106 protein-coding genes, 3 tRNA genes and 2 pseudogenes (1 of these 111 running past the window's edge) are annotated in these 114,470 nt (G+C 58.2%); 53 read left to right on the forward strand and 58 right to left on the reverse strand.

Annotation, left to right across the window (positions count from 1 at the left end; all coding sequences use genetic code 11):
• Nucleotides 1-12 precede the first annotated feature (12 nt).
• Nucleotides 13-396: a VOC family protein gene (locus tag FB593_RS00335; protein ID WP_111799586.1), complete on the forward strand. Its 384-nt coding sequence runs from the start codon at nt 13-15 to the stop codon at nt 394-396.
• Nucleotides 397-473: 77 nt separating this feature from the next.
• On the opposite strand, the gene FB593_RS00340 is transcribed toward FB593_RS00335, so the two are convergent.
• On the reverse strand, nt 474-1,100 hold the full coding sequence (locus tag FB593_RS00340) for a glutathione S-transferase family protein (RefSeq protein ID WP_003516054.1): 627 nt from the start codon (nt 1,098-1,100) through the stop codon (nt 474-476).
• A 335-nt stretch (nt 1,101-1,435) separates the two neighbouring features.
• Entirely contained in the window at nt 1,436-2,650 is a 1,215-nt protein-coding gene (locus FB593_RS00345) for an NADP-dependent isocitrate dehydrogenase (RefSeq protein WP_003516051.1), read from the reverse strand.
• A gap of 216 nt (nt 2,651-2,866) precedes the next feature.
• Between FB593_RS00345 and FB593_RS00350 the strand changes: the two genes are divergently transcribed.
• The 7 genes from FB593_RS00350 (at nt 2,867) to FB593_RS00385 (ending at nt 9,492) form a co-directional block, all read left to right on the forward strand.
• Nucleotides 2,867-3,397 (forward strand): hypothetical protein, encoded by a 531-nt coding sequence (locus tag FB593_RS00350; RefSeq protein WP_003516050.1) that lies wholly within the window; start codon nt 2,867-2,869, stop codon nt 3,395-3,397.
• A gap of 174 nt (nt 3,398-3,571) precedes the next feature.
• On the forward strand, nt 3,572-4,414 hold the full coding sequence (locus FB593_RS00355; protein WP_003516049.1) for an RNA methyltransferase: 843 nt from the start codon (nt 3,572-3,574) through the stop codon (nt 4,412-4,414).
• On the forward strand, nt 4,398-5,219 hold the full coding sequence (gene murI, locus FB593_RS00360) for a glutamate racemase (RefSeq protein WP_065702410.1): 822 nt from the start codon (nt 4,398-4,400) through the stop codon (nt 5,217-5,219). The genes FB593_RS00355 and murI overlap by 17 nt, the downstream gene beginning before the upstream one ends.
• A 380-nt stretch (nt 5,220-5,599) precedes the next feature.
• Entirely contained in the window at nt 5,600-5,839 is a 240-nt protein-coding gene (locus FB593_RS00365; protein ID WP_013636401.1) for a DUF1127 domain-containing protein, read from the forward strand.
• 445 nt (nt 5,840-6,284) lie between these two features.
• Nucleotides 6,285-6,923: a LysE family translocator gene (locus FB593_RS00375; protein ID WP_112292252.1), complete on the forward strand. Its 639-nt coding sequence runs from the start codon at nt 6,285-6,287 to the stop codon at nt 6,921-6,923.
• A gap of 37 nt (nt 6,924-6,960) precedes the next feature.
• Nucleotides 6,961-7,848, forward strand: a complete 888-nt coding sequence (locus tag FB593_RS00380) for an O-acetylserine/cysteine exporter (RefSeq protein WP_019567085.1) — start codon at nt 6,961-6,963, stop codon at nt 7,846-7,848.
• Between the two features lie 126 nt (nt 7,849-7,974).
• On the forward strand, nt 7,975-9,492 hold the full coding sequence (locus FB593_RS00385; protein ID WP_025593912.1) for an ATP-binding protein: 1,518 nt from the start codon (nt 7,975-7,977) through the stop codon (nt 9,490-9,492).
• Nucleotides 9,493-9,495: 3 nt separating this feature from the next.
• Here FB593_RS00385 and FB593_RS00390 read toward each other — a convergent pair whose 3' ends face one another.
• Both FB593_RS00390 and FB593_RS00395 read right to left on the reverse strand, forming a co-directional pair.
• Nucleotides 9,496-10,014 carry a hypothetical protein gene (locus FB593_RS00390; RefSeq protein ID WP_145166239.1) on the reverse strand — a complete coding sequence of 173 codons (519 nt, stop codon included), beginning with the start codon at nt 10,012-10,014 and terminating at the stop codon, nt 9,496-9,498.
• Between the two features lie 131 nt (nt 10,015-10,145).
• Nucleotides 10,146-11,129: pseudogene (locus FB593_RS00395) on the reverse strand (TerC family protein).
• A gap of 451 nt (nt 11,130-11,580) precedes the next feature.
• Here FB593_RS00395 and rpsD point away from each other — a divergent pair.
• The 5 genes from rpsD (at nt 11,581) to FB593_RS00420 (ending at nt 15,874) form a co-directional block, all read left to right on the forward strand.
• Complete coding sequence (rpsD, locus tag FB593_RS00400) at nt 11,581-12,198, forward strand: 30S ribosomal protein S4 (RefSeq protein ID WP_145166240.1); 618 nt, start codon at nt 11,581-11,583, stop codon at nt 12,196-12,198.
• Between the two features lie 69 nt (nt 12,199-12,267).
• A complete protein-coding gene (locus FB593_RS00405; protein ID WP_003495341.1) occupies nt 12,268-13,197 on the forward strand; it encodes a glutaminase in 930 nt (309 codons plus the stop codon).
• A 63-nt stretch (nt 13,198-13,260) separates the two neighbouring features.
• Entirely contained in the window at nt 13,261-14,175 is a 915-nt protein-coding gene (gene ttcA, locus FB593_RS00410) for a tRNA 2-thiocytidine(32) synthetase TtcA (RefSeq protein ID WP_145166241.1), read from the forward strand.
• 16 nt (nt 14,176-14,191) lie between these two features.
• On the forward strand, nt 14,192-15,019 hold the full coding sequence (locus tag FB593_RS00415; RefSeq protein ID WP_065659260.1) for an inositol monophosphatase family protein: 828 nt from the start codon (nt 14,192-14,194) through the stop codon (nt 15,017-15,019).
• Between the two features lie 30 nt (nt 15,020-15,049).
• Nucleotides 15,050-15,874: an inositol monophosphatase family protein gene (locus FB593_RS00420; protein ID WP_065659261.1), complete on the forward strand. Its 825-nt coding sequence runs from the start codon at nt 15,050-15,052 to the stop codon at nt 15,872-15,874.
• Between the two features lie 72 nt (nt 15,875-15,946).
• Here the strand turns inward: FB593_RS00420 and FB593_RS00425 are convergent, their stop codons facing one another.
• The 4 genes from FB593_RS00425 to FB593_RS00440 all read right to left on the reverse strand — a co-directional run bounded on the left by FB593_RS00425 (nt 15,947) and on the right by FB593_RS00440 (nt 18,446).
• Nucleotides 15,947-17,155, reverse strand: coding sequence for a multidrug effflux MFS transporter (locus FB593_RS00425; protein ID WP_065702540.1), 1,209 nt, complete (start codon nt 17,153-17,155; stop codon nt 15,947-15,949).
• 138 nt (nt 17,156-17,293) lie between these two features.
• Nucleotides 17,294-17,629 (reverse strand): Grx4 family monothiol glutaredoxin, encoded by a 336-nt coding sequence (gene grxD / locus FB593_RS00430; RefSeq protein ID WP_003516034.1) that lies wholly within the window; start codon nt 17,627-17,629, stop codon nt 17,294-17,296.
• Nucleotides 17,630-17,766: 137 nt separating this feature from the next.
• Nucleotides 17,767-18,198 (reverse strand): hypothetical protein, encoded by a 432-nt coding sequence (locus tag FB593_RS00435; protein ID WP_003516022.1) that lies wholly within the window; start codon nt 18,196-18,198, stop codon nt 17,767-17,769.
• Nucleotides 18,195-18,446: a hypothetical protein gene (locus FB593_RS00440; protein ID WP_013636391.1), complete on the reverse strand. Its 252-nt coding sequence runs from the start codon at nt 18,444-18,446 to the stop codon at nt 18,195-18,197. Before FB593_RS00440 ends, FB593_RS00435 begins: the two co-directional genes overlap by 4 nt.
• A 109-nt stretch (nt 18,447-18,555) precedes the next feature.
• Between FB593_RS00440 and FB593_RS00445 the strand changes: the two genes are divergently transcribed.
• Nucleotides 18,556-19,704, forward strand: coding sequence for a hypothetical protein (locus tag FB593_RS00445; RefSeq protein WP_113473068.1), 1,149 nt, complete (start codon nt 18,556-18,558; stop codon nt 19,702-19,704).
• 136 nt (nt 19,705-19,840) lie between these two features.
• Here the strand turns inward: FB593_RS00445 and FB593_RS00450 are convergent, their stop codons facing one another.
• From FB593_RS00450 to FB593_RS00465, 4 genes are all read right to left on the reverse strand, one after another.
• Nucleotides 19,841-20,074, reverse strand: a complete 234-nt coding sequence (locus tag FB593_RS00450; RefSeq protein WP_003516012.1) for a BolA family protein — start codon at nt 20,072-20,074, stop codon at nt 19,841-19,843.
• 16 nt (nt 20,075-20,090) lie between these two features.
• Nucleotides 20,091-22,325 (reverse strand): phosphoribosylformylglycinamidine synthase subunit PurL, encoded by a 2,235-nt coding sequence (gene purL / locus FB593_RS00455; protein ID WP_113473069.1) that lies wholly within the window; start codon nt 22,323-22,325, stop codon nt 20,091-20,093.
• Between the two features lie 114 nt (nt 22,326-22,439).
• Entirely contained in the window at nt 22,440-23,030 is a 591-nt protein-coding gene (locus FB593_RS00460; RefSeq protein WP_003516010.1) for an acyloxyacyl hydrolase, read from the reverse strand.
• Between the two features lie 107 nt (nt 23,031-23,137).
• Nucleotides 23,138-24,556 carry a PLP-dependent aminotransferase family protein gene (locus FB593_RS00465; RefSeq protein ID WP_065660806.1) on the reverse strand — a complete coding sequence of 473 codons (1,419 nt, stop codon included), beginning with the start codon at nt 24,554-24,556 and terminating at the stop codon, nt 23,138-23,140.
• 93 nt (nt 24,557-24,649) lie between these two features.
• On the opposite strand from FB593_RS00465, the gene FB593_RS00470 reads away from it, so the two are divergent.
• On the forward strand, nt 24,650-24,955 hold the full coding sequence (locus tag FB593_RS00470) for a DUF1127 domain-containing protein (RefSeq protein ID WP_145166242.1): 306 nt from the start codon (nt 24,650-24,652) through the stop codon (nt 24,953-24,955).
• A gap of 132 nt (nt 24,956-25,087) precedes the next feature.
• Here FB593_RS00470 and FB593_RS00475 read toward each other — a convergent pair whose 3' ends face one another.
• The 14 genes from FB593_RS00475 to FB593_RS00540 all read right to left on the reverse strand — a co-directional run bounded on the left by FB593_RS00475 (nt 25,088) and on the right by FB593_RS00540 (nt 37,840).
• Entirely contained in the window at nt 25,088-25,495 is a 408-nt protein-coding gene (locus FB593_RS00475; protein ID WP_003516006.1) for a hypothetical protein, read from the reverse strand.
• A gap of 83 nt (nt 25,496-25,578) precedes the next feature.
• Entirely contained in the window at nt 25,579-26,250 is a 672-nt protein-coding gene (purQ, locus tag FB593_RS00480; protein ID WP_113473071.1) for a phosphoribosylformylglycinamidine synthase subunit PurQ, read from the reverse strand.
• A 19-nt stretch (nt 26,251-26,269) separates the two neighbouring features.
• Nucleotides 26,270-26,512, reverse strand: coding sequence for a phosphoribosylformylglycinamidine synthase subunit PurS (gene purS / locus FB593_RS00485; RefSeq protein ID WP_003495372.1), 243 nt, complete (start codon nt 26,510-26,512; stop codon nt 26,270-26,272).
• Nucleotides 26,513-26,567: 55 nt separating this feature from the next.
• On the reverse strand, nt 26,568-27,332 hold the full coding sequence (purC, locus tag FB593_RS00490) for a phosphoribosylaminoimidazolesuccinocarboxamide synthase (protein WP_003516002.1): 765 nt from the start codon (nt 27,330-27,332) through the stop codon (nt 26,568-26,570).
• A 183-nt stretch (nt 27,333-27,515) separates the two neighbouring features.
• Nucleotides 27,516-28,079 carry an alpha/beta hydrolase gene (locus tag FB593_RS00495; protein WP_003516000.1) on the reverse strand — a complete coding sequence of 188 codons (564 nt, stop codon included), beginning with the start codon at nt 28,077-28,079 and terminating at the stop codon, nt 27,516-27,518.
• 69 nt (nt 28,080-28,148) lie between these two features.
• The gene (purB, locus tag FB593_RS00500; RefSeq protein ID WP_025593893.1) at nt 28,149-29,456 is read right to left on the reverse strand and encodes an adenylosuccinate lyase; all 1,308 of its coding nucleotides are present in this window, start codon (nt 29,454-29,456) and stop codon (nt 28,149-28,151) included.
• A 107-nt stretch (nt 29,457-29,563) separates the two neighbouring features.
• The gene (locus FB593_RS00505) at nt 29,564-30,100 is read right to left on the reverse strand and encodes a hypothetical protein (RefSeq protein WP_013636387.1); all 537 of its coding nucleotides are present in this window, start codon (nt 30,098-30,100) and stop codon (nt 29,564-29,566) included.
• A 61-nt stretch (nt 30,101-30,161) separates the two neighbouring features.
• A complete protein-coding gene (rpe, locus tag FB593_RS00510; protein ID WP_003515995.1) occupies nt 30,162-30,839 on the reverse strand; it encodes a ribulose-phosphate 3-epimerase in 678 nt (225 codons plus the stop codon).
• Nucleotides 30,840-30,971: 132 nt separating this feature from the next.
• On the reverse strand, nt 30,972-32,051 hold the full coding sequence (locus FB593_RS00515) for a branched-chain amino acid ABC transporter substrate-binding protein (protein WP_113473222.1): 1,080 nt from the start codon (nt 32,049-32,051) through the stop codon (nt 30,972-30,974).
• An 884-nt stretch (nt 32,052-32,935) separates the two neighbouring features.
• Nucleotides 32,936-33,355, reverse strand: a complete 420-nt coding sequence (locus FB593_RS00520; protein ID WP_003515990.1) for an NUDIX domain-containing protein — start codon at nt 33,353-33,355, stop codon at nt 32,936-32,938.
• 32 nt (nt 33,356-33,387) lie between these two features.
• Nucleotides 33,388-34,902, reverse strand: a complete 1,515-nt coding sequence (locus tag FB593_RS00525; protein ID WP_019567097.1) for a DEAD/DEAH box helicase — start codon at nt 34,900-34,902, stop codon at nt 33,388-33,390.
• A 219-nt stretch (nt 34,903-35,121) separates the two neighbouring features.
• Nucleotides 35,122-36,438 carry a peptidoglycan DD-metalloendopeptidase family protein gene (locus FB593_RS00530; RefSeq protein ID WP_145166243.1) on the reverse strand — a complete coding sequence of 439 codons (1,317 nt, stop codon included), beginning with the start codon at nt 36,436-36,438 and terminating at the stop codon, nt 35,122-35,124.
• An 89-nt stretch (nt 36,439-36,527) separates the two neighbouring features.
• Nucleotides 36,528-37,358 (reverse strand): ferritin-like domain-containing protein, encoded by an 831-nt coding sequence (locus FB593_RS00535; protein WP_080798308.1) that lies wholly within the window; start codon nt 37,356-37,358, stop codon nt 36,528-36,530.
• A gap of 14 nt (nt 37,359-37,372) precedes the next feature.
• Nucleotides 37,373-37,840: a peroxiredoxin gene (locus FB593_RS00540; RefSeq protein WP_013636380.1), complete on the reverse strand. Its 468-nt coding sequence runs from the start codon at nt 37,838-37,840 to the stop codon at nt 37,373-37,375.
• 118 nt (nt 37,841-37,958) lie between these two features.
• Between FB593_RS00540 and FB593_RS00545 the strand changes: the two genes are divergently transcribed.
• Complete coding sequence (locus FB593_RS00545) at nt 37,959-41,342, forward strand: DUF3971 domain-containing protein (protein WP_145166244.1); 3,384 nt, start codon at nt 37,959-37,961, stop codon at nt 41,340-41,342.
• 45 nt (nt 41,343-41,387) lie between these two features.
• Here the strand turns inward: FB593_RS00545 and tyrS are convergent, their stop codons facing one another.
• On the reverse strand, nt 41,388-42,641 hold the full coding sequence (gene tyrS, locus FB593_RS00550; RefSeq protein WP_003515978.1) for a tyrosine--tRNA ligase: 1,254 nt from the start codon (nt 42,639-42,641) through the stop codon (nt 41,388-41,390).
• A gap of 150 nt (nt 42,642-42,791) precedes the next feature.
• On the opposite strand from tyrS, the gene FB593_RS00555 reads away from it, so the two are divergent.
• The gene (locus tag FB593_RS00555; RefSeq protein WP_019567102.1) at nt 42,792-43,913 is read left to right on the forward strand and encodes an anhydro-N-acetylmuramic acid kinase; all 1,122 of its coding nucleotides are present in this window, start codon (nt 42,792-42,794) and stop codon (nt 43,911-43,913) included.
• Between the two features lie 236 nt (nt 43,914-44,149).
• Here the strand turns inward: FB593_RS00555 and FB593_RS00560 are convergent, their stop codons facing one another.
• A complete protein-coding gene (locus FB593_RS00560) occupies nt 44,150-44,827 on the reverse strand; it encodes an alpha/beta hydrolase (protein WP_003507952.1) in 678 nt (225 codons plus the stop codon).
• 211 nt (nt 44,828-45,038) lie between these two features.
• Here FB593_RS00560 and FB593_RS00565 point away from each other — a divergent pair, with 211 nt between their 5' ends.
• The 7 genes from FB593_RS00565 (at nt 45,039) to sufA (ending at nt 52,154) form a co-directional block, all read left to right on the forward strand.
• Nucleotides 45,039-46,208, forward strand: coding sequence for a cysteine desulfurase family protein (locus tag FB593_RS00565; RefSeq protein ID WP_145166245.1), 1,170 nt, complete (start codon nt 45,039-45,041; stop codon nt 46,206-46,208).
• Between the two features lie 200 nt (nt 46,209-46,408).
• Nucleotides 46,409-47,878: a Fe-S cluster assembly protein SufB gene (gene sufB, locus FB593_RS00570; RefSeq protein ID WP_003507956.1), complete on the forward strand. Its 1,470-nt coding sequence runs from the start codon at nt 46,409-46,411 to the stop codon at nt 47,876-47,878.
• Between the two features lie 72 nt (nt 47,879-47,950).
• A complete protein-coding gene (gene sufC / locus FB593_RS00575; RefSeq protein ID WP_003507958.1) occupies nt 47,951-48,706 on the forward strand; it encodes a Fe-S cluster assembly ATPase SufC in 756 nt (251 codons plus the stop codon).
• A gap of 24 nt (nt 48,707-48,730) precedes the next feature.
• On the forward strand, nt 48,731-50,002 hold the full coding sequence (gene sufD, locus FB593_RS00580; protein ID WP_111796303.1) for a Fe-S cluster assembly protein SufD: 1,272 nt from the start codon (nt 48,731-48,733) through the stop codon (nt 50,000-50,002).
• Nucleotides 49,995-51,245, forward strand: coding sequence for a cysteine desulfurase (locus tag FB593_RS00585; RefSeq protein WP_003515973.1), 1,251 nt, complete (start codon nt 49,995-49,997; stop codon nt 51,243-51,245). The genes sufD and FB593_RS00585 overlap by 8 nt, the downstream gene beginning before the upstream one ends.
• 23 nt (nt 51,246-51,268) lie before the next feature.
• On the forward strand, nt 51,269-51,652 hold the full coding sequence (locus FB593_RS00590; protein ID WP_003515972.1) for an SUF system Fe-S cluster assembly protein: 384 nt from the start codon (nt 51,269-51,271) through the stop codon (nt 51,650-51,652).
• Between the two features lie 112 nt (nt 51,653-51,764).
• A complete protein-coding gene (sufA, locus tag FB593_RS00595; RefSeq protein ID WP_003515971.1) occupies nt 51,765-52,154 on the forward strand; it encodes a Fe-S cluster assembly scaffold SufA in 390 nt (129 codons plus the stop codon).
• A 21-nt stretch (nt 52,155-52,175) separates the two neighbouring features.
• Here sufA and FB593_RS00600 read toward each other — a convergent pair whose 3' ends face one another.
• The 4 genes from FB593_RS00600 to FB593_RS00615 all read right to left on the reverse strand — a co-directional run bounded on the left by FB593_RS00600 (nt 52,176) and on the right by FB593_RS00615 (nt 55,750).
• Nucleotides 52,176-52,457 carry a hypothetical protein gene (locus FB593_RS00600; protein WP_019567106.1) on the reverse strand — a complete coding sequence of 94 codons (282 nt, stop codon included), beginning with the start codon at nt 52,455-52,457 and terminating at the stop codon, nt 52,176-52,178.
• A gap of 62 nt (nt 52,458-52,519) precedes the next feature.
• Complete coding sequence (locus FB593_RS00605; RefSeq protein ID WP_003515968.1) at nt 52,520-53,728, reverse strand: ABC transporter permease; 1,209 nt, start codon at nt 53,726-53,728, stop codon at nt 52,520-52,522.
• On the reverse strand, nt 53,718-54,437 hold the full coding sequence (locus FB593_RS00610; protein WP_112292239.1) for an ABC transporter ATP-binding protein: 720 nt from the start codon (nt 54,435-54,437) through the stop codon (nt 53,718-53,720). The genes FB593_RS00605 and FB593_RS00610 overlap by 11 nt, the downstream gene beginning before the upstream one ends.
• Before the next feature lie 14 nt (nt 54,438-54,451).
• A complete protein-coding gene (locus FB593_RS00615) occupies nt 54,452-55,750 on the reverse strand; it encodes an efflux RND transporter periplasmic adaptor subunit (RefSeq protein ID WP_145166246.1) in 1,299 nt (432 codons plus the stop codon).
• Between the two features lie 237 nt (nt 55,751-55,987).
• Between FB593_RS00615 and FB593_RS00620 the strand changes: the two genes are divergently transcribed.
• Together FB593_RS00620 and FB593_RS00625 are read left to right on the forward strand one after the other, a co-directional pair.
• Nucleotides 55,988-56,143 (forward strand): hypothetical protein, encoded by a 156-nt coding sequence (locus FB593_RS00620; RefSeq protein ID WP_003515963.1) that lies wholly within the window; start codon nt 55,988-55,990, stop codon nt 56,141-56,143.
• A gap of 64 nt (nt 56,144-56,207) precedes the next feature.
• Nucleotides 56,208-56,963, forward strand: a complete 756-nt coding sequence (locus FB593_RS00625) for a DUF429 domain-containing protein (protein ID WP_145166247.1) — start codon at nt 56,208-56,210, stop codon at nt 56,961-56,963.
• A gap of 140 nt (nt 56,964-57,103) precedes the next feature.
• On the opposite strand, the gene FB593_RS00630 is transcribed toward FB593_RS00625, so the two are convergent.
• From FB593_RS00630 to FB593_RS00650, 5 genes are all read right to left on the reverse strand, one after another.
• Entirely contained in the window at nt 57,104-58,915 is a 1,812-nt protein-coding gene (locus tag FB593_RS00630; protein WP_145166248.1) for a TniQ family protein, read from the reverse strand.
• The gene (locus FB593_RS00635) at nt 58,915-59,904 is read right to left on the reverse strand and encodes an ATP-binding protein (RefSeq protein WP_145166249.1); all 990 of its coding nucleotides are present in this window, start codon (nt 59,902-59,904) and stop codon (nt 58,915-58,917) included. The genes FB593_RS00630 and FB593_RS00635 overlap by 1 nt, the downstream gene beginning before the upstream one ends.
• Nucleotide 59,905: 1 nt before the next feature.
• Nucleotides 59,906-62,131 carry a Mu transposase C-terminal domain-containing protein gene (locus FB593_RS00640; RefSeq protein WP_145166250.1) on the reverse strand — a complete coding sequence of 742 codons (2,226 nt, stop codon included), beginning with the start codon at nt 62,129-62,131 and terminating at the stop codon, nt 59,906-59,908.
• Between the two features lie 46 nt (nt 62,132-62,177).
• A complete protein-coding gene (locus FB593_RS00645; RefSeq protein ID WP_145166251.1) occupies nt 62,178-62,816 on the reverse strand; it encodes a hypothetical protein in 639 nt (212 codons plus the stop codon).
• 926 nt (nt 62,817-63,742) lie between these two features.
• Nucleotides 63,743-64,144, reverse strand: coding sequence for a hypothetical protein (locus FB593_RS00650; RefSeq protein ID WP_145166252.1), 402 nt, complete (start codon nt 64,142-64,144; stop codon nt 63,743-63,745).
• A 455-nt stretch (nt 64,145-64,599) separates the two neighbouring features.
• On the opposite strand from FB593_RS00650, the gene FB593_RS00655 reads away from it, so the two are divergent.
• Nucleotides 64,600-66,330 (forward strand): ATP-dependent nuclease, encoded by a 1,731-nt coding sequence (locus FB593_RS00655; RefSeq protein ID WP_115063016.1) that lies wholly within the window; start codon nt 64,600-64,602, stop codon nt 66,328-66,330.
• On the forward strand, nt 66,327-67,739 hold the full coding sequence (locus tag FB593_RS00660) for a UvrD-helicase domain-containing protein (protein WP_115063017.1): 1,413 nt from the start codon (nt 66,327-66,329) through the stop codon (nt 67,737-67,739). The genes FB593_RS00655 and FB593_RS00660 overlap by 4 nt, the downstream gene beginning before the upstream one ends.
• 171 nt (nt 67,740-67,910) lie before the next feature.
• On the opposite strand, the pseudogene FB593_RS00665 reads toward FB593_RS00660, so the two are convergent.
• A pseudogene (locus tag FB593_RS00665) lies at nt 67,911-68,300 on the reverse strand (arsenical resistance protein ArsH); the annotation flags it as partial.
• Nucleotides 68,301-68,449: 149 nt separating this feature from the next.
• Between FB593_RS00665 and FB593_RS00670 the strand changes: the two are divergent.
• The 4 genes from FB593_RS00670 (at nt 68,450) to FB593_RS00685 (ending at nt 73,638) form a co-directional block, all read left to right on the forward strand.
• Complete coding sequence (locus FB593_RS00670; protein ID WP_145166253.1) at nt 68,450-69,262, forward strand: chromate resistance protein ChrB domain-containing protein; 813 nt, start codon at nt 68,450-68,452, stop codon at nt 69,260-69,262.
• A gap of 5 nt (nt 69,263-69,267) precedes the next feature.
• Entirely contained in the window at nt 69,268-70,668 is a 1,401-nt protein-coding gene (chrA, locus tag FB593_RS00675; protein ID WP_115063266.1) for a chromate efflux transporter, read from the forward strand.
• 334 nt (nt 70,669-71,002) lie between these two features.
• The gene (locus tag FB593_RS00680) at nt 71,003-71,620 is read left to right on the forward strand and encodes a hypothetical protein (protein WP_115063021.1); all 618 of its coding nucleotides are present in this window, start codon (nt 71,003-71,005) and stop codon (nt 71,618-71,620) included.
• A gap of 44 nt (nt 71,621-71,664) precedes the next feature.
• Nucleotides 71,665-73,638, forward strand: a complete 1,974-nt coding sequence (locus tag FB593_RS00685) for an AAA family ATPase (protein ID WP_145166254.1) — start codon at nt 71,665-71,667, stop codon at nt 73,636-73,638.
• Here FB593_RS00685 and FB593_RS00690 read toward each other — a convergent pair.
• Nucleotides 73,594-74,169: a type II toxin-antitoxin system VapC family toxin gene (locus tag FB593_RS00690; protein WP_145166255.1), complete on the reverse strand. Its 576-nt coding sequence runs from the start codon at nt 74,167-74,169 to the stop codon at nt 73,594-73,596. The genes FB593_RS00685 and FB593_RS00690 overlap by 45 nt on opposite strands.
• Nucleotides 74,170-74,277: 108 nt before the next feature.
• Between FB593_RS00690 and FB593_RS00695 the strand changes: the two genes are divergently transcribed.
• Both FB593_RS00695 and FB593_RS00700 read left to right on the forward strand, forming a co-directional pair.
• Nucleotides 74,278-74,484: a hypothetical protein gene (locus tag FB593_RS00695; protein ID WP_003495463.1), complete on the forward strand. Its 207-nt coding sequence runs from the start codon at nt 74,278-74,280 to the stop codon at nt 74,482-74,484.
• A 187-nt stretch (nt 74,485-74,671) separates the two neighbouring features.
• Nucleotides 74,672-80,218, forward strand: coding sequence for a DUF3320 domain-containing protein (locus tag FB593_RS00700; protein ID WP_115063027.1), 5,547 nt, complete (start codon nt 74,672-74,674; stop codon nt 80,216-80,218).
• Between the two features lie 414 nt (nt 80,219-80,632).
• Here the strand turns inward: FB593_RS00700 and FB593_RS00705 are convergent, their stop codons facing one another.
• The 6 genes from FB593_RS00705 to FB593_RS00730 all read right to left on the reverse strand — a co-directional run bounded on the left by FB593_RS00705 (nt 80,633) and on the right by FB593_RS00730 (nt 85,052).
• A complete protein-coding gene (locus FB593_RS00705; RefSeq protein ID WP_145166256.1) occupies nt 80,633-81,283 on the reverse strand; it encodes a non-canonical purine NTP pyrophosphatase in 651 nt (216 codons plus the stop codon).
• Nucleotides 81,280-82,038, reverse strand: coding sequence for an SIR2 family NAD-dependent protein deacylase (locus FB593_RS00710; RefSeq protein ID WP_111828829.1), 759 nt, complete (start codon nt 82,036-82,038; stop codon nt 81,280-81,282). The genes FB593_RS00705 and FB593_RS00710 overlap by 4 nt, the downstream gene beginning before the upstream one ends.
• Before the next feature lie 77 nt (nt 82,039-82,115).
• The gene (locus FB593_RS00715; RefSeq protein WP_115063030.1) at nt 82,116-82,733 is read right to left on the reverse strand and encodes a class I SAM-dependent methyltransferase; all 618 of its coding nucleotides are present in this window, start codon (nt 82,731-82,733) and stop codon (nt 82,116-82,118) included.
• Nucleotides 82,723-84,273 carry an HTH domain-containing protein gene (locus tag FB593_RS00720; RefSeq protein ID WP_162803601.1) on the reverse strand — a complete coding sequence of 517 codons (1,551 nt, stop codon included), beginning with the start codon at nt 84,271-84,273 and terminating at the stop codon, nt 82,723-82,725. The genes FB593_RS00715 and FB593_RS00720 overlap by 11 nt, the downstream gene beginning before the upstream one ends.
• Before the next feature lie 345 nt (nt 84,274-84,618).
• A tRNA-Arg gene (locus FB593_RS00725) sits at nt 84,619-84,695 on the reverse strand.
• Between the two features lie 51 nt (nt 84,696-84,746).
• Nucleotides 84,747-85,052, reverse strand: a complete 306-nt coding sequence (locus FB593_RS00730) for an ETC complex I subunit (RefSeq protein WP_003495468.1) — start codon at nt 85,050-85,052, stop codon at nt 84,747-84,749.
• 265 nt (nt 85,053-85,317) lie between these two features.
• Here FB593_RS00730 and FB593_RS00735 point away from each other — a divergent pair.
• Nucleotides 85,318-85,394 (forward strand) — tRNA-Pro (locus tag FB593_RS00735).
• 54 nt (nt 85,395-85,448) lie between these two features.
• On the opposite strand, the gene FB593_RS00740 is transcribed toward FB593_RS00735, so the two are convergent.
• Nucleotides 85,449-86,591, reverse strand: coding sequence for a ceramide glucosyltransferase (locus FB593_RS00740; protein WP_145166257.1), 1,143 nt, complete (start codon nt 86,589-86,591; stop codon nt 85,449-85,451).
• A gap of 583 nt (nt 86,592-87,174) precedes the next feature.
• A complete protein-coding gene (locus FB593_RS00750) occupies nt 87,175-87,444 on the reverse strand; it encodes a DUF982 domain-containing protein (protein WP_003515956.1) in 270 nt (89 codons plus the stop codon).
• A 211-nt stretch (nt 87,445-87,655) separates the two neighbouring features.
• Here FB593_RS00750 and FB593_RS00755 point away from each other — a divergent pair, with 211 nt between their 5' ends.
• Nucleotides 87,656-87,904: a BON domain-containing protein gene (locus FB593_RS00755; RefSeq protein WP_145166258.1), complete on the forward strand. Its 249-nt coding sequence runs from the start codon at nt 87,656-87,658 to the stop codon at nt 87,902-87,904.
• 59 nt (nt 87,905-87,963) lie between these two features.
• Here FB593_RS00755 and FB593_RS00760 read toward each other — a convergent pair whose 3' ends face one another.
• Both FB593_RS00760 and FB593_RS00765 read right to left on the reverse strand, forming a co-directional pair.
• A complete protein-coding gene (locus tag FB593_RS00760) occupies nt 87,964-88,449 on the reverse strand; it encodes a DUF192 domain-containing protein (RefSeq protein ID WP_038491344.1) in 486 nt (161 codons plus the stop codon).
• A complete protein-coding gene (locus FB593_RS00765) occupies nt 88,449-89,027 on the reverse strand; it encodes a cold-shock protein (protein WP_013636345.1) in 579 nt (192 codons plus the stop codon). Before FB593_RS00765 ends, FB593_RS00760 begins: the two co-directional genes overlap by 1 nt.
• Before the next feature lie 190 nt (nt 89,028-89,217).
• On the opposite strand from FB593_RS00765, the gene FB593_RS00770 reads away from it, so the two are divergent.
• The 3 genes from FB593_RS00770 to FB593_RS00780 all read left to right on the forward strand — a co-directional run bounded on the left by FB593_RS00770 (nt 89,218) and on the right by FB593_RS00780 (nt 91,959).
• On the forward strand, nt 89,218-89,658 hold the full coding sequence (locus tag FB593_RS00770; protein ID WP_003515949.1) for a VOC family protein: 441 nt from the start codon (nt 89,218-89,220) through the stop codon (nt 89,656-89,658).
• Nucleotides 89,659-89,815: 157 nt separating this feature from the next.
• The gene (locus FB593_RS00775; RefSeq protein WP_162760804.1) at nt 89,816-91,072 is read left to right on the forward strand and encodes a YcbK family protein; all 1,257 of its coding nucleotides are present in this window, start codon (nt 89,816-89,818) and stop codon (nt 91,070-91,072) included.
• 143 nt (nt 91,073-91,215) lie between these two features.
• The gene (locus FB593_RS00780) at nt 91,216-91,959 is read left to right on the forward strand and encodes a glycosyltransferase family 25 protein (RefSeq protein ID WP_113473076.1); all 744 of its coding nucleotides are present in this window, start codon (nt 91,216-91,218) and stop codon (nt 91,957-91,959) included.
• A gap of 11 nt (nt 91,960-91,970) precedes the next feature.
• Here FB593_RS00780 and FB593_RS00785 read toward each other — a convergent pair whose 3' ends face one another.
• From FB593_RS00785 to FB593_RS00795, 4 genes are all read right to left on the reverse strand, one after another.
• Complete coding sequence (locus FB593_RS00785) at nt 91,971-92,450, reverse strand: pyridoxamine 5'-phosphate oxidase family protein (RefSeq protein ID WP_236735593.1); 480 nt, start codon at nt 92,448-92,450, stop codon at nt 91,971-91,973.
• Between the two features lie 33 nt (nt 92,451-92,483).
• Entirely contained in the window at nt 92,484-92,771 is a 288-nt protein-coding gene (locus FB593_RS27405) for a hypothetical protein (protein ID WP_162760805.1), read from the reverse strand.
• 236 nt (nt 92,772-93,007) lie between these two features.
• Nucleotides 93,008-93,589 (reverse strand): DUF1003 domain-containing protein, encoded by a 582-nt coding sequence (locus FB593_RS00790; RefSeq protein ID WP_003515941.1) that lies wholly within the window; start codon nt 93,587-93,589, stop codon nt 93,008-93,010.
• A gap of 310 nt (nt 93,590-93,899) precedes the next feature.
• Nucleotides 93,900-93,975: transfer RNA gene (locus FB593_RS00795), tRNA-Lys, on the reverse strand.
• Between the two features lie 341 nt (nt 93,976-94,316).
• Between FB593_RS00795 and FB593_RS00800 the strand changes: the two genes are divergently transcribed.
• On the forward strand, nt 94,317-95,063 hold the full coding sequence (locus tag FB593_RS00800) for a cytochrome c biogenesis CcdA family protein (RefSeq protein ID WP_025593718.1): 747 nt from the start codon (nt 94,317-94,319) through the stop codon (nt 95,061-95,063).
• 35 nt (nt 95,064-95,098) lie between these two features.
• On the forward strand, nt 95,099-96,037 hold the full coding sequence (locus tag FB593_RS00805; protein ID WP_013636340.1) for an AEC family transporter: 939 nt from the start codon (nt 95,099-95,101) through the stop codon (nt 96,035-96,037).
• On the opposite strand, the gene FB593_RS00810 is transcribed toward FB593_RS00805, so the two are convergent.
• The gene (locus FB593_RS00810) at nt 96,021-97,229 is read right to left on the reverse strand and encodes a UbiH/UbiF family hydroxylase (RefSeq protein ID WP_145166259.1); all 1,209 of its coding nucleotides are present in this window, start codon (nt 97,227-97,229) and stop codon (nt 96,021-96,023) included. The two genes, FB593_RS00805 and FB593_RS00810, sit on opposite strands and share 17 nt — an antisense overlap.
• A gap of 209 nt (nt 97,230-97,438) precedes the next feature.
• On the opposite strand from FB593_RS00810, the gene pcsA reads away from it, so the two are divergent.
• The 10 genes from pcsA (at nt 97,439) to FB593_RS00860 (ending at nt 108,796) form a co-directional block, all read left to right on the forward strand.
• Nucleotides 97,439-98,164, forward strand: coding sequence for a phosphatidylcholine synthase (pcsA, locus tag FB593_RS00815; protein WP_025593712.1), 726 nt, complete (start codon nt 97,439-97,441; stop codon nt 98,162-98,164).
• A gap of 212 nt (nt 98,165-98,376) precedes the next feature.
• The gene (locus FB593_RS00820; protein ID WP_162711083.1) at nt 98,377-99,933 is read left to right on the forward strand and encodes an ABC transporter ATP-binding protein; all 1,557 of its coding nucleotides are present in this window, start codon (nt 98,377-98,379) and stop codon (nt 99,931-99,933) included.
• A complete protein-coding gene (locus tag FB593_RS00825) occupies nt 99,923-101,014 on the forward strand; it encodes an ABC transporter permease (RefSeq protein ID WP_065687273.1) in 1,092 nt (363 codons plus the stop codon). The genes FB593_RS00820 and FB593_RS00825 overlap by 11 nt, the downstream gene beginning before the upstream one ends.
• Nucleotides 101,014-101,934, forward strand: a complete 921-nt coding sequence (locus FB593_RS00830) for an ABC transporter permease (protein ID WP_019566110.1) — start codon at nt 101,014-101,016, stop codon at nt 101,932-101,934. The genes FB593_RS00825 and FB593_RS00830 overlap by 1 nt, the downstream gene beginning before the upstream one ends.
• A 37-nt stretch (nt 101,935-101,971) precedes the next feature.
• Complete coding sequence (locus FB593_RS00835) at nt 101,972-103,045, forward strand: BMP family ABC transporter substrate-binding protein (RefSeq protein ID WP_003515759.1); 1,074 nt, start codon at nt 101,972-101,974, stop codon at nt 103,043-103,045.
• Between the two features lie 232 nt (nt 103,046-103,277).
• Complete coding sequence (locus FB593_RS00840) at nt 103,278-104,015, forward strand: FadR/GntR family transcriptional regulator (RefSeq protein WP_145166478.1); 738 nt, start codon at nt 103,278-103,280, stop codon at nt 104,013-104,015.
• Between the two features lie 206 nt (nt 104,016-104,221).
• Nucleotides 104,222-105,583, forward strand: a complete 1,362-nt coding sequence (gene glmU / locus FB593_RS00845) for a bifunctional UDP-N-acetylglucosamine diphosphorylase/glucosamine-1-phosphate N-acetyltransferase GlmU (RefSeq protein ID WP_003515755.1) — start codon at nt 104,222-104,224, stop codon at nt 105,581-105,583.
• 204 nt (nt 105,584-105,787) lie between these two features.
• Nucleotides 105,788-107,614 carry a glutamine--fructose-6-phosphate transaminase (isomerizing) gene (glmS, locus tag FB593_RS00850; protein ID WP_080798336.1) on the forward strand — a complete coding sequence of 609 codons (1,827 nt, stop codon included), beginning with the start codon at nt 105,788-105,790 and terminating at the stop codon, nt 107,612-107,614.
• Entirely contained in the window at nt 107,611-108,114 is a 504-nt protein-coding gene (locus tag FB593_RS00855; RefSeq protein ID WP_112959200.1) for a GNAT family N-acetyltransferase, read from the forward strand. Before glmS ends, FB593_RS00855 begins: the two co-directional genes overlap by 4 nt.
• Before the next feature lie 13 nt (nt 108,115-108,127).
• The gene (locus FB593_RS00860; RefSeq protein ID WP_003515749.1) at nt 108,128-108,796 is read left to right on the forward strand and encodes a DUF502 domain-containing protein; all 669 of its coding nucleotides are present in this window, start codon (nt 108,128-108,130) and stop codon (nt 108,794-108,796) included.
• Nucleotides 108,797-108,799: 3 nt separating this feature from the next.
• Here FB593_RS00860 and FB593_RS00865 read toward each other — a convergent pair whose 3' ends face one another.
• The 4 genes from FB593_RS00865 to recG are packed head-to-tail and all read right to left on the reverse strand — an operon-like array spanning nt 108,800 to nt 111,882.
• Nucleotides 108,800-109,183: a type II toxin-antitoxin system VapC family toxin gene (locus FB593_RS00865; RefSeq protein WP_112292232.1), complete on the reverse strand. Its 384-nt coding sequence runs from the start codon at nt 109,181-109,183 to the stop codon at nt 108,800-108,802.
• Nucleotides 109,180-109,437, reverse strand: a complete 258-nt coding sequence (locus FB593_RS00870; RefSeq protein ID WP_003515745.1) for a type II toxin-antitoxin system Phd/YefM family antitoxin — start codon at nt 109,435-109,437, stop codon at nt 109,180-109,182. Before FB593_RS00870 ends, FB593_RS00865 begins: the two co-directional genes overlap by 4 nt.
• A 54-nt stretch (nt 109,438-109,491) precedes the next feature.
• Nucleotides 109,492-109,764, reverse strand: a complete 273-nt coding sequence (locus tag FB593_RS00875; protein ID WP_003515743.1) for a hypothetical protein — start codon at nt 109,762-109,764, stop codon at nt 109,492-109,494.
• Nucleotides 109,765-109,776: 12 nt separating this feature from the next.
• A complete protein-coding gene (recG, locus tag FB593_RS00880; RefSeq protein WP_112497451.1) occupies nt 109,777-111,882 on the reverse strand; it encodes an ATP-dependent DNA helicase RecG in 2,106 nt (701 codons plus the stop codon).
• Nucleotides 111,883-112,069: 187 nt separating this feature from the next.
• Here recG and FB593_RS00885 point away from each other — a divergent pair, with 187 nt between their 5' ends.
• Both FB593_RS00885 and mfd read left to right on the forward strand, forming a co-directional pair.
• Nucleotides 112,070-112,381 (forward strand): succinate dehydrogenase assembly factor 2, encoded by a 312-nt coding sequence (locus tag FB593_RS00885; RefSeq protein WP_113473079.1) that lies wholly within the window; start codon nt 112,070-112,072, stop codon nt 112,379-112,381.
• A 3-nt stretch (nt 112,382-112,384) separates the two neighbouring features.
• Nucleotides 112,385-114,470, forward strand: partial view of a transcription-repair coupling factor gene (gene mfd, locus FB593_RS00890; RefSeq protein ID WP_019566117.1) — the 5' portion only. Its footprint extends 1,412 nt past the window's final position; the window shows 2,086 of its 3,498 coding nt (coding positions 1-2,086); the start codon lies at nt 112,385-112,387; its stop codon lies beyond the right edge, outside the window.

The raw sequence follows: 114,470 nt of genomic DNA on the forward strand, positions 1-114,470 counted from the left end.
GAAAGGAACGTGATGCGCTTTGTAAATCCCATCCCTTTCGTGTGCGATATCAACCGCTCCAGGGAGTTTTATCGTGACAGGCTCGGCCTGAAGGTTTTGGACGATTTCGGAAATTTCGTCCTCTTTGAAAGCGGCTTTGCAATCCATGAGGGGCGTTCGCTCGAACAGACGGTCTGGCGGACATCGCCGGACACGGACAAACCTTACGGCAGACGGAATCTGCTGCTCTATTTCGAACATGAGGATGTCGATGCGGCATTTCGGAATATTGCGCCGCATGTGGAGTTGATCCATCCCGTTGAGCGGCAGGCATGGGGACAGAGAGTGTTCCGTTTTTATGATCCGGACGGGCATGCAATCGAGATCGGCGAACCACTCGCCCAGTCCAACGAATAAGCCCGCTTCCAAAATCCGTTTTGTGACCCTTGCGAGCGCTCGTGCTCCGCTTTCAGGCGAAATGCCTGTCAGTTTCCTCAACCCGCCGCCTGCATATCCTTCGCTGCCGCTTCGTCAAGCTGTGTGGCCCGCTTGAAGGCGGGGCGGTCGGTCAGATGCGCCATATAGTCCGTGAAGGCCGGACGTTTTTCGATTGTGCCGAACTGCAGGCCCCAGCCGACGTGGGCACCTACATAGACATCCGCCGCAGTGAAGTGATCGCCGGCGATGAAGCGGTTTTCGCTGACGGCACGTTCGAGCGTGTTGATCGCATCCGCATAGCTGCCGCAGCCAGCCATACGCAGCTTTTCCTGCGGCACCTCGAAACCCATCGCCTTCATGCTGGTTGTCATTTCCAACGGACCGGCAGCAAAAAACATCCAGCGGTAATAAAGTCCGCGCGCTTTCGGCGTCGGCGCAAGGTTGGCGCCCGGAAAGGCATCCGCCAGATAGGCGCAGATCGCTGCCGCTTCGGTGACAATGGTGTCGCCGTGTTTGATGGCGGGCACCTTGGCCATCGGGTTGATCAGCCGATAGGCCGGCGATTTCATCGACGTCGAGAAGCCCAGTATCTCTGTCTTGTAGGGAACGCCCACTTCCTCGAGCATCCATCGCGCAATGCGTCCGCGCGACATGGGATTGGTGTAGAAGATCAATTCACTCATTGCTTTGCCTCCCCAAGCAAAATTGCAAAAGCATCATTGAAAACCTGCGCGCAGTTCGCGCTGACACGGTGCGTTTTTATAGTCCACAGCATTATCTGTTTTCCCGAAGGATCGCGCTGGTAACCACATGAATTTTTGACTGTGCCGGACAAGTTATGTGTCGTTTTATGCTGTTTCAGCTATATATTTTTATTTTTCTGACTGCGGCACGCTGTGGAATCGAAGTCTGCGCCTAGTGCAACATCTAAGCAAGATACTGTGAACAAAAAAAGAAACCCGGCGTTGCGGCCGGGTTTCCTTTTGTCGATATTTCAAACGGGCAGTGCCCCGTTCTTTTAAGCCGCCATCGCCGTCTTGAGGTTTTCATCGATCTTGTCGAGGAAGGCGGTGGTGGAGAGCCAGGGCTGGTCCGGACCGATGAGGAGCGCGAGGTCCTTGGTCATGAAGCCGCTTTCGACGGTGTCGACGCAGACGGTTTCGAGCGTTGCTGCGAACTTTGCGAGTTCTGCATTGTCGTCCAGCTTGGCGCGGTGGGCGAGGCCACGGGTCCAGGCGAAGATCGAAGCGATCGAGTTGGTCGAAGTTTCCTGACCTTTCTGGTGCTGGCGGTAGTGGCGCGTGACCGTGCCGTGTGCGGCTTCAGCTTCAACCGTGCGGCCGTCCGGCGACAGGAGAACGGAGGTCATCAGGCCGAGCGAACCGAAGCCCTGGGCAACCGTATCAGACTGCACGTCGCCATCGTAGTTCTTGCAGGCCCAGACGTAACCGCCGGACCACTTCAGAGCGGAGGCGACCATGTCGTCGATCAGGCGGTGTTCATAGATGATGCCGATTTCATCGAACTTCGCCTTGAACTCGGTCTGGTAGACTTCTTCGAAGATGTCCTTGAAGCGGCCGTCATAGGCCTTCAGGATGGTGTTCTTGGTGGACAGGTAAACCGGCCACTTGCGCATCAGGCCGTACATCATGGATGCGCGGGCGAATTCGCGGATGGATTCGTCAAGGTTGTACATTGCGAGTGCAACGCCAGCGCTCGGAGCGTCGAAGACGTCCTTTTCAATGACCTGACCGTCTTCGCCGACGAACTTGATCGTCAGCTTGCCCTTGCCGGGGAACTTGAAATCGGTTGCCTTGTACTGGTCGCCGAAGGCGTGGCGGCCGACGACGATCGGCTTCGTCCAGCCGGGAACGAGGCGGGGAACGTTCTTGCAGATGATCGGCTCGCGGAAGATGACGCCGCCCAGAATGTTGCGGATCGTGCCGTTCGGGCTCTTCCACATCTGCTTCAGGCCGAATTCCTCGACGCGCTGCTCGTCCGGCGTGATCGTCGCGCACTTGATGCCGACGCCGTGCTTCTTGATGGCATGTGCCGCATCGACGGTTACCTGGTCGTTGGTAGCATCGCGGTTTTCGACCGAGAGGTCATAATATTCGATGTCGAGATCGAGGTATGGCAGGATCAGCTTGTCCTTGATGAGCTGCCAGATGATACGGGTCATTTCGTCGCCGTCGAGATCGACGACTGGATTGGCTACCTTGATCTTTGCCATGAATTCCTCACCTTCGAAGCTGTGGCGCCTAGTGACGCCGGTATTCGGAAAAATATCCGGTGCGGCTATAGCATCGCGCGCGCCTGAGGCAAAGCCATGGGGGGCGCTTTTTTGGCGCGGTGCAATAACGCTTTGCGCATTGCCAAACCATATTGCCGGAATACAGTCAGGCGAATCGCTTCGCCCGCGCGTCGGGCCTACCTCCGGGATCACATCATGCGGAATATTCTGCTTCTGACTGCCGCCGTCCTCTTTTCCCACAGCGCCCTTGCGGCCGGCCCCGCCGATCCCGTCCAGAAGGTGATGGACATTACCGTCAAGAACTGGTCCGGCGATGCGGAAAACTGGAAATACATCTTCGACGAGGACATGCTGACCAGCCTGTTCAGCAAGGACTTCGTTGCCCAATACCGCGAAGCTTCCAAGAAGCCGGCTTACGAGGCGGAAAGTGGCGAGACCGGCGATCCCTTCGGCTACGATGTGGTGACCAACTCGCAGGATGGCTGTCCGCTGGTGGATGTTTCGGTAACGCCCGGTGAGGTGAAGGACGGAGTGACTGACGTGACGGCGAAGTTCAAGCTCTGGGCCTGTATGGACGAGGCAGAGATGAAGGCAACGGTCGACGAGGTGCATTTCGATGTCATCGAGGAAAACGGCCAGCCTGTCATCAGCGACATTCACCGGGTTGGAGACGAGGGCAGGGATTCGCTGCGCGCAGAGATGGCGGCGATCATCAAGGGCGAATAACAGGGCGTTCTGCCTGCCCCGGCTTTGATTTTGGCGCCGATCTGTGCCAGTGAAGCGCGCTTTAGAGCATTTTCAGGAAAAGCGGCGACCGGTTTTCAGTCTGGAAATGCGCGAAAACCATAAAACGCATCGGCCTGAAAATCGATGCGGCGCTTCAGAAACTGGAAAACGACGATGGCAGGCACAAACAGCGAGCTTGAACTTGTGGCGGAAGGCCCGGCGATCATTCTGGTCGAACCGCAGCTCGGCGAAAATATCGGCATGGTGGCACGGGCAATGGCCAATTTCGGTCTTGCCGAACTTCGCCTCGTCAAGCCGCGTGACGGCTGGCCGAACGAGAAGGCACGCGCTGCCGCTTCCAAGGCCGATCATGTCATCGACGGGACGAAGGTGTTCGAGACGCTGGAAGAGGCGATCAAGGATCTCAATTTCGTCTATGCCACGACCGCGCGGGAGCGTTACGGTTTCAAACCGGTTCGTGCCCCCGTTACCGCAGCCGGCACGCTGCGCGCGAAGTTCAAGGCGGGTGAAAGAACCGGCATCCTGTTCGGGCGTGAGCGCTGGGGCCTTACCAATGAAGAAGTGGCGCTGGCCGATGAGATCGTGACATTTCCGGTCAACCCCGCCTTCGCGTCGCTCAATATCGCGCAGGCCGTGCTTTTGATGTCCTATGAGTGGATGAAATCCGGCATGGACGATCTGGACGAGACGCTTTTCCAGCCTATCGAGCAGCGGCCCTCGACCAAGGAACAGGTCTTCGGCCTGTTCGAACACATCGAGGAGGCGCTCGATGCGCGCGGATATTTTCATCCGCCCGAAAAAAAGCCGAAAATGGTGGACAATCTGCGTGCGGTGCTGTCGAGACGCGGCTTTTCCGAGCAGGAAATCAGTGTTTTCCGTGGCGTGATCAGGTCACTTGATCGTTTTCCCCGGCAGTGGCCTAAGCAGGCAGGCCGGGCCGGAACGGCGGAGGGACCATTGTCGGAGAGGGCTGGGGAGAATGCTGAAGACGACTGAGGCTCTGGCCGATGTTCTCAAGCCGGTGCTGGTGTTCGATTCCGGCATTGGTGGGCTCACGGTACTGCGCGAGGCGCGCGTGCTGATGCCCGAGCGCGGTTTCATCTATGTGGCCGACGACGCCGGTTTCCCCTATGGCGGCTGGGAAGAGGAGGCGCTGAAAGCGCGCATTCTTTCGCTCTTCGAAAAGCTGCTTGAAGACTATAGCCCTGAAGTCTGCATCATTGCCTGCAACACCGCCTTCACACTGGCAGGCGCCGATCTTCGGGCGCGCTTCCCTGATATGACTTTCGTCGGCACCGTTCCAGCTATCAAACCTGCGGCCGAACGCACCCGTTCCGGTCTCGTTTCCGTGCTGGCAACACCCGGCACCGTCAAGCGCGCCTATACGCGCGATCTCATCCAGTCATTCGCCACGCAATGCCATGTTCGCCTCGTGGGGTCGGAAAATCTGGCGCGTATGGCCGAAAGCTGGATCAGGGGCGAACCGATCTCCGATGAAGCGGTGCTGGCGGAAATCGAGCCCTGCTTCATCGATAACGACGGCAAGCGCACCGATATCGTTGTTCTCGCCTGCACTCATTATCCCTTCATGGCCAATGTGTTTCGCCGGCTGGCGCCATGGCCGGTGGACTGGCTCGATCCGGCGGAAGCGATTGCCCGTCGCGCGCGCCACCTGGTGCCGCTGCCGCAGGATGCGGAGCATCCAGATGGTTTCGATTTCGCCGTCTTCACTTCCGGCAAGCCGGATTTCGCCACACGGCGGCTGATGCAGGGTTTTGGCCTCAGCGTCTCGCTGAGCTGAACGGCCTGTTGCATTTTTGCATCTATTCTGCCGGACTTTTGCAATTCGAGATTGCGACCTCTTGTCGCGTCCGGCATCTCGTGTAAGATGCATCTTGTCTGTAACCGCTATAAAAAGGAGGCGTGGAATGACTGACTATATGAATATGCGCCTTACCGGCATGTCTGGCTTTTCCGGCATGGTCGTCGGCGGTTACATGTCCCGAGGCATCGACCTCCGATAAGGCTTCCTGCCTGATTTCCCTGCCGTTTGGCATCTTCACTTCGTCTGACAGCTGAATTGTGCGTCCGCGCTACCGCGTGTTGCGCCCGCCGTTCCTGCATGTCGTTTTATCATCGATAAAGGACCTGGCTGCTTCGCCGCGCCGGGACGGATTTCCCATGCAAAAAAATCAACCATTGGTAGCATATGCGCTGCCGGATGCGGTCGACCGCCTGTTCGTCACATTCGGCGTCTGGAAAACCCTGAAAGCGGTTCTCGTCGCGGCAATGGTGCCGCGCCCGCCGCCGACCGATCTTTCCGATCTGCCGGAGCGTCTTCTGGATGATATCGGTCTGGAGCCGTCCGACCGCAAAATGCGGCGGGAGTGGGCGCCTCCTTACTGGGCGCCGCGGTTTTGATGGCGACAGTCTCTCCGGCGAGAAAATGCCGGGGAGGCTCCGTCGTCCGTTTCACACTTCTAATGATGTTCGAAATGCGCGCCTCCGTCATGCGGGACTCGACCCGTCGTCCACCCACGGCGCGTCTGTGAGGAGTTCATTGCCGCACTTCAGTTTTCCGTAACGGAAGCTGCGGAAAGGCCTGGCATATAGCGCGTTGCACTATTCTCGGGAACGTCCGGGCGGGCGTTACCCCTGATCTTGCCCTGCGGCTGGAGCGGGCAGGGGGCAGCGCGGCGCGGCATGGCTTGCCATGCCGTCAAATTACGATCTTGCACAGGCGATGAAGCGGCGGCAGTAGCCTGTTCGTCCGCGGATGACAAAGCGTCATAGTCTCCGAAAATTTGGCTTGATACCGGGCGCTTTTGGTGGCTTGCTCCAAAGACCGAACGGGGGAGATTGCATCATGCCACTGGAGAACTGGCTGGCCTTCGTGGCCGCATCCGCCATCATGCTTGCCATTCCGGGGCCGACGATCCTGCTGGTGATTTCTTATGCTCTGGGGCATGGCCGTAAGGCGAGCACCGCGACGGTGACGGGTGTGGCGCTTGGTGATTTCACTGCGATGACGGCCTCCATGCTGGGGCTTGGCGCGCTGCTTGCCACATCGGCGGCCCTTTTTACCGGTCTGAAATGGATCGGTGCGGCTTACCTCATCTATCTCGGCATCAAGCTGTGGCGTTCTTCGGTTGGTGGTGAAGGTGGTGAAGCCGCAGGCGTGACCGGCCGTGAGCGGCCGCTCAAAATCTTCCTGCATGCCTATGTCGTCACGGCGCTGAACCCCAAGAGCATTGTCTTCTTCGTCGCCTTCCTGCCGCAGTTTCTGGTGCCCACTCTGCCTTTCTGGCCGCAGGTGCTGATTTTCGAAGCGACATTCCTTGTGCTTGCCAGCTGCACTGCGGCGCTTTATGGACTTCTGGCAAGTGCCGCCCGCAATACCATCCGCAAACCCAGGGTTCAGCGCATCGTCAACCGCACGGGCGGCGGTCTCCTGATCGGCGCCGGTCTCATTACATTTGGCTGGAAGAGGGCGGTTTCGGCGTAAAACGCCCGTCGATCGCCTGAAATTCGGACATAACAAAATGGCGTTGCCGCATATTCTTCTTGCCCTGATCACCGTGTTTTTGTGGGGCTTCAACTTCGTTGCCATCAAGATCGGCGTCGCCGACATGCCGCCTCTGTTTCTGACGGGGGTGCGCTATCTGTTTGCAGCCGTGCCGTTGGTGTTCTTCCTGCCCAAACCCAATGTGCCGTGGCGGCATATGATCGTTTACGGCATGGCGATGGGTTTCGTGCAATTCGGCCTGCTTTACCCGGCCATCAAGCTCGGCCTGCCGGCTGGGCTTGCTTCGCTCGTCATGCAGTCGCAGGCCTTCTTCACGCTGGCGCTGGCCGTGGTGTTTCTCGGCGAGCGGCCGTTGCCGTCACAGATCGTCGGCGCAATCGTTGCCTTTGGCGGGCTGGCGGTCATCGGCGTGGAGCGCATGACGGCTGCAGCGTTGATACCGCTGCTGATGGGCGTCGGCTCGGCCATTGCCTGGGCCTGCGGCAACATCGTCAATCGCCGCATCGGCCAGGTGAATGCGGTCTCCTTTGTCGCATGGACGAGCCTTGTTCCCGTTCTGCCGTTGGTCCTGCTTTCGCTGGTGGTGGAGGGACCTGATGCGATTGCGCAAGGGCTGCGCAATGCGACGCCTACGATGGCTCTCGTGGTGATCTACATGGCCTATGGTGCGACCATCGTCGGCGCGGGTATCTGGAGTTACCTGCTTCTGCGTTATCCTGCCGGAACGGTGGCGCCGTTTTCGCTGCTGGTGCCGATTGTCGGTTTCGTCAGCGCCTATCTCGCTTTTGCGGAGCATATTACTGTCTTCGAAGTGGTCGGTGCCGCATTGGTCATCATCGGGCTGATGCTGAATGTGTTCGGCAGGCGGCTATCATTTTCGCGCGTCTCGTCCGGGGCCGCATAGATGTGGCGCAATTGCCTGTGCATTATCGGCACGGGGCAGACGCAATCGGTGATTTTTTGGTAAAGAGCATGTTCGGCCGCCGTCACGGGAATCGGCCGGATGACATGCAGCACGAGGAACGGAACATTGCAGGTCGGCATCGACATGGGAACCCTATCGGGCGGGCAGCAGGCCAAGCTCGATATTGAGGAATTGCTTGCAACGCGTTTGCTGGTGCAGGGCAATTCCGGGTCCGGCAAGTCACACCTTCTGCGCCGGCTCCTGGAGCAATCGGCGCAATGGGTGCAGCAGGTCATTATCGATCCCGAGGGTGATTTCGTCACGCTGTCCGACAAGTTCGGCCATGTGGTGGTGGATGGAGAGCGCACGGAAGCCGAGCTTGCGGGCATTGCCAACCGCATCCGCCAGCACCGCGTTTCCTGCGTGCTGACGCTTGAAGGTCTTGATATCGAGCAGCAGATGCGGGCCGCTGCCGCTTTCCTCAATGGCCTTTTCGATGCGGATCGCGAATTCTGGTATCCCGTGCTTGTCGTTGTGGACGAGGCGCAGATGTTTGCGCCCTCCGTCGGCGGCGAGGTGACCGAGGATGCGCGCAAGGCGTCGCTGGGCGCCATGACCAATCTGATGTGCCGTGGGCGTAAACGCGGGCTTGCGGGCGTCATCGCCACGCAGCGCCTTGCCAAGCTTGCCAAGAACGTAGCGGCGGAAGCCTCGAACTTTCTGATGGGCCGCACCTTTCTCGATATCGATATGGCGCGCGCTGCCGATCTGCTCGGCATGGACCGGCGGCAGGCGGAAATGTTCCGCGATCTGCAGCGCGGCAATTTCGTGGCGCTTGGACCGGCGCTGTCGCGCCGCCCGTTGCCCATTGTCATCGGTGCGGTGGAAACCTCGGCGCGGTCTTCCTCGCCGAAACTCATGCCGCTGCCGGATGCACCGCAGGATGTGGAGGATCTGATCTTCACGCCGGACCCGGAAGAGTTCACGCGACCCGCCACGCGCCGCACGCCGCCAGCGCCGCGCCCGACAACCGATATTCTCGCTGAACTCTCCCGCTCCACCCCCGCCGCCGCCGGTCCTTCACCGGAGCAGTCGGCGCGTGCAGGTCAGCCGGAGCTGACGCCGGAGGAGCGCGAAGAGAAGATCGCGGCGGTGCTGGTCGAAATTCTCGACGATCCGCAATCGGCCTATCGTACCGACGCCGTGCTGTACCAGGATTTTCTGGTGCGCGCGCGCATGCGCCGTATTCCCGGCACGCCGATGACGCTGGCGGATTTCCGCCGGCAGGTGGCGATTGCCCGCTCCGGCGTGGATGCGGCAATGGCGGCCAGCGAAGGCTGGGAGAAAGCGCTGGAATTGTCGATGTCGGTCTCCGACGATCTGCAGGGGGTTTTCCTGCTGTTGGTCAAGGCGGCGCTCAATGAGGAGCCTTGCCCATCCGACGCCCGTATTGCCCGCGCTTACGGTACCCATTCCGCCCGCCGTGCGCGCCGTCTTCTCGGTTATTTCGAGGAGAAGGAGCTTGTGGTGGTACACGCCGATTTCTCTGGTAAGCGCATCGTGGCGTTCCCCGATCTCGACGCGAAAACCGCACCCGGCGATGCGGATGCGGCTGAGGATGATGCGAGGCTGGCGGCGGAGTAATCGCTATTCAGTCAAAGTCCGCACCGCGAAACTGATCGTCGTGTAGAGACCACTGAGGCTCAGAGCCAGTACGCAAAAAATAACGGCTATAAACAGTGCCGAGGTCAATCGATGCGGCCGTTGATAGGGGCGGGTGCTGGCATGTGTTTGCAAGGGAGCGAGCCGAGAGAGCTGGGTCGCTGTCCATCCGTCACGTTCGAATTCCGGCGAAGCGATAAATTCAGCAAGATGCCGTTGTCGTCTAATGGAAGAAGGCAATTGCGCCAGAAAGCGTTGCGGTTCACGCCTGTTGATTCTTGACAGGAATATAGTGATCGCTTCCCTGAAACGCTCGTCGCGTGCGCCTGAGCAGAACAACATCCGTCCCGCTTCAATGAGATCGTTCATCTCAAGCAGCACTTCACCGTATTTTTGAAAGAGTGCCAGATCGACTTCAGGATGGCTGAGCCTGCCCTGAAGGATTTCCTTCGCTCGCCAAAGTTTCTTTTCTGAGATTGCCTGATCAACGGTTTCAAAAGTCATTTTTGCGATGAATTGGACGTTTGTTTTAATATTGAGAAAATATATTTCGGTCTAGCTAACAATAATACAGATTATATATTTCATCATCAAAAAAGAAAGAGGAGGCGTAATCGCCTCCTCCTTGCTCATCATTACTCGATAGCCTTTGTTTCCTTGCTCGTCGCAATCAGCGAACCGATGATGCCGGTTGCGAGGATGGCGACGGTGACGCCGAGCGAGACGGCGGGCGGGATCTTGGCGATGCCGAGCATATCCGCGACGAAAATCTTCGAGCCGACGAAGACCAGAACCGCAGCCAGCGCGTATTTCAGATAGGCAAAGCGGTGGATCAGGGCGGCAAGTGCGAAATAGAGGGCGCGCAAGCCGAGGATCGCGAAGATGTTAGAGGTGTAGACGATAAACGGATCGGTGGTGATCGCGAAGATCGCCGGGATCGAATCGACCGCGAAGATGAGGTCGGCGATTTCGACCATGATAAGCGCCAGAAACAGCGGCGTCACGAAGGTCTTCAGCTTGCCTGTGGCAGCATCGGTCTCCTTGACGAAGAACTTCTCGCCATGCAGCTTCTCCGTTACCGGAAGGCGGCTGCGCATGAATTTCAGGATGCGGTTATTGCCGATGTCGTTCTCGTCATGGTCGGATGAAAACAGCATCTTGAGGCCCGTGAAGACGAGGAAGGCCGCAAAGAGATAAAGCACTCAGTGGAAGTTTTCGACAATGGCGGCGCCGCCGGCAATCATGATGCCGCGCAGAACGATCACGCCGAGGATACCCCATAGCAGCACGCGGTGCTGATATTGGCGGGGAATGGCGAAATAGGAGAAGATCATCGCGATGATGAAGATATTGTCCATGGCGAGGCTTTTTTCGACCACGAAGCCGGTGACATATTCCATCGCTGACTGTTCACCGGACTGGTACCAGATCCATCCGCCGAAGGCCAAGCCGATGGCGATATAAAAGCCGGACATCAGCAAGCTTTCACGGATGCCGATTTCCTTGGAATTCTTGTGCAGCACGCCGAGATCGAGCGCCAAGAGGCCAAGGACGAGAGAAATGAAGACCGCCCACATCCATGTGGGGGTACCGAGAAAATCGTTGAGGAGGAACTCCATCAGTCAACCTTTAGCCGGACGAGGTTGGCTTTGCGGATGGGGACGCGTATCAGGAATAAACGTGGGCCCCAACCTTCAAGAGACTCGACATCGCGTGTTGTCCGGTAACACGCCAGAGGGGCCCGAGTCCTGATTGCGGCTTAGAAGTGGGTGGGCCTTCCAGCTTTTCAAGGGGTGGTTCGAGAAAAAAGCGGCGGGCTTTGTTTGACAAATTTGTAAAACGTGTTTAGAAGCCGCCCCAACGCCGGGCAGTCATGTCCGGTGTGTTTCGTTGACTGCCTTGCAGTTTATAAGCTGACGTTCGGCGGTCAACATCACCGACATGTCCCGTGGTCTCTCCATTCGCATGTGAGAAACCTGTCAGAGGTCCTGAAACGGGCTTCAGAGGAGGGCGTGTTTCCTCAAACCGGTTTGGCAACAAACCGGCATAACCTATTGAGAAGGAAATACGATGAGCAAGCGCGAATCGGCTAAGTATAAAATTGACCGCCGCATGGGCGAAAACATCTGGGGCCGTCCGAAGTCCCCGGTAAACCGCCGCGAATACGGCCCGGGCCAGCACGGCCAGCGCCGCAAGGGCAAGATGAGCGACTTCGGCACGCAGCTGCGCGCCAAGCAGAAGCTCAAGGGCTACTACGGCGAACTGCGCGAAAAGCAGTTCCGCGCCACCTACGACGAAGCAAACCGTCGCAAGGGCGATACCTCCGAGAACCTGATCGGCCTGCTCGAGTCGCGTCTGGACGCCATCGTCTACCGCGCCAAGTTCGTTCCGACCGTTTTCGCATCGCGTCAGTTCATCAACCATGGCCACGTCACGGTTAACGGCGTTCGCGTCAACATCGGTTCTTACCGTTGCAAGCCGGGCGACGTTATCGAAGTTCGCCAGAAGTCCAAGCAGCTGGTGACCGTTCTCGAAGCTGTTCAGCTCGCAGAACGCGACGTTCCTGATTACATCGAAGTCGATCACAACAAGATGCTTGCGACCTATGCTCGCATCCCGGCTCTGTCTGACGTTCCGTACCCGGTCGTCATGGAACCGCATCTGGTCGTCGAATTCTACTCGCGTTAATCGGCGCGTTTCAGTATTGAGAAAGCCGCCCCTCGGGGCGGCTTTTTTGTTTGCTGGGGAAGGCTTTGCATGCAGGACATTCAGGCGATCGTCGATTCCATTTACGACAGCATGGTGCCGCGCTTGGGCGAGGGCAAGGTTGCGGATTACATTCCGGAACTCGCCAAGGTCGATCCGAACCAGTTCGGTATCGCCATCACCACTGTCGACGGAACCACTTATACGGCCGGCAATGCGCTCACGCCGTTTTCGATCCAGAGCATCTCCAAGGTCTTCATGCTGACGCTGGCGCTCGGCAAAGCGGGCGAGACGGTGTGGAACCGGGTGGGGCGTGAGCCGTCGGGGTCGTCCTTCAACTCCATCGTCCAGCTGGAGCATGAGCACGGCATTCCGCGCAATCCCTTCGTCAATGCCGGCGCCATCGTGGTGACGGATATCGTTCTTTCCGGCCACCAGCCGCGCGAGGCGATTGGCGAGCTTCTGCGTTTCGTCCGTTATCTCGCTGACGATGACACGATCAGCATTGATGACACCGTGGCGAAATCCGAGCAGGCGACGGGTTTCCGCAATTTCGCGCTTGCCAATTTCATGCGGTCCTTCGGCAATCTGCATCACCCCGTTGAATATACGCTGGGCGTCTATTTTCATCAGTGCGCGCTGTCCATGACCTGTGCGCAGCTTTCACGGGCCGGTCTTTTCCTTGCCAATCGCGGCCGCAATCCGCTGAGTGGTCATACGGTTGTGTCAGACCGACGCGCGCGGCGCATCAATGCGCTGATGCTGACCTGCGGCCATTATGACGGATCGGGCGATTTCGCCTATCATGTCGGCCTGCCGGGCAAGAGCGGCGTGGGCGGCGGCATCATGGCAGTCGCGCCGGGCAAGGCGTCGATTGCGGTCTGGTCGCCGGGTCTGAACAAGGTCGGCAATTCGGCGCTTGGGTCGCATGCGCTGGAAATGCTGGCGACGAAAACCGGCTGGTCGGTATTCGGGGCTTGATATTGCGGGCGGATGCGGGCATTTCCTGCATTGAAAATGGCTGAACGCCAGAGCGGGCTAATCATGAACATTGTCACCAGCATCGCAGATGAGGTCGAGGCCGATCAGGACCTGGCCGGAGAAAATGGCGCTTCGCATCCGCTGTTCGACGCGGCACCCCGTTCCGTCTCCTTCAACAAGCTGCGCAAGCGGCTGTTGCGCAATGTACGTCAGGCCTTCGGGGATTTTGGCATGCTGAACGGCCAGAAGCGCTGGCTGGTAGGCCTTTCCGGCGGCAAGGACAGCTACGGTCTTCTGGCGCTGCTGCTTGATTTGAAGTGGCGCGGCCTTTTGCCCGTGGAACTCATTGCCTGCAATCTCGATCAGGGCCAGCCGAATTTCCCCAAGCACGTCCTGCCGGAATATCTGGCGAAGATCGGCGTCGCACATCGCATCGAATATCGCGACACTTATTCCGTTGTGAAGGAAAAGGTGCCGGCGGGTGGCACCTATTGTTCGCTCTGTTCGCGGCTGCGGCGCGGCAATCTCTACCGTATTGCGCGGGAAGAGGGCTGCGACGCGCTCGTGCTCGGCCATCACCGCGAGGATATTCTCGAGACCTTCTTCATGAACTTCTTCCATGGCGGCCGTCTGGCTGGCATGCCGGCAAAGCTGATGAATGACGAGGGCGACGTGATGGTGCTGCGCCCGCTTGCCTATTGCGCCGAAGAGGATATGGCGAAATTCGCGGCGATGATGGAATTCCCGATCATTCCCTGTGACCTCTGCGGCTCGCAGGACGGGCTTCAGCGCAATGCCATGAAGGAGATGCTGGCTGACATCGAAAGGCGTATGCCGGGCCGCAAGGACGTGATGCTGCGGGCGCTTGCCCATGTCAATCCATCGCATCTGCTCGACCCGAAGCTTTTTGATTTCTCGGCGCTCTCTGTCACCGGCGCGTCACCTGAAGAGCGTACGGAGGCCAACCCTCCCTTATGAAGAAGTGCCCTTAGCGATGACCCTTTCCGATAAAGATATCGACTTTCTGATTTCCACCGTTGCCGCTGCCGGCCGCCAGGAAATCATGCCCCGCTTCCGCAATCTCGACGCAGGCGCGATTTCCGAAAAGACCTCTGCGGTCGATCTCGTCACCGAGGCGGATATTCTGACGGAAAAGGCGATAACCGCCGCTCTTCTGCAACGGTTTCCGAAGGCCCATATTGTCGGCGAAGAGGCCTATGACGCGGATCAATCCGTTATTCCTGCCCTTGCCGATGCACCATTTGCCTTCGTGATCGATCCAATCGACGGCACTTTCAACTATGCTTCCGGTTTTCCAGCTTTCGGCACGCTGCTCGCCGTCACCGTCAAGGGTGAGACGGTCGCAGGCATCATCCACGATCCTGTCATGGGTGATACCATCCTTGGTCTCAAAGGCGAGGGCGCTTATCTCCACCGCAAGGACGGCTCGCAGGCAAGGCTCAAGGTTGCCGATCCCCTGCCATTGTCCGAAATGGTCGGCATATTTTCCTGGGGTCACAGCCATGAAGATCGCCGCCCGGTGATCGCCGCCAATATGGCCAAGATCAAGATGGCGCTTTCAATCAATTGCTCGGCTCATGAATATTGGCTTGCCTCGACTGGCAAGCTGCACTTCATCGGCCACGAAAAGCTGATGCCCTGGGATCATCTCGCCGGCGTTCTCATTCATCAGGAAGCGGGCGGCTACACGGCCCGTTTCGACAATACGCCCTACCGGCCGGGACAGACGACAGGCGGCATCCTGTCGGCACCCGACAAGGAAAGCTGGAAGATGCTGCGCCGGGAAATCGTGGCCTTATAATATTGATGCTTAAATAGAAGGATATCGCCCATGGCTATCGAACTCGACATCGCCTCTCTCGCCAATGCGCTTCAGGAGGCGGCGGCAGTGGAAATCCTGCCGAGGTTCCGTAATCTGGGTGAGGGCGACGTCAGGATAAAGAGCGAGGCGATAGACCTCGTAACCGAGGCTGACGAGGCTGCTGAGCGGCTGATCCGCGCCCGCGTGCAGGAAATCATGCCGCAGGCGCTGTTCATCGGTGAAGAGGCCGTTGCGGCGGATGCCTCGCTGCTTGGCAAGCTTGCGGATGCGGATCTTGCCGTGGTGGTCGATCCGATCGACGGCACCTACAACTTCGCGTCGGGCCTGCCGCTGTTTGGCGTGATGATGAGCGTCATCTCCAACGGCGAGACCGTTGCCGGTCTCATCTTCGATCCGATGGGCAATGACTGGGCGATTGCCGAAAAGGGTTCCGGTGCATGGCTTTGTGCCGCCGATGGCTCGCAGACGCAGATGTCCGTCGTGCCCGCACCGGCACTGTCGCAGATGGTCGGCATCGCCAACACCGGTTATTTTGACGTGGAGACCCGCCGCAAGATTCTCATGAACCTCGCGGATGTGCGGCTCTTCACCAGCTACCGTTGTGCTGCGCATGAATACCGCGTGTTCTGCGGCGGCCACATGCATTTCCTGATGTACAACAAGCTTATGCCCTGGGATCATCTCGCTGGCACCCTGCTTTCGCAGGAAGCGGGCGCCTACGCCGCCCGTTTCGACGGCTCGCCTTACCTGCCGCGCCACCTTGAGGGTGGCCTGCTGCTTGCTCCTGATCAGGAGACATGGGAATTGCTGCGCGAGAAGATTTTCACGGTTTAGTGAAGTTCAGCTTTTATCAACAAAAAGGGCGCGGAACCGAGTTCCGCGCCCTTTTTATTTGTCTGTCCGCCCTTAGTGCGTCGGCTTGTTGTGGGCCTGAAACAGCACGCCCTTTTCTCCGATCAGCACGAAGACGAGGCCGATAATGGAGACGGCGAAGAAGCCGGCTACCATTGGCAGCGCCGTGCCATCAAAAGCCTGACCGATAACGGCACCGATCAGCGAACCGCCGACGGTTCCCATGAAGCCAATAACGGACGAGGCCGTGCCGGCGACATGGCCGAGCGGCTCCATGGCGAGCGAGTTGAAGTTCGAGCCGATCCAGCCGAACTGGAACATGGCAAGCGCGAAGAACACGATGAAGATCGCAAAGGGCATCGGTTCCGGCCCGACCATCTGTACCACCAGCCACACGAAGGTGATGGCGATGAAGCCGAGCAGCGACCCGTGCGACAGCTTGCGCATGCCAAACCTGCCGACAAGCCTTGCATTGATGAAGGACGAGAAGGCCATGAACAGGGCGACGCCCGCAAAAGCGGCCGCAAACCATGCGCCCAGGCCGTAGATGCCCTTATAGACCTGTTCGGCGGAATTGATGAAGCCGAACAGCGCACCGAAGATGAATGTGCTGGAGAGCGTGTAACAGAGCGCGATACGGTTGGTGAGCACGATCTTGAAGCCACCGAGGATCGAACGAATCGTGAAAGGCCTGACGTCATCGGCATGCAGGGTTTCCGGCAGGCGGAAATACATCCAGGCGGTCACGACGGCGGCAATTCCGGCCATGAAGGCGAAGATAAGGTGCCAGTCACCGAAAAACAGCACGATCTGGCCAGTGCCGGGTGCGATGACCGGAACGACCATGAATACCATCATGATCAGCGACATGACTTCCGCCATCTGACGTCCGCCATAGATGTCGCGCACGATCGAAATGGTGATGACGCGCGTCGCCGCAGAGCCGATGCCCTGAATGAAGCGCAGAACCAGCAGGCCAGTGAATGACGGTACAAAGACGACGGCAATGGCCGAGACGATGTAGATTGCCAGCCCGACGAGCATCGGCTTGCGGCGCCCGAAACGGTCCGAGATCGGTCCGTACAGGAGCTGGGCAATGCCGAAGCCTAGAAGATAGCTGGAAATGACGTATTGACGGTGGTTTTCATTCACGACGCCAAGTGACGCGCCGATTTCCTGAAGGCCGGGAAGCATGATGTCGATGGCAAGCGCATTCAGCGCCATCAGCATCGCGGCAAGCGCGATGAATTCCGTGCGCCCCATCGAAACGGCGCGCGAAGTGGTGGATTGTGAAAGTTCTGTCACAGGATTGCCCCAAAAAGAACGGCAAAGGCGTTGCATGAAGCAACGCCTGGCATAAGTTTTCTGACAATCAGGGTGGGCCGGATGAACCGGCCGAAATCAGGCCGCGCCGCGGACGCTGATACCCTGTTCTTGGAAGTGATTTTGAAGTTCACCGGACTGGAACATCTCTCTTACGATGTCACAGCCGCCGACGAATTCGCCCTTGACGTAGAGCTGCGGGATGGTCGGCCAGTTGGAATAATCCTTGATGCCCTGACGGATGTCGGCATCGGCGAGCACGTTGACGCCCTTGTAGTCGACGCCGAGATAATCGAGGATCTGTACGACCTGACCGGAAAAACCGCACTGCGGGAATTGCGGGGTGCCCTTCATGAAAAGAACGATGTCGTTGCTCTTCACTTCGCTGTCGATCATATCGTGAATGCCGCTCATTGGCCTATTCCTTTCACATGCGGTTCAAGGCCGCTGCTTTGACTTTGTCCCTAAATAACATGTCGCGGCGCGATTTCCACCCGGGAAGCGTAAAAAATGCGCTGGTGTGGTATCGCTAAGTGAAGGTCGCAACCCCGCTACCAGCGCGTCGTCCCGGGCGGGTAAGAAAAGTTGAGCATTATCTTCCCGATAGGCTCCCGCCGCCTGAAGACTGATTTTATTATCGGACCTGATCTGCCGTTATAAATATTGAGTTCCTGTTTGTTGTCGAACGTCATGGTTTCGTGCCCGCTATTTAGTGAGCAGTCATCCTTGCACTTGATTTCGATCTCGCTAGAGAAGCGACCCGCTTTGATATCGATAATTAGTTTTGGACTTTTCTGGTCCACCAGGCGGCAGGTGTTGCCGGTTTTGCAGAAGGCTGTGCCGGATATCCGATCAGCACCATCAAGCTCCACGACGAAGCCGATCTTGATCTCTTTGCTGCTCTTAACCTCTGCGGCACCTTGTAGCGGCCCCGAAATCGCCAACACCAAAAAGGTGGGAAGCACGCTGAGGTGATGCATCATCGAAGCCGCTGTCTGCTGCGGGCGGCGGCGGTGCGTCTTTTGCTCACCTGTTTTTTGGCCGGCTTGGGTTTGACGGCTGCTTTGATTGCCGCTTCCAGCACGGAGCCGACAATGCCGCCTGCGAGGGACGTGTTACTTTTGGTCCGGCGGCGGATGCGGCGGGTTTTGCGAAGGCCTGTCTTGGCGAGGACTTCGGACAGAGCGCCTTTGACGACGCCGTTTAGCAATTGATCGACGATCCCAGACAAAATTCCCTCGCAACAAATAAATCATATTTCCGTCGCGTTTTTTACTATACGTGCATCGCCCACTGTATCAAGCGATCCTTTCGGGTGTCTCCAGCCCGAGGGTTTATGCATGCCGACCGTCAAGTCACGACTTGTTCTTTATTTCCCTGGCTTCGATCCGCTCGATGCGGCTGCGCATCATCTGCGCTATCAGCGGGCGGCAGCGCTTGCCGGCAAGACGTGGGGTGTCAATTATACCGTGGGTGCGCTGGAGAACTCGCCGGCTGGCGAAACATTCTCGGTTGAGGCCTCGGCGGGCGATTGGCGGACGCGTTCCACCATCTTCGTCTACGACCACAATGCGGTGATATCGCGCCTGCGGGATGCGCCACTCTGGCGGCAGATCGCACTAGGCTTTGCGGCTGCGGCCGGTATCGTCGCGGAAGGTGGGGCAGGGCGTTACCTCCGTCATGCCTGGCGTTTCGGCCTGTTCTTCATTTTCCCGTTTCTGCTGATGCTGGTGGGGGGTGCGCTTGCGGCGGGGATCGCGCTCTCGCCGTGGCTGTTCGGTTTGCCGCTCTGGCTGCTTGCGATCAGTCTTCCCGCTGCGGCCTTGTTCTTCGTGAAGGCGTTTCTGCCTTTCGCCGAGCGGTTTCATACGTTGCATCTTTATGCCGACTGGCGCTTTGCGCTGGCCGTAGGGCGCGATGAGCCGATTGCCCGCAACTGGATCGAAGAGAAGGCAGCCCTCGTTCTCAAGGCGCTGGAGCAGCCGTCTGAGGAGGTTCTGGTCGTGTCGCATAGTATGGGCGCCAGCCTGGCGCTCGCCGTGATAGGCCGTGTGCTGGAACTGCGGCCAGATGCGCTGGATGGCCGGAAGCTGTCCTTTGCGACGCTCGGTGGCGCTGCGCTGCAATGCGCGCTGCTGTCGAGTGCGGACAGGCTTCGCCAGAGCGTCGGCGTGATTGCGCGTCACCCTGAAGTGACATGGTTTGATATCCAGTGCCTGACGGATCCGATCCACCTCTACCGCTGCAACACCGTTGCGCTGACCGGGCACAAGGATGCGCCGCAGCCGAAGATCGTGCCGATCCGTTTCAAGCACTCGCTTTCACCCGACCGCTACAAAAAGAACAAGCGCAACTTCCTGCGCATGCACCGGCAATATGTTCTGGGGCCGGACCGCAAGTCCGGTTACGATTTTACCCTGCTGACGGCTGGGCCGTTGCCGGCTGCCTCCTTTGCCGATCTGGAATCGCAGCAGCCACCTGTTTTGTAAGCGGCACGCACCATTTGCCGGAAAAGAAAAGGCCCGCGTGACAGTCTCACGCGGGCCTTTTTCAATCCATGGCTTCAAGCGTTGCCGCGGCAAGGACAGTGAGACCGTCCTGCCGGAGACGCTTTTCCGGGCGCAGTCATTCGGGAGCCGAGGTCTGCAGGGCAAGGGCGTGCAGAACACCGCCCATATTGCCCTTCAGCGCGTCATAGACCATCTGGTGCTGCTGCACGCGGGTCTTGCCCTTGAAAGCATCCGCGACGACTTCCGCCGCGTAATGATCGCCATCACCGGCCAGATCGCGGATCGTGACCTTTGCCCCGGGAATTCCCGCCTTAATCATGTCTTCAATGTCGCCGGGTTTCATGGGCATGGTGTATCTCCTTAATTCATTCTGCGGCGATTAGAGTTTCGCCATCCATGAATTGAGGGAACCACGATTCATAGGCCAAGTGCAATTCTTTAATCTCGATAGCGCGTGCCGTGCCCAGCTTTACGCTTGAGCCGCCGGTGACGCCGATCGCCGGGCAGGAAACGCCCGCTGCCTTCGCTGCCGCGCGCACTTCATCCAGATCGCTCTTTTTGACGGTCAGCACATAACGGCCCTGATCTTCGCCATAGAAGGTGAGGACGGGATTATGGCCCTCGACCGCGTCGATCGTCGCGCCGATGCCGGAGGAAATTGCCATTTCGGCAACCGCGAGAGCTAGGCCGCCCGAGGAGCAATCGTGAACCGCTGTGGCAAGACCGTCTGCGATAAGGGCGCGGACGAAATCGCCATTTCTCTTTTCAGCTTCCAGATCGACATGCGGTGCCGGGCCATCGATGCGGCCATGCACGTCGCGCATGTAAACGGACTGGGCAATATGGGTGCCAAGACCGGCAGGCGCGCCCGCCAGCAGCACGACTTCGTCCGCGGCGGCAAAGCGGATGCGCGCCATACGGCCCCAGTCCTTCAGCAGGCCAACGCCGCCAATGGTGGGGGTGGGCAGGATCGCCTGACCGTTGGTCTCGTTGTAGAGCGAGACGTTGCCGGAAACGATCGGGAATTCCAGTACGCGGCAGGCTTCGCCGATGCCCTTGATGGCATGGACGAGCTGGCTCATGATCTCGGGCTTTTCCGGATTGCCGAAATTGAGGTTGTCGGTGGCCGCGAGCGGCAAAGCGCCGGTTGCGGTGATGTTGCGCCAGCATTCGGCCACGGCCTGCTTGCCGCCTTCAAAGGCGTCTGCCTCGACATAACGCGGTGTCACGTCGGAGGAGAAGGCGAGCGCCTTCTTGTCATGGCCTTCAACGCGGACAACGCCGGCATCGCCACCCGGCAGCTGCAGGGAATTGCCCTGGATCAGCGTGTCATACTGCTCGTAGACCCAGCGGCGCGAGGAGTTGTTGGCCGAACCGACCAGTGACACCAATGCGTCGGCAATGTCTGCATCAGGAACGTCGTTCTCCGCAAGCGGAGCCTGAACCCTGGCGGGCGTCCACGGGCGGTCGTATTCTGGAGCCTGATCACCGAGATCCTTGATCGGAAGGTTGGCGACTTCCTCGCCATTGTGCAGCACGCGGAAACGCAGGTCGTCGGTGGTCTTGCCGACGATGGCGAAGTCCAGGCCCCATTTGACGAAGATCGCCTTGGCGACTTCTTCCTTGGAGGGCTCGAGAACCATGAGCATGCGCTCCTGGCTTTCCGATAGCATCATTTCGTAGGCCGTCATGCGCTCTTCGCGCACCGGTACGGCGTTGAGATCAAGTTCGATGCCGAGATCGCCCTTGGCGCCCATTTCGACGGCCGAGCAGGTAAGGCCGGCGGCACCCATGTCCTGAATGGCGATGACTGCGCCGGTCTTCATCAGCTCGAGGCAGGCTTCCAGCAGGCACTTTTCGGTGAAGGGGTCGCCGACCTGAACGGTTGGGCGCTTTTCTTCGATCGACTCATCAAATTCGGCAGAGGCCATGGTCGCGCCGCCGACGCCGTCGCGGCCGGTCTTCGCACCGAGATACACCACCGGCAGGCCGACGCCCTTGGCTTCCGAAAGGAAGATCGCATCGGACTTGGCAAGTCCGGCGGCAAAGGCGTTGACGAGGATGTTGCCGTTATAGCGAGGATCGAATTCCACTTCGCCGCCGACGGTCGGCACGCCGAAGGAGTTGCCGTAACCGCCGACACCGGCGACGACGCCAGCCACGAGGTGGCGGGTCTTCGGATGGTCGGGTGCGCCGAAACGTAGCGCATTCATGGCTGCGATCGGGCGTGCGCCCATGGTGAAGACATCGCGCAGGATGCCGCCCACGCCGGTTGCCGCACCCTGATAGGGCTCGATGTAGGACGGATGGTTGTGGCTTTCCATCTTGAAGACGACGCAGTCGCCATCATCGATATCCACCACGCCGGCATTTTCGCCGGGGCCTTGAATGACACGCGGGCCCGTGGTGGGCAGGGTCTTCAGCCATTTCTTGGAGGACTTGTAGGAGCAGTGCTCGTTCCACATGGCCGAGAAAATGCCAAGCTCGGTAAAGCTCGGCTCCCGTCCGATCAGGTCGAGGATACGCTGGTATTCGTCGGGCTTCAGCCCGTGGGATGCAACGAGTTCCGGGGTGATCTTGATGGAGTTTGGAATCGACATAGGTCTCACGCGGTTCGAGCCGAGGAAAGTTTCCGGTTCTTTAGCGCAAGAGGCCTCTCCGTGCGACAGGAAAATGCGCAGTTTTGCCAGCAAAACGCTGCTTTGTTGGGTTATTCAGAACTTGTAGCCGACCATAAGTCCGACACGCGTCAGCCCGTCATTGGGGCCGTCGCACAGATTGGCATGGGAGGCATGTTCGATCTGGGTCGAAATATTCCAGTTGCTGTTGAAGCGATATCCGATGGCGGCATATTCATGAAAAAGCACGCGGCAACCGAATTCCGCGCCAGTTTCGCCCGGACCATTTCGCAGCCTGCCGTCATGCCACAGGCCGCCAAAGCCGAGGTCGACGAAAATCTTCGGATTGAGATCGAAGGTCCAGTTGATACCGCCGTAAATGGTATTTGCTTCGCCCTCGGTGCCGATTTCCGCACCCAGATGCAGACGCGGTCGGGCAAGTTTTTCGCCAAAGGTGACCGCCGAGGCGCTCGCGAAAGGATCGAAATAGGCAGTGAAGGCCGGGAATACACCATCTTCGCCGCCACCATTGCGATCGGCGAGCGAGGTTGTGACCCCGAAACGCAATTCATCGAACACCGTGCCGTCTGCGGCGGCGGCCGGCGTCATGTCACTCAACACACATGCTGCGAAAACCATCGCGAGAGCAACAAATGCCCTGGCGGATATGGAACTGAATGCTGCCATCGAATCATTCCCCGCTCCGAAGTAGGGAAAGGATGGCAGATTCGTCGACGTGGTAAATAATGAGTTACTGAATTAGGGGGCGTGTTGCAGGAAAGACTCGTTCCCGCTCACGCCTCGCTTTCGTAGCCGGCTGAACCATTGTCGAGCAAATGCCGCAGGATACCCAGGGCATGCTTCAGTTCTTCCTGGTTTGACGGCCCGGAAAGGCTGATGCGGACACGGTGGTAAACCTTCTCCGTGCGCCCGGCCTTGAACTCGTCCTCGTCGTCTATCAGCACACCTTCCTTCATGGCAGCGCTGCGGAAGGTTCCAGACAGCCACGGTTCAGGCAGCCTCAGCCACAGAAAGGCGATGTCCGGCAGGGAGTTGAATTCCAGCCCCGCAAAGATGCGTCTGGCGAGGGCCTCGCGCTGGTTGATCTCGGCGATACAGTCCTTGCGGATGTCGTCTGCGTCGCCGCTGTTGACGAGGCGTGCATTCAGTTCGGCGAGCATGAACGGCAGTCCGCCGGTTATCATCGAATGCGAAATGCGAATTCTCGAGGCGAATTGCGCCGGGCAGGCGACCCAGCCACCCCTGACGCCGGCGGAAACGGATTTCGACAGGCCGCCGACAACGAAGGTAAGATCGGGCGCGAATTCCGCAATGAGTGGGATCGCATCCCGCGTCATGGCGCCATAGAGATTGTCCTCCACGATCCATACGCCGTATCTGCGGGCGATATCGGCGATCGCCCGCCGCCGCTCCTCGGGCAGGGTGGCGCAGGTCGGGTTCTGGCCCGCCGACATCAGGAAGATCATCTTTGGATGCTGTTGGGCGCAAACGCGCTCGAAATCATCGGGGAGAATGCCTTTCTCATCCACTTCCACCAGTGTCACCCGCCGTCCGGCAAGGGCGGCGCTGCGGCTGATATGGGAATAGGTGAGGGGTTCGAAAACGATACGGTCGCCCGGCGCGGTCATTGCCGTTACCACACTCATCACCGCAGCATGGGCGCCAAGCGTCGAAACGATGTTTTCCGGTTTCGGCGACCAGCCGTTCTGGGAAAGCCAGCGAACGCCCGCCATGCACCAGTTGTCGGGAAAGGAGCGGGTGTAGTTGGAAATTTCGAACGGATGCTCTCTCGTCACGGCCTCGACGTGTTTGCTGACCAGCGCGCTCTGCCCGACATCGGGAGCAGCCGTGGTGTTCAGGCGGAATTCGGCGCTGGTGTCCACCGCGTAGCGCGTGCCGCCGAATGCCGATGCCGTCGGTTCCACGCGTGATAACGGGGCGGCAGCCTTACGCTCGTTGACATAGGTGCCACGGCCGACTTCGCCGCTGACGAGGCCGCGTTCGTGGATGAGGGCATATGCCCGGCTGATTGTACCGATTGTAACGCCCAGATCGAAAGCGAGATTGCGTTGCGGCGGCAATTTCGACCCGGCCTGCAAGATGCCATCCGAAATTGCGCCTTCGATCTTGTCCGCGAGGCGAAGGTAGATGGGGCCGTTGCCCTCGGTGATATCGGGAAGCCAATTTGTCATGGTGACAATTTATGCATTGTATCTATCCGCAAGTCAATTGTATTTATCGGATGCAGTCAATGAGATCAAACGCACGGAGACAATAGGTGCAATATGCGCAAGATGGATCAATACCTTTCGACAGCGGATACGCTTTATCCTGACGGCTACGAACGGGAACGCGTGTTCCGCGATACCGGCGACATGGTCGCACCGTCGCCCTTTCCGGCCCGGATCGCTCACACGCTTATTGGCCGCCTGATTGCGGGATTGTCCAACTGGCATGGCAAACGTCAGGGACGGCTTGCCTTGCGGGAATTGTCCGACGATCTTCTGGACGATATCGGCGTTACGCGGGACGAGGCCTTGAAGGAGGCCGCGAGATCGCAGCTGTTTTCATGGTCGTCGCGGCCGCTTTGATTTTCTGCCGGAGAGCGGCGCCATCTTTCCCCGGTGCCTGAACAGCCATTCGGCAGGCCCGCCACGCCAGTCCCAACCGGCGTCGGCGGGTCTTTTTTGTATTTGGCCGGCTTTTAGCGCAGTTTTGCCCGATCAGCAGCCCTTGCCGCCATTCGCCCAGCGTTTGACGTCGGTTGCGATGCGGCCGGAGATGGCTTCGTTCATAACGGGGCCGAAGGCGTCGAGCTTTGCCGGGTTGCCTTCTGCCTGAATAACCAGCATCGGGCGCGATTCCGGGCTGTTGCGCGGTACGAGCAGAATGCGCGGACGGCCCGAGAAGGAGTTGAGTTCGGGCGCCAGGCGATAGGCCTTGAACGCCGGATCGCCCGATTTGAACCAGCAAGCATTGGCGCCAAGCGCGATTCGCTCCATCGTCGGCAATGCCGCACGGGATGCGGAGGACGATGCCGGTTGCGGCTTGGGCTGGCACGCAGCAAGCGCTGCTGCGGCGAGAAGCAATCCAGCGGCCTTCGGGGCGTGGGAACGGAGCAGGCGGTTCATCGCGTCATCCAAGGTAAGGGCCAAAAACTGGAGCCATAAAGAGCATCATCGGGAAGAGGGCAGGCGCATGGCCCGCCCGCTTGTCAAGCTGCGATAACGCCAAGCGCCGAGGCGAAGAGGCCACGGCCGTCATTGCCGCCATGGGCAGCTTCGATCAGATTTTCCGGGTGCGGCATCATGCCGAGAACGTTGCCCTTGGCGTTGATGACGCCGGCAATGTCGTTCAGCGAACCGTTCGGATTGGTGCCATCTGCATAACGGAAAACGACCTGACCGTTGTCTTCGACGGACTTAAGCTCATCCGTATCGAGGAAATAGTTGCCATCGTGGTGGGCGACGGGGCAGCGCAGAACCTGGCCCTTGTCATAGGCGCGGGTGAATTCGGTGTCGTTGTTGACGACTTCGAGTTTCACTTCGCGGCAGACGAATTTCAGTGAGGCGTTGCGCATCAGCGCGCCCGGCAGCATGCCCGCTTCGACCAAAATCTGGAAGCCGTTGCAGACGCCGAGAACCTTGACGCCCTGCTCAGCCTTTTCGCGAATGGCCTGCATGACCGGCATGCGTGCAGCAATCGCACCGCAACGAAGATAGTCGCCATAGGAAAAGCCGCCCGGAATGACGATCAGGTCGATATCCGGGATAGTCGTCTCCGTCTGCCAGATGGTGACGGGCGCCTTGCCGGAGATTTTCGTGAGTGCCGCGATCATGTCGCGATCGCGGTTGAGGCCGGGAAGTTGGACGACAGCGGATTTCATGGTCGGCGGCTCCTGCGGCTTAGAGAATGGCGATAGAATAGTTTTCGATAACCGTATTGGCCAGGAGCTTTTCGCACATCGCCTTCAGGTCGGTCTCGGCCTTGGCCTTGTCTGCACCTTCCAGTTCCAGATCGAAGACCTTGCCCTGACGGACATGGCCCACGCCACCGAAACCGAGGCTGCCGAGTGCGCCTTCGATTGCCTTGCCCTGCGGATCGAGAACGCCGTTCTTCAGCGTAACAGTCACCCGTGCCTTGATCACCTGATCTTCTCCTGATTTTACCTTGCTAGGCCGATATTAGTTCACGAGGCCGAAATTACTTTACCAGGACAGGGCCGGTGCCGCGGATCGGTTCGTTTTCATTGATGATGCCGAGACGGCGTGCCACTTCGGAATAGGCTTCCACGAGGCCGCCCATGTCGCGGCGGAACAGGTCCTTGTCCATTTTTTTCTGGGTCTCGATGTCCCACAGGCGGCAGCTATCGGGCGAAATCTCGTCGGCGAGGATGATGCGCATCATGTCGCCTTCAAACAGGCGGCCGCATTCGATCTTGAAGTCGACCAGCTGGATGCCAACGCCCAAGAACAGGCCGGACAGGAAGTCGTTGACACGGATCGCCAGCGCCATGATGTCGTCAAGCTCGGCAGGGTTGGCCCAGCCGAAGGCCGTGATGTGCTCTTCGGAGACCATCGGGTCTTCAAGCTCGTCGGACTTGTAGTAGAACTCGATGATGGAGCGCGGCAGAACCACGCCTTCATCGATGCCGAGTCGCTTCGACAGCGAGCCAGCGGCGACATTGCGCACGACGATCTCGAGCGGGATCATCTCGACTTCCTTGATCAACTGCTCGCGCATGTTGAGGCGGCGGATGAAGTGTGTGGGAATGCCGATCTTGTTCAGATGCGTGAAGACATATTCACAAATCCGGTTGTTCAACACACCTTTGCCGTCGATGACTTCGTGTTTTTTCTTGTTGAAGGCAGTCGCATCGTCCTTGAAGAACTGGATAAGCGTGCCTGGCTCCGGACCTTCGTAGAGGATCTTGGCCTTGCCTTCGTAAATACGGCGGCGACGGTTCATAATGGCAGGTCTCTTGGTTCACGCCGATTCTGGTGGCGTTGCGTTTCTGTCTTTGAGCGGTCCCATAAAGGAAAAGAGTGCATTCTACAATGCGGCTCGCATATCTTCCCTTCAATTCTTGTGTCGGGCGGAAGAATGTTGCCCGGCCGAAAATCGACCGGCTTCAGCGGCTGGCCGCGATGGTCAGGGCTCGTTCACCTTGAGGCGGCTCAGGAACTGGGCAAATACCATGCCACCCTCGGGCCAGGGGCCATGGCCAGACTCGGCGTTGATATGGCCGGACATGCCTGCATCCACCAACATCGCACCCCAGGCGGCGGCAATATCGTCGGCATGTTCGTAGGATCCGAAGGGATCGTTGCGGCTGGCAATTGTGATTGCCGGAAACGGCAAGGGATCGCGAGGATAGGGACCGAAGGTCATCAGATGTTTCGGCCTGATATCGGGATTGGCGACATCCGGCGGCGCCACCAGAAGCGCGCCTGCAACCTTCTTGCCGATTTCCGGAAGGGCGTGGATGACGGTCGGCACACCCAGCGAATGAGCGACGATGACAACGGGCTTGGTCGAGGCGTTAACCTCTTCCACCAGCCGCGCGATCCAGTCTTCCTTCACCGGTTTTGACCATTCAGCCTGCTCGACGCGGCGCGCTGTCGAAAGCTTGCGCTCCCAGCGTGTCTGCCAGTGGTCAGGACCGGAATTGGTGTAACCCGGTACGATGAGAATATCTGCTTCTGAAACTTTCATGGGCCCATATCTGTGGTTTCATGCCGTCACGATCAAGGTCGCGACGGCATTAACTTCGGGAGCCTCGCCTCAGGCGTTGCCGAAGACGCGGGCGAAGATCGTGTCGACATGCTTGGTGTGGTAACCGAGGTCGAATTTTTCGCGGATGACGCTTTCGGGAAGGGCGGCGCGCACTTCCTCGTCGCCCAGCAGTTCCTCAAGGAAATCCGCACCCTGTTCCCAGACCCTCATGGCATTGCGCTGCACCAGACGGTAGGCGTCCTCGCGGGAAACGCCGGCCTGCGTCAGCGCCAGAAGAACGCGCTGCGAGTGCACGAGGCCGCGGAACTTGTTCATGTTCTTCAGCATGTTGTCGGGATAGATCACCAGCTTTTCGATGACGCCGGCAAGGCGGTTCAGCGCAAAATCGAGGGTGACTGTGGTGTCGGGGCCGATGGCGCGCTCCACGGAGGAGTGGCTGATGTCACGCTCATGCCAGAGCGCCACGTTTTCAAGCGCGGGAACGACCGACATGCGCACCAGACGGGCAAGGCCCGTGAGGTTTTCGGTGAGAACCGGATTACGCTTGTGCGGCATCGCCGACGAACCCTTCTGGCCGGGAGAGAAGAACTCTTCCGCTTCCAGAACCTCGGTGCGCTGCATGTGGCGGATTTCGATGGCGACGTTTTCGATCGACGAGGCGATGACGCCGAGGATGGCGAAGAACATGGCGTGGCGGTCACGCGGGATGACCTGCGTGGAGACCGGCTCGGGCACGAGGCCGAGCTTTGCGCAGACATGTTCCTCGACGCGCGGATCGATATTGGCGAAGGTGCCGACAGCACCGGAGATCGCGCCCGTGGCGATTTCCGCGCGCGCATTGACGAGACGCTCGCGGTTACGATGCATCTCGGCGTAGAAGCGGGCGAAGGTCAGGCCCATCGTGGTCGGCTCGGCGTGGATGCCGTGGCTGCGGCCGATGCGTACCGTGTTCTTGTGTTCGAAAGCGCGGGTCTTGAGCGCCGCCAGCACGCGGTCCATATCGGCCAGCAGCAGATCGGCGGCGCGGACGAGCTGGATGTTGAGGGTTGTGTCAAGCACGTCGGACGAGGTCATGCCCTGGTGGATGAAGCGGCTGTCCGGACCGACGAATTCCGCAAGGTGCGTCAGGAAGGCGATGACGTCGTGTTTGGTGACGGCCTCGATCTCGTCTATGCGGGCGACGTCGAAAGTCGCGCTGCCGCCTTTTTCCCAGATGGTCTGTGCGGCCGATTTCGGAATGACGCCGAGCTCGGCCAGCGCGTCACAGGCATGCGCCTCGATCTCGAACCAGATGCGGAATTTTGTTTCCGGCGACCAGATGGCGACCATTTCCGGCCGGGAGTAACGAGGGATCATGGCAATGACTTTCTTTGTGGAGGAATTTTGCTGCCCGTTTAGCAAAGTGTTCCGCGAATCTCAATCTATCAAGCCTGCGCATCGGCTCGATGCGTACATTCAAAATGCTAGAGCGTCCGGTGTACGTCCGAACGGACGCGTGGCGCTCTGTGCGCACGGCGGCAAAGGATGGCGCCTGCCAGCGCAAGCGGAATGGCGGCAAACGGAAAATAGAGGCCGAGGCCGAGAATGCAGAACTGGTAGATCGCGCCAAGCGAGGTGAAAAATTGCTGGAAAAACCAGATGCGGGAAAATGCCGGCGCGTGCCATTGCGCATAAAAGATGCGGTACTGGAGCGCGAAAAATGCCGCCGCCACCGCGATCGTGAAAAAAGCGATGGCAAGGCAGCTTGCCGCAAAACGCAGCGGCAGGCTGGTGGATGCGGGCAGGAAGCGCAAGGCAACCATGGCCAGCGGCCAGCCCAGGAGACCGCCGAAGAAGAACAGCACGGCGATATCGGCGGCATGGTCGGTTTCCAGCCGGTTGCGGAGATAGAGGCCGAGGGTAGCGGTGGCTGCCGAGATGGCGGCCCAGACAAGCGGAGCGAGGAGCGAAAACAGCGCTGCCGGGATGACGTCGTGGAAATTCCGCCTGTCGCTGTTCATCAAAGCCCCCACCCAAACGCCCTGCCGTCCCGTCTCCGGTGTATCCGGCTGCTGTGGCGGGTCAGGACCGGGCGGCTTCCGACACCGAGCGCAACAACGAAACCGTCTTGCGATAGTCTGCGACACCATCGCCCTTGAAGACGGCCGAACCGGCCACGAGTGCGTTGGCACCGGCTGCGACGATGGCGCCGGCTGTCTCCGCCGTCACGCCGCCGTCCACTTCAAGTTCGATCGGCCGGTCGCCGATCATGGCCTTTGCCGCACGGATCTTGTCGAGCATGGCCGGAATGAATTTCTGTCCACCGAAACCGGGATTGACGCTCATGATCAGCACGAGATCGACATCGTCAAGCACGTTTTCGATGACCGAAAGCGGCGTGGCGGGGTTGAGCGTCACGCCGGCCTTCCTGCCGAGCGTGCGGATGGTCTGGAGTGAGCGATGGAGATGCGGGCCTGCCTCCGCATGGACGGTAATGCCGTCGCAGCCGGCCTTGGCGAAGGCTTCGAGGTAGGGATCGACGGGGGCAATCATCAGGTGGCAGTCGAAAAAGGCATTGCTGTGCGGGCGGAGCGCCTTGATGACGTCAGGACCGAACGAGATGTTTGGCACGAAATGGCCGTCCATGACATCGAGGTGGATCCAGTCTGCGCCCGCTTCCGTCACATCGGCGACTTCCTGTCCCAGCTTGGCGAAATTGGACGCCAGAATGGACGGTGCAATCCGGATGGGCAGGGACATGGGGCAAACTCCTCTCGACGCGTTGCGTAAGCTGCCTTTAGCATCAAGTATCAGGGTTTGAAACGGCTTGTCGCGCGGTTGCCGCCGGTTTTCAGCCGCGGCTTACTGAATTTCCAGCGATACCGGCTTCACCTATTGTCTTTCGGCCTTGTCCGCCTGTTCGAAACGCTGGCCGTTCCAGCGCTGCAGGCGATAGGGATTGTCTGCAAGCTCATGCGAAGGGTTGAAAGCGATATCGCCAAGCACGGTTTTGAAGACGGTACCGTTCGCCAGTATCTCCGGTGCGGGTTTCCCTTGGGATTGGGCTGCTTCGGCAAGCGCCGCAGTCAGTTCCGCAGCCGCATAGGAGGGCAGGACGTAACCTTCCGGCTCGATATTGGCGGCACGCAATTCGCCGGCGACGGCCTGTGCCGAAGGCAATGTGTCATAGGCCGGGCGCGTGACCGCTAGCACATTTGCCGCAAGTGGCACGGGGTTGTTTGCCGCATTCATGGCGTCGCCGCTCATGATGGTGAGCGGAATGTTCTCGGAGCCGGCGTCTCTGGCGACAATCGCGACGTCGTTGCGTTCCGCGCCGATGAAGACATGGGTGATGCCGGTGCGCCCCAGCCGGCGTACAAGCGCCACCTGTTGCTCCTGTGCCGGGCGCAGCGTATCGGTGAGTGTCGGTTTCAGCCCGTTCTCCTCCAGCGTCGAACGGATGCGATCTACCAGATCGCGACTGAAGATCGTGCCATCATCCACGAGTCCAATGGAATGTCCCTTCCAGTCGCGCAGGATGATTTCTGCGGCCCGGTCCGATTCGGCCTTGTCCGATGGCGCTAGGCGGAAAAGCGGCCAGCTGTATTTCAGAGCGTCTTCCATTAGGATCGGGGCACGGCTGGAAAGCGTGATTGCTGGAATGGCGGCTGACTTTAGAGGCGGCAGAACGCCCTGAAGCGTTTCCGTGCACAAAAAACCGATTGCCGCGCTGACCTTGGCGGCCACGAGACCATCGGCAATCGCGCCGCCGCTGCCGTCTTCGCAGCTTTCATGGATTTCGACGACATCTAGCCCGAGCTTGGCGGCTGCGGCCTTCGCGCCTTGCCTGACCTGTTGCCCCAGCAGTTCGTATGGGCCGTTCTGTGGGGCAACGATGCCGATCGACGCCGCGCATGCTGAGCCCGCAAAGGCAAAACCGGCGATGATCGTTAGCAGGCGAAGTGAAAGCATGACGTGCGCGAAATCCTGTTGTCCCGGTTTGATGTTTATCGGCAACAACTGGTTTTCCAAAGGAAAAATCGCTGATACCCATCATAATCGCACATCATCGTTCACTGCACGGCCGTTTTGATCGCAACTCATCCAATTTGAAACAACAGTCTGCAATGACGCGTTATGGTTGTATATATTCAATGTGATCGCGCGCGATTGTTTTTTGCCGAGATTCATCTTTTTTAAGGTCGGCAATTCACTCTGTAATTTCATAAGAGCGGAAGTACTGCTCGTCATGGTTTAGAGCATTTTTACTTTATAAAACTGTAACATGCAGTGCGTATAAGCACAGTTTTATAAGGGCGGGTTTGCGATTTTGCCTTTTATAGTGCACCCCAATAAAATGCACATTTTATTTCCACTTATCTAATTTATTGATTTAAAAAGAGAATATACATATTTCTCTGCGCGTTATTTGTGCTTTGCCATGTTTTTTTCGCATTTGCGAGAAGATCTGCTTGACGAAAAGTAAATGGTTAGATTAGATATAGGTGTTTCAGGGGACGACTGAAATTGGCTGTAAAAAGCCTCGGAAGTGTTCCGAACTTAAGCACTGCCAAACTATATTACATTCTATATTCTATTATTTTCATTACGTATAAACCGCTTCGGGCAACCGGGGCGGTTTTTTATGTGATGCTAATTTAAGCAATTTTAAATTGCATTCGAAAAGCTTCGCGAAAAGATATTCTTCCAGCATTGGGTTTTCCGAAAGCAAATCGCGCAGGAGCGTCGCGTCTGTCGCAGGCGAGGCCTGTTTTTAGTAAAGCTCAAGACGCCGTTGAGTGCCGCGAAAAGCCCACGCCGGTCAGCGCTGATGCCGCTTCCGTCCGCTAGCGACTCTATTTCGTCAGAGCAGCCAGCGCGTCTTTTGCAAAGGCAGAGATGGGTTCGGGAAGGTTATCGGGGTCGAACCAGCCGATATCGGAAAGCTTGTCCGGTTCTGTCAGTACCGGCTCACCCTGCGTGTCGCGGGTGACGAAGATCAGCGAGACCCAATGGTGCCGGTCTGCGACATTGATATATTCGCTATGACAGAGAAATTCGACCTTGCCGATTGTCAGCCCGGTCTCTTCTTCAGCTTCTCGCCGTGCTGCGGCGAGGGATGATTCAAGGTGATCGACTTTGCCGCCCGGAATATTCCAGTATCCGGCTTCCGGCGCTTTCAAGCGCCGGCATAAAAGCAGGCGGCCATCACGCAATATGGCAAGCCCAACGCCGACGCCTGGAAAATCTTGTCCTGGCTTGATCGTCGGCGTCATGCGTATTGTTTCCTGCGTCAGGCCGTCGGGGCTCAGCCCTTGGCGTTTGCCACGATCAGCATGAAAGCGGGAATGTCATCGCCGAAACCAACAGGCGTCGGGCCATCGTCATGGTCACGGTAATGGCGGCGACGGTCGCGGTTGTCGTCATTGGCGTGCAGCGGGTTCAGGTTGCGGCTGTTGCGCTCGGAATTGCGCGGGGTCTTTTCCGGTCTGCGTTCTGCCTTCACCTTGTCTTCTCCGTGAGCCGCGATGTCCGTATCCACAGTGGTGGATTGTGCACCCTGATTGATGTTTTCGACCGGCGATGCAGGTGCATCGCGACGGTTTCTGTCGCGGCCTCTGCCGCCACGTTCCTTGGTGCCCCGGCGGCCGGTATTGCTTTCAAAGCTTTCCATGGGCGCGGGGAGGGAGGACAGGTCACCGTTCAGCCATTCGACCTTCTCGGTGATCAGCTTTTCGATCGCGTCGAGATATTTCGCATCGCTCTTGGTGACGAGGGTGAAGGCCTTGCCCGAACGGCCAGCACGACCGGTACGGCCAATGCGGTGGACATAGTCTTCGGCATGAATGGGAACGTCGAAGTTGAAGACGTGGCTGACATCGGGAATATCAAGACCGCGGGCTGCAACGTCGGAAGCGACCAGCAGCGTCAGCTGACCGTCCCGGAAGTTCTGCAGCATGGTCGTGCGCGAACGCTGGTCCATGTCGCCATGCAGCGCGCCGACGGAAAAGCCGTGACGATCCAGCGAACGGAAGAGGTCGGCAACGTCCTTTTTGCGATTGCAGAAAATGATCGCGTTCTTGAGTTCGGCTTCTTCGGCACGGACGAGATCGCGCAGGACAGCGCGCTTCTCATAGTCCTTGTTGTGCGAAGCGACGATGCGCTGGGTAACGGTTTTTGCCGTGGAGGAGGGCTTGGCAACCTCGATACGGGTCGGGTTCTGGAGGAACCTGTCGGCAAGCTTCTGGATTTCCGGCGGCATGGTGGCCGAGAAGAACAGGGTTTGCCGGGTAAAGGGGATCATCTTGGCGATGCGTTCGATATCGGGAATGAAGCCCATATCCAGCATGCGATCGGCTTCATCGATTACGAGGATTTCAACGCCGGTCATCAGGAGCTTGCCACGCTCGCAATGGTCGAGAAGGCGGCCGGGCGTGCAGATGAGAACATCGGCGCCACGCTCAAGCTTGCGGTCCTGATCTTCAAAAGAAACGCCACCAATCAGAAGGGCGACGTTCAGCTTGTGATTCTTGCCGTATTTCTCGAAGTTTTCGGCTACCTGTGCCGCCAGTTCGCGGGTCGGCTCGAGGATCAGCGTGCGCGGCATTCTTGCGCGTGCGCGGCCTTTTTCCAGCAGTGTGAGCATCGGCAGAACGAAGGATGCGGTTTTCCCCGTGCCGGTCTGTGCGATACCGCAGATATCACGCTTTTCAAGAGCGGGCGGAATTGCGCCAGCCTGAATGGGTGTCGGCGTCGTGTAGCCGGCATCTGCAATAGCGGAAAGAACTTTTTGGCTCAGGCCAAGATCAGAGAATGTTGTCAAAGGAAGAACTTTTTCCGTTCTGGTTCGGTAAGAATACCTGCGTGCCGCTGCGACACTTGCAAAGACTTGGCGCGGGGATATGCCCAAATTGCCAGAAAGTCAAGGAAACAACCGGAAATGCGCGCGAAACGGCGAGACGCTGGCGAGGCTTTTGAGCCTTGGACGCGGTTTCGGGCGATTTATCGCAAAAAGGGCGAAAAAAGCGTTAAAATCGGACTGCTATTTGAGATAGGTTTTAAGCTCGGCCCCGGCGACCAGAAACCGCATCGGATCAACAGGCGTGTCGTTGCGGCGGACCTCGTAATGTACGTGCGGACCGGTGGAGCGGCCGGTGCTGCCAGCACGGCCAACGATGTCGCCGGCCTCCACCTTGTCGCCGGCTTTGACCAGAATGGTGGAGAGATGGCCGAATCGCGTCGATACGCCCTGGCCGTGATCGATCTCGACCATATTGCCGTAGCCGCCGGAGTTTTCCGCAACCGTTACCTTTCCAGCGCCCGTCGCCTTGACGTCGGCGCCTGTTTCGGCGCGAAAATCGATGCCGGTATGTAAAGCAGGCCGTCCGAGGAACGGGTCGAGCCGGTTTCCGAATCGGCTGGTGATCGCCCTGCCGGGGGCCGGATTGCCAAAGGGCAAGGCGGTTGCGGTTTCCTTGACGATATCCAGCCGGTTGAGCGCATTGTCTAGATTGGTCAGAGACATATTGAAGGGATCGGTTTCATTACCCTGCGGATCCGCATAGGGGCCGCCGACACCGTCCGTGCCACTTTCGTCGATTTTCAGACCCGCCTGCCGGATGATATCCTGCATCGCGCTTGCCTTGTCCTCGGCGTCGCTGGTCAGTCTGGCGATCCGTGATATCTGCTGGCGTTCGATATCCTTCAACGACAGCGTGACCTTGGAAAACACGCGGTCGGCGCGGTCGGAAGGCGTTTCGCCGTTTTCGGGCACATAGGACGCCCGCTTGTCGGTTCCGGCTGGCTTTTCCGGCTGCGACGGGCGGGGCGCCATCAGATTTTCTATGGCGGAGAGGCCACCTGTCAGATCGGCGCGCTTTTCCGGCACCATCGCGTTCGAGAGCGAGGAGGGCGCGGTTGGAATGGGCGCCGTGGCCGTGGAGGCGGCGATGCCGGAATTTTCCGCGCGCTCCAGCAATTCGCTCATGCGCCCGTGTCTGGACGTGAGTGCCGCCTGCTGTTGCAGCAGTTTTTCCACTTTCTTTTCAACCACCTGCTGGTCGAGCAATTGTCTTGAGGTAACGCGGTCCACCTGCGCCCTCAGCGCGGCGATACGGTCTTCGTAATCGTGCTGCATGCGGGTCTGGCGCGCCATGGTCGCGCCGATCAGGTCGTCACGCAGGATGAGATAGCCGGTGGCGCCCAGGTAACCGAGCGAGAAAAGGCCGATCGTGCAGCCGGCAAGCGCCGTCATCCAAGGCCGGATCGTCATGTGCCGGACCTTGTCACCGCTTGCCAGCACCAGAACGTGCTGCTGCCGCTTTTTGCCGAATACCCGGTTTTCCGCTGTATCAGTCAAAATCTCTCTCCGGACTGGCCGATTTCTCACAGGAAATCATACTTCGTTAAGGTTAACGAAGTTTTGCACCATGCGCCGGGCTGCGGGCGTCAGCCGCTGTTGCTGACAGCGGTGAGGGAGCGATAAAAGGATGGCGTCAACCCGGCTTCGGCGCGGGCGAGGTCGTTGAAGGGCGGTTTCAGCGGTCCGCGGAAATTGGCACGTACCAGTTGCCGGAAGGTTGCTGCCGGGTCCTTCTTTTCACGGGCGCACAGGAAGCGAAACCATTTGGCGCCGATGGCGACATGGCCCTTTTCGTCATTGTAGATGACATCGAGAACGGCGGCGCTTTCAAGGTCTCCGGTTTCGCGCATCTTCGCCTGCAGGGAGGGCGTCACGTCCAGTCCGCGCGCCTCGAGGATGAGCGGCACGACTGCGAGCCGCGCGGTGAGGTCGTTGCGGGTTGAATGCGCCGCCTGCCAGAGCCCGTCATGGGCGGGCAGATCGCCGTAATCCGCGCCGAGGTTTCGCAGCCTTTCCCGCACCATCCGGAAATGTTTCGCCTCCTCGAAGGCAACCTGCATCCAGCCGTTGAAAAAGGAATGCGGCACCGGCTCGCTCGCATAACGGGCGACGATGTCGAGCGCAAGGTCAACGGCGTTCAGCTCGATATGGGCGATGGCGTGCAGCAGCGCTATGCGACCCTTGACGCTGTGGAGGGAGCGGCGCTCCACGGCGGTCGGCGGAACGAGTTCCGGTTTATCCGGCCTGCCCGGACGTTCGGGCAGGGGTGGATCTAGGGGGGAGCGCAGCGACAGGCGGCGCTCGAACCATCGTGTCGCCGTTTCCTGCGCCAGTGCGGTTTTTCTGTCGAGATCGGCGCAGGCAATCGCCTCGGTGGCGCCGCCGCGCAGCGAGATGATCCTGAAGGTGGGCGTCACGACAGGGGCGTCTCTCAGAGCTTCCGTGCGGCGTCGAGAACGGCCTGTGCGTGGCCCGGAACCTTCACCTTGTTCCAGATTTCCGCGATCGTACCGTCAGGTGCTACGAGGACGGTGGTGCGTTCGACACCCATGTATTTTTTGCCATACATGCTTTTTTCCTTCCAGACGCCGTAGGCCTCGAGCGCCTTCCGTTCCTCGTCGGCGGCCAGCATCACCGAAAGCTTGTGCTTTGCAGCAAACTTGTCGTGGCTTTTGACGCTATCAGGGGAAATGCCGATGACGACAGTATTGGCGGCCTCGAATTCCGCGCCGAGGGCACTGAAATCTATCGCTTCGGCGGTGCAGCCGGATGTGTCGTCCTTCGGGTAGAAATAGAGAACGACCGCCTTGCCTCGCAGGCCGGACAATGTCACCGTTCCTTCACCGTTGCGGGGCAAAGTAAAATCGGGGGCAGGGCTGCCAATCGTCAGTTCTGTCATAATCATCTTTCTTTCGCCGGGATGTTGAGTGAAAGTCGCCACATTCGATATATAGCGAAACCGGGCGTCGTCCAGTGTTGAGGCGAAACAAAAGCTATTCAGGGGCAAACACGGGCGTATGGCTGAAGTAAGGGGTGAAAAGGTCAAGTTCAGCAAGCGCGATATCGTTGCGCTGCATGATCTTCCTTCGGCGCAGGCCGAAGATCCTCTCATCGTGCATTGCCCGGCGCCGCGCTCCATGGCGCGTGCTCTCATCAAGATTTTCGCTGCTCTTTTCGTACTGGCCTTCCTGTCCATCGGCGGCATCATTGTCTCCGTCGAAACCGGATCGATCGACAATGCCCTTTCCAGCCAGGCGCAGCAGGCGCTCGAACGGGCGCTCGGACCCCACTACAGCGCGCGAATCGGTTCTTCGGCCATCAGGTTCTCGACCGGGCTGCGGCTTGCGCTGGTGGCGGAGGATGTGGATATCGTCGAGAAGGAATCCGGCCAGCATTTGAGCCGGGCAAGGGCTATCGGCATGGCGCTCGATCCGCTAGCGCTTTTGACCGGACGCGTCTCCGTGCAAAGTCTCGAGGCCGACGGGATGGAACTCGATACGGCCCTTTTGCCGAAGGGTAACGGTTTCGATCTCGCCAGCATCCGGCTGGACGCGGTTCCGCAGCAGTTGCAGGCGGCGTTTTCCCAGCTGGACAAATTGGCGCAGGCGTTTTTAAGCAGCGGAACCGAGGAAATCGATATTTCCAGCGTTTCGATCCACTTGCCGCCGAGCGAAGCCGGCAAGCCACGCGTCGTTGAAGTGCGTGAACTTTCGTTGACCCCTGACCAGCAGGGCGGATATTCGCTTGAGGGTGAAACGCTGTTTAACGGCGAAATCGCCAGCCTGTCGCTAAAGACATCGGGATCAGGCGGTGTGATCGACGGTTTCGACGCGCGCATCGACGGTTTCGACATCGGTCCTTTTCTGGAAAAATTCGATCCTGAAGGCAATCTTCATGAGGGTCTGAACGTCAAGACCGGTGTCAGCATTCTCGCCCGGCGTTCCATGCCCGGACATGAGCCGCGGCTGGAAATCTCGCTTGGCATGGGCAATGGAATGCTTCTTATCGGCGGCGAGGCTCAACCCTTCACTGCCGGCACAGTCAACGCGCGCTACGATTTTCAGAAAAGCAGTCTTGTCATTGGGAATTCGCGGATCGACCTTGGGCGAACGGCTATTCCGGTCACTGGGGAAATCACGGATACCCAAGAGGGCTTCGGTCTTTCGCTGCGGATCGACAATGCGGTTGCCTCGGCTGAAGCCTCTGGCGAAGACCCCGTTCCTTTCAGCTTGAAGGCGGACGGGCAATTCAATGTCGCGACCAGGCAGCTCGAGGTTCCCTCGCTATACGTTACCGGCCCTCTTGGAGACATGGCAGGCTCGCTGAAAATCCGCTTTGGCCAGGGCTCGCCTGAAATCAGTTTCGCCGGACAGATTCCCAAGATGGAGGCCACGGCGGTCAAGCAGCTCTGGCCGTTCTGGATGGCGCACAAGCCGCGCGAGTGGGTGGTGTCCAATCTTTATGGCGGCACGGTCACGAACGGCTCGATTGCGATCTTCATTCCGCAGGGACGGATGTGCGGTCCCGGTTGCCCGCTGGTGCTGGGCGAGAGCGAAATGCAGATCCGCTTCGATATCGACGGCACGCGTCTCAATACCACCGGCGACATTCCGCCGCTGCGCGACGTGGATGCGCATTTCAATCTCGTCGGCAGCCGGATGAATGTCGATCTCAAGAACGCGACATCCTATTTCGCCTCCAATCGGTCGCTTGCGCTGGAGGACAGCCGGTTCTCCATGTCCGACGTCTATGCAAAGCCCCTGCTTGGAAATCTCGAGTTGAACGTTTCGGGCTCGGCCGATGCCGTGGCGGAGCTTGCGACGCTGAAGCCTATCAATGCGCTCAAGGATACGCAGTTCAAGCCGGATGACTTCACCGGCGACGTGACGGCGAATGCAAAGCTGACCGTCGGCATGCTTTCCAGCCAAAATCCACCGCCGCCGGTGTGGACGGCCGATCTCGATCTGAAGAACCTGTCGCTGACAAAACCGTTTGCCGGCCGCAAGGTGACCGCGCTTGACGGTTTCATGTCCATCAACGACCGGCAGCTCAAGCTTGAAGGCAAGGGCCGGGTGGACGATGTGCCGATGTCTATCGAGATGACGGAGCCGGTGCGCAAGAATAGCGACGTTGCTCCAACGCTGTCGCTGAAAGCAACCCTGAACGAGACGCAGGTCGCCAAGCTTGCACCGGAGCTTTCCACGGTTCTTGGCGGCACGACCGTTGTGGAAATCGATGGCGCGGATACGAAAAGTCAGGAGATACAGCTCGATCTGGCGAAGGCGTCTATCATTCTGCCGGGGCTTGGATGGAGCAAGGGCGTCGGTATTCCGGCAAAAGCGACCTTTACCCTGGAAACCAGCGATGGCCGCACGACGATCAGTGATTTCTCCCTAACCGGGGACGGCTTCGGCGCTGCCGGAGATGTCACCTTCACCAAGAACGGGCTGATTTCGGCCGATCTCAGCCGCGTGCAATTGTCACCTTCCGACAATTACGCCGTCGCCGTCACTGCCTCCAAAAACGGATACAGCATCAACGCTTCGGGAAAATCGGCCGATCTCCGGCCTTTCCTCTCAAAGCTTCGCAGTTCCTCAGGGGCAGGTGACGGCACATCGCGTTCGCAGCCGTCCCTTGCCATCAAGGCGCAACTCGACAAGGTCTACGGCTTCAACGACGAGATCCTTTCCAATGTCAGTGCCGATGTCAGTGTGCGTGACGGCAAGGTCCGTTCGGTTGATTTTCGCGGCGTCACCGGCAGGGGCCAGGCGGTTGTGGCGCAGACGACCAATCGCGGCGCGACGGGAACCGTGACGCTTACCAGCAGCGACGCCGGTTCTCTTGCCCGTTTCTCCAATATCTACACCCGCATTCGCGGTGGTCTTCTCAATCTCGCACTCTCGACCGTCAACGGCAGCGACTGGAGCGGCTCGCTCGATCTGCGCAATTTCGCCGTCGTCAACGAAGCGAAGCTTCAGGATATCGTCGCCACGCCGACGGGCGATGACGGCCGGAGCCTTAACACGGCGGTCCGCCGCAATATCGATGTCAGCTCGGAGAAATTCCAGCGCGGTTTTGCCCGGCTCGTTTACGTCAACGGCTCGGTTGCGGTGGAAAACGGCGTGGTGCGCGGCGAACAGATCGGGGCGACCTTCCAGGGCCTGCTGAAAGACCAGAACGGCCGTATGGACATGACCGGCACCTTCATGCCCGCCTATGGCCTGAACCGGCTGTTCGGCGAGCTGCCCTTTATCGGCATTTTCCTCGGCAACGGCCGCGACCGCGGGTTGCTCGGCATCACCTTCAAGCTTTCCGGCCAGACGGACCAGCCGAAGCTGACAATCAACCCGCTGTCGCTGATAGCGCCGGGCGTCTTCAGGCAGATTTTCGAGTTTCAATAAAAAGGGCCGCTTCCGCGGCCCTTCATCTGATGATTTGCGCGGGTGTTACGCCGGGCGAACGAGAACGTGCTTCTTCTTGCCAACCGAAAGCTTGATGATGCCATCGCCGGTGATCTCGGCGGAACCGATCATCTGGCGATCGTCGGATACGCCCTTGTCGTTGATCTTTACCGCGCCGCCCTGAACGTGACGGCGGGCTTCGCCATTCGAGCCGGCAAGGCCAGCGCGGACGATGAGCGACAGGACGCCGACGCCGGCATCGAGTTCGGATGCCGGAACCTCGATGGAGGGCAGGTTTTCAGCAAGCGCGCCTTCCTCGAAAGTCTTGCGCGCCGTTTCGGCAGCTTCTTCGGCAGCGGCACGGCCATGCAGAATGGCCGTCACTTCCGTTGCAAGGATTTTCTTCGCCTCGTTGATCTCAGATCCGCCAAGGGCGGCGATGCGTGCGATCTCATCCATCGGCAGCGTGGTGAAGAGCTTTGCGAAGCGAACCACGTCCGCGTCTTCCGTATTGCGCCAGTATTGCCAGAAATCATAGACCGGCAGCAGGTCCTTGTTGAGCCAGACGGCACCGGACGCGGACTTGCCCATCTTCGCACCCGAAGAGGTGGTCAAAAGCGGGGAGGTCAGCGCATAGAGCTGCGGTGTCCCCATGCGGTGACCGAGATCGATGCCGTTGATGATGTTGCCCCACTGGTCAGAGCCGCCCATCTGCAGGCGGCAGCCGGTACGCTGGTTCAGCTCCACGAAATCGTAGGCCTGGAGGATCATGTAATTGAATTCGAGGAAGGACAGCGACTGCTCGCGGTCGAGGCGCGTCTTCACGCTGTCGAAGGAAAGCATGCGGTTGACCGAAAAGTGGCGGCCGACGTCGCGCAGGAATTCGAGGTAGTTGAGCCCACGCAGCCAGTCGGCATTGTTGATCATCAGCGCCGGATTTTCCGCGCGATCGTAATCGAGGTAGTTGGCGAAGACGTGCTTGAGCGAGGTGATGTTGTCCTCGATCATGTCGATCGTCATCAGCTTGCGGGCCTCCTCCTTGAAGGAGGGATCGCCAACCATGCCGGTGCCGCCGCCCATCAGCGAAATCGGCTGGTGACCGGTCTTCTGCATCCAGTGCAGCATCATGATCTGGGTGAGGTGGCCGACATGCAGGCTGGAGGCCGTCGGGTCATAGCCGATATAGGCGGTCACGGTTTCCTTGGCGAACAGTTCGTCGAGACCCGACTCGTCGGAGATCTGGTGAATGAAGCCGCGCTCATCGAGCGTGCGGAGGAAATCGGACTTGAACCTGGACATAACCTTTTTCTTTCTGGTTGGACCTTTGCCGTCATTGTCTGTCAATGAACGCGGGGGGCTTTACCATTGTTTTTTGAAAAGTGCACCCGTTTCGGCCATGAATAACGGCGATTCATCTCCGCATGATTCGATATTGAAAGGGAGCAGCGCGTGGGCGAGGTCAAAACTGCAATCGGGCTGATGAGCGGGACATCGATGGACGGCATCGATATCGCCCTGTTGCGCACGGATGGCGAAAACGTGGTCCGGCATGGGCCGAGCGGTTATTTCCCCTATGATCCGGGCCTGCGCGCCACGTGGCAGAAGGCGCTGGTTACGGCCAAAGCCATTCGCGAACGGCGCGAGCGTCCGGGTGACCTCGCGGATGCGGAACGCAAGCTGACGCTTGCCCATGCGGCGGCGGTCAAATCCTTCCTCCACCGCCACCGGCTTGAAGCCAGCGATATAGACGTGATCGGTTTTCATGGCCAGACGGTGCTGCATCGACCGGATGAGGCGTTGACCGTGCAGATCGGCGACGGCGCACTTCTGGCCGAGGAAACCGGTATCGATGTGGTTTACGACATGCGTGCCAACGACATGGTGCATGGCGGGCAGGGCGCACCGCTCATTCCTGCGTACCACATGGCGCTCTCCGCCAATCTGCCTGATGGCTTCGAAACGCCCGCCGTCTTCGTCAATATCGGCGGCATATCCAATCTCACCTATATCGGCGAGGGAGGGCGGCTTGCGGCTTTCGACAGCGGTCCCGGCAATATGCTGATCGACCAGTGGATCGAGGCGCATACGGGCAAAGCCTTCGACAAGGGCGGCAGGACGGCGGCGGGCGGCAGCGTCGTTGCCTCGCTAGTGACGCGCTACATGGAAAGCCCGTTCTTCTCGGCCAATATCCGCCGCTCGCTTGACCGCAGCGATTTCGTGCCGCCGCAAAAGGGCGAGGTTTCGCTGGCGGACGGCGCACGCACGCTGTCGCATCTGACGGGTGCCGCGATCCTCAAATCGGCGAGCTATTTGCCGGAAGCGGCTAAGACCTATGTGATCTGCGGCGGCGGGCGGCTCAATCCTGTTATCATGGAAGAGTTTGCGAGCCTTGCTGCCAAGCAGGGTGCGCGGGTAATCGCGGCGGAAGAGGCGGGGTTCGACGGCGGGGCGATGGAGGCTGAGGCCTGGGCCTATCTGGCGGTGCGATCGCTGAAGGGGCTGCCGCTAACCTATCCGGGGACGACCGGTGTGAATGAGCCGGTTACGGGTGGGGTTTTGGTCAGGGCGTAATAGACGACGGCGGGCTTGCCCCCCCCTCTGGCCTGGCGGTCATCTCCCCCACAAGGAGGAGATTGGCCAGACGCCTGATCTCCGCCTGAGTCGCTACGTTAAAGAGCGTCGGGAGGTCACCACGATTCGATCTCCCCACCTGTGGGGGAGATGCCCGGCAGGGCAGAGGGGTGCAGCCAAGCCCGTTGTCGATCATTGCAGCCAGATCAAAACCTGTCGCGACACCGGGCGGCTTGTCACCGAATGCGCTTCGCTGCCGGTTCCGGAACCAGTTCGCCATTCAGGCGGCGGTCGAGGTAGTCCTCGCATTCGCTCATCAGCTCATCAACCTTGCCGTTGAAGAAGTGGTTGGCGCCGGGAAGGGTGCGGTGGGTGATGAGGATGCCCTTCTGGGTCTTCAGCTTTTCGACCAGACCGTTGACGTCCTTCTCAGGCGCGACCTTGTCGGCGTCGCCATTGATGATGAGGCCGGAAGACGGGCAGGGGGCGAGGAAAGAGAAGTCGTAGGTGTTGGGCTGCGGCGCAATCGACATGAAACCTTCGATTTCAGGGCGACGCATCAGAAGCTGCATGCCGATCCAGGCGCCGAAGGAATAACCGGCGACCCAGCAGCTTTTCGAATCGGGATGCAGGCTCTGCACCCAGTCGAGAGCGGATGCGGCATCGGAAAGCTCGCCGGCGCCATGGTCAAACTCGCCCTGGCTGCGGCCGATGGAGCGGAAGTTGAACCGGAGCGTCGTGAAACCGCGCTTCTGGAAAAGATAGAAGAGCTGATAAACGATCTGGTTGTTCATCGTGCCGCCGAACTGCGGGTGCGGATGAAGGATGATCGCTATCGGCGCGCTCTTTTCCTTGGAGGGTTGATAACGGCCTTCGAGGCGACCCGCAGGGCCGTTAAAAATGACTTCGGGCATTGGTACTCCGGTCGTGTTTTTTCATTCTCCAACCGCATTCTTCCGACGAGAAGACTTGACGAACTGTGTCATCTTTTCTAGAACGCAGTTTAGAATAATTCGAAACTTTGCGTGTGCTTAAGCACTCGGACCGTGTCATAAGGCAAGCGCAACTGTAATTTCAAGAAAAATGCGTTTTGGCGCATGGAAGATTGAGCGAAGCTTTTCCGCGATGACGGTTTTGACGCGCACATATATGGACTGGAACGCCACGGCGCCGCTTTTGCCTGCCGTGCGGGATGCTCTTGTCCGCGCTCTCGATATCACGGGTAATCCGTCCTCCGTACACCGGGAAGGGCGCGCAGCCCGTGCGGCCGTCGAGGCCGCGCGTCGTGACGTTGCTGTGGTCTGCGGCGCCCAGGCGTCGCATGTGACCTTTACGAGCGGTGCGACCGAAGCGGCCAATCTGGTGCTTTCGCCTGAATTCAAGATGGGGCGCGCTCCCGTGCGCTATGGTCGTCTTTACGTTTCGGCGATCGAACACCCGGCTTTTCGTGAAGGAGGCCGGTTCGGCAAGGCTGACGTTACGGAAATTCCCGTTACGTCAACGGGTGTCATCGATCTTGCGGCCCTTGAGGCGCTGCTGTCAGCGCACGACAAGTCCATTGGTCTGCCGATGGTCGCCTGCATGCTGGTCAATAATGAGACCGGCATTCTTCAGCCGGTGGCTGAAGCGGCGCGGCTTGCACATGCAGCTGGGGGATTGATGGTCGTCGATGCCGTGCAGGCTGCTGGCCGCGTTCCGCTCGATATCAATGCATTGGAGGCCGATTTCCTTGTGATCTCGTCCCACAAGCTTGGTGGCCCGAAGGGTGCTGGGGCGCTGGTGTCCCGCGGCGAGGTGATGATGCCGAAGCCGCTGATCCATGGTGGCGGTCAGGAAAAGGGACATCGTTCCGGTACTGAAAATACCCTGTCGGTCATCGGTTTCGGTGCAGCCGCCGCTATTGCTGCGCAAAACCTCGAGACCGAAGCGACGCGTCTTGCAGCGCTGCGCGCAAGGCTGGAAGACGGCATGCGGGCAGTCGCGCCTGACGTGATCATCTACGGTGAGGATGTCGGCCGTGTCGGCAATACCACGTTTTTCACCTTGCCCGGTTTGAAGGCGGAAACGGGCCAGATTGCATTCGATATCGAAGGCATTGCGCTCTCGGCCGGTTCGGCCTGCTCGTCCGGCAAGGTGGGTGAAAGCCATGTGCTGACGGCGATGGGACGCGATCCCAAGCTTGGCGCACTCAGGATTTCCCTTGGTCATGCGACTGATGAGGCGGATATCGAGCACGCGCTCGCAGCCTTTACGAAAATTGCCGGGCGGCGCAGGCTGACCGGTCAGGCCGCTTAAAATGCGGCAAAGAATTGCGGAATAGCAATTTTCCGCTTGCCGGGATGTGTGAAAAGCGCCATCCCGCACTTACATGGGTATAAGCTCCGCCCCGTTTATACGGGCCCGGATTATTTGCCCGAAGATGGATGAAGGCGGCTATCCGCCTTGATACGTTGACAAGCCACCGGACCTTGGCTCCGGCGAGATTGGAGAACGACATGGCAGCGGTTCAGGAAACGATCGATCAGGTTCGCCAGATCGATGTGGACCAGTATAAATACGGCTTCGAAACCGAAATCGAAGTCGATAAGGCCCCGAAGGGCCTTTCGGAAGAAGTGATCCGCTTCATCTCGGCCAAGAAGCAGGAGCCGGAATGGATGCTGGAATGGCGTCTTGAGGCTTACAAGCGCTGGCTGACGATGGAAGAGCCGACATGGGCGCGCGTCAGCTACCCCAAGATCGACTTCAACGATCTCTATTATTATGCCGCACCGAAAAGCACGCCCGGCCCGAAGTCGCTGGACGAAGTCGATCCAGAGCTGCTGAAGGTTTACGAGAAGCTGGGTATCCCGCTGAAGGAACAGGAAATCCTGGCCGGCGTGGAAAACCGTCGTGTGGCCGTGGATGCCGTGTTCGACAGCGTCTCCGTTGTCACCACCTTCAAGGCGGAACTGGCAAAGGCCGGCGTGATCTTCATGTCGATCTCCGAAGCCGTGCGCGAATATCCTGATCTGGTGAAGAAATATCTCGGTTCGGTCGTGCCGCAGACGGACAATTTCTACGCAACGCTGAACTCGGCCGTCTTTACCGATGGTTCCTTCGTGTTCGTGCCGAAAGGCGTTCGGTGCCCGATGGAGCTTTCCACCTATTTCCGCATCAACGAAAAGAACACCGGCCAGTTCGAGCGCACGCTGATCATCGCCGAAGAAGGCGCCTACGTCTCCTATCTGGAAGGCTGCACGGCACCTCAGCGCGACGAGAACCAGCTTCACGCCGCCGTGGTGGAACTCGTGGCACTCGACGATGCCGAAATCAAATATTCCACAGTCCAGAACTGGTATCCGGGCGACAAGGACGGCAAGGGCGGCATCTACAACTTCGTGACCAAGCGCGGCGATTGCCGTGGCAACCGTTCGAAGATTTCGTGGACGCAGGTTGAAACCGGTTCTGCCATCACCTGGAAATACCCTTCCTGCATTTTGCGCGGCGACGACAGCCGTGGCGAATTCTATTCGATTGCGGTTTCCAACGGCCATCAGCAGATCGACAGTGGCACCAAGATGATCCATCTCGGCAAGAACACGTCGAGCCGCATCATCGCCAAGGGCATTGCCGCCGGTTTCTCGGAAAACGTCTATCGCGGACAGGTCTCGGCTCACCGCAAGGCGACCAACACGCGCAACTTCACGCAGTGCGACTCGCTTCTGATCGGCGACAAGTGCGGCGCGCATACCGTGCCCTATATCGAGGCGAAGAACTCGTCTGCTCATTTCGAGCATGAGGCGACCACGTCGAAGATTTCCGAAGACCAGCTGTTCTATTGCCTGCAGCGCGGCATTCCCGAGGAGTCGGCCATCGCACTGATCGTCAACGGCTTCGTGAAGGATGTCATCCAGCAGCTGCCGATGGAGTTTGCGGTTGAAGCGCAGAAGCTGATCGGCATTTCGCTGGAAGGTTCGGTCGGCTGATCGTCATACGAATACGCACTTTGAGTGCGCGGTTTCGCGCACCTTCGCTCACACTATTCTTAGGATAAAACCATGCTTGAAATCATCGACCTGCACGCAAAAATCGCCGATACCGAAACCGAGATCATCAAGGGCCTCAACCTTAAGGTTGCTGCCGGTGAAGTTGCGGCCATCATGGGCCCGAACGGTTCCGGCAAGTCGACGCTGTCCTACATCCTGTCGGGCCGCGAAGACTATGAAGTCACCTCCGGTGACATCCTCTATAACGGCGAAAGCATTCTGGAACTGGATGCCGCCGAGCGCGCTGCCAAGGGTATTTTCCTGGCCTTCCAGTATCCGGTCGAAATTCCCGGTGTTGCCACCATGCAGTTCCTCAAGGTTGCTATGAACGAGCAGCGCAAGGCGCGCGGCGAGGCCGAGCTGACGACGCCGGACTTTATCCGTCGCGTCAAGGAAGCTGCCGGCGATCTGAAGATCGACATGGACATGCTGAAGCGTCCGCTGAACGTTGGTTTCTCCGGCGGTGAGAAGAAGCGCGCCGAAATCCTGCAGATGGCACTGCTGGAGCCGAAGCTCTGCGTTCTCGACGAAACCGATAGCGGCCTCGACATCGACGCGCTGAAGATTGTGGCTGATGGCGTCAATGCGCTGAAGTCGCCGGATCGCGCCACTGTCGTCATCACCCACTACCAGCGCCTGCTCGATTACATCGTGCCTGATAGCGTTCACGTTCTTTACAAGGGCAAGATCATCCGTTCGGGCGACAAGGCCCTGGCGCTGGAGCTGGAAAACAATGGTTACGCCGACATCATCGGTGAAGCGGCCTAAGCCAGAGGCCAGGAGGTGATGTCCATGAACATTCAAACGACCAATCGGCTGACGCCAGCGGAAACCGCGCTGATCGACGCCTATACCGCCAAGTTCAGCGAATTGCCGGGCAATGGTGCGGTTGTCGCCGCCCGTGACGTGCTGTTCGACGATCTGAAGACCGGCGGTCTTCCGACCCGCCGCATCGAGGCGTGGCACTATACCGATCTCAAGAGCCTGTTGCGTGCCATTCCCGAGGACCAGCCCGCACCTGTTATCGAAAAGCAGGCGTCTGTTGTCGCCGGCTCGTCCGTCGCCTACGTGCTGCATGGCACGGCCAATGTTGGCAAGATCGAGGACATCAGCGTTTCCAGCTTTGCCGAAAGCCTGCTTGACGGCTCGGCCGCCACAGGCCTTGCGGAAGCCAGCAAGGACGACGTGATCGGCCGTATCAACGGCAGCTTCGTGCGCGACGGCCTGATGCTCGACATTCCCGCTGATGCCGAGATCGAAAAGCCGATCGAATTGCAGGCGATCCATGGCGCAGGTCAGGTTCACAGCCGCTTCCCGGTGCGCTTCGGCAAGGGTTCGAAGGCGACCGTCATCGAGCGTCACCTTTCGGTGACTTCAGATGCCGCCCTGGTTTCCTCCGTCACCGACATCGTTGTCGAAGACGGTGCGGAAGTGACCTGGATCATCCTGCAGCAACAGGGCGCGGCCGATATTCATCTTGGCCAGCTGCGCATGAAAATCGGTGCGGACGCCAAGATTCGTCTGTTCGTCATCAATGCCGGCGGCAAGCTGGTGCGGCAGGAACTGCGCATCGACGTGGACGGCGAGGGTACTGACCTCATCGTTCGCGGCGTCAACCTGTTGGGCGGCGAAACCCATACCGACGTGACGATGGTTCTTGGCCACAACGTGCCGAACACGACCTCGACGGAAGTGTTCCGCAACGTGGTCTTCGACCGTGCAAAGGGCATTTTCCAGGGCATGATCCGGGTTGCCCCCGATGCCCAGAAGACCGATGCGAAGATGGCGTGCAATACGCTGCTGATGTCTGACGATGGCGAGTTCTCGGCAAAGCCGGAGCTTGAAATCTTCGCCGACGACGTTCAGTGCGGTCACGGTGCGACGGTTGCCGATATCGACGACAACCATCTCTATTATCTGATGGCGCGCGGCGTGCCGCGGGCAAAGGCGCGGGCGATGCTCGTCAACGCCTTTGTCGCTGAGATCGCCGAGGAACTGGAAGAAGAAAATCTGGTAGAGGCGCTGGAGACTATCATCTCCGGCTGGCTGGAACATCATGCCTGAGAGCGAACGCGCCGCATTGGCGGCCCCTTATGACGTTGAAGCCGTGCGGAAGGATTTCCCGATCCTGTCGCGCGAGGTCTATGGCAAGCCGCTGGTCTATCTCGACAACGGCGCGTCCGCTCAAAAACCGCAGGTGGTGATCGACGCCGTTTCGCATGCCTATTCCAATGAATATGCGAATGTGCATCGTGGCCTGCATTTCCTCTCCAATGCCGCAACCGACGCCTATGAGGCGGCGCGCGAAAAGGTGCGCCGTTTCCTGAATGCCGGTTCGGTGGACGAGATCGTCTTCACCAAATCCTCCACCGAGGCGATCAATACGGTTGCTTACGGTTACGGCATGCCAAAGATCGGCGAGGGCGACGAGATCGTCATCTCGATCATGGAACATCACTCCAACATCGTGCCGTGGCATTTCATTCGCGAGCGGCAGGGCGCCAAGCTTGTCTGGGTGCCTGTCGATGACGACGGCGCGTTCCATATCGAGGCTTTCGAAAAAAGCCTGACGGAGCGCACCAAGCTCGTTGCCATCACCCATATGTCGAATGCGCTGGGCACCATCGTGCCGGTCAAGGAAATCTGCCGCATCGCCCATGAGCGCGGCATTCCGGTGCTTGTCGATGGCTCTCAGGGCGCGGTTCACATGCCGGTCGACGTGCGCGATATCGATTGCGACTGGTACGTCATGACCGGCCACAAGCTTTACGGTCCCTCGGGCATCGGCGTGCTCTACGGCAAGGCTGACCGCCTGAGCGAGATGCGGCCGTTCCAGGGCGGCGGCGAGATGATCCTCGACGTGTCCGAAGACAATGTGACCTATAACGAGCCGCCGCATCGTTTCGAAGCGGGAACGCCGCCCATCGTGCAGGCTATCGGTCTTGGCTATGCGCTTGATTATATGGACAATCTCGGCCGTGCCGCGATTGCAGCCCACGAGGCTGATCTTGCGGCCTATGCTGCCGAGCGGCTGCGCGAGGTCAACTCACTGCGAATCATCGGCAATGCGCCTGATAAGGGCGGTATCTTCTCCTTCGAACTCGAGGGCATCCATGCCCATGACGTGTCGATGGTGATAGACCGGCGCGGCGTTGCCGTGCGTGCCGGCACCCATTGTGCCATGCCGCTCTTGAAACGGTTCGGCGTCACCTCCACATGCCGGGCATCGTTCGGCCTTTACAATACCCGCGCCGAAGTAGATCGTCTTGTCGAGGCGCTTGATTATGCGCGCAAATTTTTCGCCTGATATCAGGATTGAGGTTCAGGACCATGACTGCCGAAGCCACTGCAAAGACCCATGATGTGACCGAAGACGCTGCAAAGCCGTCTTCCATTGCGCCCGACGAACTGGCGCGTCTTAGCGACGACGTGATCGCGGCGCTGAAAACCGTGTACGATCCGGAAATTCCGGCCGATATTTTCGAACTCGGTCTCGTTTACAAGATCGACATCGAGGACGACCGGATGGTCAAGATCGTCATGACGCTGACAGCGCCCGGCTGCCCGGTGGCCGGCGAAATGCCGGGCTGGGTGGAAAATGCCGTCGGCGCTGTCGAAGGTGTTTCCGGTGTCGAAGTGTCGATGACCTTCGATCCGCCGTGGACGCCGGACCGCATGTCGGAAGAGGCACAGGTCGCCGTCGGCTGGTATTGAGACTGACGTGATTTTGACAGGCGTCATCCCTTGATGGCGCCTTCAAGCGCTATTAAATTGAAATCCATAAACATCGAGCCTTGAACTCGATTGTCGAAGGAGAATTAAGCCCATGGGCTTTGCGATCATGACCATGACCGGCGCTGCTGCCTCGCGCGTTAAAGCAATCGTCGAGAATTCCGGCCCGGACGCCAAGGGTGTGCGCGTCGGCATCAAGAAGGGCGGCTGCGCGGGCATGGAATATACCATCGACCTCGTGACGGAAGCGGATGCGAAGGACGATCTGGTCGAATTCGATGGAGCCAAGGTGTGGGTTCAGCCCTCCGCCGTGCTCTATCTGCTCGGCACCCAGATGGATTTTGAAGTGACCAAGATGCGCTCCGGCTTCACCTTCAACAACCCGAACCAGACGTCCGCTTGCGGCTGCGGTGAGTCGGTGGAACTGAAGCCTGCCGATCTGGCGGCGCTGGCGAAGCAGCGCGAGGCTGAAGCCAGCGTTTGATTGGCTGCGCCATTTTTCCGATCAGCGGGATGTTTGCTGTTTCAACGTATCGATAAAATCCGCCAACGGATGAATCGATGGCGTCGTTGTCAAAAGCGGCTCGAGAGCAGCTGCAATCTTCCCGCAATCCTCCTCGGCAAGTGGTCGAAGGCTGGAGCTGACTTTGTTGTAGTCGGGCGTTCCGCGTGACGCGAGGGAGCGATTGATCACAAACAGTTCCGTTTGCCCGTCAATTCGTTCCACGAAGAGCGCAAGCGAACCGCCGTCTGCAGCAGCGGCGCTATCCGATACCGATTTGAACATCGAAACTCTCCGTAAATCATGAACCTTTTCCGTTGAGGCCGTTGCAGCCTCGACGGCTCGTCTCACTCGTGCCGCAGCGCCTCGATCGGGCTCAAACTCGCTGCCCGCCGCGCCGGGAAATAGCCGAAAATCACGCCGATGGCTGCCGAGAAGGCGAAGGCGAGGAAGATGATCGACGGGCTGGTGACGAAGGGCACGTTGAGGAAGCTGACGACGCCATAGGCAAGGCCAAGGCCCGTTAATATGCCGACCGTGCCGCCCAGGGCAGAGAGCATGACGGCTTCCACCAGAAACTGCGTCAGTACCTGTTTTTCCAGTGCGCCGATGGCGAGGCGAATGCCGATCTCGCGGGTGCGCTCGGTTACCGAAACCAGCATGATGTTCATGATGCCGATGCCGCCGACCAGCAGGCTGACGGCTGCAACCGCACCCAGAAGCCCGGTGAGCAGCGTCGTCGTGCCGGTCATGGCAGAGGCGATCTGCGTCATGTCGTTGACGGTGAAATCATCCTCGCGGCCAATGTTGATGCGCCGCCTTTCCCGCAGCAGGTTCTGCAGGTCGCTTTGCACCTTCGCGGTGGAAACGCCGTCCTGCGCGGAGACCATGATGGAGGAAATGGTGGTGGTGCCGCCGATGCGCCGCTGGTGGATTTTGAGCGGCATGATGATCGTGTCATCCTGATCGTCGCCGAGGCCGGATTGGCCTTTTCGGGCGAGAACACCGATGACGGGGCAGGAGATGTTGCTGACACGGATGGTCTGTCCAACCGGGTTTTCAGCGCCAAAGAGTTCCTGCCGCACCGTTTCGCCGATGATGCAGCCTATCTGCCCTCCGCGATCTTCGGCCGGCTGGAAGTCACGGCCAAGCGCAAGCGTCCAGTCCTGTGCCACAAGATAGTCATTGGTGGTGCCGATGACGCTTGTCTGGTGGTTCTTGCCGCCGAAAATGACCGTTGCGGCGGAGCTGCGATTTTGCGGAGCAACGGCGCGCAGGCCGCTGATCTGGTTGCGGATCGCCTCGACATCGCGATCATCGAAACGTTTGGCTTCCGTGCTGGCGCGGCCGGGCCCGAACTGGCCGGGGCGCACGAACAGCATGTTGGTGCCGAGCCGCGACAATTCCGATTTCACCTGTTCGGTCGTGCCGTTGCCGATGGTTACCATGGCGATGACGGCGGCAACACCGATGACGACGCCGAGCACGGTGAGGAAGGAGCGGAGCAGGTTGCGGCTGATGGCGCGCAGCGCAAGACGCGACGTTTCAAAGAACATCGGAAGTCTCCTTGTTTTCCGCTGTGCTGTCGGAGGCGAGATGGCCGTCCACGAAACGCAGGAGGCGTCCCGCATGGGCAGCGATATCCTCTTCATGCGTGACCATGACGACCGTAATGCCCTTGTCGCGGTTGAGCGTGGTGATCAGCTCCATGATCTCGGCGCTGGTTTTGGTGTCGAGGTTGCCTGTGGGTTCGTCGGCGAGAAGCAGAGCGGGGCGGGTGACAATGGCCCGTGCAATGGCCACACGCTGCTGCTGACCGCCGGAAAGCTCCTGCGTCGTGTGGTGCTCGCGGCCATTCAAACCCACCTGTGCAAGCGCCTCCATGGCGCGCGCGCGCCGTTCCGAGGCTTTCATGCCCCGGTACACGAGCGGCAGCTCGACATTTTCCACCGCCGAGGTCCGCGACAGGAGGTTGAAGCCCTGAAACACGAAACCCAGCATGTGGCGGCGCAGCAGCGTCAGATGTTCATTGTCGAAACCGCTGGTCGGCACGCCCTGAAACAGATATTCGCCCGATGTCGGCACATCCAGGCAGCCGATGATGTTCATCGAGGTAGATTTGCCGGAGCCGGATGGCCCCATGATGGCGACGAATTCCTTCTCGTGGATCGACAGGCTGACGCCGTCAAGCGCGCGGATCGTCGCTTCGCCCCGGCCATATTGCTTGACGACATCGCGGAATTCTATGAGCGGCGGCTGTTGCATGCGGTTTTCCTCCGTCAGCCGGCGTTGCGGGCTGAGGCGTCGGTAATCACCAGGTCGTCGGCCTTCAACTCGCCCGATTTTACCACGGTATGCTGGCCATCGGTGGAGCCGGTTTCGATCGAAACCGAGACGGGCGTGTTGTTACGCAGCACCGACACCGTTCTTTTGCCTGTCGCGGCCGGACCGGCATCGCGGTTCTGTGACCGGCCCATGCGGGGAGGGCGGAACAGGCTCATCAAGCCACCGCCACGGGAGGCGGATTCGCGCGGCGGCGTATATCGGAGCGCGGAATTCGGCACCAGCAGCGTATTCTTGATCTCCTCAACGACGATATTGGCGGTTGCCGTCATGCCTGGGCGCAGCAGCAATTCCTCATTGTCCACCGTCAATATGCCCTTGTAGGTCACTACGTTAGACACGGTCTCGGAGGCGAAACGCACGGTCTCTATTTCAGCCGGGAAGCTACGGTCGGGATAGGCATCGACGTTGAAGGTGGCCTTCTGCCCGGTTTCAACCTTGCCGACATCCGCCTCATCCACCGACACCTGCAATTCCATATGGCGCAGATCGCCAGCAATGGTGAACAGCACGGGAGCGTTGAGCGAGGAGGCAACGGTGGCGCCGGGATCGACACTGCGGGTGAGGATGACACCATCGATGGGCGAGACGATCTTCGCCTTGCCGAGATTGACCTCGGCCAGCCGCAAATCCGCTTCCGCCGAAAGCACGGTCGCTTCGTTGACCTGTAGCGTGGCGCCGGCGGCATCGTGGTTGAACTGCGCGGCATCCAGATCCTGCTGGCTGGAGACCCGGCTCTGGACGAGGGACCGCAGACGCTCCATCGATGTTTTTGCCGAGCCGAGATCGGCGCGCGCCTTCAGTACATTGGCCTTGGCGGAGGCAAGCTTGGCGCGGGCGCTCTGCACGTCGGCCTCCAGCTTGTTGGTGTCCAGTTCCGCCAGAATGTCGCCTGATTTGACCGGGCTGTTATAGGTAACGTTGACCTTGCGAATGGTGCCGGACAATTCGCTCGATATGTCGACCTGATCGGTCGGCTGGACTGAGCCGGTGGAGGTTACGATGACGGAAAGGTCGCCCTGTCTCGCCGCTTCCGTGGTGTAGGTATAGGCGACGCCTGCGGCACGCGACTGGTAATAATAGCCAAGGCCCCCGCCGATCAGCACCACGGCTGCTGCGGCATAGAGATAACGGCGCGACTTCTTCTTTCTACCTGACCTGCTGGTACCCAGAATGTCCCGCAGATCGGGCTGGCTGTTTTCCGTGTCGCGGCCATTGGTGTTGGCGTCATTCATTTTCGTCACCCGCAAAATTCAAAATACCACAGAGGATTGTTTCCAACCCCTGTTTCCGGTCCGTCTGTCGCTGTTTGTATTCCTCTGATTGTGGGAAGTGACATAGCTTGCCCAAAGGGGGAAGTGAAAACTTGGTAATATTTATGATAGCTCTGGTCTGCTAGAGACAAATCCGAAAAGGCCGATGCCATTGATGTGGCGCCGGTTTTCAGCAGCGACATGCAGGACGATGATATAATGAACGACAATGTGGTGAAGTTCCGCAAACCGGCGCCCCCGAAAAAGCCGCGCCAGCCGCTTGGGCCAAAATCGAAAAAAGCCCTGACGATCGCCGCCATCATCGCTTTTTTTGCCGCCGCCTGGGGGTATTTTACGCTGTTCGGGCAGGGGTGACGCTCTGAAAGCCGTATTGGGTATAGATGCCGCATGGACTGTTACCCAGCCAAGCGGGGTCGCCTTGGTCATCAACGATGGAACAGGCTGGACGCTGCGTGCCGCCGCATCTTCCTACGTCGGCTTCCTTGCCTGTGGAACCGATATCCCGGTTCTCGCTGATCGCCCAAGGGGATCAGTTGCTGAAGCATCGGCGCTTCTGGCGGCCGCAGAAGCCCTTGCGGGATGCAAGATCGATCTCGTTACGATTGATATGCCGCTCTCGCATCAACCGATTACTGCCCGCCGTGCTTCTGACAATCTGGTGTCTTCCGCCTATGGTTCCCGGCAATGCGGCACCCACACCCCAAATGCAATCAGGCCCGGCAAGGTCAGTGATGATCTTAAAATGGGGTTTGAACTTGCGGGATATCCGTTATTAACCAGGGAAATCAGCAGTCCTGGTCTGCTCGAAGTCTACCCGCACCCTGCGCTCGTTGAACTGACCAACGCCGCGAAACGGCTTCCGTATAAGCAGGGAAAAGTCGGCAGCTACTGGCGGTCGGATACGTCCGCAGACCGTCGCGCCAAACTCCTCGAGGTCTGGTCTTTCATCATCGCACATCTGGATCGACGGATAGGTGGGGTTGCCGATGCACTCATCATTCCCGCGACGAATGCAAAGGGATGGGAGATGAAGGCTTTCGAGGACAAGATGGATGCCGTCGTGTGCGCCTGGGTCGGGATTTGTGCTTTGGAGAGTGAGGCAGTGCCGTATGGCGACGACATTTCCGCTGATTACGCGGTCGTGGTTTGTCCATTTTGCAGATTGAGACATTGAAATCGTTACGAATTTTTTGGGCCTCCAAAACGTCTTGGGCGTCTTGCGGCGTTTGATTTGGGCACATTCTGAAGCAAGACAAAGAAAAACCCGCCGGAGCGGGTTTTGTAAGCCGGTCTTTACCCGATTTGGGGTCGATCTTACCCAATCCAGGTAAGCTCTGATCTCCTGTAGAAGCGGGCGATGAACCCCTCGGGTTCGAAGATCGGCGAGATTCCAGCTCGGTCGAGTTCTGCCTTGATCGCGGCCCTGTGGCCTTTGCGAGTTTTCGCGATCTCCGTCAGGGAAACATAGGCGGCCTGAAACTCTGCCAGAGACTGCCGCTCAACAAACTTCACCTCCCGGCCATTCTCACGACGGAGGGTTCGCTGACGGAGATAACCCCGCTTGATCAAATCCGCGACCGTGAACGTCGCCGTACCAAGCACGCGTTCCGCTTCCCTGAGCCGCATCAGTTCGTCGTCGCCCCCGGCCAACGGACCGCTCTCGAGCTTCAGGGCGTCCGATGCCACCCTTGCTCTCTGCAGAATGGGTGTTCTGCCGGCAACGATGAATGCCTCGAGGCTGCCTTCGAGGATCATGGCGACCAGTGTGTGGAACGGGCGATGCCATGAGCGGGCGGCCTTGCTGAGCGACATGTACCCCTCGTCACTCGCTACCTCCGTCATTTTCACCGTCAGACGGTGCGTCAATTCCACCACCGCTGACTTGCGGATGCGGGTGTAAGCCCGTTCATCGTCTGACCGCGTTTCGACCTGCTCCAGAATGCCTGCGTTGAGAACGTCGTAAAGGCGTTCTTCCCGAAGTCCCAGCGCCGCACCCGCCTCTTTGCTCGTCAGGGTATCGTTGGCGGCTTCCAGGATCGACCGTAGGGCCACGGCATCGAAGTAGGTGCGGCTGTCTGGGAGGCCATCCCGAAAATGGGGATCATTTGCCTTCATCAAAGCTCTGATCCGATCTTTGTTGACCCCATAGTCGGCATGCGCTGAGTTCACACAGTAGAGGTGCCGGGTGCGTACGGGCTTGAGGATGATTTGGCCTTCTCCGAACGGCATGTTGCGCTCGAGGATGTCCTGCATGAGATCGATCACAGGACCATATGCTTCCTTTGCGGCGTTGCGTCGGAACCAATTCACCATCGGCCCAATCACGGATTCGACATACTGTGTCGTCGGTCGCTTGCGATCGACGACTTCGGCAACAACACGCCGGACTTCGTCTTCTCCATTTACCGCGAGGCTGAAGCCCCATTCACGCAGATCGGTTTCCTCGTGCATCCAGGCCCTGACATCGTGGAGGACCAGGAAGTCCCCGAGATAGCGGGAGAACTCGGCAGCGACGTGTGCGTCGAGCCTGTCGAGGAAGCCATCCCCGCCATCCTGGAACACGCCGTCTCGAAGGTAAGTATCCAGCCGCGGCTGGCGGCTCGGGACAGGAGCCGCCGCGGCTTCCTGGATCGATCCGAGATTGGCATTCACGAACTGCGGGAAGTCGTGAACGTCGCTGGCGGCGTCCACTGCCACCTCCGTCAGTTGGCAGCCGTGAACTTGACATCCTTCGATCCCGCGAATGGCCCACCACGCACGGCGATAAGCGCGGGACGCCAAACGGCCCGCCTCCCTTTCTCGGTCTTCCAGTACACATTGGGCGCAGAAGCGATGCCTCTGGCCCGGCCGCATGTCCTTGCTGAGGGTTGCACAGCCCATCTGCCAGGTGCCGCCAGCCCCAGACGTCCTCGTCGCGAGTTTCCCCAGCGTAGTGACTGGCACCCCAGACCACTCGCTCACCAGCGACAGGGCATCCGTCTCGCCATGAACGATGGCATTGGCCGTGGTGTCCGTGTGTGCGAGAAACTCCCGCAGAGACGGATATCCGTTGGCGGCGGCAAGACGGGCGACCAGATCGATCGCCGCCTCGTCCTCGTGATGGGCAAGCGTTACGGGCAGAACCATCACTTGCCTCCCTTGCCAGCGGTGGCCAAGTCGGCCAGCGCGTTGCCAGGATCGATTTCGCTCCAGCGCGCGGCGGTGAACACGTTATCGCTCGGAAGGCAACCGGTGTCCCGCTGGTAGTTGTGAGCGAAGGCGCGGCGATCCACCGTACCCTTTCCCTTATGCATGACGAGGAAGCACGCGGCTTGGACTGCCTCGATGATCTTCCCGTAGCACCCGCTGTTGGCGGTACACAGGCGGCCGAGGAAGTCGTCGGTGCGGAGCTCATCGGTTAGGTTAAGTCCGCACTTGCCTTCCACGATGTCGGCCAACACCTGCGCGATGCTGGCCTTGTCGCCAGGCAGGCTCAGAGGAATGAAGCGCATGACCATCGAACGGTTGGCCAACTGCTGATCGCCCGTAAGCAACTCCGCGAGCTCCGGCATTCCGGAATAGATCGTGTGCAACGGCCAGTCCTCGATCTGCATCAGGCTTTTGAGTCGATCCTGGACGTCGAGGATCGCGCGGCTGCGGCTGTGGCGCAGCAAGTGCTGGGCTTCGTCCACGTGAAGGTAGATGATCCCGCGCTCGCGCAACTGGGCCTTCACGGTCGCGAAGAGCTGGCCCTCCGTCATCTTGGCCTTCGACGGCACGCCGATCGCATCGAGGATTGCCATGGCGAAGTCTTTCGTCGTGCACGGCTTCGGTGCCTCGATGCTCAACAGCGGCCGCACGGTCTCGCCGAACTCGTTCTTCCACGGCTGGAATGCGGGGATGCGGCTGAAGTGATGGCGCAACGCGAAGGACTTACCGCTGCCCGAAGCCCCGATGAGGAACAACGCGCGCCGGCGCGATCCTGCGCCACTGCGGCAAGCCTCCACGTTCTCGACCAGGTCGCGTAGCATCGTGCCCAACCGCGTGTCGCGTGCATGTTCGATGTAGCCGCTGTAGACCTCGGCCTTCTTGTCGTAGATCGTGTCGGAAGTGATGACGTTCGTAGCGTTTTCCATATCAGTACTCCTCATAGTAGTTGTCAGTCGTTTCGGCAGGAGTCGGCGTTTCGACCGGCGTCTGCTCAACGGCGGCGGCACGCTTCTTCTTCCGCGCATCGCGTTCGCGTTCTGCGTGGAATTCGGGGATCAAACGGGAATCGGAGACCGATCCGTCACGGAGAGGGTCCGCAGGAAGCGCGAAGGCCGTCGTAAGGGTTGGCGCGTCCGCCGACCTCACGGCGACCCACGCGCCGAACAACTCGGCCTCGAGGGCTTCATAGTGTTCGGCCGTCATGTTGCGCGGGGTCAGGTTCGCGCGAAGCGCTGCGGCCCTGCCGCTCTCGGCAAGGCGGTTGATAGTTCGGTTCATCGCGGCGAGACCAGCCTCCGCCTCGGCGGCGTGCTGTGTCCGGAGGTCGTGGCGCGCGACAATCCACTCTGCCAGAGACAGGTTGCGCGCGATATCGACCTTGTTCTCGACGACGAACCACCCCTTGTCACCCCGGACCGCGATGTGCTCCAGATTCTCGGGATCGACCTTGATCTCGAATTCCATCTGTCCGTACTTCTTGCGCTGGCGGTCCAGTTCCTCGTTCGCGTACGGGATGCCCATGAATGGGATGCCGTATTGCCCGATGCGGCGTTTGAACTTCGTACCGAAGACATGCAGCATGAATTCGGGGTCTTGGCTCGGGAACTCGATGTCGTGTTCCTGGGTCGCCCGGACCCAGGCGTTATGCGGAGACGCCCCACCAAGGCCACTGTGCGGCTTGTTGTGGTAGATGTCGCAGATCGCCAGGGTGAAGAGCTGGATCATCTCGTCGACCTGCAGACTGATCTGATGTTCCGGGTTGTAATCACCCTTCTCGGCGATCGACCCGAACGTTCTGCCGTCGAAGAACGACGCGATCAGCGGGCCGATCGAGTGGAACAGGCTCTCGATGAAGGGACGAGCTTTGGGATTGCCCGCCTGCGGCCGGTTAAACGTGATCTTCGCCGCGCGCATGATGCCTTCGACAAGCGCGTTGGCGAATTCCGTGCCGTTGTCGCTGAAGATGTTGCGCGGCTGGACCATCCCGATCCACGGCGTCTCCGCCCCGACGAAGTCGGAAATGTGCCGCTTGTCGGACATGATCATACGGATGGCCGCCGCTGCCGAAACAGCGTTCGGGTTGACGCTCGCCCTGAACGCAAGAATGTAGCGTGTGGCAACATCAATTGCCGCCACGAACCAGATGCGCTTGCCCACCACCGCCTCTTTGTACGATGGCGGAAGGATGTCCCACATCCCGGTTTCAACGAACAGGGTCATGAGATCGACGTTCCAGAAGTCGATCTCGATGCGCTCGCCAACGAACAACGCGGGGATTCCACCTCTCTTCGACATCCCGAAGCGCTTGAGCGCCGAGGCACGACCGTGGCGGCCGTCCCATTTGTCGAACTCGTCGAACTTGGAGATCATTGTCTCGAACTTGTGACGGGTGACCTTCAGGAGTGGCGCGGCGCGCTCTGCATTCACCTTCTCCAAAGCTGCCAGATAATCACGGTAAACCTTAGCCATCGTGGGCTTGCGGTCCGTCATATAGTTGAGGGCTTGCTTGTGGGCGAACGCCGTTGAATCCGCGTCAACCTTGCGAAGGTGCAGGCCAGGACCATGATGGCGGTGGACGATCCCGAGGGTATCGCCGCCGCAGGCGTGATAACGCTTGTAGTCGCGTCGGAACGTCTTCACCGACGGCGTCGGAAAGGTCTTCACTTCGACCATCGCGTCGGCGCGGACGTCGGCGTCCTCGTCATCGAGACCGAGCATCTCGGCGATGATTTCCCTGCGCCAGGCTCTGAGCTTGGCCTCGAACTTTTCCTTCGACCATCGCGGCTTTTTGCCGAGAGTCAGCCATTCTGCATCGAAACGCTTGATGAGCTTCTCGCGAAACAACGCGAGATCACGGCGCTTACCGACAATGTCTGAGAACGTGTTGTCGCCGAAAATCGCGCGCAGACGCTGGTTTTCAGGATCGTTGTAGCCATAGCGGATTTTGGCAGCTCCGCCGGCGAGTTTCGAATAGACCTCACCGTGCAACATGAAGCGTTCGTCGCTGACGTTCGCTTCGTTGCTAAAGGTCCATCCGTCCTCGTCTCGTTTCTTGGGTTTCCAGTTAACGTCGTCATCGGTGAAGCGATCGGCGTGACGCATTCTGACGATGGCGTGGCGGAAGAGGCTCGGTCTCTGGAAGTCGGTCAGCATCGCAGGCTCCTTGAAGGGCGATCAGAAGTCGGGTGATGGGTTGGGGTTATCGGCGGACCATCAGCATGGTCAGATCGTCGATCCGGCCGGGTGTCTCGGTCAGAAGGACACACTCGTCGATCAGCAACAGGAGTGCCGTGCGACGAGCTGCCCGGTTCTCACACCCGCGGAGAAGTTCACCGAAGCGAAAGGGGCCATGAAACTTCTGGACGGCTTCAAAAGCTCGGTCGTATTCGGCGTCGACACGCATTCGACGGGCGCGCAGGATGCGTTCGGCGTTTTCATAAGCACCGTACGTCGCCTCCCGTTCGGTCATGAGACGGATGCCGTGGACTGCGCCAAGCGTCGTCGAGCCGTTCCGGTTCTTCCGGAGGAAGCCTTCCGCCTTGATACGCTTCAGCAAGTCCGCCATCACCTCCGACTTGCGGGCGTGTTTCACCGCGACGGCTACAATCTCGCCATCGTCGAAAACCACGCAGAAGTCACAGATATGCTCGCGCCATACTCCGTCGGCATCGCGATACAGCAGCACCGGGAATTGCGAGTAGATAGCCTTAACGTCTTTGCGGAGCTGGAGGACCTTCGAGACGCGGCGCTCGAGATCGCTCTCGTGATAGACCACCGTTTCCTTGAAGACCGAGAAACCGCGCAGCGTCTTGGCGTGCGTAGCCGGTGGCTTGCGCACGGCACGTTCGGCTACCGGCTCGTTCCAGAACTTGGTTTCAGTCGTCGTTCCTACGACGATTCCGCGTTATTCCGCATTCCACGGCATCGGATGACCCGTTCTCAGCCATACGATTGGCCTGACCGAACGTGCGCGGGTTCTGGATCGCGGGCATGCTCAGGAAACCGAGACCGGCCTTGTGAAGCGCAATGTGTTTGGAAACCTGACGCGCAAAATGCATGAAGCCCTCCTTAGGCTCGAACACGATGACGACATACGGTGCTTCCAGACGGAACTGTCCGTCCGAATGATCACTTTGTTCGTATGCCTATCTCGTTCATGCCTGGCTCCTTAGGTCAGCGATCTCCCAATACCGATTTTTACGGCGTTGCATAGAGTATCAGAGCCAGATCGGGGCCTTTTGTGCCCCGGATTGGTGCACTTCTGCTTGTGTGGTTAACAAGTGGTTACGAAGAGTGATCCTTCCATGAAAGTGCAGCGCTCGTTTACTTGAAAGCAAGCGTTGCGCCGATGGAATTATCATTTCATCATTAGGAGGTTAATTTCGGGTCTGCATATGCTTGAGAACCACAAGAACATTATCCGCACTGCGATCCATGATTATATTGAACGGAAGTGCGGGTCTTCCTCAGAAAAAACATCGTCAAAACCCTACGAGATAGATATAGTTTTATGCTGCGTGGTCCTTGGCGACGTTTCCGCACTTGAAACTTGGATCGTTCGATTGGAGGAAGCTCTGTCGGCGGAAACATCTATTGTGAGTGACGAACTTCTAACCGCGGTGAAGCAACTCTACGTTATGTGGCGAGGTTTCGAGTTGAAGGCTGGTGAGGGAGCCCTTCTTGATTACGTTCATTGTTTAAAGAGTTCGCCACGCCATGTTGTTGGACACGTGAAGATTGCAAATGCAATGGCACTACAAGAATTTAAAAGCCGGGTGAGCGGTGACCCGTATTGGGCTCTCGAGTTGGGGACAGCCTGACCAGAAGCTCGTCTACGCAATAACCTTCGTAGACGGTTTCTCCATCCGCAATCGCCGACAGATAAAGATCGGCATTGACAGTCGCCTGAGCCGTCAACGATCCGCTGTCCGAAGCATAATCCTCCAGGTCTTCCAATGCTCGCAGGAATTTTTCCTTAGCCGCTTTCGCTTGGCGAAAATATTCGAAAGCCGAGGCCGCTTTTGTCCTGCCCTCAGCGCCAGTTCCTTTAGAGATGGCGGCGTGTCCATCGATAACGACCTCATATTCCGGGATGTCTTCGTCTATCTTTTTGAAGCGGGCTTGAATTGACACGTGTGTGACCCCCTTTTGGTGTTCGCCGGGCACGGGAGATAGCGCCAAAAAGTTACCAGCATCTAAAATACGACCTTTGCCCCGTTCGTCGCCATACGCATGCTATCGTGTCAATCAGTACGTGCGATATAAAACCGACACACTGGGCTCAATGACTGCCTCCAGTAGATCAGGAGAGCCGAAACGCCGACGATCGAGCACCAAGGGGGATATTCGCTTTTACAAGAGGGTCGCATCTCATTGATAATCTGACATGGAGATGATTTCTCGTCCGTAAAACCCGATGGTCGCATGGCGATGGTGGCATGTACGGTGTTCTCGGAAACGATGTTTTCCAACGCCCACTACATGCAATGTGAAGCCTTGAAATTGACCTCGCGAATTGATTTGTGGACATCGGGCTTTACCCGCCTGAGTGGCACTCCTCTTCAACGCATTGTGTGGGAAATAGACTTGAGCGAACTATTCAACTGCGAGGTTAGCAGGCAATGCCGGCAATTAGAAAACTAGACATTCGGAATTTTCGGGGCATCAAGAACCTTTCCTGGACTCCCAGCCCTGGATTCAACTGTCTGATAGGACCTGGTGACTCCGGCAAGACGTCCGTGCTTGATGCGATCGATCTATGCCTCGGCGCAAGGCGGATCGTTTCATTCACCGATGCAGACTTCCACAATGTCGACGTATCGGAACCGATATCCATCACGGTAGTCTTGGGTGCGCTTGAAGATGCGCTGAAGAGGATCGACGCATACGGGGACTTCCTGCGGGGTTACAATCCCACAACCAATGATCTCGAGGAGGAGCCGGGGAGCGGCCTCGAAACGACCTTGTGCCTGAGGCTCACGGTGAATCAAGACCTAGAACCGGTATGGACACTGGAATCTTCAAGGGCAGCCGCGAAGGGGCTGGAGCGCAACCTGAAATGGGCGGATAGGGAAAGCTTGTCACCTTTGAGACTTGGCTCGGGAGGCGACGGTCATTTGGCATGGCGTCGTGGATCACTGCTGAACAAGCTCTCGGATGAGAAACCCGACACTTCCGGCGTCCTTTCAGTTGCCGCACGTGATGCCAGAACAGCATTCGGCAATAAAGCCAAGGACCAACTCAAAGACGCCATTGAGATCGTAAATACGACTGCGAAAGGTCTTGGCATCTCGGTGGGTGCAACTGCCACGGCAATGCTCGACATCCACTCCGTCGCTTTTGGCTCCGGGTCCATATCATTGCACGACGAAAGCGGAGTTCCCCTCAGGGGAATGGGAACGGGGTCGAAGCGGTTGCTGACTGCAGGCCTACACAAGGAAGCGTCGAAGTCGAAATCAATTGCCCTGATCGACGAGATCGAAACTGGGTTGGAACCGCATCGCATCGTTCGCTTCTTGAAGTCGCTCGGCTCCAAAGACAAGGAGCCTACCATGCAGGTCTTCGCGACGTCCCATTCGCCGATAGCGCTTCAAGAGCTTTCCTTCAATCAAGTATCTATCGTTCGCCAGGACAATTCACTCGGCCAAACATCCATTCTTTCAGCCACGTCCGACATGCAGGGAGCTTTAAGAGCCACCTCCAGTTCCTTCCTGGCCAAGTCCGTGCTTATCTGCGAGGGGAAGACTGAGATCGGCTTTATGCGAGGCATAGACCTCTTTCGGACGGAGGTGAAGGGGAGGGAGTCCGTGGACGCTGCGGGGGTTTCGTTGCTCGACTGCGATGGTGGATCGGAAATGCGCCCCTTCGAAAGGGCGGCGTCATTTCAGGCACTAGGATATCGGGTTGCCATCTTCATAGACAACGACAGGCCCATTCCCGAAGCTGAGGCAAAAGCCTTCGCGGAGAACGGCGGTTCACTCTTTCACTGGGGGGATGGCCAATCGATAGAAGACGCTATTATCTGCTCTGCCACCAACTCGGTTATTCTAGCGATCTTGGAGGTCGCCGAGCGGCTAAATCCTGATGACCTCGAGTTCATGGACAGCAGGATTAAGTCGGCGTCGGTCGGAAAACTTGATCTTCAAGGTGCCAAGTCCCTTGCAGCATCGGATTGCTTGTCGCCAGAACAGAAGATGTGGATCGCGAAAGCGGCCGGCGGCAAAAAGGGTTGGTTCAAGGATATCGGGCGAATGGAGTCGTTGGCCCGAGACGTGATTGGACCTCAATTCAAAGAATTCGGCGCACCCTTCAAGATAGTGGTTCAATCGATCCTCGCTTGGGCGACCAAATGACGTGCGCGATTCCTGATCTGCTGAAAATCGAGCGTGGATGCATCAGCGCTCCAGCTGGATGCGGCAAAACGCATCTAATAGCGTCGACACTCGCCCGTCATGACGATGAAAAGCCGATTTTAGTTTTAACCCATACCAACGCCGGCGTCGCGGCTCTAAAGAAGCGTCTTGACGGCTTGGCTGTTCCCTCGCGGAATTATCGCCTAGCGACTATCGACGGCTGGGCACTCCAACTGATTTCCACTTTCCCTTGGCGAAGTGGACATCACCCTGAGCTTCTTGAGCTGAAGTCGCCGAGCAGCGATTATGCCGCGCTCAAGGTCCACACCCTGTCATTGTTGAATGCGGGCCACGTCGACGACGTCTTGAAGGCTAGCTACTCACGACTGTTTGTCGATGAGTACCAGGACTGTATGAAGCCACAGCACGACATCGTGGTAGCTTTAGCTGGCCTCCTCCCCACTTGCGTCCTTGGGGATGATCTACAGTGCATCTTTGGTTGGTCGGGTCCCAAGGTTGAATGGCAGGAGGTCTTGGATTTCTTCCCGCTGGTCGGAGAACTCGACACTCCCCATCGATGGGACAACGTGGGATGCCACGAACTCGGGCAATGGTTGCTGGACATTAGGCCGCTGCTTCGCACAGGCTCTTCAATCGACTTGTCGTACGCCCCGAAGGAAGTCGAATGGGTTCAAATCTCAGGCCCTTCGGACTCTGCAACGTTGTTGAAAGCAGCCCGAACGGCCGCGCCCGTCAAGGGTGGCTCGGTCCTTATTCTCTGCGCTGGCAAAAATAAAAAACGGCAGCAGGAGGTAGCTCGGCACACGCCAGGCGCGGTGGTCGTCGAGACTGTCGATTTGACAGATTTCATCACGTTCGCCGAGACGTTCTCGTTTGGCGATCCCGCCGCGACCAACCGCCTGATCGACTTCGCCGCGACGGTCATGACGGGCGTCGATGGGACTTCGATGAAGGCGAGGATCAAATCACTGGGTAACGGGACCGCAATCAAAGAGGCAACCGATGCAGAGCAGGCAGCTTTGGACTTCGCGTCACTTCCTACACCCGCTAATGCAAATATGCTGCTTGTGGAGATAAACAAGCAAGCAGGAGTGAGGCCACATCGCCCGGCCATTCTCTCAGCCTGCCTCCGGGCACTCAATTCCTGCGACAATGCGGAGGGATTTCACGAGCTAGCGATCGCTGTTCGTGAACAACAAAGAGTGGTTGGGCGCGAAATCAAGGGTCGTGCAGTGGGGAGTACCCTCCTTTTGAAAGGGCTCGAGGCAGACGCTGCTGTATTGTTGGATACGCTTTCCTTCTCGGCACAAGACTTGTACGTCGCGCTCACGCGCGGTGCTCGCAAGGTAGTGGTTTGTTCCGAAACCAGCGTCATCAAACCCAAGTGACCTTATCTCGTCGAGAGGATCGCATCGCTTCGAGACTGGGGTATCCGCTTTGGACTAGAAGCGGACAAGGAGTTGTTTCGCAATGTTTCCAACAGCAATGAGCGCTATTGGAAACATTGCGCCGTCGTCCATTTAGCGCAGTGGCTGGCGACGAGAAGGCAGGAGGAGTCACTAGATCAACCTCAACGACACACGCTTCTCCAGTTCTGCCGCGTGTTCCTTCCGCTCGCCGTAGCGGTCCGTCAGGTATGTTGAGGCGTCCCGTATCAGTAGCTTGAACTTCACCAGTTCCTCGCAGATGTCTACCACGCGGCCGTAGTAAGAAGATGGCTCCACCCTGCCTTCGGAGTCGAACTCCTGGTCGACCTTGGCGACAGACGACTGGTTCGGGATCGTGATCATCTACATCCAACGACCGAGCACACGCATCTGGTCCAGCGCGTTGAAGGACTTGCTGCCACCGCAGTCTTCCGTGATCGCCAGCGTCTTTCCTTGCGTCGGCGGGATCAATCCGAGGGACAGCGGAATCAAGTCGATCTGAACCCTGATGATGCCCGTCATCTGAAATTATGTGGGCGCAATCAGGTGAGCGCCAGCCTTGACATCGAGGTGTTACGGTGCAAATTCTTGTGCATGGGGTAGCGATCGCCCCACGAGGCCACGGCCAAAGAATCGCGTCCTTTGAACCCGATAAACCGGAGGGACGCGCTATGCCGTCATTTCTTGAAATTACATCCGACAAGCTAAACCGCATCATCGGCACGCCCAACGCGCCGATGATTATCGATGTGCGCAACGACGAGGACTTTGCTGCCGATCCCCGACTTATACCGGGGTCGGTGCGTCGCGATTACCGCACCGTTACCGAATGGGCTCAAGAGTTGAATGGACCGTCCGTTGTTCTTTGCCAGAAAGGCCAGAAGCTTGGCCACGGCGTTGCCGCTCATCTTCGGGCCGCTGGCAAAGTTGCCAAGGTACTCGAAGGTGGATTTGAGGCATGGCGTGAATCAAAGGCCGCACTTGTCCCTGATGAAAGTCTGCCACCCCGTGACGGCCGCGGGCGGACTTTGTGGGTCACTCGCTCGCGGCCGAAGATCGACAGGATTGCCTGTCCGTGGCTGATCAGGCGTTTCGTCGACCCGTCAGCGGTGTTCCTGTTTGTCCCCGCCGCAGAAGTCTCGGCAGTTGCCGACCGGTTTAATGCCACACCCTTTGACATTGAAGAGGTATATTGGAGTCATCGCGGCGAACTATGCACCTTCGACGTCATGGTCGAAGAGTTCGGCCTCGGGACCGAACCCATGCTCCGCCTTGCGACGATTGTTCGGGGGGCAGATACGTCGCGGCCGGACCTGGCCCCCGAAGTTGCAGGCCTGCTGGCAGCGTCGCTCGGCCTGTCTCGCATGTTCAACGACGACCTCGAGCAACTCGAAGCGGGCATGACACTCTATGACGCATTCTACAGATGGTGCCGTGACGCGAGCGATGAAACTCACAATTGGCCCAATCCGAGGAAGGGATGACGGCCATGACTGACCTCACGAAGACCAGCGTTCGCGTGGACGCAGCAGGCGATGACATCGTTCCGCTCTCGGAAGCAATAAAGGTGTGGGCGCGTGTGGCGGCGCTCAGCTTCGGCGGCCCCGCTGGCCAGATCGCGGTTATGCACCGCATCGTGGTCGACGAGAAACGTTGGGTGGGTGAACACCGATTCCTCCACGCGCTCAACTACTGTATGCTCCTGCCAGGGCCGGAGGCCCACCAACTCGCCATCTACATCGGCTGGCTACTGAACAAGACAAAGGGCGGCATGATTGCTGGCCTTCTGTTCGTGCTACCGGGTTTCCTCTCGATTCTGGCGCTCAGCTACATCTATGTGATCTTCGGCGACGTAACCGCAATCGAAGGCATGTTCTTCGGACTGAAATGCGCCGTCCTTGCTGTCGTCGTACAGGCGGTAGTCCGCATCGGCAGCAGGGCGCTCAAGAACAAGGTGACGGTCGCTATAGCTGCGGCGGCCTTCGTTGCGATCTTCTTTCTCCACGTGCCGTTCCCGATCATCATTATCGCTGCCGGTATAAGTGGATATTTGGGAGGTAGGGCGGGCTTCGGCGCTTTCAAAGCTGGCGGGGGCCACAAGTCCGGATCGGACAAGATACTCGAAGATAGGGACTCTGTCCTCGGTGAGGAAATCCCGGATCACGCCAAGCCTAACCTTTTATGGTCGTTGAAGACTTCGGGCGCTCTGGCGGTGCTCTGGCTCATTCCAGTCGCGGCACTCGTCCTCGTACTCGGTTGGGACAACGTTTTTGCGAAGATCGCCCTGTTCTTCAGTCAGATGGCTGTTGTGACGTTCGGCGGGGCCTATGCAGTCCTGGCCTATGTCGCGCAGGCTGCCGTGGAAAACTATGGCTGGCTTCGTCCAGGCGAAATGCTTGATGGTCTCGGCATGGCGGAGACGACTCCCGGTCCCCTCATCATGGTCACGCAGTTCGTCGGGTTTTTGGCTGGTTACCGCGATCCGGGCACGTTGGCTCCGTTAACCGCAGCGACCCTCGGTGCGATATTGACGACGTGGGTAACGTTCCTGCCGAGCTTCCTTTGGATTTTCGCCGGAGCGCCGTTTATCGAGAAGATGCGCGGCAACTCGGCGCTCGGCGGCGCAATGTCAGCAATCACTGCGGCTGTGGTCGGCGTTATTCTCAACCTTGCGGTCTGGTTCGGGCTTCACGTGCTATTTTCCGACGTCAGGTCCGCTGCGTTCGGCCCACTCATACTGGACGTACCCGTGCTCGGTTCGCTCATACTGCCATCTCTGGTCCTGACGGTCTTGGCGGCCATCGCCATTTTTAGGCTCAAGCTGTCGGTAATTACGACTTTGGCCATATCGGCCTTGCTTGGGATCGGCTGGACATTGGCGGTGGCGTGAAGCGTCCCAAGGCGTTCATTCTGCGCTTCTCAAGGAAGCCAGCGACGACAAGGGTTCCGTCTGCTCGGTGTACGGTAAGGAATGCGAGACCTGCCAACTCGGACGCCGACTGATGGTCAAGGTCATTGTCTATCACTGTTACCGTGTGTCATCTCCATAGAAGGTTTACTCATCGCGAGATTGAAAAACCGCCTCCTATGATCATTGACTCTTTTCGTTTTGTTCTCTAATTGTTCGCGCATGAAAAATATGGCCCGCCTCATACGAATAGGTTGATCTCTGCCCGCCGCAATAATTGCGGCGTCGATCAACCGTGTTTAGTTTGAGGTTCCACATGGGTATCGCACAGAGCGCGAAAGGACTTCGCGCAAGCCGTCATTCGGCATCTATTCGCACATTCCATCCAACCGCTACCATTAAATGCGACGGCGCTCCGATTTTTCGATCCCAAGCGGCGCGCGATGTCGCTTGCTTGCTGGATATCAATACGGCCGTCGTTTCGTGGTACTGCATGCCCGTTTCCTTGGATTGTGACCACGTAGCTCACGTCCCCGATTTTGGCATCTTGAACAATGACGGTGGTAGGATACTTATCGACAGTCCGGACAAGGTACTACCGTTCGACGCCGACAGAATTGCAGCCGTCGCTGAAAGAGCTGGCTTGCGCTACCGCCGTCTGCTCGCCGATGAAGTTTACGAGGGTCCACGTCTTCAGAATGCAAAGGACCTGCTGTCGTACGGAGGCAACGTACTCGCGCTGGGAGACCGCCTGCGGGTGCTTGCGGTCCTAAATGAGCACGGCAATCTAACAGTCGCCGAATGCCTGACAGTTTTCACCGAAACCAAGCCAGTTGCCGGACTGGCCCAGATGATCCTGCGTGGTTTCGTCGAAGTCGATCTTGATACGGAATTACTCGGCCCCGAGACAATGGTGCGGCGGATACGGACCTGACCGGCCGTAAGCGTCATCATCATTCCCCGTGTTCCGAGGCATCCATGCAGTCTTATAGCGATAACCTGATCGCCAATCGCGATCCGTTCCATAGCTCGAAGTACGAGCTTACCTTGCCGACCCATCTAGCCATCATCGCAATGTCGAGATCGATCCGCCAGTTGCTGAAAAGGCGATCGTCGTTCGTCGCCGCTTTCGTCATGCCGCCTAAGGCTGATGTTCATGCCCACAAGATGGCAGCGAAATATCTGCTCGAAGGGATTGTTCCGATCGGTGGTGAGCATGGCAACAACTACGTTCTCGTCATCGGCGAAGAGACTGAACTTGCCGACGATTTCCAGGCGTTCAGAAAACTTCGAGAACTCAAGCGGGCGATCATTCTTCTCCAGGACGAGGAGCTTCTGTCTGACGAGGTCCGCATCGTCGCTGATATCGTGGTCTCTTTGGCCCTACCGGCTCCGAACGATTATCGGATCGCGGCGCAGCGGATGAGGCTCGGGACTATCACGAATGTCGATGCCGATTTTTTGGCGCACCAATCTCCCAAGCGGGTCGAACTCGGTTGGCGGCGCGGACGATCCGTGGCTGTGAGCATCGGGCGACTCCGCCGGTATCCTCATATCGAGAAAGGAAAGCGTTCCTCTGACTCCTTATCGGCGGGGCCAAGCCTGCACGACCTATCCGGATACGGTGAGGCTAAAACATGGGGTCTCGAACTCACCGAGGACTTGTCAGCATGGAAGGCCGGGAGACTTGCCTGGCACGATGTCGATCGCGGCGTCCTGCTTTCGGGTCCTCCGGGATCGGGCAAGACGTCCTACGCGACGGCTTTGGCAAGAACCTGTAACGTTCCCCTAGTCCTCGGGTCGGCGGCTCGATGGCAGGCGACGGGTCACCTCGGCGATATGCTGAAGGCAATGCGGAAGGCGTTTGCCGAGGCTGCGCGCCAGGCACCGTCGATCCTTCTGATTGATGAATTCGACAGTTTCACCAGCCGCGACGACAGAACCGGCAGTAGCAACGATAACTACCATCGTCAGGTCGTCAACGCCCTTCTGGAACTTTTGGACGGCGCTCAGTCACATGAAGGCGTTATCGTAATCGGTGCGACGAACCGCCCGGAGATTATCGATCCGGCGCTTCTTCGGGCAGGACGCTTGGAACGCCATTTCTCGATTTCTCTCCCGGATGAAGCGGCACGCCATGACATCTACCGTTTTTACCTCCGGGGAGACCTTGCCGACGAAGCGCTGGACGACGTGGTGTCGGTAAGCGACGGCTGGTCTGGTGCCGACATCGAAAGGTGTGTCCGTAATGCCCGACGCCATGCGAGAAGAGCAAAACGTTCGATGTTGCTCCGTGATCTCGTCGCTGCCTTGCCACCAGTCGTGCCGATCCCGATGGCGGTACAGCGCTGTGTCGCCGCGCACGAGCTTGGCCATGCGATCCTCGGTGTCCTGCTCGACGCAGACCCACTGATGTCGGTTTCGATTCAGAGAAGCATTCAAGTCGGCCGGTCCTCGCAATCTCTGGGCCACACGGAATTCGAAGAGCGGCTGTTTAGTCGGAAGACTTCGGCGCACCTCCGAAACAAGGTTGCTACATTGCTTGGCGGTATCGCCGCAGAAGAGCTGCTATTCGGCGAATTTGGGAATGGAGCCGGTGGCGATCCCTCCGCAGACCTCAATCGCGCGACAGACTTGGCAACAATGTTGGAAATCAAGTGGGGTCTTGGGAAAACGCTGTCTGTCGAACCTGGCGACAGTCCACGTGAATTGTCGGCATTCCGTCACCGCCGCAAGGCTCTCAGAAAATCAGTCGAGGCGACATTGCAGGCGGAGTTTCGGCGCGCGAAATCCCTGCTCGAAGAACATAGGGATGCCCTTCTCGATCTTCATGCCGGTCTTTTGCGGGAGGGCAGTTTGGCCGCCGCGGTGGTCAGAGCTGCCGTAGAAAGGAGCGAGAGCTTCGGTCTACCTCATAAAGCCAAAACCGCTGGATACGAACTCGGGCAATGAAGGCGGCGTCATTCCGTAATCGTCGTTGGGTATCACAGCGTGGCATGGAACGTGCCATTGAACTTCAACGGGGTGAAAAACGCCCGGTAACGGGAAGTACCTGTCGATCAGGATGAAATCTTTTACGTTGAAGGAAGCGATCGGCATCTGATGGGTGATCGACAGGGCTGCGAACAGAAGATCGTGTCCGATCTTATCTTTTTTCTGCTCCGGGCTTGGTACATAGAGGTGCCTGAGCGGCCCGACGGTTGTCATTTCGGCATAGAGATTGGCGGCTTTGGCTGTGAGTTCGGCGAACTGGAAGTCCACGGAGAGGATGTCATCAATCCAGTTGTGGAGTCGTTGCGCTTTTTGTGGATCGTGTTTCAAGGCCAGATGGGCACCCCGCCTCAACTCTGCTATAGCGGGGAACGAGATGGCGAGTGAATCTGCTCCCATGGCTTTCATCCAGGCACGCAATCCTGGCGGAGGTCGTTGCAAACCGGCATTGCTCAGGATGTTCGTATCCAGCAAAAAAATGGGGCCTGCCATTTCGAAACCCTCGGACGTAAACGGAATCACCAAAGGTCGTAACCGGCATGTGCCGGTTTTCCGTAAACGTCGAAGTATAGAAGTCGTAATTCGAAAATTGGAGAGACGGTGACGATGTCACGAACCTGGACGATCGATGAAGCATCTGCCGACCTGCCGAGCCTTCTGGAAGCGGCACGCACGTCGTCGCAATACATCATTGTCCCCGATGGCAAGTTCGAGGTGTCGTTCAGGCAAACAGGGCGAAAATCCCTAGACGATATCTTGGATAAAGAAGGCCCGCTGAAGCCGGAGGACATCGCGCCTCAAGCGTAGGTCTAAGCAGAGGATACTAACATATACAGATTTTCGGGCCATTGGGCCTTCATGCCTCCACCGCCGGCAGTCTCAGACATGCTGTGAAAAAGTCGGAGGAATACTGCAAGTTGTTATCGTCTTTTCGGTGTTGCTACTAGACGTTCTAATTTGATTGTGCATTCTCACTGGAAGCAGGGGGCTTGCCATGACAAATTTGATTTCTGACATAGACCAAAACGCTGAGAATTCGGTTTTCCAGAGCACGCTTTCAGTTGAAGCAAAGATTGAGCGGGCGAGAACAGAGTTGCTTGATTTTTCGGCTCGTAACCGCCTGCTAAATGTCCCGCGGTTCTCAAAAAGCGCGAAGACCGTCGATATCGTCGACGAGCGTTCTTCAGAAGTGTTCCGCATCCTTGTGAGCGAAGGCAAGGCGATGACCTTTCTCGCAGGTGCGAAGGGTCGTGACTCCAAAAACGGGGAAGGTTCGGAAGACCTGATCGAACTCGCACTACCTGATGATGACGACAGAGATGAGAGCGGCCGCCTCATAAGGCACGGCGACACCAAACTCCAGACACGGATGACTCCGAACGCACTCCAGAAACGCCTGCTCGATCTTTACTTCGACGCGAGGACCCTCGAAGAAGAGCAGGGGGTCAACATCCTCTATCTTGGCCTCGGTACGTTGAAATGGATCGATCCCAACAATGCCGAGAACATCCGATATGCCCCGCTCATTCTTGTTCCGGTTATGCTGGAGCGCGGTAGCGCAGCTGAGCGGTTCAAACTGAAAGCGCGACAGGAGGACTATGCCTCCAACTTGTCACTTGAGGGTTTTCTTGATCGCGTCCACAAGATCACGATGCCGGTGTTCGACGCAACCGATCAATTTTCCTTTGACGATTATGCCGCGCAGGTGGCTGCGGCGATCTCCATTAAGCCGAATTGGTGTGTTCAACCCGACGACATCGTCCTCGGGTTCTTTTCATTCGCAAAATTCCTGATGTACAGGGACCTCGACCCTAGCCTCTGGCCGCAGAACGCCAAGTTCACCGATCGCCCACTTATTACGTCCCTTGTTTCAAACGGGTTCACCACGGGCGAGGAGTTGTTGTCCGAGGACGCGAATATCGACGTGCATATATCTCCGAGTGAAATGACGCACATTGTCGATGCGGATAGTTCACAGACGGCCGCGATCCACGAAGTCCGAAAGGGGCGTGATCTCGTGATTCAGGGACCCCCGGGAACTGGAAAGTCTCAGACGATTGCGAACATTATCGCCGCTGCGGTGGCAGATGGTAAGACTGTTCTCTTCGTGGCCGAAAAGATGGCAGCTCTCGAAGTTGTCAAACGTCGTCTTGATAACGCCGGAGTGGGAGATTCCTGCCTCGAGCTGCATTCGAACAAGGCAAACAAGCGTGCTCTTCTAATGGAGCTCCAGCACACCTGGGAACTGGGTGCTCCTCGGGGCGAGTCTGCGGATGCGCTGAACAGGAGCCTGGTTGATGCGCGCGACAGCCTGAATAGTCACGCCGCACGTCTCCACGAAAAATATCAACCGTACGGTCTCACGCCATTTCAGGTGATTGGACATCTGTCGCGGTTGCGACGGTTCGGAATGCCGCCATCGGATATTGAGCTTTCAGATGCAGTCAACTGGACGCCTGACAATCGCGAGCGGGTTGTCGCGCTGTTGAATGAACTCGCACAGCGCATCGACGATATCGGGCTTCCCTCGGCACATCCGTGGCACGGCGTCGGCCTCACAGGAATTACACCTCTCGATCTCGAACGACTGGTCGCCCGATTAAAGGACGCCAAAGCTTTTTCTGAGCGTGTGATAGAGGGGACGAGATCAGTCACGGAGGCGCTGGAGGCGGAGCCTTCGAAAACCTTCACAACATTTACCGCAAGCGTTGCGCTTGCTGAACGCCTCGCAACAAGACCTCAAGATGTAGATCACGAGGCGCTTGGAAATACCGTGTGGGCAGAAATGCTCCCCGACGTAGATCGCTTGATCAAGGACGGCGCGGAATACTGCCGGCTTGCCGCCGAAGTTGATAAAACGATGGTTGAAGCAGCCTGGAGTGTCGATCCTGCTTCGCTGATCAGTGTGTTTCGGCGTCTACCCTCGCACTTCCCACAATCAGGCTTTGGAACGATTGCACAATTGAATGGGCTAATCCCGCGCTTTTTAAGCGCGGCGGTGTCGCTGGGAACGACGCTCGGGGTCAAGGCATCGCCGACTCTCGGATCGATTTCACGATTGGTTACGATTGGCGATCGCGTTGCCGAAGCGCCCGATGTCAGCCCAGACGCTTTCGTAGCAGCAATTTGGGAACGTGGATTGGAGCAGGCGGGGGACCTCGCCGAAGCAGTAGCAACGTACCGCAATATCCGGACGGAATTGGCGGGAAAAATCGCAGACCAAGGCTGGGATATGGATTTAATTCCCACCCGCACGGCGGTGGCGATGCACGGAGACCGCTTTCTCAAGTTCCTCAGCGGGGACTGGAGAAAGGCAAAGGCGCTGCTAAAAACTGTGATGCCAGAGACGCCGCCCGCAGAAACCGTCCGTATTCTCGATCTCCTTCAAAAGGGCAAAGATGCCCGCAATGCGATCAGAGAGGGTGACGGTCTTGGACGCTCGGCATTCGGAGCCGACTGGCGCGGCGAAAAATCTGATCCACGTCCACTCGAGAGCCTGGTCCTTTGGATGAGGAGCCTACGAGGCGTGGGATCGGAAGCGCGGGCGATCGCGGGTAGGCTGACAGATAAATCAGCGGTGGCGTCTCGCTGTGAGCAGGTCCGGGCTTTGCTTGATGAAACTCGTCGAGCACTTCTTTCTCTTTGGACAGACATGGGATCGGGTAATACTGACTTTTTCGGCGGTTCGTCGGACGTCGACGAGATATCTTTGCTCCAATCCGCGCCTGCAATTACCGATCTGACGAATGCGGATGCGGCGTTTTCGGACTTGCTTGATGTGCCGCTTACTGATGCCGCAGCCCGAGTGAAAGCCCTCGGAACCCTCGCGACGGCGCAGCGTTGCAAGCAAACGCTGGAAACCAGCAATGCCGTTGGCGTCGCTGCGTTCGGCTCGCTTTGGTCAGGAGCGACCTCGAACTGGCCGAAGCTCTCCCAAGTCTACGCTTGGTCGACCTCAAATGCTGACATTCGCAAGCTGGCGTCTCGGGTCGATGACCCAAGTTCGATTTACGCTCATGCCAAGGAAGCATATGCCCTCGGGAAAGAGTTCCTTGATCGGATGTCGGAACTCTTGGTATTTCTGAAATCGGATACCGAGACGCTGTTCGGCGTGGGCGTGGTAGCTGATGCCCCACTTGATGAAATGATCCGAAAGTTAGTTGATTGGATTGCCAACGAGGAGCAACTTTCGAAGTTTGCGGCATTTAACGGTAGAGCAAAGGAGGCTGCAGACGCCGGCGTTGCGGAGATCGTTGCTCGCCTGGAGGATGGACGTCTAACAACGGCGAACGTCATTCCGTATTTCGACATGGCTTACTACGAGGCGTTGCTGAGGGACCAGCACGGCAGGACCCCGGAACTCGCGCGGTTCGACGGGGAAGTACACAATCGGCTTGTCGCCGATTTTGCCAACCTTGATCTCGGCCGTATGAAGCACTCGAAGCTGGAAGTCGTCCGCGCCCACCACCGCAAGATTCCTTCTGTCAGTGGTATCGGCCCGGTAGGAGTCCTGCGTGGCGAAATGGCACGCCGTCGAAACCATATGCCGATCCGGCAATTGATGCAGCGCGCGTCTCCCGCAATCCAGGCGCTCAAGCCCGTCTTCATGATGAGCCCGCTTTCCATTGCCCAGTTTCTTCCCCCAGGTGTTATTGAGTTCGACCTTCTCGTGATGGACGAGGCAAGTCAGATACAGCCCGTTGATGCGTTGGGGGCGGTTGCGCGCGCGAAACAGGTCGTGGTCGTCGGTGACGAACGCCAGCTTCCGCCAACGATGTTCTTTTCGAAAATGACATCCGACGGATCGGAACAGGATGACGAAGATGACGGCGCGAAGGTGTCGGATATCGAAAGCATCCTCGGGCTGTTCTCCGCGCGAGGTCTTCCGAGCCGTATGTTGCGGTGGCACTACCGTAGCCGTCACCAATCGCTGATCGCAGTATCGAACAGCCAGTTCTATGAGAACAAGCTTTTCATCGTACCCAGTCCTTATACGGCGGAGGCCGGTATGGGACTACGCTTCCACCACGTCCCAAGCGGTGTGTTCGAGGACAGCGTGAACAAGGTCGAGGCGAAGGTGGTTGCCGAAGCTATCATCAGGCATGCGCTTGAGACGCCACATCTCTCGTTAGGCGTAGCCGCATTTTCGATAAAGCAGCGTCGAGAAATTCAGGACCAACTTGAACTGCTTCGTCGCCTCAATCCGGAAACGGAGCCCTTCTTTCACTCACATCCAACAGAACCGTTCTTCGTCAAGAACCTCGAAAACGTGCAGGGCGACGAGCGCGACGTCATCCTAATCTCGGTGGCTTACGCGAAGAATGCCCAAGGTTACATGAGCATGCGCTTCGGTCCGCTCGGGGCGGAGGGCGGCGAACGCCGGCTCAATGTGCTCATCAGCCGTGCAAAGCAGCGCTGTGAGGTCTACGCCTCGATTACGGACGAGGATATCGATCTTGAGCGTGGCAAGGGCAAAGGTGTCTTCGCATTCAAGCTGTTCCTCCACTATGCGCGCACGGGAAGGCTATCAATGGCTGCTCGGGCCGATCGCGGGATGGATAGTGTGTTCGAAGAGCAGGTCATGGCCGCACTTCAGGGCCGGGGTTATCAGGTCCATCCGCAAGTCGGGATCGCCGGGTTCTTCATCGATCTGGCAGTTGCAGATGATCAGGTTCCGGGGCGCTACCTTGTGGGAATCGAGTGCGACGGTGCATCTTATCATAGCGCGCGATCGGCCCGCGAGCGCGACCGGCTACGTCAGGCGGTACTTGAGGATCACGGTTGGAACATACACCGTATCTGGAGTTCTGATTGGTTCCAGCGACCGAAGGCGGAGCTCGAGCGTCTCATTGAAGCAATCGAGCGGGCAAAAACCGACGCTATTGCGGGAGGTAACGGTCCAGCAGCGAGGAAGCGTGCTGTGCCTGTTGAGGTCGTTACAATTGATCGAGTGGACGTTACTGAAATAGGGCTGCAGGAGGTGGGGTCGGGCGTTGACGTCAACATACCCTATGAAGAAGTCTCTTTGTACGTAAATACGTCGTCAGAACTGCATGAAGCCTCTTTGTCAGTGATAGGTTCGCTGGTGAAGAGCGCGGTTAAAACGGAGAGCCCTATTCACAGTGGTGAAGTCATCACCCGTATTCGGACCGCGTGGGGTCTACAGCGTGCGGGTGGCCGGATTGAAGCGCACGTTAATCAAGCTATCAAGCTTTTAGTCGACCGTAGAGAAGTCGTTCGATCTGGTCAGTTTCTTCTTGAACCCGATTCCGAAATCAGACTGCGCGATCGCAGTTCGGCATCCTCTCCTAGCCTCCGTCGGCTCGAGTTGCTTCCTCCTATGGAGATCGACCATGGCCTCAAGACAATCATTGATCAAAGTCTTGGTGGTACGGAGGAGCAGGCAATCAACGCTGTTGCTCGTGGGCTCGGTTTTAAGGCGACAAGCGCGCAACTTCGAGAGATCATTCGCGGGCGTATTGAGGTCCTCGTTACACGAGGCGAGCTAGAAAAGCGGGATGGAATGTTGGTGACTGTCTAGGTAGCTCTGATTGGGTCATGATTTATGTTAGCGCAAAGATGCGACCCGGCACTATGAGAGGGGTTCGACAAAGGATAGAGGTACTGTGGCGGCGGAAGTCTATGTGCTGCTCTACTATGCCCCCGGCAAGGCATGTCAGTTCGATTCGAGCCACGAAGCGGTCTTGATCTAGGTCGTGACGACGACGCTGAAGGTTGCCCATGTCCGGCTCTGCCAAAGTCAGACGCTCAAATGGTTCGGAAGGCCGGCAAAAATACGGGTTGAAGTATTTTGGTTGAGGCAGCGTTAAACTGCCCACTGCGCCATAAATGTTGGCATAATTTGTTCATTGGACGCGATCAGTTTGTTGCTGATGCATGAGCGCGCCAAACGTTGGATCGTCAATCCATGCGCCACTGTGTCTTTCTGCCTCGTTTAACTCAGATTGAACAGGGCGTCGCCCGACTCCGTGGAGAGAAATGCTGCAAATTTCCGTATTGCTTTGGTAGATTGCGACATACTCAGCTTTGTGGACAACCCCTCTTCACCCTCCGAAATCTCTGCATAAGTCCTGTGAGATTTATCGTCGTCTGGGCGAAAGATTACGTCCCAATAGAACGACCTATCGCCGCACGGCTCATAAGCCAGCGTACCGGAGGTCTCACCCACAAACGTATACGTCGCCATTCCGTCACAGTAACCGACGACGGCTCGCGCTGTCGCGCGTTCACCACCACAGCCAATCCGTGCCAAAAAACCGTCAGGACCAAGCGCGTCCCACATTGGCTGCGTCAATCCACCTGGAAAGCCGGAGGCGGCATTTTTCTCGAGGATTAGGCCGGCATGCTCGACAATACATGGTGCCAGAATGGTCTTGTAAGCGGATCGAGCTTTGTGACGGACCATTTCTTCGATGTCGATTTCAAGGGGCTCCTCGGTTGGAACTCTTGAAACTTGGAAGTCGATGAGGTCACCAATATTGTGTTTAGCGCCCGCGTCGTCCACGAACTCGGTTTCGGCGATTACGGCAAGCTCTTCGTCTTTGAACTGACTACGCGTAGCGTAGAAGATAGTGCGCTTTTTCATGACACGATCTCCTCTAGGACTTTTACTAGGGTCTCGGTGCGCTTGTCCCCGTATGTGGGGATGATTTCAATGTTGCGTTTGTGGAATAGGGTATACTCGAAGTCGGACGGATTGTTGACAACGATATACGCGCGTTTACCAGTATCGCTATCGGGTAGTGTCTGGAGCAATTCGTTTAGAAGATCGAAGAGAAAACCGATGTTCAAGTCTCCAAAGCTGTATCCAACGAAAAGCGCTACCCTGTTAAGCAGGTCGGAGCGCAGCTTGAAATCGAGAGGAACATCGTAACGGAGCCTTTTGTAATAGTGTGCTTCCGAAAAAACCATCAAATCCGGATTGTTGAAGTCACCGTGAAATTTCACGACCTCGACCGGATCGCTGGCCCCCATGTCTCGCTCTCGAGCTACGACTTTAACTTGCCTGCCGGCTAAACGCAGCGAGCGTTCAAGCAGATCATCGTAGTTTGTGGTGTAGTAGGTCTTTGAGTTCACGAAAGAGGCGAGGGCGTTGTGGACGCGGGATGCCTTTATGGCCTCGTCCTCCACGTGAAATTTTCGGACAAGCCAATTCGTAAGGGGTGCGAAGTTCCCCATCTTCTGACCAAAGAACTCAAGTATCTGGAGGTCCGTACCACGGTATCTAAGCAGTTCTGGATCGGAGTATCCCATCAGGCGGCATGCTTCGCTTACCATTTCTGACCATGATGGACCGCGTTGAATTTCATCGGAGCCGGGTGTTTTCCACGTGAATGACATTGATGCGCCCGCTCCCACGAATGGGACCACTCGGCCTTGGCGATAGAGTTTCTTTAGTTCAGCGGGGACCGTTACTTTCATGGCTTTCTGGCTGCCAATCTCGTCAAGGAATGGTGATGGGGAATGTTGTTGTGCGGATGAGTTTCAAAAAGGATGGCGTCCGATACGCTCTCGAGGTCCCAACCATTGAAAATCCTCACGAACCAATCGTGGTCGAGGAGAAGAGGATCAAAACCCGGATGCGCGCTGAGGTCGTGACTGCCTGAATTGAACGAAACCAGTATAAATGTACCGTCAGGGACGAGGGCCGACTGAAGAATGGAGATCAATCGCCGCGCGGACATTTCGGACGGCAGGCAATGCGTCAACCCGTACGACACAATAACGTCATAGCTCTCCGGGACGAAATCATAGTCCAAAGCATCGCAATGTACCCATTGTATACGCTCGTTGGGGAAAAGTGCTCGACCGTTTTTGATTGCTGCGGCCGAACACTCGATCGCCGTAACCTTGGCACCGGCACGTGCGAAGGCCGCTGCGTTCTTACCTTCGCCCGCACCCACGTCTAGGATTCTTAAACCCTCAACGCGTTGCTTGCTCAGGTATTCGCGAACCAATGATCCCGGGGAGGTTCCCCAAAATCCCCTTACGGCGACGTAACCGTCGTCGTAGCCACCGTCTGTTTCAACGAGCATTCAATTCCTCCATCAATGTCGACAGCGCTCGTTCGTAGGCGTCGAGCCCGAGCCAATTGAAGATGATTGTGTCGGCATCACCAGTCATGTAACGAATTTTGCTTTCGACAGGCGCAGTGTAGAGCTTGACGAATTCGGGAAACGTGATGGCGTCTTCGCTGTGTCCTTCACGGTCCCGATACATCTCAAACGCGACGTCAGGCGGCGTGTAAACATAGAGCAATGCTACAGGCAGCGTCGCGTGCTTTTTGAGGACTTCAAGGGTCTCCGGATGCCTTATACCATCGACTAGGACTCGATCCGATTGCGTGTTCGCTGCCGCTGCAGCAAGCGCCTTGCCGAGTTCGTATGGTCCGCTAGGGCCGGTGATAAATTTTTCAGCGGATGTTTGAAAGACCTCGCGAGGCGTAGAAGGAACTGGAGGCATGTTCATCAGTTGCGCCAGGACCTGACCTGAGTTCACGCCCTCATAGCCGTACCTCTCTTTGAGAAACTTGCTTGTCGCGGATTTCCCCGATCCGATCGATCCAACAATGCAAAGAACGTGAGGTCCTTGGAATATCGATCGGCGCTGAATCTTATAGCTCGGAACCATCTCCATCGAACTCTTGAAGAACGAACGGATGACGAGCTGTGACCAGTATTCGAATTCGGAAAGATTGATCGGCTCCTTCAACGTGTCGAGCCACTTGATCTTGTTCATCGAGGCTTCGCCTCGACCGACAGATTTCCACTGAGACCAGTCGTTGACCCAGTATCGCAACACCACCGCCACATGTCTGATGCCGACATCCGAGGAGTCGTCATTAAGTATCCCCAGAAACTCAAGCTCGTTAGGGTCAACGATAGGGCGACCTTTGGGCAACATTAATTCTTCGGAGATTTCGCGTGCTGCGTTTTGTCTGATCCCGAGGTCATCAAAAGAGAAAAGGTCGCGGTCGTCTTCATTTACATGGCCGCCAAACCCTACACATTGCGCGCCTCTAAGAAACTTAGCTGTCCGGTTATAAAGGCCTCGCCGAAAAGTCAGTATTTTCGATTGATATTGAATGACCGTATATGTGATGACCTGCTTGTAGCCATCATCTGTTTCCGCCGCGGATCGATGCAGGTACGTGGTTTCGCTATCCTTCAGTTTCACGATTGGATTTGGAGGCGAAGTGTGTCCAATTCCCTGATAATGCAGGAAACCTTGGTAAACCGATTTCGGCACGCAGAGTACCATCTCCGACGATGGGACCGGAGCACGGCGTTCTGCTCTGTAGACTTTAAGACCTTCTGATGCATTCGACGGCTGTTCTGCTAACAGTTCGCGAAGATAAAACCGACCCGGGCCGGTTCTGATGAAAGGGGAGGTCTCGTTGTCCAATATGTCGACACTCAAGCGAGCTTGCATAGATTTTTGAGGCGTATTGCTGAGTCCGGCCGGTGGAAAAAGTTCGTCCTCAAGGCCGTAATCAACGAGCGCGCGAGCCGTGAGGGGGCGTTTGTGCTTCCTCAATACCGTTTCGGCGACCCAGAGATAAGTTACGTCTTCCACGTTGTTGCGATACCCAAGTAAAGGAATGGAAAGACTATCTCCAATCGAGCATTGCGTAACTCGTCCACTTATACGACACGAGGGTTATCCCCAGTAATCAACGGTTGAATCGGCTGTTTTGCCTAGAAAATCGCTGAGTTGTCCCGATCGCGGGCGACTGTGATTGGAGGGATGTCTCGCTTCTTCGGGAATACAGCGCGACCGCAGGACCGTCCGTTACGAGCGAAAAATCGGACATGCCCAAATCAAATGCCGCGAGTGGACCCAATCAGTCAGCACAGGGACAAACCAAACCCGCGAAATCATCCGCGATCTGGATTCCGAAAGCGGCAGTTTAGATCAAGATGGCGACCCCTGCAGGATTCGAACCTGCGACATTCGACTTAGAAGGTCGACGCTCTATCCAGCTGAGCTAAGGGGCCGTCGTGCCGGACTATTGTTGCTCCGGCTGAAAATCGTTCAGTGCGTCTTCTTCAATGCGTCCAGGGCTGGGTGCGGTTGAAGCGGAAATTATCCGTGTAGGATACAACCTTGCGGGTTGCTTCCTTTGGCTGGATGACGCGGTATTCGATGCCCTTGCGCTGCGCATAGGCTTCGGCCTGTTCCTGCGTCTCGAATGTCAGCTTGACCTGCTGCTTCATGTCGGATGTCGAGGTGTATCCCATGATCGGATCGATCTTGCGCGGGACCTCAGCGTCGAATTCCAGAACCCAGACATTGGTTTTCGCCTTGCCGGATTGCATGGCGGTCTTTGCAGGGCGGTAAATCTTCGCAGACATGTCGAAACTGCTCCGGTTGGGCGGTGGGGCATGCGCCCCGGATTACTATTCACGTACCTGAATAGAATAACCAAATCGTGTCAGGAACGCTGAATTTGAAATGGACCGACTCCATGTGAGAGTCAAGACGATTATCCTTTGCGACCTCTTCACGGTCCCACCGCGTTGCATGAGTTTTCAATAATCGAGACAATGGGCTCAACAAAGATGAATTTCCCTGTTGCGGACTGCGGGTGAACCGTGTATTCCCCAGCCATCGCCTCGGCGGAGTGTAGCGCAGTCTGGTAGCGCATCTGGTTTGGGACCAGAGGGTCGGGAGTTCGAATCTCTCCACTCCGACCATTTAAAGCGAAACATTCGCTTGTCGGTGTAACCCTTTCAAATAATAGCTTCCGTTCAGTCCGCTGAAGGTCCGGCCAATGTGCTTTCGGCCGTGCCGATCGTCATGACATTGCCGCGCCATGCAACCGCGCTGCCGATCCAGCTGCGTACCCAGACGAATGGCATGATGACATCCCGCGCGACCATTGCCGGAAGGGTATAGAGTGATACCGGCCACCGGTTGAGAGCTGCGAGCGCCAGTTCCGGGCCATACATGATGGCGAGTACGGCAATCGCGGTGACGGCAAGGTTCACATCGGCGGCAGCGGCGGCAGCGAGTGCGAAGAGGAGCGGGGGAAGCGCGCCGGTGAGGATTTCCGGGGCGAAATATTGCGGGAAGGTGACGCGCCGCAGCCGCGCCCAGCGGGTCTGCCGCGACCATATCTCACCGGCATGGCGCTGTCCGAGCGGCTGCTCGAACGGGGCCGACACCAGGTGTACCTTGCGACCGGCATTTCTGACCAGCTTCGTGGAAGCGGCATCTTCGGCGATTTCGGCGGCGAGCGCGCGGATGCCGCCGCGCTCTTCCAGGAACGGCTTGTTCCAAAACATCGATTTGCCCTGCGCGAAGCCCATGCCGATGGCTTCCGCCGCATATTGCCAGCGGCCTTGCGAGCCGTTGAGGAAGGCGCATTCCACATGCGCCCAGAAGCCATCCGGCCGGGAGCCGAGCGGTGGCGAGCAGACCAGTCCGCTATCCGGCCGCCAGGCCGACATCATGGTTTCGATATAGGATTGCGGCATCAAAACATTGGAATCGGCCAGAATGACCCATTCGTGCCGAGCAGCACGCCAGCCCTTGACGCAATTGTTCAGTTTGGGATTGGCGCTGATGCGATCATCGCCGATGAGCAATTGCGCTGAAACTGCGGGGAAGGCCGCGCTTGCCTTGCGCACTTCCTCGATCACGGGATCGAACTCGTCGGCGACGCAGAACAGCAGCTCATAGTCCGGCCAGTTGAGCTGGAAGGCGCGCGACAGCGTCAGCGGTGTGAAAGTTTCGATGCCGCGCAGCGGCACCACCAGTGATACCGGCGGTTTCTGCCGGACAAGTGCGTTGTCCGTATCGCATCTTTTCAGCCGCCAGCCTGCCAGAACGACGCCGAGAAGATTGAAGGCGAGGAGCAGAATTGCGCAAAGGGCAAAAACAGTTTCCATGCTGGCCAGTTCCACTCCCAAGCTTTCAGCGGTTTACCCGCCAACCGATTCCATGGAATTCGTCATTGCGGATTATAACGTTTGCATGACAGTTACATGTCATGTTCCGCAGGCAGGATCCGACTTCGGTCGTTCATGCGCCCCTGGCGCACGGGTCGATGCCGCGTTTGTTACCGAGAAAGCGTGAACGGTTTTTGCAGACTACCTCTTCGCTAGGGGAGACGGTCGTTTGCCTGGTTGAATGCCATAACGACGAAGCGGGCGTGTCGCGCTATCAGGAATAGTCACGTCGAAACACCGATTGTAAGACAGAAATCTATCCGAGTATTGACTGCCGGTGCATGGGGAAAATTAAGACGGTGTATCTCACAGCAACCTCCCGATCCCTGTGCGCCCGGCCATTTGAATAGGACGAAGCTCAGGCTTCAATCAAACGGGCGATCCACGCAGGTGGATTGCCCGTTGTTTTGACCTCTGGAGGTGAGTTGATGACTGCAGATCGACTTGCCGCTCATCCGATTGTCATCACCGTAAGTGTCTGATATTTAGTCTATAATATTCACAAAGCCTTCCGCGTGACGACCTAGTGGATGTTCAGAATATGCGCGTGGCTGCTTGCGACCAGAAACGATTCCCGCGCTTTTTCGATGTCGCATTTTCCGGCGATAGCATCGAGACAGTTCCTGCGCGCGTCCTCATATTCCGGTCCGTGTTCGTCCGGCCAGCGGTACATCAGCATGTCCAGCGCCACCAGAGGGCTGTAGATTTCCACCGCTGCGGATAGCGGCAGGTGGATAGCCACCGGCTTCATCCACGAGGCGTGGTGACACGGCTCCGTTTTGTTAATCAGCATGTCATTCTCCTCCCTGTTTCATGCGCCTTGACGGCAGATTTCACTCCCATGCGCGAAATGCTCACCTCACGAAATGGTTCCCGATCACCTAAAATGTGATCGGGCAGGGGGTTCCAATTTGCCAAGATGAATGGAAGATGAACGAATTGATGAACCGGAGATGAACAAAATCGTGATTCGGGCGTTGTAATAGCCAAGAAGGAGAACGCACATGTTCAATTTGTCAGGCATTCAGGATAGCTTCTTTGGAGACCGCATGGCGGGTGTATGCGAGGCCATCACCTCTGCATTGGCTTTCGAAAACGGTCTCGAGAAGTCGCGGATTTCCGCAACCGTCGAAAATGACGTGATCTATCTTGAAGGGACGGCGGATTCGGTAGAGGCAATCGACATTGCCATCAATCTTGCCGCATCCATTTCCAATTGCCGGATTTTGAGCCATATCGAGCCGGTCTACTGAGATCTTGCCGGCCGGGCGAAACGTCGTCCGGCCTTTTCAGACGCAGTAACGCGGCAATGTCATTTCCGGTTGCCGATTTGTGCACTGCGAACCACATCGCCCGGTTTGATGCCGTAGCGTTTGGCAGTGCCGCCATTCAGTTCAAGCACGAATTTGACCGACCCACGGGAGCTGATGATCGCTTCTGAATGTGGCACGGCGTTCTCGTGGATATGGGTTATGCGCCCGTCCCGGGCGATGAACAGCATGTCGAGCGGAATGAGAGTATTCCTCATCCACATGGCTACATCCCGCTCCTTGCCGAAATCGAACAGCATACCGCTTCCAAGCGGCATGGACTTGCGAAACATAAGGCCCTGTTCGCGCTGGGCGTTGTCCAGCGCCAGTTCCGCAACAAATTCGTGGGTTTCTCCGGAGGCGGTCTCTATCGTCAGCGGTTCGGATTGAAACGTCTGCTGTTGTTGAGCCTGTGCTGCGCTTGAGAGCGTGAAAAAAAGAAGCGCCAGAACGGCGCTCTTCATCAAGTGGCGAAACACAGCGGCCATCAGTGCGACATCCCGATCGGGGCCGGGTTGTCGGGGTGGATCTCCGCCGCCATCAAACCCTTGTCGCCATCGCCGAAGCGCACCAGCACCACCTGGCCCGGACGCAGTTCCGTGAGGCCGAAACGGCGCAGCGTTTCCATATGCACGAAAATATCTTCAGTGCCTTCGCCGCGCGTCAAGAAACCGAAACCCTTGGTGCGGTTGAACCACTTGACGATTGCACGCTCAAGCCCGCTTGACGGCGTGACCTGCACATGGGTGCGAACCGGCGGCAGCTGCGACGGGTGAACGGCGGTGGACTGATCCATCGACAGGATGCGGAAGGCCTGAAAGCCGCGGTCACGCCGCTGGATGAGGGCAACGATGCGCGTACCCTCGAGAATGGTCTGATACCCATCACGGCGCAGGCAGGAGACATGCAGCAGCACGTCCTGCATGCCATTGTCAGGCACGATAAAGCCGAAACCCTTGGCAACGTCGAACCATTTCACCGCGCCGGTGATTTCGGTCAGGTCCACGGCATCGGCCGAAAGGTCCTCGACATCGACTATCGTTTTCGATGACATCCTATCAGCCATATCCTGCCAACCCCTCGATTACGCGCCACACACCGGTCAACTGATTCCTGTGTACCAGATTAACATCTTGGTAACGGTTCCACGCAAGCCCTAGTTTTTGATTTGCGTAGCTGCTTTTATGTCGCCGTCCTTGTCCGGGGCTTGCGATCATGCGTTTATGGCCCGGAAAAGCGTATTGGAGAGGAAGAAAATGCGGTATCTGCACACGATGGTTCGCGTCAAAGACCTTGGCGAATCAATGAAATTCTATTGCGACCTGATGGGTCTCGAGGAAATACGCCGGATCGAAAACGAAAAAGGCCGTTTCACTCTGGTTTTTCTTGCAGCGCGCGACGATATCTCTGCGGCGCGGGAAAAAAAGGCGCCTTCCCTTGAACTCACCTACAATTGGGACACCGAAGATTACACCGGCGGCCGCAATTTCGGGCACCTGGCCTATGAGGTCGACAATATTTACGACTTCTGTGCCCACCTTCAGCAAAATGGCGTCGTGATCAACCGGCCGCCGCGTGACGGTCACATGGCCTTCGTTCGTTCGCCCGACGGTATTTCCTTCGAAATCTTGCAGAAGGGCGAAAGCCTCGCGCCAGCCGAACCGTGGATATCTATGCAGAATACGGGTTCGTGGTAGGGGTTTTCCCGACCAGAAGAGACGATTTCGGTCACTCTTGCCTTGTCCGGATGGGTTGAGGCATAGTCCGCGAATCGAAACGGCATGTTCTGTTTTGAAAAAGCAGACGATTCCGTTCCCGTGCTGCTGTTGTAAATGCAAGATACGGAGGCCACCCATGAAAGCTGTCGATAGCGCGAAAGGACGCGTTGCCTGTCAGCGTCTTGTTGTCGCGGTTTCGTTGCTCGGGCTTGCCGGATGCGTTTCAGCGGTGACGGATGACGACATGGCTGCCAACAGCAAAAAGCCGGCGATTTCCGCCGAGCAGAAGGCGCAGGCGGCATCGGCGGTTCATAATCCGGCCGCCAAACAGCAGCAGGGGCATTACGTGGATCCCGCTGTGGCCTCCGCAACCGGCGGGGCCGTTGCGGCCCAGCCGCAGGCGCCCGGTGGCCCCGCACAGGGTTACGGTGCCGCCGCCGATATTGGCGGCCTGACGACGCAGCCGACGGCGATTTCCGCGGGTACATCAAGCATATATTCAAGCAGACCTGCCGTTGCGGCGGGGGCTACAGCCGCAGCGGGTGCACCTTCCCAGGGTATCGCGCCCGCCGTCAGCAGCGTCTACTCGGCACCAGTGCTGGCGACACAGCCGCAACCGGTATCTGCAACGGGACAAGTGCCGACTGCCGTGCCGGTACCGGCAGAACAGCACAGCGAAAACCGTCAGGCGGTTCCCGCACCAGCGCCGCAAAATGCGTCGGAACAGCTCGCAGCTGCTTCAGCACAGTCTTCTGGAGCCGGAAAACGAGCAGGCGAGGGGCAGGAAAGTGAGGGCACAGTCGTGCCGCTGGCAGCTTTCTTCGCCGGTGCGGCCAAGAAGCGCCTTCCGAAAATGATCGAAAACGGTACGGCGGAGAATACGCAGGTTGCCGCGCTTTCCGGCGGGTCGGACAGGACGATGGGTATAGCGCTTTCCGGCCGTTCGATGATGTCTGACGAATTCGACGATGCGCATCTCGAAGACGAGGATGACCAGCCGGCCGGCCTGATGAAGCTTGCCTCGCTCTCCGGCCTCACTCGAGTTTCTCCGAACGGGCTTTTCCTGCAGACCGATCATGTTGAAGTCGGTTGTTTCAAGCCGGAACTGGTGCGCATGATCAAGGATGTCGAGCGCCACTACAACAGCCCGGCCATCGTCACCTCGGGTTATCGCCCGCCAAAGGGCATAAGGCAGGGTTCCAAGCACTACACCTGCGATGCAGCCGACATCCAGATCAAGGGCGTTTCCAAATGGGAGCTTGCGTCCTATCTGCGCTCGATGCCGCAGCGTGGTGGTGTAGGCACCTATTGCCACACCGAATCGGTCCACATGGATACGGGCGAAGCCAGAGACTGGAACTGGCGCTGCCGCCGCACCGCCCCGCGTAAATAATCTCGCGCCGCATTCTCGAACCATCAAAGCTTGCGCGTTGCTCGCCCGAAATTCTGCCGGCGTAGAAATCACGGCATGCAGACAGGGTGCGCCACATGCTGTAGGAGACGGTTTCCCGACCCTATGCGCATGGTGCTTTCCGAATGCTGCCGATATCCGCTTTTCCCGTTTACATCATCTCCATCGCCAGAGCGCGCGCCCGTATTGAAAAGATGCTGAACGGAGCATCAGGTCTTGGGCTGGATTTGCGCCCGGTGGAAGGTGTTGACGGTAAGACCATTCCCGCTGCCGAATGGACGGATTTTAACAGGCGCGGCTTTGAGCTTCGCAACGGCCGTCATGCCTTGCCTGGGGAGTATGGCTGTTATGCCAGCCATATCAAGGCACTGGAGATTTTCCTCGCCACGGATGCGCCGGTTGCCGTGATCGTTGAGGATGATGTTGCCTTCACGCCTGACTTCTCCGATCGGGTCAAGGCAATGATCGCGATCATGCCTGAGAATTCCATCGTAAAGCTGACCAATCACCGCCACAGAGGTTTCAGAGCCAGGAAGACCAGCGCTCTCGGAGACAAGCTGGGGCGCTGCATATACGGGCCACAGGGATCGTCGGCCTGCTATATCATCTCACGCGGTGGAGCGGAGAAGTTTCTGAAAGCGGCAAGGGTGATGACGCTGCCTTTCGACCGGGCGCTGGAATGCGGCTGGGGTTACGGCACGCATGTCTACGTCACCGAAAAGGATTTTCTGCCTTTCGGCGATCCAGACACGCTGGTCGGAACGCGCGCGGAATATCGCGGCAGCAAATTTGCCCGGTTGAACCGGGTGCCAGCCTATCTCTCCAGTTTTTATGACAATATCGCGCGGTATGTGTACGCCTATCTGTAGAGGGAGGCCGCTTAACGCACGAAATCTTCCCTCTGGACCGCTTTGCGGCCCGTGAGGCTTTCTTTTTGGATGCTGAAGAAAATCGGCTTGGTGGAGTCTGTTCCATTTTCGTGCGGATGGATCGTTGAGCCTCCCGGCTCCCACCAGTTCGGGTGTTTCTGGATCAGAGACCAGGCGTAGATCCGCTCGCTTTGCCATTGCTCGTTATCTTCAAGCTCCTGATAGAGGCCATGGAGAATTACGCTTGTCCATGTGCTGGTGTTTTTGACCTCATCGACCTGAAGGCAAACATGAGGGTTCAGGCGCATATTCTCTATCTTGGCTCCCATCATCGAGAAGCTGTAGACTCCACCCTCGTGAAACACGAAATGGATCGGCACCACATAGGGCCTGTCATGATCGATACAGGCAAGATGCCCGAAGCTCATCCGGGAAAGGAATGCGATGCATTCCGCCGATGTCATTTCTTCTAGATGGACACTTGACGCCATGATGATCACTCCGTTCTGGGCAGGTGACAACGATCATCTGATCGCGCCGCCTTCATTTTCCCATCTCTCGACAGCCGGGCTTCCGGATTTTTGGGTAAACTGAAATATTTCCCGGTTCTTATGGTGAGGAGCCGACGCAGCCGGGATTGGTTTACGCCTGCCGGAACCACGCCGAATGGCGGCGATCAGAACTCGCCTGCACGCGTCCAGTTTCGACGAACCGCCTAACGTTGCAGCACCTTTTTCAAGCCTGTCGATCGCCTTGACGAGCAGGGGCGCACGATCTGGATCGACATTTCGTTTTCGATTGATGGAAGACATTTCGTCCTCCTTTGGTTGGGGCCAAGGCAGATGCACCTTTACACAACAGCGCCCGCTTCAAATGCTGCCATTGATTTATTCTGCGCTCTATATGAGGGATGCGCAAGCACATAGCTTGTCTGGAAACCATCCATGAAGTGCTGCAGCTGCTACTGTACGACCGGCACACAAAGCGCGTTCCGTTGCACATGGAATCGGCGCGCGGGCGCGATTTTCCGTATTCTGACGTAAATTTTCTAGCCTGTTTGTTTCAGCACGAGTTTTGTCAAAAGGTCGATCTGCTGCTGCTGTTTATCGACGAGGGCTTTCAGCTCGATAGAGCGCATCCGATCGAACTTATCGTGCAGCGCCATGATTTCGATCTCTGCCTTCAGATTGACCTCGTAGTCATGTGCGGCGTCGATTCGATCCTTGGCTGCATGGCGGTTCTGGCTCATCATGATCACCGGCGCCTGAACCGCTGCGAGCATGGATAAGATGAGATTGAGGAAAATGAACGGGTAGGGATCGAAGGCGTTCGAAGCCGCGATGATGTTTGCGCTCAGCCATATCGCAAGCAAAGCCGCAAATATAAGGATAAAGGTCCAGGAGCCACCGAATTTGGCAACTGCATCCGCAAGCCGCTGGCCGGGCGTCAGTCTCTCGTCGAAAACCGCATTCGCGTCCGCCGAGATGGTGCGCCTTGCTGCAAGACGACGAAATATTGCTTTTTCCCTGTCCGGCAGCAGCTCAAGCGGTTTCCCCAGATAACGGCTCGCTCCCTCCGCCAGGTCCTGAGGTATGAGCATGTCACTGTCGTCTTCGATATGGGTTGCCATTGTTCTTTCTCCCTTGGCTCGCGCCAATCCGACGACCGACTCCGGACCGAAGGTCGCCCCTACACGGATCAGGTATTAGCACACGCCATCGTACCATGCTTTGCATTGAGCGGCCTTATCGGCCGGTTCGCGAGCCAGGGGTCGGCGTGTGAGGGAGGGCGGCGATTTGCGTTCTTCTGGGAGGCAGTTTCAGGGACGAGATCTGTCGTAACGCAACTTCAAGTCACGCGGCGCAAGCGCATATCGTTACCGCCAGCGAACATATCGATGGGCATTATGCGTCTTAACTTATTGATATCTTTGATGAAGGTGGTGAGAGCGCAGGGATTCGAACCCTGGACCTACTGATTAAAAGTCAGTTGCTCTACCGGCTGAGCTACGCTCTCCCGTGTCGGGGCTGGGATGCCCTTCGGAAGTGCGCGGAACATAGGTAGAGCGATCCGTTCGGTCAACCCAAAAAAAGCGCTTTCTACAATCAATCCGGTTTTTTTTGTCGCACCCCCGAAAAGGTGATTGGAGAGAGGGGGCGGCTGGGGATAAAAGCGGCTTCAGACATGTCTGGCAAACCGGTGAAATCGTTTTGCGGCAATGGCATGCGCCAAAATGAGAGCGTGAAACGCGGCGAATCTCGGGAATCGCGACGTGCCTTGCTGATCTTTTTGCGCGTGACGTTATCCCAAAACCGATTCCCGCTTTTGGGAGACATGCGTCAATGCGGAGTTCTTTCTTGTCGATTGCCGATATTTCCCTGTTCAGCGCGCTTCTGGCCGGTGCCCTTTCATTTCTGTCGCCCTGCGTCCTGCCGTTGGTGCCGCCTTACCTCTGCTATATGGCCGGTGTTTCGGTGGAGCAGTTCAGGACGGAGAATACCGCGCCGCGGCCTGAAATCCGCAGGGCCGTGCTGTTTTCGGCTTTCTTCTTCACGCTCGGTTTTGCCACGGTCTTCGTGGCGCTGGGTGCCGGTGCTTCGACGATCGGCACGCTGTTGCGCCAGAACCTCGATATTCTCGCCAAGATTGGCGGTTTCATCATCATCCTGATGGGCCTTAACTTTCTCGGTGTTTTCCGCATTGGCCTGTTTTCGCGTGAGGCGCGGTTTCAGGGGGCGGGCAAACCGGCCACGCTTTCCGGCGCCTATGTCATGGGCCTCGCCTTTGCCTTCGGCTGGACGCCCTGCATCGGTCCTGTCCTCGGCGCGATCCTCGGCGTTGCCGCCTCGCGTGACACGGTTGGAGATGGCGCGATGCTGCTTGCGGTCTATTCGCTTGGCCTTGCGGTGCCATTCTGGATTGCTGCAGCCTTTTCCGGTTCCTTCATGCGTTTCCTCGTCCGTTTCCGCCGCCATCTCGGTCTTGTGGAAAAGCTGATGGGTGTGTTGCTGGTGCTCACCGGCCTCGCTTTCATGACCGGTTTCATCACCAATGTGGCGATCTGGTTCCAGGAGACCTTTCCGATCCTGATGAAAATCGGCTAAGCCTCCCCGCGTATTTCATACGCGGGGGAAAGACTGTGGCCGATATCGTCGGATTGCTTTTGCCGTTTTTCGGCCTGATCTTCATCGGCTACGGCACGGCGCGCATAACGAAACAGCCGGTCGAGGCGATGGGCTGGCTGAACACCTTCATCATCTATGCGGCGCTTCCGGCGCTGTTTTTCAAGCTGGTGTCGAAAACGCCGGTGGAAGAACTGACGCGCATGGATTTCGTTGCCGCCAGTCTTGCCTGCACCTACGGCATTTTCTTGGCTGTGTTTTTGATCGGCCGGTTCGTGAGAAAGAACAATCTCGCCGAAACGACGATCCAGAGTTTCGCGGCAAGCTACGGCAATATTGGTTATATGGGTCCGGGGCTTGCGCTTCTGGCGCTCGGTGAAAAAGCGGCAGTGCCCGTCGCGCTGATCGTCTGTCTCGAAAACGCCGCCCATTTCATCGTCGCACCGGCGATGATGGCGGTTGCGGGCGGTGACAAGCGCTCTGCAGCAAGGCTTGCGCTGGATGTGGCGCGCAAGGTCATTACTCACCCGTTCATCGTGTCGGTAATCGCCGGTTTTCTGGCCGCTTCGCTGTCATGGCAGCCGCCGGAGGCGGTGCAGCGGCTGGTGGACTATCTGGCGCAATCGGCAGCACCATGCGCTCTGTTTGCCATGGGTGTCACGCTGGCGCTGCGGCCAATGAAGCGGGTGCCGGTCGAAATCAGCTATATCGTCCCGGCAAAGCTTATCCTGCATCCGCTTGCCGCTTATCTTGTGCTCTCGTCGCTCGGGCGGTTCGAACCGGTATGGATCTATTCCGCCGTGCTGCTTGCGGGCTTGCCGACCGCGACGAATGTCTTCGTCATCGGCCAGCAATATCACGTCTGGCAGGAGAGGGCATCGGCGACGATCCTGATCTCGACGGTGCTTTCGGTCTTCACGCTGACGGGCGTGGTTTATTTCATCCAGCCTTTTTGAAGCTGCCGAACAGCAGCGAGGGCAGGGCCTTCAGCCCGCGCCCCGGCTCGATGCCTTCGCGCATGACCATGCTTCTGAGCGTGCCGATGCCGGATAGCACATGCAGACCAGCCGCACGCGCCATCTGCACCGGCAGTAGATCGGAAAGCAGCGACCGGTTGAGGAGATCGACGCTGAGGGTGCGGGTGTAGACATCCGCCCGCCGCTTGCGGTCGAAGCTGCTGCCGGCATCCGCCGCAATCGGGTGGTCGGAGACGGCGCCGAGCAGTTCGGTGAGGGCGATGATGTCGCGCAGGCTGAGGTTCAGACCCTGTGCGCCGATGGGCGGGAAACCATGTGCAGCCTCGCCGACCAGGGCGACGCGGCCCTTGCCGAAGCGATGCGCGGTCATGGAAGACAGTGGCCATGCCTGCACGCTGTCTTCCACCGTAACGGCGCCGAGCATGGATTGCATGCGCTCTTCCACCTTGAGGCTGAGCGCTTCAAGCGGCAGTGCCGTCAACTCTTCCGCTTGCGCTGGAGTGACAACCCAGACGAGGCTGGAGCGGTCGCCGGGCAGGGGAACCTGCGTGAAAGGTCCCGTGGGCGTATGGAATTCTGTCGAGACATTGCCGTGCGGTCGGCTATGGCTGAAGTTCAAAACGATGGCCGTCTGGGGATAGGACCAGGATTTGACGCCGATTGCGGCTGCATCCCGCACCATCGACTTCCTGCCATCCGCGCCGATCAGAAAATCTGCGGAGAGCGCTTCACCATCGCTAAGTGTTACCGATACACGGTCGTTGCCGATATCAATCGTCTCGGCGGTGGTTTCGAAGCGGGTAATATTGTGTTCCTGTTCGACCGCTTCGCTAAGCACGCCAAGCAGCGCCTCATTGGGAATATTCCAGCCGAATGCATCCAACCCGATTTCAGAGGAGCGGAACTGCACGGTGGGCGCGCGCAGCAGGCGGTCGGTGCCGTCAATGATCTGCATGGTGGAAAGACGGGCTGCGGCAGGGGCTATGCGCGACCAGAGGCCAAGGCGGTCCATGAAGCGGATCGACTGGTCCATCAGCGCCGTGGTGCGCCGGTCCTTCTTTTCGCTGGGGGGCGCAACAAGCGCCACGTGGCGGCCCGCCCGCGCAAGCGCTATGGCCGCAATCTGGCCCGCAAGTCCCGCACCAGTGATGGCGATATCGAAGTGTCTCATGGTCCTGATCCGTTGTTATTTCCAAGGCATCATAAAGGCTTTGCGCGGGTAAATCCACTTTGACCCCGGAACATCCCGGCGTAAACATTCGTTGGTTGTACCGCTATATTAGTCCTAGGATAAGCCAGATCAGCCGGTTGCAAAGCGTGGTGAATGGCCGCATACCGGAATGAACAGGGCGGATGAAAAGCGGGGCGCAGACGCTGACCATGAAAATTTTCAACTACAAGCGTGTTCCCTACGCGGAAATCCGCGCCTTTTCCGTTCATATTTTGACGGCATCCGGGTCGTTTCTGGCTTTTCTTGGCGTCGTCGCCGCTTCCGAACACCGCTTTGTCGACATGTTCTGGTGGCTGGGGCTTGCGCTGCTGGTGGATGGCATTGACGGGCCCATCGCCCGCAAGGTTCGGGTGAAGGAAGTTCTGCCCAACTGGTCCGGCGATACGCTCGACAATATCATCGACTATGTCACCTATGTGCTCTTGCCCGCCTTTGCGCTTTACCAGAGCGGCATGATCGGCGAACCGCTATCCTTCGTTGCGGCTGGCATGATCGTGGTGTCGAGCGCCATCTATTACGCCGACATGGGCATGAAGACGGACGAATATTTCTTCTCCGGCTTTCCGGTGGTGTGGAACATGGTGGTGTTCACGCTGTTCGTCATGGATGCCAGCGCCACAACAGCCATGACTGTTGTTACCGTTTCGGTGTTCCTGACATTCCTGCCGATCAATTTCCTGCATCCGGTGCGCGTGAAGCGATTGCGGCCGCTTAATCTGGCAATCGTGTTCGTCTGGTGCGCGCTTGGCGGTTATGCGTTGCTGATGCATTTCGAAACGCCGACCTGGGCGGTGATCGGCTTTGTGGCGAGCGGGCTTTATCTCTATTGCATCGGCGGAATATTGCAGTTTTTCCCCGCGCTCGGCGCGAAATAAGAAAAGCGTAAAGCCGTTTATTGCTTGTGCAAATTGCATTTAAGCAACGTCTTTTTCAGTTGTGCGCAGCAGCAAAACAGTTATCAATAAATCATGATCGCGCAGCATTGCATACGTGTTGTAGCCTGATTGGGAACAATGACCACGGTTGCTGAAATGCTTCGAAGAAAGCATGGGTAGCCGGTGTAGAGAGGGAATTCGTGACTGGAACTATGGCGCCGGAGGCCGTGCCTCTCCTGTCCGTTCGCAAGCTGACCAAGCTGTTCGGCAATTTCGCCGCATGCAACGGCATCGACCTCGATATAGCGCCGGGCGAAATCCACGCGCTTCTGGGTGAAAACGGCGCGGGCAAGTCCACGCTCGTCAAGATGCTGTTCGGCGTGCTCTCGCCGAGCGAGGGTGATATCGTCTGGCAGGGTCAGCCGGTTTCCATAGGTTCGCCAAGCGAGGCCCGCAGGCTCGGCATCGGCATGGTGTTCCAGCATTTCTCCCTGTTTGAGGCGTTGACGGTTGCTGAAAACATCGCCCTGTCGCTGGACCCGAAAATTTCATTGAAGGAAATCGCCAAGGAAGCGGAACAGCTTTCGCGCTCCTATGGCCTGCCTCTCGATCCCAATGCGCATGTCGCAGATCTTTCGGTTGGCGAGCGCCAGCGTATCGAGATCGTGCGCGCCCTGTTGCAGAACCCGCGCCTTATCATTCTCGACGAGCCGACTTCGGTTTTGACACCGCAGGAGGCGGACAAACTGTTCGAGACGCTGGCGAAGCTGAAGGCCGAAGGCCGTTCGGTGCTTTATATCAGCCACCGGCTGGAAGAGGTGCAGCGTATCTGCGACCGCGCTACCGTTCTGCGCCATGGCAAGGTTACGGGGGCCTGCGATCCGCGCAAGGAAACACCGGCATCTCTGGCGCGCATGATGGTGGGTAGCGATGTCGCAAGCGTTTCGCGACCGACGGGCGATGCCCTCGGTCAACCGCAGATCGAAGTCATGGGGCTTTCCGTTGCGCCACGCACGCCCTTTGCCGTGGCGTTGAAAGCGGTTTCCATGACTGTGCGCGCCGGCGAAGTGCTGGCGATTGCCGGGGTTGCCGGAAACGGGCAGGGCGAGTTGTTCGATGCGCTTTCGGGCGAATATCCCGTCTATAATAATGATGCGATCCATCTCCGCGGCAAGCCGGTCGGCCGCATCGGCATCAATGGCCGACGGCTGATGGGCGCCGGTTTCGTACCCGAGGAGCGCCACGGCCATGCCGCGGTTCCCGGCATGAGCCTTTCCGACAATCTTCTGCTGGCGCGGGCGCGCTCCGACCGTAAGGCCTTTCTGACGGGCGGTTTTCTGCGCATCGTCAGGGGTTCAGCTATCAAGGCGGCGGCGCGGCGCATATCGGAAACCATGGATGTGCGCAAAAGCGGGGCAGATCCGCTGGCGGGATCGCTGTCAGGTGGCAATCTGCAAAAATTCATCGTCGGGCGCGAACTCGATCGTCAACCGGCCGTGCTTGTTGTCAACCAGCCGACATGGGGTGTGGATGCGGGGGCGGCGAGCCGTATCCGGCAGGCGCTGGTCGATCTCGCCAAAGCCGGCTCTGCCGTCATCGTCATCAGCCAGGACCTCGATGAAATCTTCGAGGTCGCCACCAATATCGCGGTCATTTCCGATGGGCAGCTTTCGCAGGCCTATCCGGTGGAAGACATGACGCTTGAAAAGATCGGCCTGCTGATGGGCGGCGTCCACACACAGTCAGGAGCCGCCCAGCATGCGCATTGAGCTTGAAAAACGGGCAGGGATCTCGAAGCTATTTACCCTTCTCTCGCCGCTTCTGGCACTGGTGCTGACGCTGCTTGTCGGCGCCATCATGTTCGCCATACTCGGCAAAAATCCGCTCGATGCGCTTTACGCCTTTTTCATCGAGCCTCTGCTGGAGGTCTGGTCGCTGCATGAGCTGGCGATCAAGGCCGCACCGCTGATCCTGATCGCGGTTGGCCTGTCTATCTGTTATCGCTCCAACAACTGGAATATCGGCGCGGAAGGACAATTCACCATTGGCGCGATCACCGGTTCCATCCTGCCGGTGCTTTATCCGGATTGGCATTCGCCACTCATCCTGCCGTTGATGCTGGTTATGGGCGCCATCGGTGGCGCACTCTATGCCGGTATTCCGGCGCTGTTGAAGACGAAGTTCAACACCAACGAAATCCTCGTCAGCCTGATGCTGGTCTATGTCGCGCAGCTTTTTCTCGACTGGCTGACGCGCGGCATCTGGCGCGATCCGGGCGGCTATAACTTCCCGCAGACGAAACCCTTCAACGAGAGCGCAGTGCTGCCGGAAATGCTGGCATCGGGCCGGGCGCATTGGGGTTTCGTGTTTGCCATCGTGGCGGCCATCGCGCTGTGGTTCATGATGCGTTACATGCTGAAAGGCTTCGAGGTCACGGTTCTTGGCCAATCGGCGCGGGCAGGGCGTTTTGCCGGTTTCTCATCGAGCCGCATGGTCTGGTTTTCGATGCTGCTTTCCGGCGCGCTTGCCGGGCTTGCGGGCATTTCGGAAGCCTCCGGCTCCATCGGCCATCTTCAGCCCAGCATTTCTCCGGGTTACGGCTTCACCGCCATCATCGTCGCCTTTCTCGGCCGCCTCAATCCGCTCGGTATCATCCTCTCCGGGCTGGTGCTTGCACTGACCTATCTTGGTGGTGAGGCGGCGCAGCTTTCCATCGGTGTGTCTGACAAGGTGACGCGTGTGTTTCAGGGGCTGATGCTGTTCTTCGTACTCTCCTGCGATACGTTGATCTTTTACCGCATCAGGATCGTCTTCACCGGCAAGGCGCATAACAGCCAAGGAGCGGCATGATGGATATGCTTCAGGCCATCCTTCTCACGGTCATCACTGCCGCCACACCGCTCGTCCTTGCCGCCTCGGGCGAGCTGGTGGCGGAACGCTCCGGCGTCCTCAATCTCGGCGTCGAGGGCATGATGATCATGGGTGCGGTCTGCGCTTTCGCTGCTGCGCATATGACCGGTTCGCCCTATCTCGGCATTCTGGCCGGTATCGCGTCGGGCGCGGTTTTCTCGCTGCTCTTCGGTTTCCTGACGTTGACGCTCGTTACCAACCAGGTGGCGACGGGACTTGCGCTGACCATTCTCGGTCTTGGCGTTTCAGGCATGCTGGGCGAAAGCTTCGTTGGCCTGCCGGGCGTCAAGCTGCAGCCCATCGTCTTTCCGGTGCTGTCGGAGATACCCTTCATCGGCCCCTTGCTGTTCCGGCAAGACCTGATCTTCTACATGTCCATCGCGCTCGTTGCCGGCATAAGCTGGTTTCTGTTCAAGAGCCGCACGGGTCTCAAGATCCGCGCCATCGGCGACAATCACGGTTCTGCCCATGCGCTTGGCATAAACGTCATCCGCACACGCTATCTGGCTGTCATGTTCGGCGGTGCGTGCGCGGGGCTTGCCGGCGCGCAGCTTTCGCTGGTCTATACGCCGCAATGGGTGGAAAACATGTCGGCCGGGCGTGGCTGGATCGCATTGGCGCTCGTCGTCTTCGCGTCCTGGCGTCCATGGCGGGTGCTGGCAGGCGGTTATCTGTTCGGCGCTGTCACCATCGGGCAGTTGCACGCCCAGGCATTCGGCATTGGCGTGCCGTCGCAACTGCTTTCGGCGCTGCCCTATATCGCAACTATTGTCGTGCTGGTCATCATCTCGCATAATCGCCGCACGACCTTGATCAACACGCCGGCATCACTGGGCAAATCCTTCGTGCCGGACCGGTGAGAAAAACTTCCAGTCTCCAAACCAAACAGGGGTAAAAATGAAAAAACTGGTCATCGCACTTGCTGCTTCCATAGCGGCTCTTGGAGGCGTCGTTTCTTCGGCTGAGGCCGCCGACGCAAAGAAGGTCTGCTTCATCTATGTCGGCAGCCGCACTGATGGCGGCTGGACGCAGGCGCACGAAATCGGTCGCGAAGAGCTGCAGAAGCATTTCGGCGACAAGATCGAAACGCCGTTCCTCGAAAGCGTTCCGGAAGGCCCGGATGCCGAACGCGCCATCGAGCGCATGGCACGTTCCGGCTGTGAGCTGGTCTTCACCACTTCCTTCGGCTTCATGGATGCGACCGTTAAGGTTGCCCAGAAGTTCCCCAAGGTGAAGTTCGAGCACGCCACCGGTTTCAAGACCGCCGAAAACGTCGCGACCTACAATTCGCGTTTCTATGAAGGCCGCTACATTCAGGGCCAGATCGCCGCAAAGATGTCGAAGAAGGGTGTTGCCGGCTACATCGCTTCCTTCCCGATCCCGGAAGTGGTGATGGGCATCGACGCTTTCGTTCTTGGCGCGCAGTCCGTCAATCCTGAGTTCAAGGTCAAGGTCGTCTGGGCCAACACCTGGTTTGACCCCGGCAAGGAAGCCGATGCCGCCAAGGCGCTTATCGATCAGGGCGTCGATATCCTGACGCAGCACACCGACACGACGGCTCCGATGCAGGTTGCAGCCGAGCGCGGCATCAAGGCCTTCGGTCAGGCTTCCGATATGATCAAGGCCGGTCCGGAGACACAGCTGACCGCGATCAAGGACACCTGGGGCGCCTATTACATCAAGCGCACGCAGGCCCTGCTTGACGGCACGTGGAAGTCCGAATCCATCTGGGACGGCCTGAAGGACGGCATCCTGACCATGGCGCCTTACACCAACATGCCTGATGACGTGAAGAAGATGGCTGAGGAAACCGAAGCCAAGATCAAGTCGGGCGAGTTGCACCCCTTTACCGGTCCGGTGAAGAAGCAGGACGGTTCGGAATGGCTGAAGGCGGGTGAGAAGGCTGAAGACGGCGTTCTGCTCGGCCTCAACTTCTACGTTGCCGGCGTGGACGACAAGTTGCCGCAATAATGTGACACGCAGGTACTAGCTGCTAACGGGACCGCGCATGCAATTCATGCGCGGTCTTTGTTATTTTGATGTGTTTTATTGTTCGAACGAAGTTTGGCTTTGCTTTTCACGCGCATTGATGTTTTTCACTGTATTCTGCGTTGAAAATCGGGCTGCTTTCCTGGATTACACAAGTCAGGCGCGATTTTTACATCTTCAACCGAACGGAAGGACATGGAATTTGCAGCGCGGAATGCTCGATGCGGCGATCGGTTTTCGAAAGTTGCGGACAAATCATGCTCAGGTCGTTCACAAGCTCGGTCTCGATATCGTGTCCGGAGTTTTCAAGACGGGTGACATCTTGCCGGGCGATGCCGAGCTGATGGAGCGGCTGAAAGTCTCTCGAACGGTGCTTCGCGAGGCGATGAAGACGCTCACCGCCAAGGGCATGATCTCCCCCAAGGCGCGCATCGGTACCCGTGTGACGGAGCGCGAAAGCTGGAACATGTTCGACAGCGAGGTGCTGCTCTGGCACTTCGAGGCTGGTGTCAGCGAGGAATTCCTGCTGCATCTCTACGATATCCGCCAGGCGTTCGAACCCTATGGCGCGGGTCTTGCTGCCGCCAGGGCAAAAGACGCCGATATCGCAAGGCTTGTCGCTTACGCCAACGAGATGGGCAACACGGCTTATTCCAAGGAAAAGCGCGCGCTTGCGGATATGAATTTTCACGTTCTCATCACCGAAATGTCCGGCAACCCGTTCATGCGCACCGTCGGTTCGCTGATAAAGGCGGCGCTGGCGGGCATTTTCCGGATGAGCAACCCGGAAGCCGATCCCAACGAGATTTCCGACGTGTCTGCCTCTCACCTGCGACTCGTCGAAGCGTTTCGCCTGCGCGATGGGGGGGCAGCCCGGCGCGAGATGGAAAGGCTGATTGAAAACGGCCGTCAGCAGATACTCGAATTCACGGCCCGTAACTCCCGCCCATAGATCATGCCAGCCTGCCGCTGATCACGTTTGATGAAAATCGGCGTGGAAATTTGGTGGAGATTTGCATGGTTTCTTAAGTGGGGCGCCGTTATAGCAGTGCCGGAAAGAAATCACCCATACGCCCGTCCGCAGTGCCGGCCGGCGTAAAGTCAAACATTGCTCCTGTCCGGGCCGCCTGTGGCCGGTGACGGGGTGTTGGAGGTCTTATGGAGCGCAGCTCTCTAGCCGTTATTCTCGCAGCGGGCGACAGCACGCGCATGAAGTCTTCGAAGTCCAAGGTGCTTCATCCGGTCGCTGGACGCCCGATGATCGGGCATGTGGTGGAGGCTGTTGCTGGAGCGGGCGTCGGCGCGGTGGCGCTGGTGGTCGGGCGCGATGCCGACAATGTCGCTGCTGCGGCAAGTCTCAAGGGCCTGCAGGTCGAGGCTTTCCTGCAAAAGGAACGCAAGGGCACCGGTCATGCGGTTCTTGCCGCACGCGAGGCGATCGAACGCGGTTTTGACGATGTCATCGTGGCTTATGGCGATGTGCCGCTCATCACCTCAGCCACGCTCGACAGGGCGCGCGAGGCGATTGCCGACGGTGCCGATGTCGCCGTTATCGGGTTCCATACCGACCGTCCCACGGGTTACGGGCGGCTTCTGGTCGAGAATGGCGAGCTGGTCGCGATCCGAGAGGAAAAGGATGCCACCGACGAGGAACGCAAGGTCACCTGGTGCAACAGCGGATTGATGGCCATCAACGGCCGCAATGCGCTGGATCTGCTGGATCGGATTGGCAACAGCAATGTTAAGGGCGAATATTATCTGACTGACATCGTCGAGATCGCCCGTTCTCTCGGCCGCCGCGCCATTGCCATCGATGCACCGGAAAAGGAATTGACCGGCTGCAACAACCGCGCCGAACTCGCCTTCATTGAGAGGCTCTGGCAGGAGCGCCGCCGTCACGAATTGATGGTCGACGGCGTTTCGATGATCGCGCCTGAGACAGTATTCCTTTCCTTCGATACGAAGATCGGTCAGGATGTCCTGATCGAGCCCAACGTCGTTTTCGGTCCCGGCGTGACGATCGAGCCGGGTGCGATCATTCATGCATTTTCGCATCTGGAAGGGGCCTATCTGGCCGAGGGTGCGGTTGTCGGTCCCTTTGCGCGGTTGCGTCCGGGTGCAAACCTGCATGCCAATGCCAAGGTCGGCAATTTCTGTGAGGTCAAGAAGGCCGAGATCGGCGAGGGCGCAAAGGTCAACCATTTGACCTATATCGGCGATGCTTTCGTGGGTGCAGGCAGCAATATCGGCGCGGGTGCCATCACCTGCAATTATGACGGTTACAACAAGTCCGAAACGCGGATCGGAGCCAACAGCTTCATCGGCTCGAATTCGTCGCTGGTTGCTCCCGTCTCCATTGGAGAGCGGGCCTATATCGCCTCCGGCAGCGTGATTACCGATGACGTGCCTGCCGATGCGCTGGCTTTCGGGCGCGCGCGCCAGGAGGTGAAACCGGGCAGGGCGGTCGCCTTGCGTGAGCGGGCGAAAGCGCTGAAGGAAGCGAAGAAAAAATCCTCTTAGATGACGTTACCGAGCGATACTGAAAGTGACCGGCGGGATAATTGCCGATTTCAGAGAAACGGTTAAAGCATTTCCAGTAAAGGTGCGCAGCGGTTTTACGTCCGGAAATGCATCAGAACAAAAAGGTGGTGTATTTTCGCATTTCAGGGAAAGGCGGAAATACTCTGGAAGTTTCGGTGAAGAGATCGCCGTCTGGAGAAATATATGTGCGGAATTGTCGGAATTGTCGGAACGCAGCCCGTTGCTGAACGGCTTGTCGATGCGCTGAAGCGCCTCGAATATCGCGGTTACGATTCGGCGGGTGTCGCCACCATCGACAATGGCGCGATGGACCGTCGCCGGGCAGAAGGCAAGCTGTTCAATCTGGAAAAGCTGGTCTCTGAAAAGCCGCTGCCAGGTGTCGTCGGCATCGCGCATACGCGCTGGGCGACGCACGGCGTGCCGAACGAAACCAACGCCCACCCGCATTTCGTCGAAGGCGTTGCCGTCGTTCATAACGGCATCATCGAAAACTTCTCCGAATTGCGCGAGGAACTGAGCGCCGAGGGTGCAACCTTCACCACCCAGACCGACACCGAAGTGGTGGCGCAGCTTCTGGCAAAATACACCCGCGAAGGGCTTGGCCATCGCGAGGCGATGCTGAAGATGCTGAACCACGTGACCGGTGCCTATGCGTTGGTGGTGATGTTTCAGGACGATCCCCATACGCTGCTTTCGGCGCGCTCCGGCCCGCCGCTTGCCGTCGGTTACGGCAGGGGTGAGATGTTCCTGGGGTCCGACGCAATCGCACTTTCGCCTTTCACCAATGAGATCACCTATCTGGTGGATGGCGACTGCGCCATCGTGACCCGTGACGGTGCGGAAATCATCGATTTCTCCGGCAAGCCGGTGAAACGCGAGCGCCAGATTTCGCAGGCGACGGCTTTCGTGGTCGACAAGGGCAACCACCGCCATTTCATGGAAAAGGAAATCTATGAGCAGCCGGAAGTCATTTCCCATGCGCTCAGCCACTATGTGGATTTCGCCTCCAAAACCGTGAAGGATGCCGATAAGGCAATCGATTTCGCCAGGCTTTCCGGCCTTGCCATTTCCGCCTGCGGCACGGCCTATCTTTCCGGCCTGATCGGCAAATACTGGTTCGAACGTTACGCGCGCCTGCCGGTGGAAATCGATGTCGCATCGGAATTCCGTTACCGCGAGATCCCGCTCGTTCCCACGCAGGCCGCGCTGTTCATTTCGCAATCGGGCGAAACCGCCGATACGCTGGCGGCCTTGCGATATTGCCAGCAAGAGGGACTGAAGATCGGCGCAGTGGTCAATACACGTGAATCGACCATGGCGCGCGAATCGGATGCGATCTTTCCGATCCTCGCCGGCCCGGAAATCGGCGTGGCCTCCACCAAGGCCTTCACCTGCCAGCTTGCCGTGCTCGCTTCGCTCGCGGTTGCCGCGGGCAAGGCGCGCGGCACGCTTAAGCCGGGCGAGGAAAAGGAACTGGTGCAGCAGCTTATCGAGATGCCTCGCATCATGAGCAAGGTGCTGAACCTCATCCAGCCGCAGATCGAGGCGCTGTCGCGCGATCTGTCGCGCTTCAAGGATGTACTTTATCTCGGCCGCGGCACCAGCTTCCCGCTGGCGCTGGAAGGCGCACTGAAGCTCAAGGAAATTTCCTATATCCACGCCGAAGGTTATGCAGCCGGCGAGCTGAAGCATGGGCCAATCGCACTGATCGACGAGAACATGCCTGTCATCGTCATCGCGCCGCATGACCGCTTTTTTGAAAAGACCGTTTCTAACATGCAGGAAGTGGCCGCGCGCGGTGGCCGCATCATCTTCATCACCGACGAGAAGGGTGCCGCTGCCTCCAAGCTCGACACCATGGCGACGATCACGCTGCCCAATGTCGACGAGCTGATCGCGCCGATGGTCTTCTCGCTGCCGATCCAGCTGCTGGCCTATCACACCGCCGTCTTCATGGGCACGGATGTGGACCAGCCACGCAATCTGGCGAAATCGGTGACGGTGGAATGATCATCCGGCCGGAGCGGCAAGGTGATGAAGAGGCGATTGCTCGCGTTACGGAATATGCCTTCCGTAACGTCGACTACAGCGACAAGACAGAACATGTGATAATCGAACGGCTTCGCAAGGCCGGTGCGCTGACTGTTTCTCTGGTTGCCGAGGACAGCGAAGGCATCATCGGCCATATCGGTTTTTCACCGGTAACACTGTCGGGCGGCGAGACCGGCTGGTTCTGTCTTGCGCCCTTAGCGGTGGCGCCGGACCGGCAAAGGCAGGGTGTCGGCTCAGGGCTGGTTCGGGAAGGGCTTGCCGCGCTGGACCGTCTGAGTGCTTCTGGCGCAGTTGTCGCTGGCGATCCGGACTATTACGGCCGCTTCGGTTTTCGCCATGTTGAGGGCCTGAGCGGCAAGGGGATTCCTGACGAATATTTCACAGTTCTTCGCTTGCATGGCGGAACTCCATCCGGCATTGTCGGTTTTCATCCGGGTTTCGATAGCGACAACGCTTAATTCCGAACGGTAAATGACCGATATTCCAGTCAAAATTTCATTCGCAGCCCGTCTGCGCAACAGCTTTCTCACGGGCGTCCTCATCCTTGCGCCTGTCACCATCACCATGTGGCTGGTATGGAGCTTCCTGCAATGGGCGGATAGCTGGGTTAAGCCCTATATTCCCGCCCGTTACGATCCCGAGCAATATTTCGATGTGGCGATCCCCGGCTTCGGCCTGCTGATCGCCGTCATCGGCATCACACTCATCGGCTTTCTCGGCAACAACCTCATTGGCAAATGGATCGTCGGCGTCGGCGAATCCGTTCTCAACCGCATGCCGCTGGTGCGACCGATCTACAAGAGCATCAAGCAGCTGTTCGAATCCGTCCTGAAAGAGCATTCGAACTCTTTCAAGAAGGTCGGCCTGATCGAGTTTCCGTCACCCGGCACCTGGGCGATGGTATTCGTATCCTCGGAGGTCAAGGGAGAGCTTGCCCATCGCTTCAACGAGATGGGCCAGGAGATGGTTGCTGTCTTCCTGCCACCGACTCCGGTGCCGACGGCGGGTTTCCTCCTGTTCGTGCCGAAGGACAAGATCGTGATGCTGGACATGACACCGGAAGACGCGGCGAAACTGCTGATTTCAGGTGGCCTGGTGGCTCCGGATTTCACGCCGCCGAAAATGATTGCGCCGGTTTGAGCGTTACAGGAGGCCGCTGATATCTGTTTGCGAAAAGTCGTTGCCGACATAAAGCAAAGGGCAGCCTTCAGCTTTTGCCAGCTCATAGGCAAAACAATCTCCGAAATTCAGCCCGGCGGGGTGGATACCCTTTCCCCAGATGCGATAGGCTTCCGAAATGCCACGGATTGATTTAGCAGTAACGGGTTTGATTTCGACGCTCAGCCCTTCGATCAGCATCTCGAGTTCCCGGCTGCGGCCACGTCTTTGCGCTACGATCACAGCTTCGGCAAGCGTACCGGCGGATATCAGCAATGATTCATCCGTATCGAGAGCCATGGCACATGCATCTGCTGTGGGTTCATCAAGCAGGATTGCAAGCAGAGCAGATGTATCGATGACCATCATTTTGGAAGGCCGTGCTCGTCATAAAGGAAATCCTGACTATGCGCGGCATCCGGGCCATCGTCGCTCTTGGTCGCGACGGCCGCGCGCACTTTATCAAGCACGGCCCTGCGGGATTTTTTATCCGCCACAACAACCACTGGAACCAGCCGCACTGCTGCATGACCATGCCGGGTGAGAATGATTTCGTCCCCGGCCTCGGCGCGTCGTACCAATTCTGTCAGTTGGCCTTTTGCATCAGTTACGGATATCTGCATGGCTAACCTTAAGCGTTAAATCTCGCTTTAGATTAGTCTATTGAATGGACCAAATCAATCCTCGTCATCGAGATCATCCACCTCTGTTCCCGTCGTGGTCGCATGGAACACGGGGACGAAAAGCCGCATATAGACCAGCCGCACGCTCCAGCCCTGTTCCAGTGCCTCGGTCCATGCCTTCTTGCGGCCGGGCTTTTTGAAGGCCTTGCCGATCGCTTTCTTCTGGCTTTTGGCGAAGGTGTCGGGTTGCAGGATGTTTTGCGGCGAGCAGAGCGCGTAGCCCTTTCTGAAGGCGGGCGGTGGGCGGCGTGGGTCGATCATGTTCATGGCGGTTCACTTTCAGCCGGCGTGCAGGAAGCGGATAGCTTCGTCGCGGCGGTGCAGATAGAGCAGGGTGCGCAGGCTTTCGCCGCGCGGGCCGGTCAGTTCGGGGTCGCGCTCGATGACATAGGCGGCGTCCTTGCGGGCGATTTCCAGGAGATCGGCATGGGCTTCGAGGCTGGCGATGCGGAAGCCCGGGGTGCCGGACTGGCGGGTGCCGAGGAGTTCGCCTTCGCCGCGCAGCTTCAAATCCTCTTCGGCAATCAGGAAGCCGTCCTCGCTGTCGCGCAGGATGGAAAGTCGGGCGCGGCCGTTTTCGCTGAGCGGCCCCTTGTAGAGCAGGATGCAGGTGGAGGCCTCGTCACCGCGTCCAACCCGGCCACGCAGCTGGTGAAGCTGGGCGAGGCCGAAACGTTCGGCATGTTCGATGACCATGATCGTGGCGTCCGGAACGTCGACACCCACTTCCACCACTGTCGTTGCCACCAGCAGCCGGGTTTCGCCGTTCTTGAAAGCCAGCATGGCGGCGTCCTTCTCCGGGCCGCTCATGCGCCCATGGATGAGACCGATATTGACACCGAGCATCTGCGAGAGAACCGCATGTCGTTCTTCCGCCGACATCAGGTCGGACTCTTCCGTCTCCTCCACCAGCGGGCAGATCCAGTAGGCCTTCTTGCCCTCCTTCAGCGCGGCGCGCAGCCGCTCGACGATGTCGCCGATGCGCTCTGTGGGGATTGTCACGGTCTGGATGGGTTTTCGTCCGGCCGGTTTTTCGGTGAGTTTCGACACATCCATGTCGCCGAAGGCGGCCAGCACAAGCGTGCGCGGAATGGGCGTGGCGGTCATAACAAGCATATGCGGCGTGATGCCCTTGGCGGTGAGACGCAGGCGCTGGTGTACGCCGAAACGGTGCTGCTCATCCACCACGGCCAGCACGAGGTTCTTGTAACTCACGCTGTCCTGGAACAGCGCGTGGGTGCCGATGACGATCTGTGCCTCACCGGAGGCCACGCGTTCTTCGATCTCGCGACGCTCCTTGCCCTTGGTGCGGCCGGTCAGCACCTCAACCGTAATGCCCGCGGCATTGGCGAGTTTGGAGATGGTGGCGAAATGCTGCCGGGCAAGAATTTCGGTCGGGGCCATCAACACCGCCTGTCCGCCGGCCTCGACGGCGGTTGCCATAGCCATCAGCGCCACCAGCGTCTTGCCCGCGCCGACATCGCCCTGCAACAGCCGCAACATACGGTCCTCGCTGGCCATATCGGTCAGGATATCTTTCACCGAGGCATTCTGGCTCGGCGTCAGGGAGAAGGGCAGTTGCGACAGGATTTTTGCAGCAATGTCCCCCTTGGCGCGGATCGGCTGGCCCGCGACCTTGCGCAGTCTTTGCCGCACCAGCGCCAGTGACAGCTGCCCGGCCAGGAATTCGTCGTAGGCGAGCCGTCTGCGTGCCGGGGCCTGAGGATCGATATCGGCGCTGTCGCGTGGGTCGTGCAACTCACGGAAGCTCGATGCCACGTCGCCGAACCCCTGACGGGTCTTCAGGGTCTCGTCGATCCATTCGGGAAAGACCGGCAGTTTCGAAAGTCCGCCTTCAATTGCCCGCCGCAGCACCTTCGGAGACAGCCCGGCTGTCATCGGATAAACGGCTTCGACCAGCGGCAGGTTCTCTGCCTCGGAGAGCTTCACCATGAAATCCGGATGCACCATGGAGGCGCGGCCGTTGAACCAGTCCACCTTGCCGCTGACGAGAACCTCTTCATCGACGGGCAAGGCCTTGGAAAGCCAGTCTCCCTTGGCGCGGAAGAAGGTCAGCGCCAGTTCCCCGGTCTCGTCATGCAGGAAAACACGGTAGGGCGCGGAACGATTGCCCGGTGGAGCTGGCTGATGCCGGTCGACACGTCCCTGGATGGTGACAATGGCGCCGGGAGCGGCAAGCGCGATGCCCGGGCGGTTGCGCCGGTCGATGACGTTTGATGGTGCGTGGAACAGAAGATCGATCACGCGGGTGTCGTCGGCATTTTCCCGGCTCAGCAGTTTGGCCAGAAGGTCGGCAAGCTTCGGCCCCACACCGGCAAGGGTGGAGACTGAAGCAAATAGCGGATCGAGAATGGCGGGACGCATGCTCAGCAAAATCGGGGAAGGGGACGCGTTATGCAAGACGTGGCGCCCGACAAAGGCTGTTTATCACCGGCAGATTTTAGCCGCCGTGGCATTATTTCGATAAAAACCGGTTCCAAGCGTTCGCCTCCTGTTCTATAGGAGGGCGCAATCAACATCCTGTTGAATAGCCAACCGAAAGGTGAATGCGATGACTGGACTGGTGCGCACGAGCGCCGACCTCGATCCGAGGCGCAGGCGGATACTTTACCGCTGCTGGCACCGGGGCATTCGCGAGATGGATCTGGTGCTCGGGCAATTTGCGGAAGACAATATTGCCGGGCTTTCCGACGATCAGCTCGACGAGCTGGAAATCATCATGGCGGAAGAGGATAACGACCTCGTCAAGATGGTGACGGGTGCCCTGCCGGTGCCGGAAAAATTCCAGACCCCGTTGTTCGACAAGATCGCCTCTTACCGTCCCGATTTCGATCTCGTCACAGCCGAAACCCTGAAGGCCTGAAACATGATAGCCGGATTCGATGCAAAGCTGGTGGCGTCGGCCGATACGCCGCTGACCATCGGAAACGTGCCCTCCGGCATGGAAGCCCTGCTGCTCGCCGATATGGCGCGGGCGGGAACATCGGTGGCTTACGTGATGTCGGACGGCCAGCGGGTCGCCGATCTCGAACAGATTCTTGGTTTTGTCGCGCCGGATATTCCGGTGTTGACGCTGCCGGCCTGGGATTGTCTGCCTTATGACCGCGTGTCACCGAGTGCGGACACCTCGGCGCGCCGGCTCGCGGCACTTGCCGGCCTCATCAATCACGCCAAGAAACCGCATCCGGCCATCGTTCTCGTCACCGTCAACGCCATGCTGCAGAAGATGGCGCCGCGCGACGTTATCGAGAGCCTGGGCTTTTCGGCCAAGCCCGGCAACCAGATCCGCATGGAGGACATCGCCGCGCGGCTGGAGCGCAACGGTTTCGACCGGGTGGCGACGGTGCGTGAAGTGGGTGAATTCGCCGTGCGCGGCGGCATTCTCGATGTCTTCGTGCCGGGCACCGAAGAGCCGGTGCGGCTCGATTTCTTCGGCGATACGCTGGAAAGCATCCGCACCTTCGATCCGGCCAGCCAGCGCACCATCGCACAGGCGCGCTCGCTTGATCTCAATCCGATGAGCGAAGTGACGCTGACGCCGGATACGATCGGCCGGTTCCGAAAGAACTACCTGTCGCTATTCGGTGCGGCGACGCGCGACGATGCGCTTTATCAGGCCGTCTCCGAAGGCCGCCGTTATGCCGGCATGGAGCACTGGCTGCCTCTGTTTTACGAAGAGCTGGAAACCGCCTTCGATTATCTCAGCGGTTTCCGTATCGTCACCGACCATACGGCGCGAGAGGCGGCGAAGGAACGCTCCAAGCTGGTCCTCGATTATTACGAGGCGCGGCGGGCTTCCGGAGAGACCAAGGGCTCGACGCAGGGCGCACCATACAAGCCGGTATCGCCTGGGCAAATCTATCTCGACGGCAAGAGCTTCGAGGCGGCGCTTGCGAGCGTCAATGCGGTGCGGCTGACGCCCTTCAACGAACACGATAGCGAAGGTCGCCCGGTCGCGACGCTTGATGCCCATGTTGGTCCGCGCTGGGCACGTCCACCGACGGAAGGCGACAGCGAAGAGCGGGTCAATGTTTTCGATCTGGCGGTAAAGCACATTGCCGAGCGCCGGGCCAAGGGCTGGAAGGTTTTGATCACCGGCTGGTCGGAAGGTTCGCTCGACCGGCTGTTGCAGGTCTTGAACGAACACGGGCTTGAGAAGATCAAGCCGGTGACATCGCTGAAAGAGGTGGAGAAACTCGGCAAGGGTGAGGCGGCTTCGGCAGTGCTGAGCCTCGAAGCCGGGTTTGAGACCGGAACGCTCGCTATCATCGGCGAGCAGGATATTCTTGGCGACCGCATGGTGCGCCGTTCCAAGCGCCGCAAGCGCGGCGCGGATTTCATCGCGGAAGTGGCGGGGCTGGATGAAGGCTCGCTCGTGGTTCACGCCGAACACGGCATCGGTCGCTTCGTCGGTCTCCAGACCATCGAGGCAGCGGGCGCGCCGCGCGCCTGTCTGGAACTGCATTATGCCGACGACGCCAAGCTGTTCCTACCGGTCGAAAACATCGATCTTCTCTCGCGTTATGGTTCTGATGCCGCGGAAGCCACGCTCGACAAGCTCGGTGGCGGCGCATGGCAGATGCGCAAGGCCAAGCTCAAGAAGCGCCTGCTCGATATGGCCGACGAGCTTATCCGCATTGCAGCCGCGCGTCTGGTGCGCCACGCGCCGGCGCTTATCGCACCGGACGGGCTTTACGACGAGTTTGCCGCCCGTTTCCCCTATGACGAGACCGAGGACCAGCTGAACGCCATCGACGCTGTTCGCGACGATCTCGGTGCCGGGCGGCCGATGGATCGCCTGATCTGCGGCGATGTCGGTTTCGGCAAGACCGAAGTGGCCTTGCGCGCCGCTTTCCTTGCCGCCATGAATGGCGTTCAGGTGGCGGTGGTGGTGCCGACCACGCTTCTGGCGCGACAGCATTTCCGTACCTTTTCCGAACGGTTTCGCGGTC

The sequence above is a fragment of the Rhizobium sp. SJZ105 genome, from assembly GCF_007828365.1.
Classification (GTDB): domain Bacteria; phylum Pseudomonadota; class Alphaproteobacteria; order Rhizobiales; family Rhizobiaceae; genus Agrobacterium; species Agrobacterium tumefaciens.

Excerpts from the sequence above, each read along its gene's own strand:
- FB593_RS00690 (WP_145166255.1), bottom strand. The coding sequence starts at position 74,169 with ATGGCAGGCCCCATTTTTTTGCTGGATACGAACATCCTGAGCAATGCC.
- FB593_RS00755 (WP_145166258.1), top strand. The coding sequence starts at position 87,656 with ATGTTCAATTTGTCAGGCATTCAGGATAGCTTCTTTGGAGACCGCATG.
- FB593_RS00710 (WP_111828829.1), bottom strand. The coding sequence starts at position 82,038 with ATGTCATTCACGTGGAAAACACCCGGCTCCGATGAAATTCAACGCGGT.
- ttcA (WP_145166241.1), top strand. The coding sequence starts at position 13,261 with ATGAACATTGTCACCAGCATCGCAGATGAGGTCGAGGCCGATCAGGAC.
- recG (WP_112497451.1), bottom strand. The coding sequence starts at position 111,882 with ATGCGTCCCGCCATTCTCGATCCGCTATTTGCTTCAGTCTCCACCCTT.
- rpsD (WP_145166240.1), top strand. The coding sequence starts at position 11,581 with ATGAGCAAGCGCGAATCGGCTAAGTATAAAATTGACCGCCGCATGGGC.
- FB593_RS00865 (WP_112292232.1), bottom strand. The coding sequence starts at position 109,183 with ATGATGGTCATCGATACATCTGCTCTGCTTGCAATCCTGCTTGATGAA.
- FB593_RS00680 (WP_115063021.1), top strand. The coding sequence starts at position 71,003 with ATGGGTATCGCACAGAGCGCGAAAGGACTTCGCGCAAGCCGTCATTCG.
- FB593_RS00340 (WP_003516054.1), bottom strand. The coding sequence starts at position 1,100 with ATGAGTGAATTGATCTTCTACACCAATCCCATGTCGCGCGGACGCATT.
- FB593_RS00450 (WP_003516012.1), bottom strand. The coding sequence starts at position 20,074 with ATGCCCATGAAACCCGGCGACATTGAAGACATGATTAAGGCGGGAATT.
- FB593_RS00785 (WP_236735593.1), bottom strand. The coding sequence starts at position 92,450 with ATGGCGTCAAGTGTCCATCTAGAAGAAATGACATCGGCGGAATGCATC.
- sufC (WP_003507958.1), top strand. The coding sequence starts at position 47,951 with ATGCTTGAAATCATCGACCTGCACGCAAAAATCGCCGATACCGAAACC.
- glmS (WP_080798336.1), top strand. The coding sequence starts at position 105,788 with ATGTGCGGAATTGTCGGAATTGTCGGAACGCAGCCCGTTGCTGAACGG.
- FB593_RS00335 (WP_111799586.1), top strand. The coding sequence starts at position 13 with ATGCGCTTTGTAAATCCCATCCCTTTCGTGTGCGATATCAACCGCTCC.
- FB593_RS00655 (WP_115063016.1), top strand. The coding sequence starts at position 64,600 with ATGCCGGCAATTAGAAAACTAGACATTCGGAATTTTCGGGGCATCAAG.
- FB593_RS00405 (WP_003495341.1), top strand. The coding sequence starts at position 12,268 with ATGCAGGACATTCAGGCGATCGTCGATTCCATTTACGACAGCATGGTG.
- FB593_RS00560 (WP_003507952.1), bottom strand. The coding sequence starts at position 44,827 with ATGCCCGAAGTCATTTTTAACGGCCCTGCGGGTCGCCTCGAAGGCCGT.
- purQ (WP_113473071.1), bottom strand. The coding sequence starts at position 26,250 with ATGAAATCCGCTGTCGTCCAACTTCCCGGCCTCAACCGCGATCGCGAC.
- FB593_RS00565 (WP_145166245.1), top strand. The coding sequence starts at position 45,039 with ATGACGGTTTTGACGCGCACATATATGGACTGGAACGCCACGGCGCCG.
- FB593_RS00730 (WP_003495468.1), bottom strand. The coding sequence starts at position 85,052 with ATGTCTGCGAAGATTTACCGCCCTGCAAAGACCGCCATGCAATCCGGC.
- FB593_RS00545 (WP_145166244.1), top strand. The coding sequence starts at position 37,959 with ATGGCTGAAGTAAGGGGTGAAAAGGTCAAGTTCAGCAAGCGCGATATC.
- FB593_RS00750 (WP_003515956.1), bottom strand. The coding sequence starts at position 87,444 with ATGCTGATTAACAAAACGGAGCCGTGTCACCACGCCTCGTGGATGAAG.
- FB593_RS00390 (WP_145166239.1), bottom strand. The coding sequence starts at position 10,014 with ATGACTTTTGAAACCGTTGATCAGGCAATCTCAGAAAAGAAACTTTGG.
- FB593_RS00700 (WP_115063027.1), top strand. The coding sequence starts at position 74,672 with ATGACAAATTTGATTTCTGACATAGACCAAAACGCTGAGAATTCGGTT.
- FB593_RS00435 (WP_003516022.1), bottom strand. The coding sequence starts at position 18,198 with ATGATGCATCACCTCAGCGTGCTTCCCACCTTTTTGGTGTTGGCGATT.
- FB593_RS00630 (WP_145166248.1), bottom strand. The coding sequence starts at position 58,915 with ATGGTTCTGCCCGTAACGCTTGCCCATCACGAGGACGAGGCGGCGATC.
- FB593_RS00760 (WP_038491344.1), bottom strand. The coding sequence starts at position 88,449 with ATGGCCGCTGTGTTTCGCCACTTGATGAAGAGCGCCGTTCTGGCGCTT.
- FB593_RS00825 (WP_065687273.1), top strand. The coding sequence starts at position 99,923 with ATGCGCATTGAGCTTGAAAAACGGGCAGGGATCTCGAAGCTATTTACC.
- FB593_RS00740 (WP_145166257.1), bottom strand. The coding sequence starts at position 86,591 with ATGGAAACTGTTTTTGCCCTTTGCGCAATTCTGCTCCTCGCCTTCAAT.
- chrA (WP_115063266.1), top strand. The coding sequence starts at position 69,268 with ATGACTGACCTCACGAAGACCAGCGTTCGCGTGGACGCAGCAGGCGAT.
- FB593_RS00770 (WP_003515949.1), top strand. The coding sequence starts at position 89,218 with ATGCGGTATCTGCACACGATGGTTCGCGTCAAAGACCTTGGCGAATCA.
- FB593_RS00600 (WP_019567106.1), bottom strand. The coding sequence starts at position 52,457 with ATGTTCAAATCGGTATCGGATAGCGCCGCTGCTGCAGACGGCGGTTCG.
- FB593_RS00355 (WP_003516049.1), top strand. The coding sequence starts at position 3,572 with ATGGCAGGCACAAACAGCGAGCTTGAACTTGTGGCGGAAGGCCCGGCG.
- murI (WP_065702410.1), top strand. The coding sequence starts at position 4,398 with ATGCTGAAGACGACTGAGGCTCTGGCCGATGTTCTCAAGCCGGTGCTG.
- FB593_RS00610 (WP_112292239.1), bottom strand. The coding sequence starts at position 54,437 with ATGCAACAGCCGCCGCTCATAGAATTCCGCGATGTCGTCAAGCAATAT.
- purB (WP_025593893.1), bottom strand. The coding sequence starts at position 29,456 with ATGATCCCTCGTTACTCCCGGCCGGAAATGGTCGCCATCTGGTCGCCG.
- FB593_RS00445 (WP_113473068.1), top strand. The coding sequence starts at position 18,556 with ATGCCGACCGTCAAGTCACGACTTGTTCTTTATTTCCCTGGCTTCGAT.
- FB593_RS00540 (WP_013636380.1), bottom strand. The coding sequence starts at position 37,840 with ATGACAGAACTGACGATTGGCAGCCCTGCCCCCGATTTTACTTTGCCC.
- FB593_RS00820 (WP_162711083.1), top strand. The coding sequence starts at position 98,377 with ATGGCGCCGGAGGCCGTGCCTCTCCTGTCCGTTCGCAAGCTGACCAAG.
- FB593_RS00860 (WP_003515749.1), top strand. The coding sequence starts at position 108,128 with ATGACCGATATTCCAGTCAAAATTTCATTCGCAGCCCGTCTGCGCAAC.
- FB593_RS00780 (WP_113473076.1), top strand. The coding sequence starts at position 91,216 with ATGCTGCCGATATCCGCTTTTCCCGTTTACATCATCTCCATCGCCAGA.
- rpe (WP_003515995.1), bottom strand. The coding sequence starts at position 30,839 with ATGTCCCTGCCCATCCGGATTGCACCGTCCATTCTGGCGTCCAATTTC.
- FB593_RS00705 (WP_145166256.1), bottom strand. The coding sequence starts at position 81,283 with ATGAAAAAGCGCACTATCTTCTACGCTACGCGTAGTCAGTTCAAAGAC.
- sufB (WP_003507956.1), top strand. The coding sequence starts at position 46,409 with ATGGCAGCGGTTCAGGAAACGATCGATCAGGTTCGCCAGATCGATGTG.
- tyrS (WP_003515978.1), bottom strand. The coding sequence starts at position 42,641 with ATGTCCAGGTTCAAGTCCGATTTCCTCCGCACGCTCGATGAGCGCGGC.
- FB593_RS00835 (WP_003515759.1), top strand. The coding sequence starts at position 101,972 with ATGAAAAAACTGGTCATCGCACTTGCTGCTTCCATAGCGGCTCTTGGA.
- glmU (WP_003515755.1), top strand. The coding sequence starts at position 104,222 with ATGGAGCGCAGCTCTCTAGCCGTTATTCTCGCAGCGGGCGACAGCACG.
- FB593_RS00515 (WP_113473222.1), bottom strand. The coding sequence starts at position 32,051 with ATGCTTTCACTTCGCCTGCTAACGATCATCGCCGGTTTTGCCTTTGCG.
- FB593_RS00640 (WP_145166250.1), bottom strand. The coding sequence starts at position 62,131 with ATGCTGACCGACTTCCAGAGACCGAGCCTCTTCCGCCACGCCATCGTC.
- FB593_RS00855 (WP_112959200.1), top strand. The coding sequence starts at position 107,611 with ATGATCATCCGGCCGGAGCGGCAAGGTGATGAAGAGGCGATTGCTCGC.
- FB593_RS00470 (WP_145166242.1), top strand. The coding sequence starts at position 24,650 with ATGCGCAAGATGGATCAATACCTTTCGACAGCGGATACGCTTTATCCT.
- FB593_RS27405 (WP_162760805.1), bottom strand. The coding sequence starts at position 92,771 with ATGTCTTCCATCAATCGAAAACGAAATGTCGATCCAGATCGTGCGCCC.
- FB593_RS00875 (WP_003515743.1), bottom strand. The coding sequence starts at position 109,764 with ATGAACATGATCGACCCACGCCGCCCACCGCCCGCCTTCAGAAAGGGC.
- FB593_RS00830 (WP_019566110.1), top strand. The coding sequence starts at position 101,014 with ATGGATATGCTTCAGGCCATCCTTCTCACGGTCATCACTGCCGCCACA.
- sufA (WP_003515971.1), top strand. The coding sequence starts at position 51,765 with ATGGGCTTTGCGATCATGACCATGACCGGCGCTGCTGCCTCGCGCGTT.
- FB593_RS00775 (WP_162760804.1), top strand. The coding sequence starts at position 89,816 with ATGAAAGCTGTCGATAGCGCGAAAGGACGCGTTGCCTGTCAGCGTCTT.
- FB593_RS00590 (WP_003515972.1), top strand. The coding sequence starts at position 51,269 with ATGACTGCCGAAGCCACTGCAAAGACCCATGATGTGACCGAAGACGCT.
- FB593_RS00885 (WP_113473079.1), top strand. The coding sequence starts at position 112,070 with ATGACTGGACTGGTGCGCACGAGCGCCGACCTCGATCCGAGGCGCAGG.
- FB593_RS00790 (WP_003515941.1), bottom strand. The coding sequence starts at position 93,589 with ATGGCAACCCATATCGAAGACGACAGTGACATGCTCATACCTCAGGAC.
- FB593_RS00375 (WP_112292252.1), top strand. The coding sequence starts at position 6,285 with ATGCCACTGGAGAACTGGCTGGCCTTCGTGGCCGCATCCGCCATCATG.
- FB593_RS00345 (WP_003516051.1), bottom strand. The coding sequence starts at position 2,650 with ATGGCAAAGATCAAGGTAGCCAATCCAGTCGTCGATCTCGACGGCGAC.
- FB593_RS00685 (WP_145166254.1), top strand. The coding sequence starts at position 71,665 with ATGCAGTCTTATAGCGATAACCTGATCGCCAATCGCGATCCGTTCCAT.
- sufD (WP_111796303.1), top strand. The coding sequence starts at position 48,731 with ATGAACATTCAAACGACCAATCGGCTGACGCCAGCGGAAACCGCGCTG.
- FB593_RS00460 (WP_003516010.1), bottom strand. The coding sequence starts at position 23,030 with ATGGCAGCATTCAGTTCCATATCCGCCAGGGCATTTGTTGCTCTCGCG.
- FB593_RS00635 (WP_145166249.1), bottom strand. The coding sequence starts at position 59,904 with ATGGAAAACGCTACGAACGTCATCACTTCCGACACGATCTACGACAAG.
- FB593_RS00350 (WP_003516050.1), top strand. The coding sequence starts at position 2,867 with ATGCGGAATATTCTGCTTCTGACTGCCGCCGTCCTCTTTTCCCACAGC.
- FB593_RS00715 (WP_115063030.1), bottom strand. The coding sequence starts at position 82,733 with ATGCTCGTTGAAACAGACGGTGGCTACGACGACGGTTACGTCGCCGTA.
- FB593_RS00615 (WP_145166246.1), bottom strand. The coding sequence starts at position 55,750 with ATGAATGACGCCAACACCAATGGCCGCGACACGGAAAACAGCCAGCCC.
- FB593_RS00660 (WP_115063017.1), top strand. The coding sequence starts at position 66,327 with ATGACGTGCGCGATTCCTGATCTGCTGAAAATCGAGCGTGGATGCATC.
- pcsA (WP_025593712.1), top strand. The coding sequence starts at position 97,439 with ATGAAAATTTTCAACTACAAGCGTGTTCCCTACGCGGAAATCCGCGCC.
- purL (WP_113473069.1), bottom strand. The coding sequence starts at position 22,325 with ATGTCGATTCCAAACTCCATCAAGATCACCCCGGAACTCGTTGCATCC.
- FB593_RS00380 (WP_019567085.1), top strand. The coding sequence starts at position 6,961 with ATGGCGTTGCCGCATATTCTTCTTGCCCTGATCACCGTGTTTTTGTGG.
- FB593_RS00810 (WP_145166259.1), bottom strand. The coding sequence starts at position 97,229 with ATGAGACACTTCGATATCGCCATCACTGGTGCGGGACTTGCGGGCCAG.
- FB593_RS00520 (WP_003515990.1), bottom strand. The coding sequence starts at position 33,355 with ATGACGCCGACGATCAAGCCAGGACAAGATTTTCCAGGCGTCGGCGTT.
- FB593_RS00475 (WP_003516006.1), bottom strand. The coding sequence starts at position 25,495 with ATGAACCGCCTGCTCCGTTCCCACGCCCCGAAGGCCGCTGGATTGCTT.
- FB593_RS00425 (WP_065702540.1), bottom strand. The coding sequence starts at position 17,155 with ATGGGGCGCACGGAATTCATCGCGCTTGCCGCGATGCTGATGGCGCTG.
- FB593_RS00620 (WP_003515963.1), top strand. The coding sequence starts at position 55,988 with ATGAACGACAATGTGGTGAAGTTCCGCAAACCGGCGCCCCCGAAAAAG.
- FB593_RS00585 (WP_003515973.1), top strand. The coding sequence starts at position 49,995 with ATGCCTGAGAGCGAACGCGCCGCATTGGCGGCCCCTTATGACGTTGAA.
- FB593_RS00840 (WP_145166478.1), top strand. The coding sequence starts at position 103,278 with ATGCTCGATGCGGCGATCGGTTTTCGAAAGTTGCGGACAAATCATGCT.
- purC (WP_003516002.1), bottom strand. The coding sequence starts at position 27,332 with ATGAACCGTCGCCGCCGTATTTACGAAGGCAAGGCCAAGATCCTCTAC.
- FB593_RS00505 (WP_013636387.1), bottom strand. The coding sequence starts at position 30,100 with ATGAACAGCGACAGGCGGAATTTCCACGACGTCATCCCGGCAGCGCTG.
- FB593_RS00605 (WP_003515968.1), bottom strand. The coding sequence starts at position 53,728 with ATGTTCTTTGAAACGTCGCGTCTTGCGCTGCGCGCCATCAGCCGCAAC.
- FB593_RS00465 (WP_065660806.1), bottom strand. The coding sequence starts at position 24,556 with ATGACAAATTGGCTTCCCGATATCACCGAGGGCAACGGCCCCATCTAC.
- FB593_RS00870 (WP_003515745.1), bottom strand. The coding sequence starts at position 109,437 with ATGCAGATATCCGTAACTGATGCAAAAGGCCAACTGACAGAATTGGTA.
- FB593_RS00670 (WP_145166253.1), top strand. The coding sequence starts at position 68,450 with ATGCCGTCATTTCTTGAAATTACATCCGACAAGCTAAACCGCATCATC.
- FB593_RS00365 (WP_013636401.1), top strand. The coding sequence starts at position 5,600 with ATGCAAAAAAATCAACCATTGGTAGCATATGCGCTGCCGGATGCGGTC.
- FB593_RS00495 (WP_003516000.1), bottom strand. The coding sequence starts at position 28,079 with ATGAAAGTTTCAGAAGCAGATATTCTCATCGTACCGGGTTACACCAAT.
- FB593_RS00420 (WP_065659261.1), top strand. The coding sequence starts at position 15,050 with ATGGCTATCGAACTCGACATCGCCTCTCTCGCCAATGCGCTTCAGGAG.
- grxD (WP_003516034.1), bottom strand. The coding sequence starts at position 17,629 with ATGAGCGGCATTCACGATATGATCGACAGCGAAGTGAAGAGCAACGAC.
- FB593_RS00415 (WP_065659260.1), top strand. The coding sequence starts at position 14,192 with ATGACCCTTTCCGATAAAGATATCGACTTTCTGATTTCCACCGTTGCC.
- FB593_RS00765 (WP_013636345.1), bottom strand. The coding sequence starts at position 89,027 with ATGGCTGATAGGATGTCATCGAAAACGATAGTCGATGTCGAGGACCTT.